The organism is Brevibacterium sp. VCM10 (assembly GCF_000583215.1).
GTDB lineage: Bacteria > Actinomycetota > Actinomycetes > Actinomycetales > Brevibacteriaceae > Brevibacterium > Brevibacterium linens.
The window spans coordinates 1-115,343 of sequence record NZ_JAJB01000023.1 but is presented as its reverse complement, the minus strand read 5'-3'; the positions used below and the strand labels follow the sequence as shown (position 1 = coordinate 115,343).

Annotated in this window: 97 protein-coding genes and 5 tRNA genes; 94 read left to right on the top strand and 8 right to left on the bottom strand. The window is 65.8% G+C overall.

The features are described 5' to 3' along the window. Positions 1–144: 144 nt before the first annotated feature. The 8 genes from hrcA (at position 145) to zapE (ending at position 8,224) form a co-directional block, all read left to right on the top strand. Complete coding sequence (gene hrcA / locus AD89_RS0106915; RefSeq protein WP_025777872.1) at positions 145–1,185, top strand: heat-inducible transcriptional repressor HrcA; 1,041 nt, start codon at positions 145–147, stop codon at positions 1,183–1,185. A 127-nt stretch (positions 1,186–1,312) separates the two neighbouring features. Beyond that, positions 1,313–2,428 (top strand): molecular chaperone DnaJ, encoded by a 1,116-nt coding sequence (gene dnaJ / locus AD89_RS0106910; protein ID WP_025777871.1) that lies wholly within the window; start codon positions 1,313–1,315, stop codon positions 2,426–2,428. After that, a complete protein-coding gene (locus tag AD89_RS0106905; protein ID WP_025777870.1) occupies positions 2,425–3,186 on the top strand; it encodes a 16S rRNA (uracil(1498)-N(3))-methyltransferase in 762 nt (253 codons plus the stop codon). Before dnaJ ends, AD89_RS0106905 begins: the two co-directional genes overlap by 4 nt. A gap of 100 nt (positions 3,187–3,286) precedes the next feature. Further along, the gene (locus tag AD89_RS0106900) at positions 3,287–4,321 is read left to right on the top strand and encodes a PhoH family protein (RefSeq protein ID WP_081770365.1); all 1,035 of its coding nucleotides are present in this window, start codon (positions 3,287–3,289) and stop codon (positions 4,319–4,321) included. Next, positions 4,318–4,806, top strand: a complete 489-nt coding sequence (gene ybeY, locus AD89_RS0106895) for an rRNA maturation RNase YbeY (RefSeq protein ID WP_025777868.1) — start codon at positions 4,318–4,320, stop codon at positions 4,804–4,806. The genes AD89_RS0106900 and ybeY overlap by 4 nt, the downstream gene beginning before the upstream one ends. Positions 4,807–4,814: 8 nt before the next feature. Further along, entirely contained in the window at positions 4,815–6,122 is a 1,308-nt protein-coding gene (locus AD89_RS0106890; RefSeq protein WP_081770368.1) for a hemolysin family protein, read from the top strand. 1 nt (position 6,123) lies between these two features. Continuing rightward, positions 6,124–7,062, top strand: a complete 939-nt coding sequence (gene era / locus AD89_RS0106885) for a GTPase Era (protein ID WP_025777866.1) — start codon at positions 6,124–6,126, stop codon at positions 7,060–7,062. Positions 7,063–7,216: 154 nt separating this feature from the next. Beyond that, positions 7,217–8,224 carry a cell division protein ZapE gene (gene zapE / locus AD89_RS18280; protein WP_035320155.1) on the top strand — a complete coding sequence of 336 codons (1,008 nt, stop codon included), beginning with the start codon at positions 7,217–7,219 and terminating at the stop codon, positions 8,222–8,224. 97 nt (positions 8,225–8,321) lie between these two features. Here the strand turns inward: zapE and AD89_RS0106875 are convergent, their stop codons facing one another. Beyond that, positions 8,322–8,798: a TIGR02611 family protein gene (locus AD89_RS0106875; protein ID WP_231488511.1), complete on the bottom strand. Its 477-nt coding sequence runs from the start codon at positions 8,796–8,798 to the stop codon at positions 8,322–8,324. Between the two features lie 136 nt (positions 8,799–8,934). Here AD89_RS0106875 and AD89_RS0106870 point away from each other — a divergent pair. The 17 genes from AD89_RS0106870 (at position 8,935) to AD89_RS0106785 (ending at position 25,803) form a co-directional block, all read left to right on the top strand. Beyond that, a tRNA-Gly gene (locus AD89_RS0106870) sits at positions 8,935–9,007 on the top strand. A 26-nt stretch (positions 9,008–9,033) separates the two neighbouring features. Next, positions 9,034–9,104 (top strand) — tRNA-Cys (locus AD89_RS0106865). Positions 9,105–9,134: 30 nt separating this feature from the next. Next, positions 9,135–9,206 (top strand) — tRNA-Val (locus AD89_RS0106860). A 37-nt stretch (positions 9,207–9,243) separates the two neighbouring features. Beyond that, positions 9,244–9,315, top strand: a tRNA-Val gene (locus AD89_RS0106855). A gap of 356 nt (positions 9,316–9,671) precedes the next feature. After that, the gene (locus AD89_RS0106845) at positions 9,672–10,973 is read left to right on the top strand and encodes a DUF4190 domain-containing protein (protein WP_025777864.1); all 1,302 of its coding nucleotides are present in this window, start codon (positions 9,672–9,674) and stop codon (positions 10,971–10,973) included. A gap of 195 nt (positions 10,974–11,168) precedes the next feature. Continuing rightward, complete coding sequence (gene thrS, locus AD89_RS0106840; RefSeq protein ID WP_025777863.1) at positions 11,169–13,175, top strand: threonine--tRNA ligase; 2,007 nt, start codon at positions 11,169–11,171, stop codon at positions 13,173–13,175. Further along, positions 13,172–13,777 carry an HIT family protein gene (locus tag AD89_RS0106835; protein WP_025777862.1) on the top strand — a complete coding sequence of 202 codons (606 nt, stop codon included), beginning with the start codon at positions 13,172–13,174 and terminating at the stop codon, positions 13,775–13,777. Before thrS ends, AD89_RS0106835 begins: the two co-directional genes overlap by 4 nt. Then, a complete protein-coding gene (locus AD89_RS0106830; RefSeq protein WP_025777861.1) occupies positions 13,774–15,816 on the top strand; it encodes an alpha/beta hydrolase family protein in 2,043 nt (680 codons plus the stop codon). The genes AD89_RS0106835 and AD89_RS0106830 overlap by 4 nt, the downstream gene beginning before the upstream one ends. Positions 15,817–15,946: 130 nt before the next feature. After that, on the top strand, positions 15,947–16,426 hold the full coding sequence (locus tag AD89_RS0106825) for an NUDIX hydrolase (RefSeq protein ID WP_025777860.1): 480 nt from the start codon (positions 15,947–15,949) through the stop codon (positions 16,424–16,426). A gap of 137 nt (positions 16,427–16,563) precedes the next feature. Further along, positions 16,564–17,316 (top strand): YebC/PmpR family DNA-binding transcriptional regulator, encoded by a 753-nt coding sequence (locus AD89_RS0106820; RefSeq protein ID WP_025777859.1) that lies wholly within the window; start codon positions 16,564–16,566, stop codon positions 17,314–17,316. Then, positions 17,316–17,912: a crossover junction endodeoxyribonuclease RuvC gene (gene ruvC / locus AD89_RS0106815; protein WP_025777858.1), complete on the top strand. Its 597-nt coding sequence runs from the start codon at positions 17,316–17,318 to the stop codon at positions 17,910–17,912. The genes AD89_RS0106820 and ruvC overlap by 1 nt, the downstream gene beginning before the upstream one ends. 64 nt (positions 17,913–17,976) lie before the next feature. Beyond that, the gene (ruvA, locus tag AD89_RS0106810; RefSeq protein ID WP_025777857.1) at positions 17,977–18,573 is read left to right on the top strand and encodes a Holliday junction branch migration protein RuvA; all 597 of its coding nucleotides are present in this window, start codon (positions 17,977–17,979) and stop codon (positions 18,571–18,573) included. Further along, positions 18,570–19,646: a Holliday junction branch migration DNA helicase RuvB gene (ruvB, locus tag AD89_RS0106805; RefSeq protein WP_035320154.1), complete on the top strand. Its 1,077-nt coding sequence runs from the start codon at positions 18,570–18,572 to the stop codon at positions 19,644–19,646. The genes ruvA and ruvB overlap by 4 nt, the downstream gene beginning before the upstream one ends. Positions 19,647–19,727: 81 nt before the next feature. Continuing rightward, on the top strand, positions 19,728–20,282 hold the full coding sequence (gene yajC / locus AD89_RS19260) for a preprotein translocase subunit YajC (RefSeq protein WP_231488509.1): 555 nt from the start codon (positions 19,728–19,730) through the stop codon (positions 20,280–20,282). 71 nt (positions 20,283–20,353) lie between these two features. After that, the gene (gene secD, locus AD89_RS0106795) at positions 20,354–22,471 is read left to right on the top strand and encodes a protein translocase subunit SecD (protein ID WP_035320153.1); all 2,118 of its coding nucleotides are present in this window, start codon (positions 20,354–20,356) and stop codon (positions 22,469–22,471) included. Beyond that, positions 22,468–23,484 (top strand): protein translocase subunit SecF, encoded by a 1,017-nt coding sequence (gene secF, locus AD89_RS0106790; protein ID WP_025777853.1) that lies wholly within the window; start codon positions 22,468–22,470, stop codon positions 23,482–23,484. The genes secD and secF overlap by 4 nt, the downstream gene beginning before the upstream one ends. Positions 23,485–23,505: 21 nt before the next feature. Continuing rightward, entirely contained in the window at positions 23,506–25,803 is a 2,298-nt protein-coding gene (locus AD89_RS0106785) for a RelA/SpoT family protein (RefSeq protein WP_025777852.1), read from the top strand. Here AD89_RS0106785 and AD89_RS0106780 read toward each other — a convergent pair. Next, positions 25,782–26,336: a hypothetical protein gene (locus AD89_RS0106780; protein WP_025777851.1), complete on the bottom strand. Its 555-nt coding sequence runs from the start codon at positions 26,334–26,336 to the stop codon at positions 25,782–25,784. The genes AD89_RS0106785 and AD89_RS0106780 overlap by 22 nt on opposite strands. A gap of 122 nt (positions 26,337–26,458) precedes the next feature. After that, the gene (locus AD89_RS0106775) at positions 26,459–27,811 is read right to left on the bottom strand and encodes a DUF349 domain-containing protein (RefSeq protein WP_025777850.1); all 1,353 of its coding nucleotides are present in this window, start codon (positions 27,809–27,811) and stop codon (positions 26,459–26,461) included. 119 nt (positions 27,812–27,930) lie between these two features. Here AD89_RS0106775 and AD89_RS0106770 point away from each other — a divergent pair, with 119 nt between their 5' ends. From AD89_RS0106770 to AD89_RS0106755, 4 genes are read left to right on the top strand one after another with little or no spacing between them, the layout of a single operon-like run. After that, positions 27,931–28,575 carry an MBL fold metallo-hydrolase gene (locus AD89_RS0106770; protein WP_025777849.1) on the top strand — a complete coding sequence of 215 codons (645 nt, stop codon included), beginning with the start codon at positions 27,931–27,933 and terminating at the stop codon, positions 28,573–28,575. 38 nt (positions 28,576–28,613) lie between these two features. After that, positions 28,614–29,948: a histidine--tRNA ligase gene (gene hisS, locus AD89_RS0106765; protein ID WP_025777848.1), complete on the top strand. Its 1,335-nt coding sequence runs from the start codon at positions 28,614–28,616 to the stop codon at positions 29,946–29,948. 58 nt (positions 29,949–30,006) lie between these two features. Beyond that, positions 30,007–31,791 (top strand): aspartate--tRNA ligase, encoded by a 1,785-nt coding sequence (aspS, locus tag AD89_RS0106760; protein ID WP_025777847.1) that lies wholly within the window; start codon positions 30,007–30,009, stop codon positions 31,789–31,791. Next, positions 31,791–33,200 carry a replication-associated recombination protein A gene (locus AD89_RS0106755; protein ID WP_025777846.1) on the top strand — a complete coding sequence of 470 codons (1,410 nt, stop codon included), beginning with the start codon at positions 31,791–31,793 and terminating at the stop codon, positions 33,198–33,200. The genes aspS and AD89_RS0106755 overlap by 1 nt, the downstream gene beginning before the upstream one ends. Here AD89_RS0106755 and AD89_RS19255 read toward each other — a convergent pair whose 3' ends face one another. Further along, positions 33,201–33,755 (bottom strand): NUDIX hydrolase, encoded by a 555-nt coding sequence (locus AD89_RS19255; protein ID WP_051505127.1) that lies wholly within the window; start codon positions 33,753–33,755, stop codon positions 33,201–33,203. 475 nt (positions 33,756–34,230) lie between these two features. On the opposite strand from AD89_RS19255, the gene AD89_RS0106745 reads away from it, so the two are divergent. From AD89_RS0106745 to AD89_RS20635, 48 genes are all read left to right on the top strand, one after another. Next, a complete protein-coding gene (locus tag AD89_RS0106745; RefSeq protein WP_025777844.1) occupies positions 34,231–35,820 on the top strand; it encodes a cation:proton antiporter family protein in 1,590 nt (529 codons plus the stop codon). Positions 35,821–36,094: 274 nt separating this feature from the next. Then, positions 36,095–36,736: a 30S ribosomal protein S4 gene (gene rpsD / locus AD89_RS0106740; RefSeq protein ID WP_051505126.1), complete on the top strand. Its 642-nt coding sequence runs from the start codon at positions 36,095–36,097 to the stop codon at positions 36,734–36,736. A 353-nt stretch (positions 36,737–37,089) separates the two neighbouring features. Next, complete coding sequence (alaS, locus tag AD89_RS0106735; protein ID WP_025777842.1) at positions 37,090–39,744, top strand: alanine--tRNA ligase; 2,655 nt, start codon at positions 37,090–37,092, stop codon at positions 39,742–39,744. Further along, on the top strand, positions 39,741–40,217 hold the full coding sequence (gene ruvX, locus AD89_RS0106730; protein WP_025777841.1) for a Holliday junction resolvase RuvX: 477 nt from the start codon (positions 39,741–39,743) through the stop codon (positions 40,215–40,217). The genes alaS and ruvX overlap by 4 nt, the downstream gene beginning before the upstream one ends. Next, on the top strand, positions 40,214–41,350 hold the full coding sequence (gene mltG / locus AD89_RS0106725) for an endolytic transglycosylase MltG (RefSeq protein ID WP_025777840.1): 1,137 nt from the start codon (positions 40,214–40,216) through the stop codon (positions 41,348–41,350). Before ruvX ends, mltG begins: the two co-directional genes overlap by 4 nt. Positions 41,351–41,353: 3 nt before the next feature. Beyond that, entirely contained in the window at positions 41,354–42,274 is a 921-nt protein-coding gene (locus tag AD89_RS18265) for a shikimate dehydrogenase family protein (RefSeq protein ID WP_051505124.1), read from the top strand. Positions 42,275–42,287: 13 nt separating this feature from the next. Then, on the top strand, positions 42,288–43,067 hold the full coding sequence (locus AD89_RS0106715; protein ID WP_025777838.1) for a prepilin peptidase: 780 nt from the start codon (positions 42,288–42,290) through the stop codon (positions 43,065–43,067). A 10-nt stretch (positions 43,068–43,077) separates the two neighbouring features. Continuing rightward, positions 43,078–44,277 (top strand): chorismate synthase, encoded by a 1,200-nt coding sequence (gene aroC / locus AD89_RS0106710; RefSeq protein WP_025777837.1) that lies wholly within the window; start codon positions 43,078–43,080, stop codon positions 44,275–44,277. Next, positions 44,274–44,912, top strand: coding sequence for a shikimate kinase (locus AD89_RS18260; protein ID WP_025777836.1), 639 nt, complete (start codon positions 44,274–44,276; stop codon positions 44,910–44,912). The genes aroC and AD89_RS18260 overlap by 4 nt, the downstream gene beginning before the upstream one ends. 160 nt (positions 44,913–45,072) lie before the next feature. Next, entirely contained in the window at positions 45,073–46,194 is a 1,122-nt protein-coding gene (gene aroB, locus AD89_RS0106700) for a 3-dehydroquinate synthase (RefSeq protein ID WP_025777835.1), read from the top strand. Between the two features lie 148 nt (positions 46,195–46,342). Then, positions 46,343–46,903, top strand: a complete 561-nt coding sequence (efp, locus tag AD89_RS0106695) for an elongation factor P (protein ID WP_025777834.1) — start codon at positions 46,343–46,345, stop codon at positions 46,901–46,903. Next, positions 46,904–47,314, top strand: coding sequence for a transcription antitermination factor NusB (gene nusB / locus AD89_RS0106690; protein ID WP_025777833.1), 411 nt, complete (start codon positions 46,904–46,906; stop codon positions 47,312–47,314). 110 nt (positions 47,315–47,424) lie between these two features. Next, positions 47,425–47,976, top strand: coding sequence for a bifunctional pyr operon transcriptional regulator/uracil phosphoribosyltransferase PyrR (gene pyrR, locus AD89_RS0106685; protein WP_025777832.1), 552 nt, complete (start codon positions 47,425–47,427; stop codon positions 47,974–47,976). Beyond that, positions 47,973–48,953 (top strand): aspartate carbamoyltransferase catalytic subunit, encoded by a 981-nt coding sequence (locus AD89_RS0106680; RefSeq protein ID WP_025777831.1) that lies wholly within the window; start codon positions 47,973–47,975, stop codon positions 48,951–48,953. The genes pyrR and AD89_RS0106680 overlap by 4 nt, the downstream gene beginning before the upstream one ends. After that, on the top strand, positions 48,946–50,259 hold the full coding sequence (locus AD89_RS0106675; protein ID WP_025777830.1) for a dihydroorotase: 1,314 nt from the start codon (positions 48,946–48,948) through the stop codon (positions 50,257–50,259). Before AD89_RS0106680 ends, AD89_RS0106675 begins: the two co-directional genes overlap by 8 nt. Then, positions 50,244–50,738 carry a PH-like domain-containing protein gene (locus AD89_RS0106670; protein WP_025777829.1) on the top strand — a complete coding sequence of 165 codons (495 nt, stop codon included), beginning with the start codon at positions 50,244–50,246 and terminating at the stop codon, positions 50,736–50,738. Before AD89_RS0106675 ends, AD89_RS0106670 begins: the two co-directional genes overlap by 16 nt. After that, on the top strand, positions 50,735–51,895 hold the full coding sequence (gene carA / locus AD89_RS0106665; RefSeq protein WP_025777828.1) for a glutamine-hydrolyzing carbamoyl-phosphate synthase small subunit: 1,161 nt from the start codon (positions 50,735–50,737) through the stop codon (positions 51,893–51,895). The genes AD89_RS0106670 and carA overlap by 4 nt, the downstream gene beginning before the upstream one ends. A gap of 12 nt (positions 51,896–51,907) precedes the next feature. Next, positions 51,908–55,183 carry a carbamoyl-phosphate synthase large subunit gene (carB, locus tag AD89_RS0106660; RefSeq protein WP_025777827.1) on the top strand — a complete coding sequence of 1,092 codons (3,276 nt, stop codon included), beginning with the start codon at positions 51,908–51,910 and terminating at the stop codon, positions 55,181–55,183. Beyond that, positions 55,183–56,028 carry an orotidine-5'-phosphate decarboxylase gene (gene pyrF, locus AD89_RS0106655; protein WP_025777826.1) on the top strand — a complete coding sequence of 282 codons (846 nt, stop codon included), beginning with the start codon at positions 55,183–55,185 and terminating at the stop codon, positions 56,026–56,028. The genes carB and pyrF overlap by 1 nt, the downstream gene beginning before the upstream one ends. 175 nt (positions 56,029–56,203) lie before the next feature. Further along, positions 56,204–56,515, top strand: coding sequence for an integration host factor, actinobacterial type (mihF, locus tag AD89_RS0106650; protein WP_025777825.1), 312 nt, complete (start codon positions 56,204–56,206; stop codon positions 56,513–56,515). Positions 56,516–56,534: 19 nt separating this feature from the next. Next, positions 56,535–57,098 (top strand): guanylate kinase, encoded by a 564-nt coding sequence (gene gmk, locus AD89_RS0106645; protein WP_025777824.1) that lies wholly within the window; start codon positions 56,535–56,537, stop codon positions 57,096–57,098. Between the two features lie 12 nt (positions 57,099–57,110). Further along, the gene (gene rpoZ / locus AD89_RS0106640; RefSeq protein ID WP_228281215.1) at positions 57,111–57,446 is read left to right on the top strand and encodes a DNA-directed RNA polymerase subunit omega; all 336 of its coding nucleotides are present in this window, start codon (positions 57,111–57,113) and stop codon (positions 57,444–57,446) included. Further along, positions 57,443–58,723: a bifunctional phosphopantothenoylcysteine decarboxylase/phosphopantothenate--cysteine ligase CoaBC gene (gene coaBC / locus AD89_RS0106635; RefSeq protein WP_025777822.1), complete on the top strand. Its 1,281-nt coding sequence runs from the start codon at positions 57,443–57,445 to the stop codon at positions 58,721–58,723. The genes rpoZ and coaBC overlap by 4 nt, the downstream gene beginning before the upstream one ends. After that, positions 58,720–59,925: a methionine adenosyltransferase gene (metK, locus tag AD89_RS0106630; RefSeq protein WP_025777821.1), complete on the top strand. Its 1,206-nt coding sequence runs from the start codon at positions 58,720–58,722 to the stop codon at positions 59,923–59,925. Before coaBC ends, metK begins: the two co-directional genes overlap by 4 nt. Before the next feature lie 12 nt (positions 59,926–59,937). Then, positions 59,938–61,992, top strand: coding sequence for a primosome assembly protein PriA (locus AD89_RS0106625; protein WP_025777820.1), 2,055 nt, complete (start codon positions 59,938–59,940; stop codon positions 61,990–61,992). 29 nt (positions 61,993–62,021) lie between these two features. Next, a complete protein-coding gene (locus AD89_RS0106620; RefSeq protein ID WP_025777819.1) occupies positions 62,022–62,954 on the top strand; it encodes a methionyl-tRNA formyltransferase in 933 nt (310 codons plus the stop codon). Between the two features lie 5 nt (positions 62,955–62,959). Continuing rightward, positions 62,960–64,474: an RsmB/NOP family class I SAM-dependent RNA methyltransferase gene (locus tag AD89_RS0106615; RefSeq protein ID WP_025777818.1), complete on the top strand. Its 1,515-nt coding sequence runs from the start codon at positions 62,960–62,962 to the stop codon at positions 64,472–64,474. 3 nt (positions 64,475–64,477) lie between these two features. Beyond that, positions 64,478–65,140 carry a ribulose-phosphate 3-epimerase gene (gene rpe / locus AD89_RS0106610; protein ID WP_025777817.1) on the top strand — a complete coding sequence of 221 codons (663 nt, stop codon included), beginning with the start codon at positions 64,478–64,480 and terminating at the stop codon, positions 65,138–65,140. 51 nt (positions 65,141–65,191) lie between these two features. Beyond that, entirely contained in the window at positions 65,192–65,857 is a 666-nt protein-coding gene (locus tag AD89_RS0106605) for a nicotinamide mononucleotide transporter family protein (protein ID WP_025777816.1), read from the top strand. Between the two features lie 94 nt (positions 65,858–65,951). Beyond that, positions 65,952–66,215 carry a phosphoribosyl-ATP diphosphatase gene (locus AD89_RS0106600; RefSeq protein WP_025777815.1) on the top strand — a complete coding sequence of 88 codons (264 nt, stop codon included), beginning with the start codon at positions 65,952–65,954 and terminating at the stop codon, positions 66,213–66,215. Between the two features lie 52 nt (positions 66,216–66,267). Further along, a complete protein-coding gene (hisG, locus tag AD89_RS0106595; protein WP_025777814.1) occupies positions 66,268–67,107 on the top strand; it encodes an ATP phosphoribosyltransferase in 840 nt (279 codons plus the stop codon). A gap of 7 nt (positions 67,108–67,114) precedes the next feature. Beyond that, positions 67,115–67,549, top strand: coding sequence for a PH domain-containing protein (locus AD89_RS0106590; protein WP_231488506.1), 435 nt, complete (start codon positions 67,115–67,117; stop codon positions 67,547–67,549). A gap of 2 nt (positions 67,550–67,551) precedes the next feature. Then, positions 67,552–68,757, top strand: a complete 1,206-nt coding sequence (locus AD89_RS0106585) for a CaiB/BaiF CoA transferase family protein (protein ID WP_025777812.1) — start codon at positions 67,552–67,554, stop codon at positions 68,755–68,757. A gap of 12 nt (positions 68,758–68,769) precedes the next feature. Next, complete coding sequence (locus AD89_RS0106580) at positions 68,770–70,272, top strand: carboxyl transferase domain-containing protein (protein ID WP_025777811.1); 1,503 nt, start codon at positions 68,770–68,772, stop codon at positions 70,270–70,272. A gap of 9 nt (positions 70,273–70,281) precedes the next feature. After that, a complete protein-coding gene (hisF, locus tag AD89_RS0106575) occupies positions 70,282–71,046 on the top strand; it encodes an imidazole glycerol phosphate synthase subunit HisF (protein ID WP_025777810.1) in 765 nt (254 codons plus the stop codon). Then, positions 71,043–71,399: a phosphoribosyl-AMP cyclohydrolase gene (gene hisI, locus AD89_RS0106570; protein WP_025777809.1), complete on the top strand. Its 357-nt coding sequence runs from the start codon at positions 71,043–71,045 to the stop codon at positions 71,397–71,399. Before hisF ends, hisI begins: the two co-directional genes overlap by 4 nt. After that, complete coding sequence (gene trpE / locus AD89_RS0106565) at positions 71,389–72,942, top strand: anthranilate synthase component I (RefSeq protein WP_231488504.1); 1,554 nt, start codon at positions 71,389–71,391, stop codon at positions 72,940–72,942. Before hisI ends, trpE begins: the two co-directional genes overlap by 11 nt. A gap of 4 nt (positions 72,943–72,946) precedes the next feature. Beyond that, positions 72,947–73,519: a Trp biosynthesis-associated membrane protein gene (locus AD89_RS0106560; RefSeq protein ID WP_025777807.1), complete on the top strand. Its 573-nt coding sequence runs from the start codon at positions 72,947–72,949 to the stop codon at positions 73,517–73,519. Positions 73,520–73,615: 96 nt separating this feature from the next. Next, entirely contained in the window at positions 73,616–73,885 is a 270-nt protein-coding gene (locus AD89_RS18255) for an HGxxPAAW family protein (protein WP_025777806.1), read from the top strand. After that, the gene (trpC, locus tag AD89_RS0106550; protein WP_025777805.1) at positions 73,882–74,679 is read left to right on the top strand and encodes an indole-3-glycerol phosphate synthase TrpC; all 798 of its coding nucleotides are present in this window, start codon (positions 73,882–73,884) and stop codon (positions 74,677–74,679) included. Before AD89_RS18255 ends, trpC begins: the two co-directional genes overlap by 4 nt. A 127-nt stretch (positions 74,680–74,806) precedes the next feature. Beyond that, entirely contained in the window at positions 74,807–76,021 is a 1,215-nt protein-coding gene (trpB, locus tag AD89_RS0106545) for a tryptophan synthase subunit beta (protein WP_025777804.1), read from the top strand. Beyond that, on the top strand, positions 76,018–76,809 hold the full coding sequence (trpA, locus tag AD89_RS0106540) for a tryptophan synthase subunit alpha (protein ID WP_025777803.1): 792 nt from the start codon (positions 76,018–76,020) through the stop codon (positions 76,807–76,809). Before trpB ends, trpA begins: the two co-directional genes overlap by 4 nt. Further along, on the top strand, positions 76,806–77,852 hold the full coding sequence (locus AD89_RS0106535; RefSeq protein WP_025777802.1) for a prolipoprotein diacylglyceryl transferase: 1,047 nt from the start codon (positions 76,806–76,808) through the stop codon (positions 77,850–77,852). Before trpA ends, AD89_RS0106535 begins: the two co-directional genes overlap by 4 nt. 185 nt (positions 77,853–78,037) lie before the next feature. After that, positions 78,038–82,738 carry a glutamate synthase large subunit gene (gene gltB, locus AD89_RS0106530; protein WP_025777801.1) on the top strand — a complete coding sequence of 1,567 codons (4,701 nt, stop codon included), beginning with the start codon at positions 78,038–78,040 and terminating at the stop codon, positions 82,736–82,738. Further along, complete coding sequence (locus AD89_RS0106525; protein ID WP_025777800.1) at positions 82,731–84,194, top strand: glutamate synthase subunit beta; 1,464 nt, start codon at positions 82,731–82,733, stop codon at positions 84,192–84,194. The genes gltB and AD89_RS0106525 overlap by 8 nt, the downstream gene beginning before the upstream one ends. 127 nt (positions 84,195–84,321) lie before the next feature. Continuing rightward, complete coding sequence (gene pyk, locus AD89_RS0106520; protein ID WP_025777799.1) at positions 84,322–85,869, top strand: pyruvate kinase; 1,548 nt, start codon at positions 84,322–84,324, stop codon at positions 85,867–85,869. Between the two features lie 219 nt (positions 85,870–86,088). Then, positions 86,089–87,462: a dicarboxylate/amino acid:cation symporter gene (locus tag AD89_RS18250; protein WP_035320145.1), complete on the top strand. Its 1,374-nt coding sequence runs from the start codon at positions 86,089–86,091 to the stop codon at positions 87,460–87,462. Positions 87,463–87,510: 48 nt separating this feature from the next. After that, the gene (locus AD89_RS20635; protein WP_081770363.1) at positions 87,511–87,687 is read left to right on the top strand and encodes a GNAT family N-acetyltransferase; all 177 of its coding nucleotides are present in this window, start codon (positions 87,511–87,513) and stop codon (positions 87,685–87,687) included. 158 nt (positions 87,688–87,845) lie between these two features. Here the strand turns inward: AD89_RS20635 and AD89_RS0106505 are convergent. After that, positions 87,846–87,927 (bottom strand) — tRNA-Leu (locus tag AD89_RS0106505). A 192-nt stretch (positions 87,928–88,119) separates the two neighbouring features. Here AD89_RS0106505 and AD89_RS0106500 point away from each other — a divergent pair. Then, positions 88,120–88,740, top strand: coding sequence for an ANTAR domain-containing response regulator (locus AD89_RS0106500; RefSeq protein ID WP_035320143.1), 621 nt, complete (start codon positions 88,120–88,122; stop codon positions 88,738–88,740). A 135-nt stretch (positions 88,741–88,875) separates the two neighbouring features. Here AD89_RS0106500 and AD89_RS0106495 read toward each other — a convergent pair whose 3' ends face one another. Continuing rightward, positions 88,876–89,337, bottom strand: a complete 462-nt coding sequence (locus AD89_RS0106495; protein ID WP_025777797.1) for a PaaI family thioesterase — start codon at positions 89,335–89,337, stop codon at positions 88,876–88,878. Between the two features lie 42 nt (positions 89,338–89,379). Here AD89_RS0106495 and polA point away from each other — a divergent pair, with 42 nt between their 5' ends. Next, positions 89,380–92,043 (top strand): DNA polymerase I, encoded by a 2,664-nt coding sequence (gene polA, locus AD89_RS0106490; protein WP_025777796.1) that lies wholly within the window; start codon positions 89,380–89,382, stop codon positions 92,041–92,043. Between the two features lie 134 nt (positions 92,044–92,177). On the opposite strand, the gene AD89_RS0106485 is transcribed toward polA, so the two are convergent. Continuing rightward, the gene (locus tag AD89_RS0106485) at positions 92,178–93,017 is read right to left on the bottom strand and encodes a class I SAM-dependent methyltransferase (protein WP_025777795.1); all 840 of its coding nucleotides are present in this window, start codon (positions 93,015–93,017) and stop codon (positions 92,178–92,180) included. 206 nt (positions 93,018–93,223) lie between these two features. On the opposite strand from AD89_RS0106485, the gene rpsA reads away from it, so the two are divergent. The 5 genes from rpsA to AD89_RS0106460 all read left to right on the top strand — a co-directional run bounded on the left by rpsA (position 93,224) and on the right by AD89_RS0106460 (position 101,235). Beyond that, positions 93,224–94,708 (top strand): 30S ribosomal protein S1, encoded by a 1,485-nt coding sequence (gene rpsA, locus AD89_RS0106480; RefSeq protein ID WP_025777794.1) that lies wholly within the window; start codon positions 93,224–93,226, stop codon positions 94,706–94,708. A 46-nt stretch (positions 94,709–94,754) separates the two neighbouring features. Beyond that, positions 94,755–96,581 carry a hypothetical protein gene (locus tag AD89_RS0106475; protein WP_025777793.1) on the top strand — a complete coding sequence of 609 codons (1,827 nt, stop codon included), beginning with the start codon at positions 94,755–94,757 and terminating at the stop codon, positions 96,579–96,581. Between the two features lie 9 nt (positions 96,582–96,590). Next, entirely contained in the window at positions 96,591–97,766 is a 1,176-nt protein-coding gene (gene coaE / locus AD89_RS0106470) for a dephospho-CoA kinase (RefSeq protein WP_025777792.1), read from the top strand. Between the two features lie 90 nt (positions 97,767–97,856). Then, on the top strand, positions 97,857–99,989 hold the full coding sequence (gene uvrB / locus AD89_RS0106465; protein WP_025777791.1) for an excinuclease ABC subunit UvrB: 2,133 nt from the start codon (positions 97,857–97,859) through the stop codon (positions 99,987–99,989). Between the two features lie 187 nt (positions 99,990–100,176). Then, entirely contained in the window at positions 100,177–101,235 is a 1,059-nt protein-coding gene (locus tag AD89_RS0106460) for a TerC family protein (RefSeq protein WP_025777790.1), read from the top strand. Positions 101,236–101,366: 131 nt separating this feature from the next. Here the strand turns inward: AD89_RS0106460 and AD89_RS0106455 are convergent, their stop codons facing one another. Then, the gene (locus AD89_RS0106455) at positions 101,367–101,657 is read right to left on the bottom strand and encodes a YciI family protein (RefSeq protein WP_025777789.1); all 291 of its coding nucleotides are present in this window, start codon (positions 101,655–101,657) and stop codon (positions 101,367–101,369) included. Between the two features lie 65 nt (positions 101,658–101,722). Between AD89_RS0106455 and AD89_RS0106450 the strand changes: the two genes are divergently transcribed. Genes AD89_RS0106450 through secG form a run of 10 tightly spaced genes read left to right on the top strand, consistent with a single transcriptional unit; the run spans position 101,723 to position 115,319 of the window. Continuing rightward, complete coding sequence (locus AD89_RS0106450) at positions 101,723–104,218, top strand: DEAD/DEAH box helicase (RefSeq protein ID WP_025777788.1); 2,496 nt, start codon at positions 101,723–101,725, stop codon at positions 104,216–104,218. A 58-nt stretch (positions 104,219–104,276) separates the two neighbouring features. Beyond that, a complete protein-coding gene (uvrA, locus tag AD89_RS0106445; RefSeq protein WP_025777787.1) occupies positions 104,277–107,147 on the top strand; it encodes an excinuclease ABC subunit UvrA in 2,871 nt (956 codons plus the stop codon). A 5-nt stretch (positions 107,148–107,152) separates the two neighbouring features. Beyond that, positions 107,153–109,012 carry an excinuclease ABC subunit UvrC gene (gene uvrC, locus AD89_RS0106440; RefSeq protein WP_025777786.1) on the top strand — a complete coding sequence of 620 codons (1,860 nt, stop codon included), beginning with the start codon at positions 107,153–107,155 and terminating at the stop codon, positions 109,010–109,012. Between the two features lie 60 nt (positions 109,013–109,072). Next, positions 109,073–109,987 carry an RNase adapter RapZ gene (gene rapZ / locus AD89_RS0106435; protein ID WP_180956928.1) on the top strand — a complete coding sequence of 305 codons (915 nt, stop codon included), beginning with the start codon at positions 109,073–109,075 and terminating at the stop codon, positions 109,985–109,987. 1 nt (position 109,988) lies between these two features. Beyond that, the gene (locus AD89_RS0106430) at positions 109,989–110,984 is read left to right on the top strand and encodes a gluconeogenesis factor YvcK family protein (protein WP_025777784.1); all 996 of its coding nucleotides are present in this window, start codon (positions 109,989–109,991) and stop codon (positions 110,982–110,984) included. 25 nt (positions 110,985–111,009) lie between these two features. Further along, positions 111,010–111,993 carry a DNA-binding protein WhiA gene (gene whiA, locus AD89_RS0106425; RefSeq protein WP_025777783.1) on the top strand — a complete coding sequence of 328 codons (984 nt, stop codon included), beginning with the start codon at positions 111,010–111,012 and terminating at the stop codon, positions 111,991–111,993. 9 nt (positions 111,994–112,002) lie between these two features. Then, positions 112,003–113,004, top strand: coding sequence for a type I glyceraldehyde-3-phosphate dehydrogenase (gene gap / locus AD89_RS0106420; protein WP_025777782.1), 1,002 nt, complete (start codon positions 112,003–112,005; stop codon positions 113,002–113,004). Continuing rightward, positions 113,001–114,218: a phosphoglycerate kinase gene (locus AD89_RS0106415; RefSeq protein WP_025777781.1), complete on the top strand. Its 1,218-nt coding sequence runs from the start codon at positions 113,001–113,003 to the stop codon at positions 114,216–114,218. Before gap ends, AD89_RS0106415 begins: the two co-directional genes overlap by 4 nt. Before the next feature lie 14 nt (positions 114,219–114,232). After that, the gene (gene tpiA / locus AD89_RS0106410; RefSeq protein ID WP_025777780.1) at positions 114,233–115,018 is read left to right on the top strand and encodes a triose-phosphate isomerase; all 786 of its coding nucleotides are present in this window, start codon (positions 114,233–114,235) and stop codon (positions 115,016–115,018) included. Between the two features lie 55 nt (positions 115,019–115,073). Next, on the top strand, positions 115,074–115,319 hold the full coding sequence (gene secG, locus AD89_RS0106405; RefSeq protein ID WP_025777779.1) for a preprotein translocase subunit SecG: 246 nt from the start codon (positions 115,074–115,076) through the stop codon (positions 115,317–115,319). Positions 115,320–115,343 lie beyond the last annotated feature (24 nt).

Sequence of the window (115,343 nt, the reverse complement as noted above, 5' to 3'; positions counted from 1 at the left end):
GGTCTTGCAGGCGCGCAGACCCGCAGGTCACCCCCAGAAATGAATTCCGGGGACGAGAAGCGTAGAATTGGCACTCAGGCTCAAGGAGTGCCAAGTATCGGCACGGGACCGTGATCGGCTGAAGAGACGGAGAGGAGAACCGCGATGAACGACAGCAGACGTGCACAGGTGCTGCGCGCCATCGTCGAGGACTTCGTCGCCACCAACGAACCCGTGGGATCGAAGGCGATCGTCCAGCGCCACACCCTCGGCGTCTCCCCGGCCACGATCCGCAACGATATGGCCCAGCTCGAGCAAGAAGGCTATATCGCCCAGCCCCACACCTCGGCCGGTCGGATCCCCACCGACCTCGGCTACCGGATGTTCGTCGACCGCATCGACGAGTTCAAACCGCTGACCACCGCCGAGCGCCGCGCGATCTTCCAGCTCATCGACGGCGATGTCGACCTCGACGAGATGCTCGACCGCACCGTCCGCGTGCTCTCCGGCCTCACCCGCCAGGTGGCGCTCATCCAATACCCGACGGTGTCGCGGGCGCGCATCAAACACGTCGAGATCGTCGGCCTCGGCCCCGGCCGGATCCTCGTCGTCCTCATCACCGACGCCGGTCAGGTCGAGCAAAAGTCCGTGATCTCCCCGACCCCGCTCGATGAGGATGCCGTCCGCGGGCTGCGCGACCAGATCAATGCCGAATTCGCCGGACGCACGCTCGCGCAGGTCTTCGGTTCGTCCCCCACCGCCGAGGCGGTCGCCACCGAATCGAGCGAGTCGGCGGGACGTGACGAGTCCGGACTCACACAGGTCAGGGCCGCCGTCATCGACCTCGTCGCCGCGACCCGCGAAGAGCGCATCATCATGGCCGGGACTGCGAACCTCGCCCGTTCCGGCAGCGAATTCGGAGAGAAGATGGCCCCGATCCTCGAGGCCTTCGAGGAGCAGGTGGTCCTGCTCCGGCTGCTCACCTCGATGGCAGAGGACCATGAGGGGATCAGCGTGCGCATCGGGCGTGAGAATACTCACGAATCGTTCAGCTCGACTTCCGTCGTCGCCGCCGAATATGGTCATGACGCGGGTTCGTCGGCCAGACTGGCGGTGCTCGGCCCGACCCGGATGGACTATCCGACGACGATCTCGGCAGTCCGTGCCGTCGCGAAGTACGTGTCCTCGATCCTCGACCGAGGGTAGGGCCGGTGCAGTGACGACGACCAGGGGCGCCCGCAGTCGGGCAGCGCGAAGCCGGTGAGCACCGCGCACCAGCGCAGCCACCACCACGAACAGAGAAGACCACTACGTCAGGGAGAGAGAAGTTTCTGTGGCCGATCACTATGAAACACTCGGAGTGTCCAAAGACGCTTCCGCGGCTGAGATCAAGTCGTCGTACCGGAAGCTGGCACGCAAGTACCACCCGGACGTCAATCCCGGTCACGAAGACGAATTCAAAGCCATCTCACTGGCCTACGACGTGCTCTCGGATCCGGAGAAGCGCCGCAACTACGATATGGGCGGCGGCGAAAACGGTCAGGGCTTCCCCGCCGGCGGCGGCTTCGGCGGGTTCGGAGACATCTTCGAGACCTTCTTCGGCGGTGGCGGCGGACAGGCCGGAGGCCCCATCCCGCGCACACAGCGCGGCAAGGACGCCCTCGTCGGCGTCAACATCGACTTGAAGACCGCGGCCTTCGGCGGCACCGTCGATCTCGACGTGACCACTGCGGTCGTCTGCGACACCTGTTCGGGTGCCGGCACGCAGGAGGGCACGAAGATCGAGACCTGCTCGCTGTGCCACGGAGCCGGCAGCGTCCAGCGCATGACCCGGACCCTGCTGGGCCAGATGGTCACGAACCAGACCTGCAACTCCTGCCACGGCTTCGGCACCGTCATCCCCAACCCCTGCCTCAACTGCCAGGGCGACGGACGGGTGCGCAAACAGCGGACCATGAAGATCCGCATCCCCGCCGGCGTCTCCGACGGCACCCGCATCCAGCTGTCCAGCCAGGGAGAGGTCGGTCCCGGCGGCGGACCCGCCGGTGATCTCTTCGTCGAGGTCATGGTCACCCGCCACGAGGTGTTCCAACGCGACGGCGACAACCTCCGGGCCGCCGTCTCGGTGCCGATGACCGCAGCGACCCTGGGAGCGACCATCCCGTTCGAGACCTTCGACGGCACCCAGGACCTCACCATCGCCGCCGGCACCCAGTCCGGCACCGTCGTCAAACTCCCCGGACTCGGCGCCTCCCGCCTGCGCTCGGAGACTCGCGGCGACCTGCTCATCACCGTCGACGTCCTCACCCCGGACGCCCTCGACGATGAACAGCGCGAACTGCTCGAGAAGCTCGCCGAACTGCGCGGAGAAGAAGCACCGCGGGCCCAGATCTCGACGGAGAACCGCGGAATGTTCTCCCGCATGCGTGAGAGGTTCGCCGGTCGGTGAGTCTTCCCGTCTTCCGCTCCGCCACCGCCGCCGAGGCGGTCGTCGGGTCCGCTCTCACCCTCGGCGAGGACGTGGCCGGGCACGCGGTGCGGGTGCGTCGGATCGGTCCCGGCGAGGACATCGACATCGTCGACGGGGACGGCACACGGGTGCGCGGAACCGTCACGGCCGCCTCGGCGAGCGAGCTGACGATCGACGTCACCGCGGTGACGCACGAGGACAGCACCGGCCCACGCCTCGTGCTCGTCCAGGCCCTGGCCAAGGGCGACCGAGACCTGCAGGCGATCGAAACGGCCACGGAGATCGGCGTCGACGACGTCATTCCCTGGGCCGCCGAACGTTCGATCGCCGACTGGCCGGCGAAGAAGCGGGAGAAGATGGCCGCGAAATGGGAGAACCTGCTGAATGCGGCCTCCCTGCAGGCGAGACGCTCCCGGTTTCCGGTGCTGCGCGAACTCGTCCGCGGGGCCTCCCTGGCCACAGCCTTCGACGAGTCCGATGCGGTCTTCGTCCTCCACGAGACCGCTCAGCGCAGACTCTCCGCAGCGCTGGCCGATCTGATCGCGGAGGGCAATTCGCCGCTGCCGGAGCGCATCGTCTTCGTCGTCGGGCCCGAAGGCGGCATCAGCGACGGCGAACTCGCAGCCCTGACCGGCCGTGGAGCGAGACCGGTGCTGCTGGGACCGACGATCCTGCGTTCGTCATCGGCAGGACCCGCCGGTCTCGTCCTGGCCCAGAATTCATTGGGCCGTTGGTGAGACACCGGACTAGGATGGAAGCACACTCTGGCGCCGCCGGTGACGGTGCGCCCACTTGCAAAGGAACATTCTGGACATCACCCCACCGAACCCGAACGCCATGAACCCCACCGACTCGGACGCCGCCGCACCCGGCGACGGTGCCGCGGGCAATGATGCCGTGACGGACACACGCGACGCCGAACGTGACACCGTGCGGCTGGTCATCCCGGACTCCATCGACCTCGTCGCCTTCTTCGGCCCCGGAGAGTCGAATCTGCGCGCCCTGGAGAAGACCTTCGACGACCTCGACATCCACGTCCGGGCCAATCAGGTCCAGGTCACCGGTGACCCCCAGCGCGTCGAAGCCTTCGTCAGCGTCATCGGGGAACTCAAGAAGCTGCACACGGCCGGCCATCGCATCAACGAAGAGACGATCGAGAGGGTCACGACGTTCTCCTCCGAGGGCGCGGCCGCCTCGGCGGTGCTCGGCACGAACATCCTGTCCACCAGGGGAAAGTCGATCCGTCCGAAGACGATGGGCCAGCACGACTACGTCAGGGCCATCCGCAACCACACGATCACCTTCGGCATCGGTCCGGCCGGAACCGGCAAGACCTACCTGGCGATGGCGATGGCCGTCAACGCCCTCCAGCACAAAGAGGTCTCGCGGATCATCCTCACCCGGCCTGCCGTCGAAGCCGGCGAATCCCTGGGCTATCTGCCCGGCACGCTCAATGACAAGATCGACCCGTATGTGCGTCCGCTCTATGACGCCCTCCACGACATGGTCGACCCCGAGTCGATCCCGCTGCTCATCGAGACCGGCACGATCGAGGTCGCTCCCTTGGCCTATATGCGCGGGCGCACCCTCAACGACGCCTTCATCATCCTCGACGAAGCCCAGAACACGACGGCCGAGCAGATGAAGATGTTCCTCACCCGCCTCGGCTTCGGATCGCGCATGGTCGTCACCGGTGACATCTCTCAGATCGACCTGCCGGGCAAGACCCGCAGCGGACTCAAGGTCGTCCGCGACATCCTCGACGGGATCGATGACCTGCAGTTCTGCGAACTGGGCAGCAAGGACGTCGTCCGGCATTCGCTGGTGACGAAGATCGTCGAAGCCTACGACCTGTGGGGGAGTGCCGAATGAACACCGAGATCCTCAATGAGACCGACGCCGAGGTGGACCTCGACGAAGTCGTGGCCCTGACCGAATACTTGGGCACTGCCCTGCACATGCACCCGGGGGCGGAGCTGGCCGTGACGATGGTCGATTCGGCGGCGATGTCCGAACTCCACGTGACCTGGATGGATCTCGAGGGGCCGACCGACGTCATGTCCTTTCCCATGGATCAGCTCCACCGTGGTGAGCCGGGGACGCCGACCGAAGGCCAGATGGGCGATATCATCATCTGTCCCGACGTCGCCGAAGCCCAGGCTCGGGCGGCCGGTCATTCGACGATGGACGAGATCCTGCTGCTGACCGTCCACGGTTTCCTCCACCTGCTCGGCTACGACCATGGTCAGCCCGAGGAGCGCGAGGAGATGTTCGCCCTCCAGCGGCATCTGCTGCTGACCTTCTTCGCAGCCCGCTACGACGGCCGCACCGACATTCCCACCCCCACCGAGGTCTGATCGTGTTCATGTTCTTCCTCGGTGCGGCACTGTGCCTCATCATCGCGGCCACCCTGTCTGCCGTGGATGCCGCTCTGCTCAACGTCTCCCACCATGCTGTCGAGGAGGCGAAGGAGGACGGCAAACGCTCGGCTGTGCGCGTGGAGCGGATCCTCGCGGACCTGCCGACGAACATCAACGTCATCATCTTCGTCCGCAACTTCCTCGAAGCACTCGCCACGGTCTTCATCGCGCTGGCCTATGACTCCTACTACTCCGTGGGTCCGCTCATGGTCTTCCTGACGGTGATCACCGCCTCGGTGGCGGTCTTCATCATCGCCGGAGTCTCCCCGCGCACGATCGGCAAACGCCGGTCCCTGGCCGTGAGCCTCAACCTCAGCTGGGTCGTGCGCATCGTCCTCGTCGCGCTCAAACCGCTGGCTCGCATCCTCGTCGTGCTCGGCAATCTGCTCACCCCGGACAAGGTGTACAAGGACGGTCCGTTCGTGACCTCCGAACAGCTGCGCGACCTCGTCGAGCGTGCCAGCGAATCCGACATCATCGAAGACGGCGAACGCGAGATGATCCAGTCCGTGTTCAATCTCTCGGACACCTCGGCGAACGAGGTCATGGTGCCGCGCACCGACCTCATCACCGTCGATGCCGACGTCAGCCTGCAGAAGACGATGAATCTGTTCTTCCGCTCCGGCTTCTCCCGGATCCCTGTCTGCGGGGAGGATCTCGACGACGTCCGCGGAGTCGCCTACCTCAAGGACGTCGCCCGGCGTCTCCACCTCCATCCCGAGGAGGCCGAACGGCCCGTGGGCAACCTGGCCCGCACCGTCCTGTTCGTCCCGGAGACGAAGCCGGCCGATGACCTGCTGCGGCAGATGCAGCTGGACTCGACGCATCTGGCGATCCTCATCGACGAATACGGCGGCACCGCCGGGCTGGTGACCATCGAAGACATCGTCGAGGAGATCGTCGGCGAGATCGAAGACGAATACGACAACGGCGATGACGAACTCGTTGAAGGCGACGACGGATCATTCATCATCAGCACCCGCATGTCGATCTCCGACTTCGCCGACTATTTCGATGTGCGCATCGACGAGGATGACGTCAACAGCGTCGGCGGACTGCTCTCGAAGCTCATCGACCGGGTGCCCATCGACGGCTCGCATGCATCGATCGAAGGCCTCGAGATCGAAGCCATGGAGGGTCAGGGCCGCCGCCATCGGATCACCCACGTGCGGGTCACCCGCACCCACGAGGACAGCAGAGACGACGCACAGACCGCCGCAGCCGGTGGTTCGGGGACGCAGGAAGAGGACTGAGATGGAATTTCGCACCGACTACCCCGAGGACTACCGGGCGGGCTTCGCCTGCTTCGTGGGACGGCCCAATACGGGCAAATCGACGCTGACGAACGCCCTTGTGGGCGAGAAGGTCGCGATCACCTCGGCCAAACCTCAGACGACCCGTCACACGATCCGCGGAGTCGTTCACAAGGACGATCACCAGCTCATCCTCATCGACACCCCCGGACTGCACAAACCGCGCACCCTCCTGGGGTCACGACTCAATGATCTTGTGGCGTCCACGCTGGGGGAGGTCGACGTCATCGGCTTCTGCCTGCCCGCCGATGAGCCGATCGGTCCCGGTGACCGCTATATCGCCTCCCAGCTGGCGCTGCTGGACGGGCGGACCCCGATCGTGGCGCTCGTGACGAAGGTCGACCGGGTGCCCAAGGACAAGATCGCCGAGGCGCTGCTGGCCGTCGGCGAGCTCGCCGACTTCGCCGATGTCGTGCCCGTCTCCGCCGTTGAGGACTTCCAGGTCGACACCGTCGATTCGGTGCTCGCGGCACACCTGCCGAAATCTCCTCCGCTCTATCCCGACGGTGACCTCACGGATGAGCCGGAGGAGAAGATGATCGCCGAGCTCGTCCGCGAGGCCGCCCTCGAAGGTGTGCGGGACGAACTGCCGCATTCCCTGGCTGTGCAGGTCGAGGAGATGTACCCGCGGGAAGGCCGCAGCGAGGACAATCCGCTGTGGAACGTCCACGTCAACCTCTATGTCGAACGTCCCAGCCAGAAGGCCATCATCATCGGCAAGGGCGGCAGCCGGCTCAAAGCGATCGGCTCGGAGTCCCGCCAGGGCATCGAACGGCTGCTCGGCACGAAGGTCTACCTCGACCTGCACGTCAAGGTGGCCAAGGACTGGCAGCGCGATCCGAAGCAGCTCGGCCGCCTCGGCTTCGACTTCAACAACTGAGCCTGTCAAGCCTGTCGCCGATGGCGGGGTGTACCGCGCGTTGTCTGTCAGTTGTCAGGTGGCGGAATCCGCGCCGGTCCGCGCTCTGTGATGGACGCCACCTCGTGTCGGCCGAGTTGAACCGGGCACTCGGGCCTGCCTTAGACTAGGCCGAGTGAATGCCGAGCAGACTCTGGTCGCACTGAGCGACCGATCCCCACAGGTTGCCCCCGAAGAGCTCATCGCAGGTCTCGTGCCGCCGCCGCAGTTCGAAGACGTATCCTTCGACAGCTACCGTACCGACCCGGCCGAGCCGTCGCAGGAAGAGGCGAGGAACAAGCTGCGGGAATTCACCGAGCGCTCGACCGGCCAGGGATTCTTCGGCAAGCTGTTCTCGAAGGGCAAGTCCGGCGCCAAGGGCGTCTACCTCGATGGCGGCTACGGCGTCGGCAAGACTCATCTGCTGGCTTCTGCCTGGCACGCCAATGACAAGCCTGCAACCTTCGGCACCTTCGTCGAATACACGAATCTCGTCGGAGCCTTGGGCTTCGCCCGGGCCCGCGACGATCTGTCGACGATGAAGCTCGTGTGCGTCGACGAATTCGAACTCGACGACCCCGGCGACACCGTGCTCATGTCACGGCTGATGCGCGAGCTCACCGACGCCGGGGTGAAGATCATCGCGACGTCGAACACTCTGCCCGGATCTCTGGGGGAGGGGCGCTTCGCCGCTCAGGACTTCCTGCGCGAGATCCAGGCGCTGGCCGATCAGTTCGAGGTCTACCGCATCGACGGCAAGGACTACCGTGCCCGTGAGCTCACCGCTCCGGCCGATCCGCTGTCGGAGTCCGAACTCGACGCGGCTGCGAGCCGGCTCGACGGGGTCGTCGCCCGCGACGACTTCTCTCAGCTGCTCAGCCACCTGTCCACCGTCCATCCCTCGCGCTACGGGCGGATGGTCGACGGCGTCGACGCGGCTGTGTGGGAAAACGTTCGCACCATCGACAACGAGAGCGTGGCACTGCGATTCGTCGCGCTCGTCGACCGGCTCTACGATCGCAATGTGCCGATCCTCAACTCCGGTGCGGCCCTCGACAAGGTCTTCACCGACGAGTCGCTGGCCGGCGGGTACAAGAAGAAGTACATGCGCTGCCTCTCACGCCTGACCGCACTGTCGTCCTGAGCCCGTATCGGGGTCCTTCCCCGAACCGGACCGGGGTCCGGCCCGACGAGCGACGCCCGTGAGACCTCCGAACGAGGTCTCACGGGCGTCGTTGTCATCAGCTCAGGCCGATCGCATCGAAGATGCGCAGGTCCGGGACCCAATCGGGCAGACCGGTGAGTCGGAGGGTCAACCACACGACGGCGGTCACGAACGCTGCCGTCACCGCGCCGACGGTCCAGCGCACCCACAGACTCTGCGCCATGATCCAGTGGGTCCACCGTTCGACGTTCACGCGCACGAAGTGCAGCAGCCGCCGAGCCCAGTGGAACTCGCTGGAGATGATGAACAAGCCGATGATGACGATGAGCCAGCCCGGCCCGGGCAGCGGAACGAGAACGAGTCCGATGAGCACGATGAGTGTGCCGAGGCCACCGACGATGCTGCGATACAGCCGTGCCGTGTGCGGATTGGCCAGCACTGTGCGGCGCCACCGGAGGAAGCCCAAACGCAGCTTGCGCCACGGTCGGGGACCTTGCCGGTGGTGGCGTGACAACCAGCCTTTGGGGCGGGTCTGCGGACTCTCTGCGTTCACCCCACCACTATAGGATGGTGACCCTGAAAGCTTGATCGACGGGTGTGACCACGATCACCCGATTCTGATTTTGCGTAAGCCGCCACCTGCGTATAGAGTTATATCTCGTTGCCAGGGAAACCGGGCAGCGAGAAATGCGGATGTGGCTCAGTTGGTAGAGCATCACCTTGCCAAGGTGAGGGTCGCGGGTTCGAGTCCCGTCATCCGCTCGGAGGCGTCATGGCACTGCCTTGGCGGTGGCGTGGCCGAGAGGCGAGGCAGCGGCCTGCAAAGCCGTATACACGGGTTCGAATCCCGTCGCCACCTCGGATGACCGGCAGAAATGTCGGTTGACCAGCGCGATTGGCGCAGCGGTAGCGCGCTTCCTTCACACGGAAGAGGTCACTGGTTCGATCCCAGTATCGCGCACAGGGACCCTCGGGTTCCGGTGCAACAAATGAATAGAGCGCGATTGGCGCAGCGGTAGCGCGCTTCCCTGACACGGAAGAGGTCACTGGTTCGATCCCAGTATCGCGCACAGAAGGAGCCCCGAGTGATCCACTCGGGGCTTCGTGCATTCACGCTCGGGCAGGTGTCTGTCTATGAGGCGCTTTTTCGCAATAGCTCACTTTTGGGTGAATAGCCCATGTTTGAAACAGGGCTGTTCACTCTAAAGTGGGCTGAACCCGCGAGGTATGGCTGCGGCCGCCAGCGGCGGGGAAGCGCGATGGTGGGCACGGCGAGGCAGTGGCTCCCGAGGTTCATGGTGCTGATGTGGATAGTGTGCGTTTCGTTCACTATGTTCCAGGACTGAAACGCGGTCAGCATGCTGTAACAAAGGGGTTTGCTAGTACGCTGGGTGTTGTACTAAACGACGATGACTTCGGAGCACCTATGTCTACTCCTCAGAACCCGTACGGTTCGGGTGACGGTTCGCCCAACGACCCCAACGGGCAGAACCCGAACAACCAGCCGCCGAATGCCCCCAACTACGGCAGCGATCAGAACGTCGGTCAGCAGCCCGGACAGTCGGGCTCGGGGCAGTCCGGGCAGCCGTACGGCTCGGCGGGCAGCCAGCCCTACGGCTCGCAGCCGAACTACGGCCAGGGCGGCAACGACGGCTCGCAGCAGTACGGGCAGCAGGCTCCCCAGTACGGTTCGCAGCCCAACTACGGTGCGTCGAACGACCAGAATCAGTATGGCCAGAACCAGTACGGTCAGGACCCGAACAACCAGTACGGCCAGGGTCAGGACGACCAGAACCCGTATGGCGGCAATCAGTACGGTCAGAACCCCTATGACGCCAACGCGCAGTACGATGCCAACCAGTACGGTCAGCAGCCGGCCTACGTGGGTGCAGACGGTTCCTCCGATCAGTTCATCCCGGCCAACCCGAACGCCGCCTACGGTCAGTACCCATCTGGCAGCGGCGGGAACACGTCGAAGAACATCTGGGGCATCCTCGCTCTGATCGGCGGCATCGTCGGTATTCTCACCTCCGGACTCATCATCGGCGGACTGCTCGGCATTGCGGCGGTCATCTTCGGATTCATAGCGCTTTCCGCGATCAAAAAGGGGCTTGCGTCAAACAAGGGACTGAGCATTACCGGTCTCATCCTCGGATTCGTTGCAATCCTCGCCACGATCATTGCCGTGATCGTCTACTTTGCGCTCGGAATCGGATTCATATCCGCCGTCGACCAAGCCTCGAGTCAGTCTCCGACATCGGCTCCGAGCCAGGGGGCCGGACAGGATCCCAGCCAGGGCTCCGACGGCTCGGATGGAGGCGACGCCGCACCCGCTCAGGGCGGAGAGGTCGAGATCGGCACCGACGTCACTGCACAGATCAACGTCCGCGAGGGCACCGCAGGCGAGTACGCCTCAGGCGCCGAATCGACCAATGGTGAGATCGCCATCGTGACGATGACCGTGAAGAACAACTCGAATTCCGACCTGGAGATGACTCTCACGAACCTGTCCGCCAACGACGGCGGCAGCACGGAATACGACGACGTCTTCGACGGCGGAAACTACAAGGGCTCCCTGGCCTTCACCGATCCGGTTCCCGCCGGCGGCGAAACGACCTATGAATTCGCCTTCGCTGTCCCCAAGGCCGAAATCGATGGGATGCACCTCAAGCTCGAACTCGTCGACGACCTCGGCAAGGGCAAGGACTTCGAGTTCTACAAGCAGTGACACTCTGTTTCCCGAGGTGACAGGGCCCAGACGGTCCTGAACGCTCGGCTGCAGGGGTCGCCGGACTCAGTGTGGGTGGCAGTCTTCGGACTGTCACCCAACTGATTTGTCGCAACCGAATTGGTACTAGAATCTGAGGGTGAGTCGCCCACCGAACGGGCTGGAAGAATGAACACGGAACGAACGGAGAAATCAGTGGCAGACAGCATTGACTGCGCGGGCGAAAGCATTCCTTTCACAGAGGGGCTGACCGGAACGGAGATCTTCTCCACCGACCGCACGGTCGTTGCCATGTGGCTGAACGGCGAACCCGCCGACCTCAGCCGCGAGCTGCAGGCAGGCGATCGGATCGCCCCGATCACCATCGACTCCGATGCCGGACTCGATATCCTGCGCCACTCGACCGGTCACGTCACCGCTCAGGCCGTTCAGGAGCTCTTCCCGGGAACCAAACTCGGCATCGGTCCCTACATCACCGACGGCTACTACTTCGACTTCGACGTCGCCGAGCCCTTCACCCCTGAGGATCTCAAGGCGATTCAGAAGAAGGCCGCCCAGATCGTCAAGTCCGGCCAGACCTTCAACCGCGTCGTCGTCACCGAGGACGAGGCACGGGAGCGGATGGCGAACGAGCCGTTCAAGCTCGAGCTCATCGACGACAAAGGCAACGGCGGCGACGAAGAGACCTCCGTGGAGGTCGGCGGCGGTGAACTCACCGTCTACGAGAACGTCGACCGCAAGGGGGAAGTCGTGTGGCAGGACCTGTGCCGCGGTCCCCATCTGCCCAACACCAAGCTCATCGGCAACGGCTTCGCCATCACCCGATCCTCGGCCGCCTACTGGCGCGGCGACCAGGCGAATGCGAGCCTGCAGCGTGTCTACGGCACCGCCTGGGCTTCGAAGGACGACCTCAAGGCCTACCAGGACCGCATTGCCGAGGCCGAACGTCGCGACCATCGCAAACTCGGCGCCGAAATGGACCTGTTCTCCTTCCCCGAGGAGCTCGGCTCCGGTCTGCCCGTCTTCCACCCCAAGGGCGGCGTCATCAAACGGGAGATGGAGGACTACGTCCGCGCGCGTCACATCGCTGAGGGCTTCGAATACGTCGGCACCCCGCACATCTCGAAAGAGACCCTCTACTACACGTCGGGCCACCTGCCTTACTACGGCGAGAACATGTTCCCGGCGATGTCGGTCGACGAGGTCCGCGACGAGTCCGACCAGGTCGTTAAGGAGGGCACACCGTACCGGCTCAAGGCCATGAACTGCCCGATGCACAACCTCATCTTCCGGTCCCGCGGCCGGTCCTATCGAGACCTGCCCCTGCGCCTGTTCGAGTTCGGCACCGTCTACCGCGATGAGGCCTCCGGTGTCATCCACGGCCTCACTCGCGTCCGCGCCCTGACCCAGGACGATTCGCACTCCTACGTCGCCCAGGAAGACGCCGGGAAGGAGATCCGCCATCTGCTGGGCTTCGTGCTCAGCCTCCTGCGCGACTTCGGCCTCGACGACTTCTACCTCGAGCTCTCCACCCGCGATGAGGACGGGAAGAAGGCGGATAAGTTCATCGGCTCCGACGAACAGTGGGCCGAAGCCACCAGCGTGCTCGAGGAGGTCGCCCAGGAGACCGGACTCGAACTCGTCCCCGATCCGGGCGGCGCGGCCTTCTACGGCCCGAAGATCTCCGTCCAGGCCCGCGACGCCATCGGCCGCACCTGGCAGATGTCGACCGTCCAGCTCGACTTCAACCAGCCCGAGCGCTTCGGACTCGAATACGTCGCCGCCGACGGCTCCCGCAGACAGCCGGTGATGATCCACTCCGCGAAGTTCGGCTCCATCGAACGCTTCCTCGGCGTGCTCACCGAACACTACGCCGGAGCCTTCCCCGTGTGGCTGGCGCCCGTGCAGGTGACCTGCATCCCCGTGGCCGATGAGTTCAACGACTACCTCGCCGAGGTGGCCGACCAGCTGCGTGCCGCCGGAGTCCGGGTCGAGATCGACGACAGCGACGACCGGTTCCCGAAGAAGATCCGCAACGCGTCGAAGTCGAAGGTGCCCTTCACTCTCATCGCCGGAGGAGAGGACCGCGACGCCGGTGCCGTGTCCTTCCGCTTCCGCAGCGGTGAACAGGAGAACGGCGTGCCCGTCGCCGAGGCGGTGCGACGGATCCTCGACACGATCGAGACCAAGGCCCAGGTATGAGCGGAGGCGACGAGGACCGAACCGCTCAGGATCACTCGGGCGGCCGCCTCGGTGAGGGAATTCCCTGCGCCGAGGCCGCCGCCGGGTTCCCCGGGGAACCCGACGGATTCCAACGCCTGTGGACCCCGCACCGGATGGTCTACATCGACGGTCAGGACAAACCCAAGGACGATCGAGCCGACGAATGTCCGTTCTGCACGGCACCGTCGAAGACCGACGCGGACGGACTCATCGTCGCCCGCGGTCAGCACGTGTACGCGGTGCTCAACCTCTACCCGTACAACCCGGGCCATCTGCTCATCTGCCCCTACCGTCATGTCGCCGACTACACGGACCTGAGCCAAGACGAGACCGTCGAACTCGCCGGTTTCACGCAGCAGGCGATGCGCGTGATCCGGGCCGTGTCCGGACCCCACGGTTTCAACCTGGGCATGAATCAGGGACCGGTGGCCGGCGCGGGAATCGCCGCCCACCTGCACCAGCACGTCGTCCCGCGCTGGGGCGGAGACGCGAACTTCCTGCCCGTGATCGCTCAGACCAAGGCCCTGCCGCAGGTGCACGCCGATGTGCAGGCACGGCTGCAAAAGGAATGGAACAGATGAATCCTGAAGACCTCGGCACCCTCGCCGAGTACTCCTCGCCCATGCTGCGCGGCAGCGACACCGTCATCACGATCCGGCGACCCGACCTCGAGACCAACAGCTACCTCGCCCAGCTGTTCGCCTTCAGTGGCGACCGCTCCAGACGGCTGACACACTCTTGGTCGGACTCGGACCCGCAGTGCGTCCCGAACTGGTCGGGATATCTGAGCGCGGAGAACAAGGCCGCCCCGCAGCTCTACGTCGGCGACAGCCTGGAGACGGCACACCAGATCACGGACAACCACCTCGGGGTGTCCGAATTCGCTCTCGACGACTCCAGCGCCAGGGCGCTCTACGTCGCCCGTGTCGCCGAACCCGGCCGGTACGGCCTCGACGAGGCCGTTCCGGCGTCCGAAGAGGCCCCACGCCGGATCACCACGGCGTCCTACCTGGCCAACGGACTCGGCTATACGAATGACCGCCCGGCCCGTGCCTTCCTCGTCGACCTCGCCGAACCCGGACTCGGCACCGTCGGCCTGCGGGGGGCCTCCGAGGTCCCGCTGTCGACGCTGCTGACCACTCCGGACACCGACGTCCACGACCCCCAGTTCTCCCCGGGCGGTCACTGGGCGAGCGTGATCGCGGCAGCCGAACCCGATCGGGGCCGACCCGACCTGCGCAGCACCGTGTGGCTGCTCGGCCGCGAGGAGTCGCACCCGCTCGACCTGCCGCCGATGAGTCTGAGTCTGCACGTGTGGATCGACACCGAACGGGTGCTGCTGCTCGGCAACGCTCTGATCCGGGACGAACTCGACTTCGTCGGGCAGATGCCCGGACTCTTCCTCCACGACATGACGACCGGCTCCACGAGGCGGCTGACCGACCCGGAGACCGTGGCCCTGGCACCGATCCGGCCGCAGATCCACGGGGGAGCGGTCGTCGCCGCCGTCGACACCGACGGAGCCACCCGGATCGTTCGCATCGGCCTCGACGCCGCACAGGTCGCCCTCGACGACCTCGACTTCCTCACCGACGACACCACCGTCGTCAACGGCTTCGACCTCGACGAGGAGACCCTCGTCTTCACCGGATCGACTCCACGCTCTCCGGCCGTCCTCGGCCGGATCGGTCTCGACGCCCGCGCGGACTCCGGGGCCGCCTCGGTGACGGGTGAGACGGTCATCGTCAAGGAGCATCCGGCACCGGCGAACTCCGTCGAACCCCAGGTGCTGCGGGTGCCAGGCGTTTCCGGGACGATCACCGGCTGGCTGGCCAAACCGCACGGGGAGGGACCCTTCCCCGTCATCCTCAACATCCACGGCGGGCCCTTCGCCCAGTACACGCATTCGTGGTTCGACGAGACCCAGGTGCTCACCTCCGCAGGATATGCCGTCGTGTATTCGAACCCGCGCGGATCCGGCGGCCGCACCCGCAGCTGGGGGACCGCCGTCCAAGGCGATATGGCGGCTCCGGCGATGGCCGATGTGCTCGCCGTCCTCGACCACGCCCTCGAATCCGATCCCACCCTCGACCGCAGCCGGCTGGGCATCCAGGGCGGATCGTATGGGGGATATCTCACAGCGATGACGATCGCCGCGGACCATCGCTTCGACGCAGCCGTCGTCGAACGCGGCTACCTCGATCCCGACAGCTTCGTCGGGACCTCCGACATCGGGCGCTTCTTCACCGAGGAGTACACGAGCCGCAGCCGAGAGGCCATCGCGGCCCAATCGCCCCTGGCCCACGCCCCACAGGTCGGCACACCGACTCTGGTGATGCATTCGGAACTCGATCTGCGCTGCCCGCTGGAACAGGCACAGCAGTACTACGCGGCCCTGCAGCGAGCCGGAGTCGACACCGAGATGCTCATCTTCCCCGGCGAGAACCACGAACTCTCCCGGGCTGGGCAGCCCCGCCACCGCAGGCAGCGTTTCGAAGCCATCCTCGACTGGTGGGACCGGCACCTCAGCGGCGGGGAGCGGACCCGGCCGGAGGGTGAGCGACATCGCTCGGGCGAGGCTGATCCTGGTGCCGCCTCTGCGGCCGACTCCGCCTCATGAGCGTCGAGTTGGTGGGGAACGCGCAGAGCCGATATCGTTCTCTGGGCCGCTGTCGTGCTCTTGCCGAAATCCCCCAGCGTCATTATTCTGCAAACACTTGCCTCCCTTCGCCGCCGACCACTGGAGAAACATGAAACCTCGTAAAGCCTCACGGGTCGTTTTACTCAATGAGCGCGACGAGGTCCTCCTGATCCGGGCCCAAGACCTGCTGACCCCCAGCCACCAGTGGTGGATGACCTGCGGTGGAGGTTCCGAACTCGGCGAATCGGCCGCGCAGACGGCGGCACGGGAACTGGCGGAGGAGACCGGGATCGAATGCGAACCCCACGAACTCATCGGCCCCTTGGCCACTCGTGACGAGGTCTTCGAATTCACGGAGAAGTCACTGCGCCAGGTCGAAACCTATTTCGCCTTCCGCACCACCGAGGACATCGAACTCGAAGACGCGGTCTGGACGGACATCGAGAAACGCAGCCTGCTCGAATTCCGCTGGTGGACCCGGGAGGAGCTCCTGGCCACGACGGAGACGATCTATCCGAAGAATCTGCTCGGCCTCATCGACCTGGCCACCGCCGGGTCCATTCCCGACGTGCCGCTGGTCATCGACTGAACCCGCGACTGCGCACCGAGGCGAGTCCGCACGGAGTCGCCGACGTGAGGCGGCACGGAATCGCCTCCGGTCGTCTGCATGGGTCCGGGCGATCAGCGTATAGAATTGAGAGGCTGTAACTACAGGAAGGAACACCAGTGTCAGGTCATTCCAAATGGGCAACGACTAAACACAAGAAGGCTGCCATCGATGCCAAGCGCGGCAAACTCTTTGCCAAGCTGATCAAGAACATCGAGGTTGCCGCTCGCAACGGTGGACCCGACCCCGACGGCAACCCGACGCTGTTCGATGCGATCCAGAAGGCGAAGAAGAACTCGGTGCCCGCCGACAACATCACCCGCGCGGTCAAGCGCGGCGGCGGTCTCGACGGCTCCGGAGTCAACTACGAGACGATCATGTACGAAGGCTACGCCGCCGGCGGTGTGGCTCTGCTCATCGAATGTCTCACCGACAACCGCAACCGTGCCGCCTCCGAGGTGCGCGTGGCCGTGACCCGCAACGGCGGGTCGATGGCCGATCCCGGTTCGGTGACGTACAACTTCAACCGCAAGGGCGTCATCACCGTGGGCGCCGAGGAGACCGACGAAGAGGCCATCCTGCTGGCGACCATGGACGCCGGGGCCGAAGAGGTCAAGGAAGTCGGCGAGAAGTTCGAGATCATCTGCGAGGCCACCGACCTCGTGGCCGTGCGCACCGCGCTCGTCGACGCCGGGATCGACTACGACTCGGCCGAAGCCTCCTTCGTGCCCGAGCTCGAGGTCAGCCTCGACGCGGAGACCGCGCAGAAGGTCTTCTCCCTCATCGACGCGCTCGAAGACAGCGACGAAGTGCAGAACGTCTACTCGAACGCCGATGTCAGCGATGAGGTCCTCGCCGAACTCGATGCCTGATGCGCATCCTCGGTGTTGACCCCGGACTGACCCGGTGCGGGCTCGGTGTCATCGACACCCTGCCCGCTCGGAAGGCGACGATGGTCGCCGTCGACGTCCTGCGGACGCCCTCGGCTGATTCCGTCGACCTGCGGCTCGGTGCCATCGCCGAGGCGTTCGACACCTGGTTGGACACGTACCGTCCCGATGTCGTCGCCATCGAACGCGTCTTTGCCCGCAATGATGTGTCCACGATCATGGGCACCGCCCAGGCATCGGGACTGACGATGGGGCTGGCCGCCCGCCGCGGACTGCCCGTGGCCATGCACACCCCGTCCGAGGTCAAGGCCGCGATCACCGGTTCGGGACGTGCGGACAAGAAGCAGGTCACCTCGATGGTGACACGGATCCTCGGGCTCGAGGCACCGCCGAAGCCCGCCGACGCCGCCGACGCCCTGGCGATCGCGATCTGCCATTCCTGGCGCGGGGCGCTGGCGGCCCAATCGACGCCGGGGAAGAACAAGGACCTCACCGAACGCAAGTCCCGCGGTCGGCAGGGCAGCGGACTGACGAAGGCCCAGCAGCAGTGGGCCGAGGCCATGCGGCGCGCCAAGTGAGCATGGGGGAGCGGGTGCCTGCTAACCTGGATTCGTACACGTGTTCCCCTAAGAAAGGCTGTCCGTGATCAGTTTCCTCAGCGGTACGGTGCAACGGATCGCAGCTGACCACCTCGTCGTTCTCACCTACGGTGTCGGCCGGAAGGTCCACGTCACCCCCGACACCCTGGCCGGCACCCGGCACGGCGTCGAGATCGAACTGGTCACCAGCCTCGTGGTGCGCGAAGACTCGATGACGCTGTTCGGCTTCACCACCGAAGACGAGAACCATACCTTCGAAGTGCTGCTGTCGATCTCCGGAATCGGCCCGCGCCTGGCGATGGCGATCCTGTCGGTGATGGGACCCGACGAACTCGCTGCCGCGATCACGAATCAGGACGCCAATGCGCTCACCCGCGTGCCCGGAATCGGGAAGAAGGGCGCCTCACGCATCATCCTCGAACTCGAGAACAAGCTGCCGAAGCTCACCGCTGCCGCTCCCGGGCCGACCCTGTCATTCGGCGGTGGGAACCAGCAGGTCGTCGACGCCCTCGTGGGACTGGGGTGGAAGGAAGCGCAGGCCGAGGAGGTCGTCGCCGAGGTCGTCAAGGAGACCGGTGCTGACGCCGGCACCTCCGTGATCCTCAAGGCCGCACTGAAGGTCCTGGGTGCGAAGCGATGACGAGCTCCTTCGACCGTGATTCCTACGAGATGGACTTCGGCGATCAGGACCTGACGGGAGCCGAACAGGAGAGGCTCGTCTCCGGACGCGCCGAGACGGCCGAGCGCGATGCCGAGGCGGCGCTGCGCCCGAAGGGCCTGGCCGACTTCATCGGCCAGCCGCAGGTGCGTGAGCAGCTCTCCCTCGTCCTCGACGCCGCGAAGGCCAGGCAGAAGGCTCCCGACCATGTGCTGCTCTCCGGTCCTCCCGGGCTCGGCAAGACCACTCTGGCGATGATCATCGCCCATGAGATGAACGCGAGCCTGCGGGTGACCTCCGGCCCTGCCGTCCAGCATGCCGGCGACCTCGCAGCGATCCTGTCCTCCCTCGAGGAAGGCGAAGTCCTCTTCATCGATGAGATCCACCGGATGGCCCGTGCCGCGGAGGAGATGCTCTATGTGGCGATGGAGGACTTCCGAGTCGATGTCATCGTCGGCAAAGGACCCGGCGCGACCGCCATCCCGCTCGATCTCCCGCAGTTCACTCTCGTCGGCGCCACGACCCGGTCCGGTCTGCTTCCGGCGCCGCTGCGCGACCGCTTCGGCTTCACCGCCCTGCTCGACTTCTATTCGAGCGCCGACCTGCTCACGGTTCTCAGGCGTTCGGCCCGGATGCTCGGCATCGAATCCGAGCTCGCCGGGCTCGAAGAGATCTCCACACGTTCGCGGGGCACCCCGCGAATCGCGAATCGACTGCTGCGCCGCGTCCGCGACTGGGCACAGGTGCGCGGGAGCGGAATCATCGACGAGGAAGCCGCCACCAACGCCCTGCGCGTCTACGAGGTCGACGAACTCGGTCTCGACCGACTCGACCGCTCGGTTCTGCAGGTACTGTGCCAGCGCTTCGGCGGAGGCCCGGTCGGGCTGGGAACGCTCGCTGTCTCCGTGGGCGAAGAAGCCGACACCGTCGAAACCGTGTCCGAGCCGTACCTCGTGCGGGAAGGGCTGATCAGCCGCACCCCACGGGGACGGGTGGCCACCTCGGCCGCCTGGAATCACCTGAAAATGCAGATCCCAGCAAACTATGAGTTCTGAACCGCGCATTTGAGTTCGCGATGAGAGGTGAGGACGAACTAAGCTGGTTCACTGATTCATTCATATGAAAGGCTGATATCTGTGGATTTGCTGATCCCTCTTGCGCTTGCCGCGCTGCTGATCTTTTTCCTGTTCAATTCTCGGCGTAAGCAGAAAGCGCGTGCGGAGCAGATCAAATCGGGTCTCGTGCCCGGCGCAACCGTGATGACGACCTTCGGTGTCTTCGGCACCGTGCTCTCCATCGACGAAGAGAACAACCAGGTGACCATCGAATCGGGACCAGGTACGGTCCTGCGCGTGCACCGCCAGGCGATCGGCCAGATCGAGAACAACCAGGCCGCAGCGCCGGTCGACGCGCCCGCCGCCGACGCCCCCGCCGCTGATGCCGATGTCGATGCCGCCGCCGATGACGAGAAGCCGGCCATCACCGATGCTGAGCTCGACGCCATGAACGAACGCAAGCGCGCCGAGAAGGACACGGCGGATGACGAGGCTGCTGAGGACATCAGCACTGAGGAATCTGCTGCGGAGACCGAGGACGTCGACGCTGAGGCCGCAGAGACTGATGCCGATTCCGCCGCCACGGATGACGCTTCCACGGATTCGACGGACTCGGATACCGACAAGAAGAACTGATCCGTTCTCGCCCTCTGCTCCCGACTGAAAGCTGAAAAGTGTCCGATATCGAAGAAAAACCACGCCCTGGTTTGCGCTTCCTGTGGCTGGCCATCATCACTGTGGCCCTGGCCGCAATCATCGCCGGCGGGGTCATCTGGTCGAATGCCACGACGACTCCGAAGCTCGCGCTCGACCTCGAGGGCGGAACCTCGATCATCCTGGAACCACAGGTGTCCGAGGGCACGGACATCAGCAAGGAGCAGCTCGACCAGGCCGTGGCGATCATCCGTCAGCGCGTCGACTCGACCGGTGTCTCCGAAGCCGAGATCTCGACGCAGGGTGACCGCAACATCGTCGTCAACCTCCCGGGCAACCCCGACGAGGAGACACGCAACCTCGTGCGTTCGTCGGCTCAGCTGGTGTTCCGTCGTGTGGCGCTGGTCGGTGACCCGCGTTCACAGGAGCAGATCCAGAAGGAGCAGGAGAGCAGCGGCGAGGAGTCGGGCGCCGATGACGGGCTGAGCGACGAAGAGCGCAAACGCCTCGAGGACCTCACCGGCGCCGATTCGCAGGGCGACGGGGACGGTGAGGATCAGGCTCCGTCCGGCGGCGGCGATGTCGTCGATGCCGGCGGCTCGGCCACAGAGACGGACGAGGCCTCAGAGACGTCGAAGCCGTCGGAATCGGAGAGCAGCGACGCGGAGGAATCCGACGAGACCAGCGGCTCGAGCGAGGGTTCGAAGGTCACCGACTCGACACCGCGGCCTCTCTTCGATCCCGAGAAGGACGCCTCCGAATGGCAGACCGAAAAGATCATCAAGGAATACTCGGAGCTCGACTGCACGAACAAGAAGAACCGGACGGGCGGCCAACAGCAGCCCTCGGACGAACCGGTCGTCTCGTGCTCGGAAGACGGACAGGCGAAGTACATCCTCGGCCCCGTCGAACTCTCCGGTGATCATCTTGCCGATGCGAACGCAGGCTATGCCGCGGGAGCCAACGGCGTGCAGACCAACACCCCTGCCGTCAACCTCTCCTTCGATTCGACCGGGCGTGAGATCTTCAAACAGATCACCTCGGACATCACCGGCAAGCAGCAGCCGTACAACCAGTTCGCGATCGAGCTCGACGGCCTCGTGCTCTCGGCTCCGTCCTCGAACGCGGTGATCACCGACGGCAACGCTCAGATCACCGGCAATTTCACCCTCGACTCGGCACAGACTCTGGCCAATCAGCTCAAGAACGGTTCACTGCCTCTGAGCTTCCAGGTCCAGAGCGAGGACCAGATCTCACCCACCCTGGGATCGAACTACCTCAAGATCGGTCTGCTCACCGGTTTCGTCGGACTCCTGCTCGTCGTCGTCTACTCGCTGCTGCAGTACCGAGTGCTCGGCCTCGTCACGGTCTCGAGCCTCGTCGTCGCCGGTGTGCTCACCTACCTGCTGCTGTTGCTGGCATCGTGGAGATACGGCTATCGACTGTCACTGGCAGGTGTCGCCGGTATCATCATCGGCATCGGAATGGCCGCGGACTCGTTCATCGTCTACTTCGAACGTGTGCGAGACGAACTGCGCAGCGGGCGCAATCTGCTCTCCGCCGTCGAGGTCGGCTGGAACCGTGCCAAGCGCACGATCTACGCCTCCAAGGCCGTGAACATGCTCGCCGCGGTCATCCTCTACATCCTGGCCGTCGGCTCGGTGCGAGGCTTCGCGTTCACGCTGGGCCTGACCGTGATCATCGACGTGCTCATCGTCTTCCTGTTCACCCACCCGATGCTGCAGTTCCTGGCACGCACGAAGTTCTTCGGCGAGGGGCACCCGATGTCGGGCATGGATCCGCGTCTGCTCGGGGTCAAACCCGCCGCATACCGCGGGGCGCTCAACCTGTCCATCGACGACGACGACAAGTCGCCCGAAGCCAAACGGCGGGAGAAGGCGCGGCTGCGCAAGGCCGGAATGACGGCCGAAGACGGGTCCGACACAACCGCCGCGGCAGCAGCCGCGTCCGAATCGGAGGAGACCTCGTCCGACACGACGAAGGCCGCCAAGCCGAAGACGGCCAAATCGAAAGCGGCCAAATCGAAAGCGGCCAAGACCGCGGCGGGCGGGATGACCATCGCCGAGCGGAAGGCCGCGGCTCGACGTGCAGAGGAAGAAGCTGCCGCCGAGGACTCGGCAGCAGCCGACGGCAAGGAGGATGACAAGTGAAACGGTTCTTTGCCTGGGGCAACCGGCTGCACAGCGGCGAATCATCGATCCCCTTCGTCGGCAAGGCGAAGCTGTGGCTGAGCATCGCCGGTGTCCTCGTCCTCCTGTCTCTGCTCGTCCCGCTCATCTTCGGCTTCAACTTCGGAATCGCGTTCAAGGGCGGTTCGCAGTTCCAGGTCGACCACATCACCGACACGTCGGCGGCCAAGGGCGAAGGCATCATCAACGAGGTGGTCTCCGGTTCCGAGCCGCGCCTGACGCCGACCAGTGACACGGCCGTCCAGATCGAGACCAACCAGCTCACCGATCCGCAGATGCAGGACGTCCGCGACGCCCTCGTGTCCGGATACGACGTGAAGGTCGAAGACGTCACCTCGACGTTCGTCGGTCCCGAATGGGGACAGGACGTGACGTCGAAGATGATCCGTGCGCTCGTCATCTTCGTGGCGATCGCGCTGATCGTCATGGCGCTGTACTTCCGCACCTGGAAGATGTCGGTCGCGGCCATCGTCGGACTCTTCGCCGTGATGATCGTGACCATGGGCATCTACTCGGCCACCGGCTTCGAAGTCACTCCGGAAGCCGTCATCGGTTTCCTCACCGTGCTCAGCTTCTCGCTCTACGACACGGTGGTCGTCTTCGACAAGATCCGAGAGAACACCACGAGGTTCGAAGAGAGGCGGAACCTCAAGTTCTCCGAACTCGTCAACCTCGGTGTGAATCAGACGACCGTGCGTTCGATCAACACATCGGTGGTGTCCGTGCTCCCGATCGCCTCGATCCTCTTCATCGGCGTGTTCCTGCTCGGTGCCGGAACGCTGGTCGATATCTCGCTGTCCCTGTTCATCGGTACTATAGTGGCAGCCGCTTCGACGCTGTTCGTCGCGAGCCCCCTCTACGCCGTCCTCCGGGCGAACGAACCGGCGGTCAAGGCACAGGAGGAGGCCGTGCGTGAACTACGCTTGAAGAACGGGGGCGCAGACGTCCCACCGGTGATTCACGCCGAAGTCTGATTCGGCGAGAGAGGAGATGGTGTGGCATCGTCGGCTGATTCGCGTCGTCCGCGAGGCATCTCCCGCTTAGCCTGGTGGGCGGCCAGGGCGCAGAACAACCCTGGCTACCCGCGAGTGCTCGGCCCGATGATCCGGGCCCTGCAGTCGAACCATCCGAAGGCGGACATCGACCTCGTCGTCCGGGCCTACAAGGTCGCCGAGGAGGCTCACCGCGGGCAGACCCGGAAGTCCGGTGACGCCTATATCACCCATCCCATCGCAGTCGCGACGATCCTCGCGGAGATCGGGATGCTGCCGGTCACGCTCGCCGCCGCACTGCTGCACGACACGGTCGAAGACACCTCGTATTCGCTCGACGAGCTGACCGCGGAATTCGGGTCCGAGGTCGCAGCCATGGTCGACGGTGTGACGAAGCTCGACAAACTCACCTACGGGCAGGCCGCGCAGTCCGAGACCGTGCGCAAGATGATCGTGGCGATGGCCAAGGACATCCGCGTCCTCGTCATCAAGCTCGCGGACCGCCTGCACAATGCACGCACCTGGCGATTCGTCCCGGCCTCGTCGAGCACGAAGAAGGCCCGCGAGACCCTCGACATCTTCGCCCCGCTGGCGCATCGGCTGGGCATGAACACGATCAAATGGGAACTCGAAGACCTGTCCTTCCAGGTCCTCCATCCCAAGGTCTACGACGAAGTGGTCCGACTCGTCGCCGACAGGGCTCCCGAGCGCGAGAAGTACCTGGCCACCGTCTCCGAGGAGCTCCAGGGCGAACTCAAGGAATCCGGGATCGACGCCTCCATCACGGGGCGGCCCAAGCACTACTACTCGATCTATCAGAAGATGGTCGTGCGCGGACACGAGTTCGCCGACATCTACGATCTCGTCGGCGTCCGCGTGCTCGTCGAATCCGTGCGCGAATGCTATGCCACCCTCGGCATCGTCCACGCCCGTTGGAACCCGGTTCCCGGACGGTTCAAGGACTATATCGCCATGCCGAAGTACAACATGTACCAGAGCCTGCACACCACGGTGATCGGTCCGGCCGGCAAACCCGTCGAGATCCAGATCCGGACCCACGAGATGGACCGGCGCGCGGAATTCGGCGTCGCCGCCCACTGGAAGTACAAGGACCTGAATAAGTCCTCGAAGGCCGTGACCTCGAACACCGCGCGTTCTGTGAAAGTCTCCGACGCCGGAGAGGTCGACGACGCCGCGTGGCTGCGACAGCTGCTGGACTGGCAGCGCGAGGTCTCCGATCCCGACGAATTCCTCGACAGCCTCCGCTACGAGGTGAACTCGAAGGAGGTCTACGTCTTCACGCCCAAGGGCGAGGTGATGAGCCTGCCGTCGGGTGCCACCCCCATCGACTTCGCCTATGCCGTGCACACCGAGGTCGGACACAAGACGATGGGCGCGCGAGTCAACGGTCGCCTCGTCGCCTTGGACACGGAGCTGAAGAACGGGGACTCCGTCGAGGTATTCACCTCCAAGGACGAGAACGCCGGCCCCAGCCGTGACTGGCTCGGCTTCGTCAAGAGCCCGCGTGCCCGCAGCAAGATCCGGCAGTGGTTCTCGAAGGAACGACGCGAAGAGGCGATCGAGAACGGCCGCGAACAGCTTGCCCGAGCGATGCGACGCCATACGATCTCAGCGGCCTCGCTGATGAGTCAGGAAGCCCTCCAGGTCGTCGCCACGGAGATGCGGCTGCCCGATGTCAGCGCCCTCTACGCCGCGATCGGCAACGGCGTGTCCTCGGCCCAGCACGTCGTGGATCTGCTTGCCAAGGAAGTCGGGGAGGACGACGACTCGGCGGTGCTGCCGCCGGAGCCGCGCAACCGGACCGGTCAGTCCTCGGGGCATCATTCATCGTCCGAAGGCGTCATCGTCAAAGGCGTCGACGATGTGCTCGTCAAACTCGCCCGCTGCTGCACCCCTGTGCCGGGAGATGAGATCCTCGGTTTCGTCACCCGCGGCTCGGGAGTCTCCGTGCATCGCGTCGACTGCCCTAACGTGACCTCACTCAAACGGGAACCCGAACGTATGGTCGAGGTGTCCTGGGGCGAGAAGACGAGCGGAATCTACCTCGTCCAGATCCAGGTCGAAGCCCTCGACCGTTCCGGTCTGCTCTCCGACATCACGAAGGTGCTCACCGAAACCCATGTGAACATCCTGTCGGCGTCGGTCGGCACCTCCCGGGCCCGGGTGGCCCAGTCGAAGTTCGTCTTCGAGATGAGCGACGCCAGCCATCTGGACACGGTGCTCTCCGCCGTGCGCAAGGTCGAAGGGGTCTTCGACGTCTATCGCATCTCCGGCGGCTGACCCTCCCGGTCCAGGGCCTCGCGCATCTGGGCGACGAACGGGCGGCGGGCCACCTCGGTGAGGTAGTCCCGGAAGCGATCCCGCAGTCCTGCGGGAACCTCCGCGATGATGCCCTTGAGTGCCCGCGGGGACTCGGCCGTGCGGAACCGGAAGTGCGGGAAGAGCAGATCGTAGAGTGTGCGTTCCTCCGTGGTGATGGGCAGCCCGTCGATGAGGCACCAATCGTCGTCGGCCAAGGTCGTCTCGTGGACGTCGAAATCGTCATCGGCGATCCATCGGCGTCTGGGCAGAGTGATGAAATTCAGCGGAGCAGGAGCACGGCCGAGACCCCGATGCACCCACCAGGCGCTGTCATGGGAGAGCGCGAGACCCGGCGGAATGAGCGAATGCAGTGCGGCCATACGCTCTGCGGGGGAGAGGATTGCGCCCTTGCGCACCCATGTCGATTCGGTCAGTCGGATGAGCAGTCCGTCGAGGGTGAGCTCGGTGAGGTGCTCGTACCCGAAGTCCCGCAGATGAAACAACGCCTCCATACCCGAACTATCGTCGGGTCCGGAGGCGTTGACAAGACTCCTGTGAGTGCCTGTGGACAGGTGCTGACTCGAACGTCAGGAGCTGTGGACGAGTCTACCCGCCCCCGTCGAGTACCGCGGCCTCAGTCGAGTTCCGCGGCGGTCTGGGCGAGCTGATCGCGCCAGGCGCGGCGGGCGTCAAGAGCTTCCTGTGCCTCCGCGACGGCCTTCTCATCGCCGCCGGACTTCGCGGTCTCGAGTTTCTTCTCGAGGTCGACGATCGACTCGTCGAGCTGACTCAGCGCACCCGAGGTGCGGGCCTTCGTCTCCGGGTTGCTGCGCTGCCACGCGGCTTCCTCGGCGTCGGCGAGTGCACGTTCGACATCGCGCAGTCCGTTCTCCATCCGTGAGATATCGGCGCGAGGCACCTTTCCGGCGTCCTCCCACTGGTCCTGGATGGTGCGCAGCTCGCGCTTGGCCGCTACCGGGTCGGTGATCGGCAGCAGCGCCTGAGCCTTCTTCAGCAGCTCTTCCTTGACGACGAGGTTGCCCTTGAACTCCTCGTCCAGAGCGGCGTTCTCCGCATCACGGGCGGAGAAGAACACGTCCTGTGCCGCCCGGAACCGAGCCCACAGAGCGTCATCGTCCTTCCGTGACGCACGCGGGGCGCGCTTCCATTGGCTCATCAGGTCCTTGTACTTCTGGGACACGGTGCGGAAATCGGTCGAGGCCGACAGCGACTCAGCCTCGGCGACGATCTTCTCCTTGATCCGCTTGCCTTCGGCATTGACCTTGTCGAGTTCGGCGAAGAACTCCTTGCGCTTGTGTTCGAAGGTGTTCCGGGCCTGTGAGAACCGGCCCCAGAGCTCCTGGTCGACGGCACGCGGCAGACGCGGTCCGCTGCGCTGCATGTCCTTCCACTGTGCGAAGAGCTCACGCAGGCGAGCACCCGAGTGCTTCCACTGGATCTTCGACGGATCCTGCTTGGCCAGGGTCTCGGCCTCCACGACGAGAGCCTCACGGTCCTCGGCGGCTGCCAGCTTCGCTGCCTGGGCCCGGGCAGCCTGCCGGGACTCCGTGGCCTCGGCATCGGAGATGAGGGTATCGAGCGTGGCGCTGAGCCCCTTGAGATCACCGACGACGTTGGCCTCGGGAAGCGATTCCTGCAGCGCCTTCGCCGCCGAGACCACCTCACGGCCGGGCGCGCCCGCAGACAGACGGTTGCGCAGCAGGACCGCGTTCTCGGCGAGTTCGACGTACTTCTTCGCGAAGTACTCGAGCGCCTCGTCGGGGGTGGCGTCCGGATACTGACCGACGGCCCGTTCGCCTGCTGGGGTGGTGACGAACACATTGCCGTCCGCATCGGCACGACCATGGCTCACCGCGCGAGCCACCTCGGCGTCGTGGTCGATATGGCTGGCATTGACCACCTGTGCCGCCTGCGGACGCGGCAGCGACGACGGACGGGGGGTCGGCTTCGGTGTCGGGGTCGACATGGTTCTCACCTTGTTTCCATCGGTCGAACCGGCAGGTCATTCCACCCGCCGATCACTCGATTGTGGGATAGACGTTATCCCAGCATAACCATCGGCGAGCGTGTAGATAGACTTTGCACATGGATGTGTTCTCGACCAACGCCGAATTCCTCGACGTCAACTGCTATGCCGTGCGCGCAGACGGACGCACCGACTGCATTCTCATCGACTCCGGATACGACTGTGCCCCCGGCCTCGAGAAGCTGCTGAGCGAGGAAGGGTTGGAACCGCGGGCCATCTTCCTCACCCACGGCCACCCCGACCATATTCTGGGCCTGACCAATGTGCTCGCGCGCTGGGACGTGCCCGTCCACCTCGGCGCCGCCGACCGCTACCGTCTGGACTCCCCGGCGACGACGCTCAACCCGCAGTTCGCGGCGATGCTGGCCCCGCTCGTTCAGGACTGGAACGCGCCCGAAGCCGTCGACATCACCGATGGGCAGAGTGTCGAGATCGCGGGACTGACCATCACTGCGGTCGCCGCACCCGGGCATACGGAAGGGTCCATGCTGCTGCGCGTCGCCGACGGCGAAGACGAGGTCGTCTTCACCGGTGACGTCGTCTTCGCCGGGGCCATCGGCCGCGTCGATCTGCCCGGGGGAGACCCGCAGGCCATGCAGGAGTCGCTGCGGACATTCGCCGCACTCCCGGACGTGCCGATCTATCCTGGACACGGCCCGGCGTCCCGCGTGAGCACAGAACTCGCGACGAACCCGTTCTTCTGAACGCATCACAAACCACCACACCGAAAGCAAGGAGCACCATGGCGAAGTCAGCCCGTCTGTCCGGATTCCCGGAACGACTCCCGGCCGAACGCGTGATCGAGAAGGCCATCATCGACACGCTCGAACACACCTTCGCCCTGCACGGGTTCTCCGCCCTCAACCACCGCGCCGTCGAACCGATCAGCCAACTGGCCAAGGACGGAGAGATCGACAAGGAGATCTTCGCCGTCTCCCGCCTCCACTCCGAGGGTGCCGAACGCAACCCGCTCGGACTCCACTTCGACCTCACGGTGCCACTGGCCCGCTATATCGCCGACAACGCGAACGACCTGAGCTTCCCGTTCAAGGCCGCCCGCGTCCAGCCCGTCTGGCGCGGCGAACGCCCACAGGCGGGCCGCTACCGGGAGTTCATCCAGGCCGATATCGATGTCATCGCCGATTCCGAGCTGCCCGGACACTTCGAGGTCGAAATCCCCCTGGCAGTGGCCGATGCGTTCTCCCGGCTCGCCCCGCTCGGCGTGCCCGGAATCAAGATCGTCGTCAATGACCGCAGGCTGCTCGAAGGCTTCGCTCGCGGAATCGGACTGACGAACATCCAAGCCGTGCTGCGCTGCCTCGACAAATACGACAAGATCGGTCCCGACGAAGTGGCGAAGCTGCTGGCTGCCGAAGCGGGCGCCGATGAGGAGCAGCAGCGCCTGTGCTTGGAGCTGGCCGCCATCGAATCCGACTCCCCGGACTTCGCCGATGAGGTGCGCGCGCTCGGCGTCGACCACCCGCTGCTGGAGACCGGACTCGAATCGCTGACGACGCTGCTGGCAGCCGCCGCCGTTCGCGCACCCGGAGTCGTCGTCGCCCAGCTCAAGATCGCCCGCGGCCTCGACTACTACACGGGAGCGGTCTATGAGACCCAGCTGATCGGTCACGAAGAGCTCGGCTCCGTGTCCTCCGGCGGTCGCTACGATTCGCTCGTGACCGTGGGCAAGAAGAACTATCCCGGGGTGGGCATGTCCATCGGCGTCTCCCGCCTCATGGCGTTCATCCTCGGCGAGGAATCCGCCGTCCATGCCACCCGCGGCACCCCCTCGGCCGTCGTCATCGCCGTCACCGAGGAGGCCCGACGCGGCGAGGCCGACGCTGTGGCCGCGCAGCTGCGGTCCCGGGACATCCCGTGCGAGGTCTCGCCGAGCGCGGCGAAATTCGGCAAGCAGATCCGCTATGCCGAACGTCGCGAGATTCCATTCGTCTGGTTCACCGACGGCGAGTCCGGCCACGAGGTCAAGGACATCCGTTCGGGGGAGCAGGCCACGGCGGATCCGGGCACGTGGACTCCGGCGGACGACGACCTCTGGCCCCGCGTGTACCGGAGCTGAGCGCAGGGCGACTATCATTGATCAGGCGCTAGACCACAACATCACAAAGGAGCCCTAGGTGCTGCGAAGCCACGAAGCCGGAAGCCTGCGAGCCGCGAACGCAGGAGAAACCGTCACCCTCACCGGGTGGGTCGATCGTCGTCGCGATCACGGAGGTGTCGCCTTCATCGATCTGCGTGACGCTTCGGGAATCGTGCAGGTCGTCGTCCGTGAGGACGATGCCCACCAGCTGCGCAACGAAACCGTCGTCAAGGCCACCGGAACCGTGTCGGTCCGCCCCGACGGCAACACGAACCCGAACCTGCCCACCGGTGAGATCGAGGTCATCGACACCACCGTCGAGGTGCTCTCCGAAGCAGCGGCCCTGCCGTTCCAGGTCTCCGACCATGCCGAGGACTCCGGTGCTGTGGGTGAGGAGACCCGTCTGCGCTACCGGTACCTCGACCTGCGCCGTTCGGGCCCGGCCAAGACGATCCGTCTGCGCTCCGATGTCAACAGGGCCGCACGGTCGGTCCTCGACGCCCACAGCTTCGTCGAGGTCGAGACTCCGACCCTGACGAAGTCGACTCCGGAAGGCGCCCGCGACTTCCTCGTCCCGGCTCGGCTCAAGCCCGGTTCCTGGTACGCCCTGCCGCAGTCCCCGCAGCTGTTCAAGCAGCTGCTCCAGGTCGCCGGCATGGAACGCTACTACCAGATCGCCCGCTGCTACCGCGACGAGGACTTCCGCGCCGACCGACAGCCCGAGTTCACCCAGCTCGACATCGAAGCCTCCTTCGTCGAGCAGGAGGACATCATCGCGCTGGCCGAAGAGATCCTCACAGCACTGTGGAAGCTCATCGGCCACGACATCACCACGCCGATCCCGCACATCACCTACCACGAGGCGATGGAGCGCTACGGTTCGGACAAGCCGGACCTGCGTTTCGGTCTCGAACTGCACAACCTCACCGAGTTCTTCGCGAACACCCCGTTCCGCGTCTTCCAGTCGCCGTATGTCGGCTCCGTCGTCTATCCGGGCGGCGGCTCCCTGCCGCGCCGTCAGCTCGACGGCTGGCAGGACTGGGCCAAGCAGCGCGGGGCGAAGGGCCTGGCCTATGTGCTCATCGGCGAAGACGGCACCCTGTCGGGTCCGGTGGCCAAGAACATCTCCGATGAGGAGAAGGCGGGACTCGCCGAGGCGGCCGGTGCGCAGCCGGGCGATGCGATCTTCTTCGCCGCCGGTGAGGCGAACTCCTCCCGTGCCCTGCTCGGTGCCGCCCGCAACGAGATCGCCGAGCGCACGGGTCTGATCAAGGACGGCGACTGGGCCTTCGTGTGGGTCGTCGACGCACCCCTGTTCGAATCGGCCGCCGAGGCGCAGGCCGCCGGAGACGTCGCCGTCGGCGGCGGACAGTGGACCGCCGTCCACCACGCCTTCACCGCACCGAAGCCCGAGTTCCTCGACACGCTCGAAGAGGACCCGGGCGCGGCGCTGGCCTACGCCTACGACATCGTCTGCAACGGCAACGAGATCGGCGGCGGCTCGATCCGCATCCACCGCAAGGACGTCCAGGAACGCGTCTTCTCGATCATGGGCATCTCCGCCGAAGAGGCCGAGGAGAAGTTCGGCTTCCTCCTCGAAGCCTTCAAGTTCGGCGCACCCCCGCACGGCGGCATCGCCTTCGGCTGGGACCGCATCGTGTCCCTGCTGGCCGGCGTCGACTCTATCCGTGAAGTCATCGCCTTCCCGAAGTCCGGCGGCGGATTCGATCCGCTCACCCAGGCACCGGCCCCGATCACCGACGCCCAGCGTGCCGAGGCCGGAGTCGACTTCGAACCGGAAGACGACGACGCCGAGGCCTGATGAGCCAAGAACCCAATCTGTTCTCCGGCGGCCCGGACCAGGATTCGCCTGGTCCGGGCTTCGCCGGTTCCTCCGGGACCTCCTCGGGGCGGGCCTTGGATCCGTTGGCCGTGCGGATGCGTCCGCGGACACTGGCCGAAGTCGTCGGTCAGGAGCATCTGACCTTCCCCGGTTCCCCGCTCAACCAACTCGTCGAAGCCAGCGGGGGAGACCGGGCGGGAGCCTCCTCGGTGATCCTGTGGGGTCCGCCCGGAGTCGGGAAGACCACGCTGGCCCATGTCATCTCCCACGCCCCGGGCCGCACCTTCGTCGAACTCTCCGCGATCACCGCGGGCGTCAAGGACGTGCGCCAGGTGATCGAGAACGCCCGCCGCGAGCGGGAGATGTACTCACGGACCACCGTCCTCTTCCTCGACGAGATCCACCGGTTCTCGAAAGCCCAGCAGGATGCCCTGCTGCCGGCGGTGGAGAACCGGCTCGTCGTGCTCGTGGCCGCCACCACGGAGAACCCGTCGTTCTCCGTCATCTCACCTCTGCTGTCGCGGTCGCTCATGCTCACCCTGCGTCCGCTCGACGACGAGGCGGTCGGCAATCTGCTCGATCGTGCCGTCGAATCCGATCGTGGGCTGGCCGGACAGTTCACCCTCACCGAGGAGGCCCGGAACTTCATCGTCCGCATCGCCGGAGCCGACGCCCGGCGGTCACTGACCGTCCTCGAAGCCGCCGCCGGAATCGCCGCCGCGCAGTCGGAGGAGTCGGGCGACGAACCGATCTCGATCACCGAATCCGCCTGCGCGGAGGCGAGCAGCGAAACCGTTCTGCGCTATGACAGGAACGGCGACCAGCACTACGACGTGGTCTCCGCGTTCATCAAATCCATCCGCGGCTCCGACGTCGACGCGGCCCTGCACTATCTCGCGCGGATGATCGTCGCCGGTGAGGACCCGCGCTTCATCGCCCGCCGTGTCGTCATCTCCGCTGCCGAGGACATCGGCATGGCCGACCCGCAGGCGCTGCCCATCGCCGTGGCCGCCTCGACCGCGGTTGCCAACATCGGCATGCCCGAAGGACGGATTCCCCTCGCCGAGGCGGTCACCTATTTGGCCCTGGCACCGAAATCGAACGCCAGCTACCGGGCCCTGGACGCCGCGATCGCCGATGTGAAGAACGGACTCGCCGGACAGGTGCCGATGCATCTGCGCGATGCCCACTACCCGGGGGCGAAAGAACTCGGCCACGGCGAGGGCTACAAATACTCGCACGACTATCCGCACGGGGTCGTCGATCAGGAGTATCTGCCGGAGACCCTGCGCGGAAAGCGCTACTACACTCCGACGGGCAACGGGATGGAACGATCCATGGCCGACAGGCTGGAGAACCTCCGGAGACTCCTGCGGCCCGAGAACTGATCAGCCTACCGGCGGAAGCAGCCCTTTCTGCGCCGCGACAAGACGAGCGATGAGTAGACAGGGATCGACGATCTCACCCTTGTTGACCATCTGGTCGAAATCATCGACCGACACGTCGACGGCACGAACGACTTCCTGCGGATCGCCGGTAGTTTTCGTGCCCAGTTGTGTGCGGGTGCAGAAATAGAGATGGATCGGATAAGCATGTCGGCCGGGGTTCTGGCTGAACGTATAGAGAAAAGTGAGATCGATCGGTCGCAGCCCAAGCTCTTCTTCGTATTCTCGGTTCGCCGCTTCAGCAGGCGCTTCGCCATGTTCGACGCCGCCACCAGGCAGTTCAAAGATCCAGCGATCGAGCGGGTATCGGTATTCCTTCGCAAGACGCATCTCACCGGATTCGGTTATTCCCAGCACCACGACCCCGCAGGGAATAGATTCGTCGACTTCATAGACGATGTTTTCACCGGTCGGGAGCTCGACCTCGTGCTCACTGAGAGTGACGAAACCACGATGTGTTACGCGTCGCGACAGCAAGGTCCAGTGTGGTTCATCCATGGAATGATCCTAGTTCGAAACCTGATGCAGACTTTCCCTTCGGCGCCGCCCTCCCGGAGCTTAGAGCGTGAGGGCTCTCAATCACCATGTTCCGACTTTGCTCGGCGAATGAGCTCAAGGGCCGTGCGCAATGCTTTGACCCTGTTCGTCATCAGTGTCGTTCTTGACTGGCTGAGCGTGGAACCCTGAAGAACAGCTTCGCACTTACCCAGGAGAGAACTCAGTTCGCCTTCTGCTGATTCCAAATCCCCGATGTCCATGCCCGCAATTCTCACACAGCCTCATTAGGACCGGTCAGAAGCCGGGTCTTCCGATCACCCGTTCCCGGCGAGGTTGTATTAGCGATCCAATTCAAGAACGCAGCATGGCCGACAGGCTGGAGAACCTCCGGAGACTCCTGCGGCCCTGATAACTTAGGTGACAGACGCGGTGGCGGGCTGAGCCGTCGCGGGCGGCGCCGAGCGAGGAGGACGGCATGGCGGACATCGTCATCACCATCGCCGCCGCGCTGGCGCTCGGACTGATCGCCCATGAGCTGCGCATCCCTCCGCTCGTGGGATTCCTCGCCGCCGGATTCGGTCTGCACGTCTTCGGCTTCACCGCCTTCGCGGGACTGCAGCAGGTCTCGGACATCGGAGTGGTTCTGCTCCTGTTCACCATCGGACTGAAGTTCGATCTGCGCTCCCTGCTCCAACCCGAAGCCCACGGCACCGCTGCGCTGCACATGATCACTGTGGTCCTCCTCGGCGCTGGGACGATCGGAGCCGCCGCCGCCATCGGCCTCGTCAGCGTCGGCGGGGGAGTCGGCACCTTGGCGCTGCTCGGATTCGCCCTCTCGTTCTCCTCCACGGTGCTCGTGGTCAAAGTGCTCGAAGACCGCTCCGACGACGGGTCCTACTACGGCCAGATCGCCATCGCGATCCTCGTCCTCCAAGACCTCGCGGCGGTCGCCTTCATCTCGATCGCAGGCGAAGAGCCGCCGAGCCTGTGGGCCCTCGCCCTCGTCCTGCTCGTTCCCGCGGTCTGGGTGCTGCGTCGGATCCTCGACCGCGTCGGACGCGGTGAGCTGCTCGTCCTCTTCGGCGTCGTCATGGCCTTGGGGCCCGGCTACGTCGCCTTCGAATCCGTCGGCATCCACGGCGACCTCGGAGCCTTGGTGCTCGGGCTGTTCTTCTCCACCCACCCGCGTGCCGGGGAGTTGTCGAAGTCGCTGTTCAGCGTCAAGGAGCTCTTCCTCGTCGGATTCTTCGTCGTCATCGGGCTCCAGGCGGTGCCCACCTGGTCGGATCTGTTCATGGCGCTGGCCCTGTGCGTCGTCCTGCTGCCATTCAATTTCGCGAGCTTCTACCTCATGGGACGGCTCTTCGGTCTGCGCAACCGCACCAGCGTGCGCACCAGCCTGGCTCTGAGCAACTTCTCCGAGTTCGCACTCATCGTCGTCGCCGTCGGCGTCGACAGCGGGCTCTTCGAAGACAATTGGCTGACCATCATCGCCCTCGCCGTGGCCCTGGGTATGATCGGCTCCTCCCTGGCCAATGCCTACAGCCTTCCGATCGTGGCGAAGCTCGATGCGATCCTGCCGGATGAGAACGAGGCCCGGCTGCGGGCGAGTGACCGGCCGTTGGACACCGGGAACGCGGAAGTCGTCGTCCTCGGCATGGGCCGCATCGGCCGCGGGGCCTACGAGCGCTTCGTCGAACGCGGCGACCGCAGCGTCATCGGCATCGACAACGACCTCACCGTCGTCGAGGCTCTCCGCGCCGACGGGTTCACGGTGCTCGAAGGCGATGCCACCGACCACGAGTTCTGGCACCGCCTCGTCGTCGGCGGCAGCGCACACACCGTCGTTCTGGCCATGGCGCTGCACGATTCGAACACCTTCGCCCTCGAGCAGCTGCGCATCGCCGGGTTCCCCGGGACCATCGCCGCGGTTGTCCAACGCCCCGATCAGGCCGAACATTTCGTTCGTGCCGGGGTCCACGCGGTGATCAACATCTACGGCGGGTCCGGAGCCGCCGTGGCCGATGCCGCCATCGACAGTCACGAAGACGGCTGCCGGCAATGACCGCAGTGAGCACCGACCGCCCGTTCAGCCGGACCAGATCGCAGGAATCAGTCCGATCGTCGGAATCAGTCGGGAAGATTACAGATGTGAGCGCGCCGATCCGCTTTGCGACAGTTGCCCCGCACCCGCTAAGATTGACAGCTGTTGTGCCTGCACCCTAAAGGCGGTCGGTGCGAGCGGATCTCGACGCTCAATCCCTCTTTCCCATCCGGGGAAACAACAGTCGCGTTTCGGGGCGAGAACCCTGCCGGGCCCATCGTGACAGAACACATTGATGAAAGGTAATACAGTGCCAGCACCAGCACGTAATCGTCGCATGACGCGCCTCTCGCGCGCCCTCGGCATTGCTCTGACGCCCAAGGCCGAGAAGTACTTCGAGCGTCGTCCGTACCCTCCAGGTGAGCACGGCCGCGCCCGCCGTCGCAACGACAGCGACTACTCGGTCCGCCTCAAGGAGAAGCAGCGTCTGCGCGCGCAGTACGGCATCCGCGAGGCCCAGATGCTCAAGACCTACAAGGAAGCCAACCGTCTGCCCGGTCTGACCGGTGAGACGATGGTCGAGCTCCTCGAATCGCGTCTCGACGCCCTCGTCCTGCGTTCGGGCTTCGCCCGCACCATGGCCCAGGCCCGTCAGTTCGTCGTCCACCGTCATATCACTGTCGACGGACAGCGCGTGGACCGTCCCTCCTTCCGCGTGAAGGAAGGCCAGACCATCCAGGTGCACGAGCGTTCGGCTTCGATGGATCCGTTCCAGGTCGCCGCCGCCGGTGGTCACAAGGACGTCCTGCCCGCAACGCCGGGCTACCTCAACGTGAACCTCGAGGGCCTGCAGGCAACCCTGCTGCGCAGCCCGAAGCGCGAAGAGGTGCCGATCACCTGTGACGTGCAGCTCGTCGTCGAGTTCTACTCGCGCTGATCTGCTGACCACAGCGCATCGCGCCGCCGCGACTGCCCGGGACCGCACGGTTCCGGGCAGTCGTGCATTCACGGCCCGCCGCGCCCGCTGATTTGGCTGCGGCCCAGTTTGAGGTGAGCAGCCCAGTTTCAAACATGGGCTATTCATTCTCAAATGGGCTATTCAGCCGAAAGGCGCCGAAGCGGAATGAGGGCGGTGCAGTCCGGGGCCGGATTTCACGGCACGCCGCGCCACATCGCATATTGCGATCGACCCATTAAACTAGTCCCTGTTAAGTGCGGATACGCACGAGTAAGTGTCGCGTCGGGCTCATCAGCCGGGCGACGCACAGGCAATATCTGAAAGGCCTTGGATTGAAGACGGCAGAGATCAAACAACGCTGGTTGGACTACTTCGAAGCGAACGGGCACACCGTGGTCCCCTCGGCGTCGGTGATCAGCTCCGATCCGTCCATCCTGTTCAACATCGCAGGCATGGTCCAGTTCATTCCGTACCTGACCGGCCGCGAACCCGCACCGTTCAACCGGGCCACCAGCGTGCAGAAGTGCGTGCGCACCGGAGACATCGAAGAGGTCGGCAAGACGACCCGCCACGGCACCTTCTTCCAGATGAACGGCAACTTCTCCTTCGGCGACTACTTCAAGCGCGATGCCATCAAGTTCGCCTGGGGACTGCTGACGACCCCCGTCGCCGAGGGCGGGCTCGGCTTCGACCCGGAGCTGCTGTGGGCGACGGTGCACGAGGACGATGCAGAGACCATCGACATGTGGCTGGAGGAGACCTCCGTTCCCCGTGAGCGCATCCAGCTGCGCGACAACGAAGACAACTTCTGGCACACCGGCCAGCCCGGCCCCGGAGGCTACTGCTCCGAGATCTACTTCGACCGCGGCCCCGCCTACGGTGTCGACGGCGGACCCGTAGCCGACGAAGACCGCTACATCGAGATCTGGAACCTCGTGTTCATGGAGTTCGAACTCTCCGAGGTCCGTTCGAAGGTCGACTTCGACATCGCCGGCGACCTGCCTGCGAAGAACATCGACACCGGTATGGGACTCGAACGTGTCGCTTTCCTGCTCCAGGGCGTGGAGAACATGTACGAGATCGACGAGGTCTTCCCCGTCATCGAGGCCGCCAGCCGCCTGGCCGGGCGCAGCTACGGCGAGGACGAGCACGCCGATGTGCAGCTGCGCGTCGTCGCCGACCACGTCCGTTCGGCCCTGATCATCATCGGCGACGGAGTCCGTCCCGGCAATGAGGGCCGCGGCTACATCCTCCGCCGGCTGCTGCGCCGCGCCGTGCGCGCCATGCGTCTGCTCGGCGTCAAGGAAGAAGTCCTGCCCGAGCTGCTGCCCGTGTCCATGCAGGCCATGAAGCTGTCCTACCCGGAGCTCGAAACCGACTTCGACCGGATCTCCCGGGTCGCCTTCGCCGAGGAGAAGGCGTTCCTGCGGACCCTCGAATCCGGCACCCAGCTGTTCGCCAATGCCGCACAGTCCCTGGGCGGTGGAGACAAGACCATCAGCGGAGACATCGCCTTCGCCCTTCACGACACCCACGGGTTCCCCATCGACCTCACTCTCGAGATGGCGTCCGAAGCCGGACTGAGCGTCGACGAGGCCGGGTTCCGCGAACTGATGAGTGAGCAGCGCACCCGCGCCAAGGCCGATGCCAAGGCGAAGAAGGGCGGCGGCCACACCGACCTGTCCGCCTATTCGGCACTGCTCGACGAAGGCGCCAGCGAATTCGTCGGCTACGACCGTCTCGAAGCCGACTCCCGTGTGCGCGGCATCGTCGTCGACGGAGTCGCCGCCGAGGTGCTCACCACAGGACAGAGCGGTGACGTCGTCCTCGACCTGACCCCGTTCTACGCCGAATCCGGCGGTCAGCGCGCCGATGTCGGACTCATCTCCGGCCACGGCTTCACCGCCCGGGTCAGCGACGTGCAGAACCCGGTGAAGGGACTGCCGGCTCACCGGGTCGAGGTCATCGACGGAGAACTGCGCGTCGGCGACGAAGTGCTCGCCGCCGTCGACCACGACCACCGCTTCCAAGGTGCCCAGGCCCACACCGCCACTCACCTCGTCCACGCCGCGCTGCGCGAGATCCTCGGCAGCCATGCCGTGCAGGCCGGTTCGCTCAACCAGCCCGGCTACATGCGCTTCGACTACTCGTTCCCCGAAGCCCCGAGCACGCAGATGCGGTCCGAGATCGAAGAGGTGGCGAACCTGGCGGTGCGCTCGAACTACGAAGTCGGCACCGAGTACATGTCCTTCGACGACGCGAAGAAGTCCGGTGCCATGGCGCTCTTCGGCGAGAAGTACCCGAACGTCGTGCGCGTCGTCGACATCGGCGGACCCTTCTCGCGCGAACTCTGCGGCGGCACCCACGTCGGAGCCTCCGCCGAAGTCGGCCCGATCTCCGTGCTCTCCGAAGCCTCCGTCGGCTCGGGAGTCCGACGCATCGAAGCCGCCGTCGGCATGGACGCCTTCCGGTCCCTGGCCGCCGAGAGGACCATCGTGTCCTCCCTGTCGGAGATGCTCAAGGTCCCGGGCACCGATGTCACCTCGCGGGTGTCCGACCTGATGAGCCGGCTCAAGGACGCTGAGAAGGAGATGGCCCGGCTCAACGCCCAACAGCTGCTCGCCTCTTCGGGCAAGTTCCTCGATGAGGCACAGACCGTGGGCCAGACGCTCTTCGTCCAGGCCGAACTCGGCGATATCGCCAATGCCGGAGACATCCGCACACTGGTGACCGACCTGCGCAACCGGGTCGCCGACCGGCAGGCCGTGATCGTCGGCATCGGCGTCAGCAGCGGAAAGCCCGTCGTCGTCATCGCCACCACCGAGGCGGCCCGCACCGCCGGACTGCAGGCCGGCAAGCTCGTGTCTCTGGCCTGCGCTGAACTCGGCGGCGGAGGCGGCGGCAAGCCCGACCTCGCCCAGGGCGGCGGCAGCAACCCCGGGGCGATCCCATCGGCCATCGCGGCGGTCAAGGCAGCCATCCAGTGAGTTTCCGCCGAGGTCGCCGCCTGGGTCTCGACATCGGTTCCGTGCGGATCGGCGTCGCCTCCAGCGACCCCGACGGGATCCTGGCCACCCCGCTGACCGTCGTCCGACGCAGCGACGAACCGGCGGCCCTAAAGCAGCTGCGCGCCATCGTCGACGAATACGAACCCATCGAACTTCTGGTGGGGGACCCGAAATCCCTCGACGGCGCCGCCCGGGCCGCGGCCACCTCGGCGTTGGAGTTCGCCCGTCGGATCGCCGCGGCCACCGGCACCCCGGTCCGGCTCGTCGATGAGCGCTTCACCACGGTCGAAGCCCACCACGCCCTCGCCGCGGCCGGGAAGTCATCACGCCAGCGACGCGAGATCGTCGACGCCCAAGCCGCCGTGATCATCCTCCAGAACGCCCTCGAGTACGAACACAACACCGGTGTTCCCGCCGGCCGTGAGATGCCCGACGAGGAGTACGACGTATGAGCCCCATCACCGAAGAGTTCTCGTCCGACGAAGGACTGACCCGCGCGGAAGTCCGCGCGAAGAAGCGTCGCAGAATGCTGCGTCGGCGGCGGACGACGACGATCGTGATCATCTGCATCCTCGTCTTCGGCATCGGAGGATTCTTCGGTGTGCGCGCGGCCGGGGGAGTCGTCGACGACCTGTTCGGCCCCAAGGGCGACTACGAGGGTCAGGGCACGAACGAGGTCTCGATCGAGATCGCTCCCGGCTCCTCCGCCCGCACCGTGGCCAACCAGCTCGTCGAAGCCGGGGTGATCATGAATTCCAAACCCTTCCTCGACGAGATCGAACGCCGTGAGGCGACCATCCAGGCAGGAACCTGGACGATGCGGGAGAAGATGAGTTCGGAGGCCGCGGTCGAAGCGCTCATCAACCCCATTGCCCCGCCGAAGATCACGGTCGCCGAAGGCAAACAGGTCGAAGAGATCAAGGCGATCATGATCGAGTCGGGGATGGACGCCGATGAGGTCGACAAAGCCATCGACGACAAGACCCCGAAGGACTACGGACTCGATATCGAGGCCCCGAGCCTCGAAGGCTACCTGTACCCGGCGACGTACGACCTCAACAAGCAGAAGACCGCCGAGGACATCGTCCAGGAGATGGTCGACAAGACCGAGACCGAACTCGACGAACTGGGAATCGAGGGCAAGGACGCCAACCGCATCCTCACCCTGGCCAGCCTCGTGGAGAAGGAATCCCCGGGAGATCCCGAGGTGCGATCGAAGGTGGCCAAGACATTCCTCAACCGCATCTCCGAGAAATCGAAGACCGGGGGGCTGCTCCAATCGGACGCGACCGTGGCCTATATCCACGGCGCCCGCTCCGACCTGACAACGACGAAGAAGGAGCGCCAGTCGGACTCGCCGTACAACACGTACAAGAAGAAGGGCCTGCCTCCCGGACCCATCAACTCGCCGAGCCGGGGAGCCGTCGAAGCAGCGCTCGAACCCGCCGACGGCGATTGGCAGTTCTTCGTCGCGACGAATCCGGACACGGGGGAGACGAAGTTCGCCGACAACTACGAGGACCATAAGAAGAACGTCGAGATCTACCGCAAATGGCTGCGCGAGCACAGGAAGGACAACGGATAGCCGGTGAGGATCCTCGCCGCAGTGCTCGGCTCGCCGATCGCACATTCGAAGTCCCCGCTGCTCCACCGTGCCGCCTTCGCGGCGCTGCACATGGAGACCAGCGAATACTCCCGATTCGAACTCGGCTCGGAAGAGCTCGAGGGGTTCCTCGACTCCCATCCCGAGCACATCGGGTTCTCGCTGACGATGCCGTTGAAGGACCGTCTCGTCACACTCGCAGCCGTTCGCGGATGGGACATCGACGAGACGGCCGCACTGACAGCGGCCGGCAACACCCTCATCCGACGCAGCGGTCGGGTGCAGGTGGCCAACACCGACGTACGCGGCATCGTGCGGGCGATCGCCCCACACAGAGAATCGGGACCGGCCGGGGCCGGTGGTGCGGGAGCCGGTCGGGCGACGATCCTCGGCGCCGGAGCCACGGCCGCCTCGGCGCTCGTGGCCTGCCGCGACCTCGGGATCGCACACGTGGACTTCCGCGTCCGCAACCCTGACCGTGCCCGGCGGGTCCTCGATCTGGCCGAACGGATCGGACTGACCGCCTCGGTGGGAGATCTGAGCCGGATCGGTCCCTCGGCGATCGTCATCTCCACCCTGCCCGCCGAGGCGGCCCCCGACCCGATCTGGGACGAATCCTTCGCCCCCGGTGCCATCGCCCTCGACGTCGCCTACGCCGCCGATTCGACCTTCCTCGCCGCGGCCGCCGCGCACGACCTGCGCCCCGTCGCCGGAACCGCCATGCTCGTCGAACAGGCCGTCGCCCAGTTCGAGATGTTCCTCGCCGCGGCCAGGGCCGACGACCCAACCACGACGGAGACCCTGCCGACGTCGACGACCCTGCCGGCAGCAGACGACCTGACCTCGCGGGTCGCGTCGGCCATGTACGCAGCACTCGAGGGCCCACCCGCCCGGGTCCACGACTGAACCGGGTATCGAGATGGGCGCCGGAGTGCTGCACGGGATGACCATCGGTGTCACGGTGCTGACCGCTCTGGGCTGCGGCCTCATCCTTGCCGCAGCCCCGCAGACCTGGCTCAACGACACCGCACACCTGCACCGGTGGCACGCCTCCAAATGGGCTCGAGGGCCCGGACCGCTGGTGGCCGCACTCGTCATCGCCGCAGTCGCCGCCGTCGTCTTCACCCTCACTGTGCTCGCACCACCGGATACCGGGTGGAGCGCATATGCGCCGCTGAGCGGGACGACGTTCACCCCGGCCGAGCCGAACTCGGCCGATCGCATCGTCTCCGCCCTGCTGCTGGGCCTCGTCTCCGGCGCCACACCGTTCCTCGCCACCGCGGATGTCAGCCTACGCAGACTGCCTGATCGGATCGTCATCCCGCTGTCGCTGCTGGCCCTGGGGCTCATCATCACAGGCTCCGTGCTCGGAGACCTGCCGATGTGGTTCTCAGCATTCTTCGCCGGACTCCTCGCCCTCGTCTTCTTCACGGCACTGCACCTGGTGGGGCGTGTGCTGCGGGTTCGGTCGATGGGGCTCGGGGACGTCAAGCTCGCGTTCATCGTCTTCGCCGTGCCCGGTCTCTTCGATCCGTGGGCGCCCGCGCTCGTGCTGGTCGCCATGATGCTCATCAGCGGGATCTGGGCGCTCATCGCTGCGGTCCGAGCCGGTCGGGTTCGCGGGGTGACCATCGCCTTCGGACCGGCGATGCTTTCCGGCATGTGGCTCGGGTGCCTGTTCGCCCCAATACTTTTGTAGAATCGGTGGAATGTTGAGATGGCTGACTGCAGGCGAATCCCACGGCGAAGTGCTGACCGGGATCATTGAAGGGCTTCCCGCCCATGTACCGATCACCAGGGACGATATTCGCGCGAGCTTGGCTCGGCGCCGACTCGGCTATGGCCGCGGTGCCCGGATGAAGTTCGAAGCCGACGAGGTGCGTCTCCTCGGCGGTGTCCGACACGGGCAGACCTTGGGCTCGCCCGTGGCCATCGAGGTCGGCAACACCGAATGGCCGAAATGGGAGTCCGTGATGAGCCCGGACCCCGTCGACGCCTCCGAACTCGAAGGACTGGCCCGCAACGCCCCGCTGACCCGGCCGCGACCGGGGCATGCCGATATCGTCGGGATGCAGAAGTACGGCTTCGATGAGGCTCGCCCCGTGTTGGAACGCGCCTCGGCACGTGAGACCGCGATGCGTGTGGCGCTGGGCACCGTGGCGGCGAACTTCCTCGCCGAACTGGGCATCACCCTCGTCTCCCACACCGTGGCCATCGGCGGTGCCGAACACTCAGCCGATGCCCTGCCCGCACTGCCGACCGCAGCCGATGTCGACGCCCTGGACGCCGATCCGGTCCGCTGCTTCGACGCAGACCTCTCGGCCGCGATGGTCACCGAGATCGACGCGGCGAAGAAGGCCGGGGACACCCTCGGCGGAGTCGTCGAGGTCCTCGCCTACGACCTGCCTCCGGGGCTGGGCTCCCATGTGCATTGGGACCGTCGTCTCGACTCCCGCCTGGCCGGCGCCCTCATGGGCATCCAGGCGATCAAGGGAGTCGAGGTCGGAGACGGATTCCTCACCACGAAGCGTCCCGGCTCGCGAGCCCATGACGAACTGGACGTCGGACCCGACGGATTCCGCCGCACGAGCAACCGCGCCGGCGGCACCGAAGGCGGCATGTCCACGGGCGGACCGCTGCGCGTGCGGGCGGGAATGAAGCCGATCGCGACAGTTCCGCGCGCCCTGGCGACGGTCGACGTCGAGACCGGTGAGGCCGCGAAGGCGAATCATCAGCGCTCCGACGTCTGCGCGGTGCCCGCCTCCGGCGTCGTCGCCGAAGCCATGATGGCCCTCGTGCTCGCTGAGGCGGTCGTCGAGAAGTTCGGCGGAGACTCCGTTGCCGAGACGAAGCGGAACCTGGACGCCTATGTCGCGGCCATTCCGGAGAACCTCCGCATCGGACGATGAACCACCCCCCGCTGCCCAAACCGGTCCCGCCCCTGGAACCGGTCCCCGCCGCGCTCTCGCGCATCGTGCTCTCCGGTCCGCCGGCGGCAGGGAAGTCGACGATCGGTCGGCTGCTCGCAGACCGGCTCGGCCTGCCGCTGACGGACACGGACGCGAACATCGTCGACAAGTACGGGGTCATCTCGGAGATCTTCGTCGAACGCGGCGAAGATCACTTCCGACGCATCGAACGCGAGGTCGTGCGCAGAGCACTGCGTCGTCTGCTCGACCGTCCGGGCATCGTGTCCCTGGGCGGAGGAGCGATCCTCAACCCCGGCACCCGAGCACAGCTGCGACACCCGGCGATCAAAGTCGTGCACATCGATATCGATGTCGACACCGTGGCACAGCGACTGACCGCCCCGCATCGGCCCCTGCTGCGTGGTGCCGGAAGCCCGGTGGAGAACTGGCTGGCCCTGGTCAGCGAACGCGAACCGCTCTACGAGCAGGTCGCGACCTTCCGGGTCCAAGCGTCGAACTCACCGCCGTCGACGGTGGTCAACCGAGTCGTCGACGTTCTCACCGGTCTGCAGCGAGCCGAAGAGTACGCGAAGTACGCCAATTCTGAGGATGACGGCTCCCCGCAGGGGACCTGAGCACGCACCCGGCGGTGAGCGCACCGGCTGCGCGTTTCGCCGTCGGGCACCGGTGAGAGCTAGGCTGGGTTCGGCCGACGGAATCAGTGCCTCGAATCCGAGCCTCCTCGGCGCGGACAAGCCTTGAGAGAAGACGATGAACGATCAGGAAGACGGACGAATGAGCCTCACACGCATCAATGTGGACGCCGGCGGGAACTACCCCGTCCTCGTCGGCCAGGGACTGCTCGGCGAACTGCCCGAGCTGCTCGGCAACCGTGTCGAGAAAGTCCTCGTCATCCACCCCCGCGCCCTGCGGACGACCGGTGAGACCGTCCGCGACGACCTCGCCGCCGCCGGCCTCGAAGCCGTGGCCGCGGAGATCCCCGACGCCGAAGAGGCCAAGCACGTCCAGGTCGCCGCATTCTGCTGGCAGGTCCTCGGCCAGTCCGACTTCACCCGCACCGACGCGATCGTCACCGTCGGCGGGGGAGCGGTGAGCGACCTCGGCGGATTCGTCGCCGCCACCTGGCTGCGCGGAATCACGGTCATCCACATCCCCACCACCGTCCTCGGAATGGTCGATGCCTCCGTCGGCGGCAAGACCGGAATCAACACCGCCGAAGGCAAGAACCTCGTCGGCTCCTTCCACGCACCCTCCGGGGTCCTCGTCGACCTCGACACGCTCGGGACGCTGCCGGAGAACGAACTGTTCACCGGACTCGCCGAAGTGGTCAAGACCGGATTCATCGCCGACCCCGCGATCCTCGACCTCGTGTCGAACCATTCGAAGGACGAGATCGCCGATGTGCACGGACCCGTGCTGCGCGAACTCATCGAACGCTCCATCCGGGTCAAGGCCGAGATCGTCTCCGGAGACTTCAAGGAATCCGGACGCCGGGAGATACTCAACTACGGTCACACCCTCGGCCATGCGATCGAACACAAGGAGCGCTACCAGTGGCGCCACGGTGCCGCCGTGTCGGTGGGCATGGTCTTCGCCGCCGAGGTGGCGTCGATGATCAAGAACCTGCCCTACGAAGTCGTCGACCTCCACCGCGAACTGCTCGGCAAGCTCGGACTGCCCGTGGGGTACCGCTCCGACGTCTGGCCGCAGCTGCTCGAGACGATGAAGAGAGACAAGAAAGCCCGCGGAGCGATGCTGCGGATGGTGCTGCTGAGCGACATCGGCGAACCGAGCACCGTCGAAATCCCCGATGCCTCCATCCTCTTCACCGCCTACCAGGAGATCGGTGAGGATTCGCCGACGGTTCCCCTCGGCATCGGACTCGGCCTCGACTGACCCCGCCCAAATGGAAGCGTCCCGCTGAAGCTTGCTAGACTTACCCAGTGGCGCATTCGTCGACCCCGAACCGCGGGGCTGGGCGGCGCGCCGTGCCGACTGCGATCACCATTCGGTGATCAGGACTGAACCGAAGAAGGACGAATTAGTGGCGACAACGAACGACCTGAAGAACGGCCTTGTGCTCAACCTCGACAACCAGCTGTGGCAGGTGCTCGAATTCCAGCACGTCAAGCCCGGAAAGGGACCGGCCTTCGTCCGCACCAAGCTGAAGAACGTCATCTCCGGCAAGATCATCGACAAGACCTTCAACGCCGGCACCAAGGTCGAGACCGCGAATGTCGACCGCCGCGATATGCAGTACCTCTACCATGACGGCACCGACTACGTGTTCATGGACGCCAAGGACTACGACCAGGTCAACATCTCCGCAGAGCTCGTCGGCGACGCCGCGAACTACATGCTCGAGAACCAGGATCTGCAGATCTCGTTCCACGAAGGCACCCCGCTGTCGGTGGAGCTGCCGCCCTCGGTCGAGCTGACCATCACCCACACCGAACCCGGACTCCAGGGTGACCGTTCGACCGGCGGCTCGAAGCCGGCGACTCTCGAGACCGGCTACGAGATCCAGGTGCCCCTGTTCCTCGAAGAGGGCGTGAAGGTCAAGGTCGACACCCGCAGCGGCGACTACCTCGGTCGCGTCAAGTAAGTGGCATCCGCGCGTACCCGAGCCCGTCGCCGGGCTCTCGAGCTGCTCTTCGAAGCCGGGCAGCGTCGACTGGCCATGGACGAACTCGTCACCTTGCGGTCGAACGATCCCGACTATCCGATGAAGGAATACGCGGTCGAGATCGTCAAGGGCATCACCGAGAAGCAGGCGGAGATCGACGAGATCATCTCCACCTACTCAGAAGGTTGGACCCTGGACCGGATGCCGGCCGTCGACCGGTCGCTGCTCGAGATCGGAACCTGGGAGATGCTGTTCAACGACGAGGTACCCGACAAGGTGGCCATCGACGAGGCCGTGTCCCTGGCCCGACAGTTCTCCACAGATGACTCTCCCGGATTCGTCTCGGGGCTGCTCTCCCGCATCCTCGACGTCAAACCGACACTCATCTGAGCCGGCGGGTCCGGATTCCGGACCCGCCCTCTGGTCGGCATCCCACCGGGTCTACAATCGAATCGAACCACTCCTTTAACCACCGTCCAGAGAGGCGGAGAAGGGGAAATATGACACAGCGAACAGTGCTGGACGCCCCCGATATCTCGCGGGCGATCACCCGCATCGCGCACGAGATCATCGAATCCAACAAGGGCAGCGACGACCTCGTCCTCTTAGGCATCCCACGCCGCGGAGTCCCGCTGGCCCACCGACTCGCCGAGGCGATCGCATCCATCTCCGGGCAGCCGGAGACCGCATCCGAACTCGCCGGCAGCCTCGACATCACGATGTACCGCGACGATCTGCGCGGCGGCTCCTACCGGGCACCCGAACCCACCTCCATCCCGACCGGCGGAATCGATGCGAAGACCGTCGTCCTCGTCGACGATGTGCTCTTCTCCGGACGCACCATCCGCGCCGCTCTCGATGCTCTCGCCGATGTCGGTCGCCCCGCGAAGGTCCGCCTCGCGGTCCTCGTCGACCGCGGTCACCGGGACCTGCCGATCCGCGCCGACCATGTGGGCAAGAACCTGCCGACGTCGAGCAGCGAACGCGTCAACGTCGCTCTCACCGAAATCGACGGTGACGACTCCGTGAGCATCTCGGGAGGCCGCGAATGAAGCATCTGCTCGACACCACTTCGCTCAGCCGAGACGATGCCATCGGCATCCTCGACATCGCCGAGGAGATGACCCTCGTGTCCGAACGAGAGGTCAAGAAGCTGCCCGTGCTGCGCGGACGCACCGTGGTCAACCTGTTCTTCGAAGATTCCACGCGCACCCGGCTGTCCTTCGAAGCCGCAGCCAAACGGCTCTCGGCCGATGTTCTCAACTTCTCCGCGAAGGGCTCGTCAGTATCGAAGGGCGAGAGCCTCCAGGACACCATCCAGACGATCTCGGCGATGGGCGCCGATGCCATCGTCGTCCGCCACTCGGGGGCCGGCACCGCCCACCGTCTCGCTCACACCGGGTGGATCGACGTCCCCGTCGTCAACGCCGGCGACGGCACCCACGAACACCCCACTCAGGCACTGCTCGACGCCTTCACCCTGCGCCGGGCCTTGGCCGGTGTTCCCGCCTCGGGGCCGGTGTCCGGGGGACCGCGCGGCCAGGGGCTGGACGGCGCGAAGGTCGCTATCGTCGGAGACATCCTGCACTCCCGAGTGGCTCGGTCGAACGTCCACCTGCTCGCCCGCCTCGGCGCCGACGTCCATCTCATCGCCCCACCCACCCTCCTGCCGTGGGGAGTGGAGAACTGGCCGGTGACCGTTCACTTCGACTTCGATTCGGCGCTGAGCGCCGAGGACTTCGCCGCCGTGATGATGCTGCGGGTCCAGCAGGAGAGGATGCACGAGTCCTTCTTCCCCAACGAACGCGAATACGCCCGCCTGTGGGGACTGAGCGCGGCCCGGCTGGCCGACCTGCCGGAGTCGACCTTCATCATGCACCCGGGCCCCATGAACCGCGGTTTCGAGATCTCCGCTGCCGCAGCGGATTCACCCCGCGCCCTCGTCCTCGACCAAGTCGAGAACGGAGTGAGCGTGCGCATGGCGGTCCTCTACCGTCTGCTGACCGGTCAGGAGGAGACCAATGACTGATTACCTCATCCGCGGTGCCGACGTCCTCGGACGCGGAGTCGCCGATATCGCGATCCAGGACGGACGCATCGTCGATCCCGAGCTGCTGGGCGCAGGCGGATATGAGACCGTCGAGGGCGCGGGCCTCGTGGCGCTGCCCGGATTCGTCGACATGCACACCCACCTGCGCGAACCGGGCAAAGAGGACGCCGAGACGGTGCTCACCGGATCCCGTTCGGCGGCATCGGGCGGATTCACCTGTGTCCATGCCATGGCCAACACCGCTCCCGTGGCCGACACCGCAGGAGTCGTCGAACAGGTCCACCGCCTCGGCCGCGCCGCCGGTTTCACCGAGGTCGTCCCCGTCGGTGCCGTGACCACCGGTCTCGAAGGCCGGCAGCTCGCCGAACTCGGGGCCATGGCACGTTCGGGTGCCCGCGTGCGCATGTTCTCCGACGACGGCATCTGCGTGTCCGATCCGCTGCTCATGCGCCGCGCCCTCGAATACGTCAAGACCTTCGACGGGATCATCGCCCAGCACGCACAGGAACCTCGCCTGACCGAAGGCGCGCAGATGAACGAGGGAACGGTCTCGGCCGAACTCGGACTGCCCGGCTGGCCCGCCGTCGCCGAGGAGTCGATCATCGCCCGCGATGTGCTCCTGGCCGAACACGTCGGATCCCGGCTGCACATCTGCCACGTCTCCACCGCCGGCAGCGTCGACCTCATCCGCTGGGCCAAGGCCCGGGGGATCGCCGTGACCGCCGAGGTGACACCGCACCATCTCATGCTCACCGACGAACTCGTACGCACCTTCGACCCCGTGTACAAGGTCAACCCGCCGCTGCGCACCGACCGCGACGTGCAGGCACTGCGGACTGCTCTGGCAGACGGCACGATCGACGTCGTCGGCACCGACCACGCCCCGCACACCGCCGAACACAAGTGCAGCGAATGGACCGCCGCGGCCATGGGCATGGTCGGCATGGAATCCGCGCTGTCCATCGTCGTCGCCGCCATGGCCGACCACGACTTCGACTTCGGCGATGTGGCCCGCGTGATGTCATCGGCACCGGCACGGATCACCGGAGCCTCCGGACACGGCAGCCTCGAAGTCGGGGCGAGCGCGAACATCGTCCTCGTCGACCCGGCCGCACCGCACCGCATCGAACCCGCCGAGCACGCCACGAAGGGACGCAACAACCCCTTCGCCGGTGTCGAAGTCACCACTCAGGTCACCGACACCTTCTTCTACGGCCACCGGGTCTTGGCCGCAGGGGCACTGACCACACCCCACCCGGCAGGAGCAACATGGACACAACAGTAGGCACACTCATCGTCGCCGCCGTCATCCTCCTCGTGATCGTCGCAATCGCCTGGGGATGGAGCCGACGCAAACAGGCCCAGGCGGAAGTCGTCACCCCGCCGAAGCCCCATATGGGCATCAAAGCCGTCGCCGAACCCGTCGAAGGCTCCTATGTGTCGACGACGAAAGCCGGCCATCCGCTCGAACGCGTCGCCGTCCACGGCCTGGGCATCCGCACCACCGGGGAACTCGTCGTCACCGACGGGGGAGTGATCATGGACCTGGCCGGACGCGAAGACTTCCTCATCCCGCGCCGCGACATCGTCTCCGTGGACACCACGAACGGGATGATCGGCAAATTCGTCGAACGCGGAGGCATCATCCGCATCACCTGGCATCTCGGCGACACCCTCGTCGACACGGGCTTCCGCGCCCGCTACGCCGCATCCACCACCCCCACCGTCGACCGCATCCGCGAAATGATCGAAGAGGCACAATGAGCTTTTCCACCACCCCCGCCGTCCTCGTCCTCGAAGACGGCCGGACCTTCCACGGATCCGCCTACGGACACATCGGCGAAACCACCGGTGAGGCCGTTTTCGTCACCGCCATGTCCGGCTACCAGGAGACGCTGACAGACCCGTCCTACCACCGACAGATCATCATCCAGGCCGCTCCGCACATCGGCAACACCGGAGTCAACCGCACCGATGACGAATCCGCCCGGATCTGGGCCGCCGGATATGTCGTCCGCGACGCCTCGCGGATCTCGTCGAACTGGCGTTCCGAAGGCGACCTCGTCGACTGGCTGACCGAGTCCGAGATCGTCGGCATCTCCGACGTCGACACCCGAGCCCTGACCCGCCACCTGCGCGACAAGGGAGCCATGCGCGTGGGCATCTTCTCCGGCGCCGCCGCCGAGGCGCCCGAGTCCGAACTCCTCGCACGAGTCCAGGCCTCCCCGCAGATGGCCGGAGCCAACCTCGTCGACGAAGTCTCGGTCACCGAACCCACCCTCGTACCCGCGACGGGGGAGAAGAGGTTCAGCGTCGCCGCCGTCGACCTCGGCATCAAGTCGATGACCCCCGAGCGACTGTCGGAACGCGGAATCGACGTTCATGTGCTGCCGTCGACGATCAGCTTCGAGCAGATCCGGGCCCTCGGCGTCGACGGAGTCTTCTTCTCCAACGGCCCCGGCGACCCCGCCACCGCAGACGACCAGGTCGAACTGCTGCGCGCCGTGCTCGATGCAGGCATGCCGTTCTTCGGCATCTGCTTCGGCAATCAGCTGCTCGGTCGAGCCCTGGGCTTCGGCACCTATAAGCTGCCCTTCGGCCACCGCGGCATCAACGTGCCCGTGATGGACCGGACCACGGGCAAGGTCGAGATCACCTCGCAGAACCACGGTTTCGCCGTCGACGCTCCGCTGACGGGTGAGACCATCGCCCCGCACAAGGCCGACTACGGCCGGGTGACGGTGTCCCATGTGTGCCTCAACGACGATGTCGTCGAGGGACTCGCCTGCCTCGACATTCCCGCCTTCTCCGTCCAATTCCACCCCGAGGCTGCGGCCGGCCCGCACGATTCGAGCTACCTGTTCGATCGCTTCGTCGACCTCATGTCCGCTTCCCAGGCCGATTCGCCTGCCCAGGCCTAAGGAGAACACCCAATGCCACTGAGACACGACCTCACCTCCGTCCTCGTCATCGGCTCCGGCCCCATCGTCATCGGCCAGGCCTGCGAATTCGACTATTCGGGCACCCAAGCCTGCCGTGTGCTGCGCTCCGAGGGCCTGCGCGTCATCCTCATCAACTCGAACCCGGCGACCATCATGACCGACCCGGACATCGCCGACGCTACGTATGTCGAACCGATCGATCCGGACGTCATCGAGACGATCATCGAGAAGGAACGCCCCGACGCGCTCCTGCCCACCCTGGGCGGACAGACCGCACTCAACGCTGCCATCGCCCTCCACGACGCAGGAGTGCTCGAGAAGTACGGCGTCGAACTCATCGGTGCCGACGTCGACGCCATCCAGCGCGGTGAGGACCGCCAGAAGTTCAAGGACATCGCCGAGGCCTGCGGCGCCGAGGTGGCCCGGTCCGCCATCTGCCACACGCTCGACGAAGCCCTGGCAGCGGCCGAAGAACTCAACTACCCGGTCGTCGTGCGTCCCTCGTTCACCATGGGCGGCCTCGGCTCGGGCATGGCCTACGACGAAGCCGATCTGCGGCGCATCGCCGGCGCCGGCCTGTCCGACTCCATCACCCACGAGGTGCTGCTCGAGGAATCGATCCTCGGGTGGAAGGAATACGAGCTCGAGCTCATGCGCGACAACAAGGACAACGTCGTCGTCGTGTGCTCGATCGAGAACGTCGACCCCGTCGGCGTGCACACAGGCGACTCGATCACGGTGGCCCCGGCGCTGACCCTGACCGACCGGGAATACCAGTCGATGCGCGATATCGGCATCGCCATCATCCGCGCCGTCGGCGTGGACACCGGCGGCTGCAACATCCAGTTCGCCGTCGACCCCAAGACCGGACGCATCATCACCATCGAGATGAACCCACGCGTGTCCCGGTCCTCGGCGCTGGCGTCGAAGGCCACCGGCTTCCCGATCGCGAAGATGGCCGCGAAGCTCGCCGTCGGGTACTCGCTCGACGAGATCCCCAACGACATCACGAAGGTCACCCCGGCCAGCTTCGAACCGACCCTGGACTATGTGGTCGTGAAGATCCCGCGCTTCACCTTCGAGAAGTTCCCGGCCGCGGATCCGACCCTGACGACGACGATGAAATCCGTCGGCGAAGTCATGGCCCTGGGCCGCAACTTCACCACCGCACTGCAGAAGGCGATGCGCTCACTCGAGCAGAAGGACTCCTCGTTCAGCTGGACCGACCTGCCCGACGTCTCCGACGACGACGTCCGCGAATCCGTCCTCGAGGCGATCTCGCACGCCACCGCTGACCGCATCCACTCGGTCCAGCGCGGACTCGCCGCCGGGCTGAGCGCGGCAGAGGTCTTCGACGCCTGCGAGATCGACCCCTGGTACCTCGACCAGATCCAACTCATCAACGAGGTGGCCGCCCATATCCGCGACGCCGACGAACTCGACGAACACGTCCTGCGGGTGGCGAAGAACCACGGCTTCTCCGACGAGCAGATCGCGGGACTGCGCAGCCTCGACACGAGTGTCGTCACCGGCATCCGCCACGCGCTGCGCGTGCGTCCGGTGTTCAAAACAGTCGACACCTGCGCCGGAGAATTCGAAGCGAAGACTCCCTACCACTACTCGAGCTACGACTCCGAGACCGAGGTCATGCCGCGCGACCGCCCGGCCGTGATCATCCTCGGCTCCGGCCCGAACCGCATCGGCCAGGGAATCGAGTTCGACTACTCGTGCGTCCACGCCACCATGGCGATCGGCTCGGCCGGTTACGAGACGATCATGGTCAACTGCAACCCGGAGACCGTCTCGACCGACTACGACACCGCCGATCGCCTGTACTTCGAACCCCTGACGTTCGAAGACGTCATGGAGGTCTACCACGCCGAACTCGCCGCCGGTGAGGTCCTCGGCGTCGTGTGCACCCTCGGCGGGCAGACCCCGCTGGGCCTGGCCGACAAGCTCAAGGCCGCAGGCGTGCCGGTGCTCGGCACGCAGCCCGAAGCCATCGACCTGGCCGAGGACCGCGGAGAGTTCGGAACCGTGCTGGAGAGGGCTGGACTCACCGCTCCCAAGCACGGCACCGCGGTGACCTCTGCGGAAGCGGCAGCGATCGCCGAGAACATCGGCTACCCGGTGCTCGTGCGGCCCTCCTACGTCCTCGGCGGACGCGGAATGCAGATCGTCTACGATCGCACCCAGCTGTTCGACTACATGGCCAGCGCCACGGAGATCTCCACCGATCGTCCGGTCCTCGTCGACCGGTTCCTCGAAGACGCCATCGAGATCGACGTCGATGCCCTCTACGACGGCAACGAGGTCTACATCGGCGGAATCATGGAGCACATCGAAGAAGCCGGAATCCACTCCGGCGACTCCGCCTGCGTACTGCCCTCGTTGACGCTGGGCGAGGACGTGCTCGAGCGTGTCCGCCAGGGAACGAAGGCCATCGCCGAAGGCGTGGGCGTGCGTGGACTGCTCAACATCCAGTTCGCCATCGCCGCCGACGTCCTCCACGTCATCGAAGCCAACCCACGGGCCTCGCGCACCGTGCCCTTCGTCTCGAAGGCGACGTCGACCCAGCTGGCGAAGGCCGCGGCGCTCATCGCCGTGGGCCGCACCATCGAGGACCTCCGCGGTGACCTGCTGACCGCAGAGGGCGATGGCTCGACCCTGCCGCTCGACCATCCGATCGCCGTCAAGGAGGCGGTCCTGCCGTTCAGACGGTTCACCACCGTCGACGGCAAGATCGTCGACTCGGTCCTCGGCCCCGAGATGCGCTCGACCGGTGAGGTCATGGGCATCGACCACAACTTCCCGACCGCGTTTGCGAAGGGACTGCTCGGGTCATCCGTGAAGCTGCCGACCTCGGGCACCGTGTTCGTGTCGGTGGCCGATCGGGACAAACGGGCCATGGTGCTGCCGGTCAAGGAACTCGTCGACATGGGCTTCGACGTCGTCGCGACCACCGGCACCGCGGCCGTGCTCTCCCGCTACGGGATCAAGACCACTCAGGTGCACAAGCACTTCGAGGCCGATGCCGAAGACCGCACGGTCATCGACTACCTCACCGCGGGCACCATCGACATGGTCATCAACGTGCCGTCGGGTCGGCAGGAACGCGCCGACGGCTATGAGATCCGGGCCGCGGCGACCGCGAACTCCGTGCCCCTGATCACCACGCTGGCCGAATTCGCCGCCGCCGTGACCTCCCTCGAAGTGATCCGCGACTCGAAGTTCGACGTGCGCAGCCTGCAGGACTGGAGCGCCTGATGTTCGGCACTCGGCTGGCAGCCGCCATGGACGAACAAGGGCCGCTGTGCGTGGGAATCGACCCGCACGAGCATCTGCTGGCGGCCTGGGGGCTGCCGGCCAGTGCTGCGGGCGTCCGCGAGTTCGCCCTTCGCACGGTCGAGCAGCTCAAGGGTTCGGTGGCCGCTGTGAAACCGCAGTCCGCGTTCTTCGAACAGTACGGCTCCGCCGGAGTCGCCGCTCTCGAAGAGACTCTGGCCGCGGCCAGGGACGCCGGACTGCTCACCGTCCTCGACATCAAACGCGGTGACATCGGCTCGACCATGGGCGCCTACGCGCAGGCCTACCTCGACCCCGCCTCCGCGCTGGCCGCGGACTCGATCACGGTCTCGCCCTACCTCGGGTTCGGAGCCCTGGAGCCGGCGTTCGAACTCGCGGCCGCTCACGGCAAGGGCGTCTTCGTCCTCGCGCTGACCTCGAACCCGGAAGGGGCGGAGGTCCAGCATGCCGTGCGAGACGGCGAATCGGTGGCCGCAGCGATCGTGTCCCGAGTCCGGCAGCGCAACGCTCAGGCACTGGACTCGGCCGACGAGCTCGGTTCGTTCGGACTCGTCGTCGGAGCGACAATCGGCACCGCAGCAGCGGACCTGGGATTCGATCCCAGTGACTGCGGGGGACCGATCCTCGCTCCCGGCGTCGGCGCACAGGGCGCAGGTCTGGCTGAACTGCGCGCCGTCTTCGGCGACCGGGCCCTGGAATCGGGACAGGTGCTCGCCACCGCCTCCCGGGCGGTGCTCGGTGCCGGTCCCGACGGATTGGCCGACGCCGCAGCCGCACTCAACCGTGACCTGAGGGCAGCGGACTGAGCACCGGTGTTCGGATCGCGAGGGCGGTCCGAACACCGGATTCGGCGTTCCGTCGGTGGGCCGATTCCGGCTCGCCACGCCACAAATTTCTGCTCATATCGCCTCTCGGCAGGGATTGTGTCTTAGACTGAGACAACTTCCCTACCTGCCCGTTCATGGTGACAGAGGAGACAAAGTGGCACTCGAACCGTTGACCCCGCAACAGCGTTCCGCTGCGTTGGACAAAGCGTTCAAGGCACGTCAGGCACGAGCCGAAGTGAAGTCGGCGCTCAAGACCGGCGATACCGATCTCGCGGCCGTGCTCAAGAAGGCAGCAGACGACGAAGCACTGGCGAAGATGCGTGTGCTCGATCTGCTCAGGGCCCTGCCCGGAGTCGGCGACCGGCGAGCCGAGGCCGCCATGGAAGAGGTCGGCATCGCCACCTCCCGGCGGATCAAAGGTCTGGGTGTGCACCAGAAGTCCGCCCTGTTGGAGAAATATTCCTGAGTGTGACAACCTCAGACCTGTGAATAATCGACTCACCGTCCTCGCGGGTCCGACCGCCGTCGGAAAAGGCACCATCAGCACCTATATTCGGCAGAACCACCCCGAGGTCTGGTTCTCCGTGTCGGCCACGACCCGCCCCCGGCGCCCCGGTGAGATCGATGGTGTCCATTATCACTTCCTCACCGACGACGCTTTCGACGCTCTCATCGCCGAGGATCGGCTGCTCGAATATGCCGTCGTCCACGGGCGCCACCGCTACGGCACGCCTTCGGCTCCGGTGGAGGAGAAGCTCGACCAGGGGATTCCCGCACTGCTCGAGATCGACCTGCAGGGCGCCCGTCAGGTCAAAGAGAAGATGCCCGATGCCCGCTTCGTCTTCCTCGCCCCGCCCAGCTGGGAGGAACTCGTCTCCCGACTGACCGGCCGCGGCACCGAAACCGAAGAGGAGCAGGAGCGGCGACTGGCCACCGCGAAACGCGAATTGGCCGCCGAATCGGAGTTCGACGTGACCATCGTCAACGACCACGTTCGCACTGCGGCCGAAGAACTCCTATCATTGATGGGTATAGCCACTTCCGATTAGATGGGAATCTCCTTGCCCGCACAGCCTGAAGGCATCACCAACCCTCCGATCGACGATCTGCTGAACGTGACCGGTTCGAAGTACGAACTGGTCTCGATCGCGGCAAAGCGCGCCCGTCAGATCAACTCGTACTACGCCCAGCTGCAGGAGGGACTGCTCGAGAACGTCGGTCCGCTCGTCACGCCCGGCACCAACGAGAAGCCCCTGTCGATCGCTCTGCGTGAGGTCAACGAGTCGAAGATCGTCGCTCGCGAGGTCTCCGAAGCTGACTTCATCCAGGCCGCACCCGAGGCCGAAGCCACCGCTCCTGTGAGCAACGACGGCGCGATCGACTTCAGCGACCAGTGAGAATCGTACTCGGCGTCGCCGGTGGGATCGCCGCCTACAAGGCGGCACACATCATCCGGCGACTCCGGGAGCTCGACCACAGCGTCAAGGTCGTTCCGACGGCCAACGCACTGAAATTCATCGGTGCCCCCACTCTTGAGGCCCTGTCCGGCCAGACCGTGACCACCGATGTCTTCGACGAGATCGACACCGTCAATCATGTGCGCATCGGACAGGAAGCCGAACTCGTCATCATCGCCCCGGCGACCGCCGACCTGATCGCGAAGATCGCCGCCGGGCGAGCCGATGATCTGCTCACCGCCTCCGTGCTCACGACGACCGCCGAGGTCGTCGTGGCTCCGGCCATGCACACGGAGATGTGGCTCAATCCCGCCACCGTCGCCAACATCGCGACCCTGCGCTCCCGCGGCGTCCACGTCCTCGATCCTGCAGTCGGGCGACTCACCGGACCCGATTCCGGTCCCGGACGCCTGCCCGAACCCGAAGAGATCATCGACTTCGCGCTCTCGGTCAAGGACGGCACCGCCGGCGACCCGACCGACGCGCCCACCGACCCCAGCGGAGCTCTGTCCGGTCGCCGCATCGTCATCAGCGCCGGCGGCACGCGGGAAGCACTCGACCCCGTGCGCTTCCTCGGCAACCGCTCCTCGGGCAAACAGGGCGTCGCCCTGGCCAAGGCCGCTCATGCCGCGGGTGCATCAGTCGAACTCGTCGCCGCGAACATCGACACCGGGCTGCTGACGGGACTGCCTGCTGACATCACGGTCACTGCGGTCGAATCCACTCTGGAGCTGCAGGAGGCGATGCATGCCGCTCAGGCCCGCGCCGATGCCATCATCATGGCCGCCGCCGTCGCCGACTACCGACCCGCCGAGACCACGGACTCGAAGATGAAGAAGACCGGAGACGAGGGGCTGACCCTGCGTCTGACGCAGAACCCGGACATCCTGCGCGGACTCGTCGACGAGCGCCGGCGTCAGAGCAGCCTCGGCCGTCAGATCATCGTCGGGTTCGCCGCCGAGACCGGTGACGCCGACACGACCGCGCTCGACTACGCGCGGGCCAAGTTCGAGCGCAAGGGCGTCGACCTGCTCGTGTTCAACGACGTCTCCGACGACCGTGCCTTCGGCCGCGATGACACCATGGTCCAGATCATCTCCTCCGACCACGGGACCATCGTCGTCGGTGAGGAATTCCACGGATCGAAGGACCATGTTTCACAAAAGGTCATTGCGGCCGTGACCGACCAATTCACCCACGTAGAATCGACAACGTGACACACACAAACCTGCGCCTCTTCTCTTCCGAGTCCGTCACCGAGGGACATCCCGACAAGATCTGCGACCAGATCAGCGATGCGGTGCTCGACGACCTGCTCCGGCAGGATCCCAACGCCAAAGTGGCCGTGGAGACCATGGTCACCACCGGACTCGTCCACGTCGCCGGTGAGGTGAATACGGCCGCCTACGCCGATGTCGCCGGGATCGTGCGCAGCCTCATCACAGGGATCGGCTACGACTCCTCGGACACCGGCTTCGACGGACACTCCTGCGGAGTCTCCGTGTCGATCGGCAGCCAGTCCACGGACATCCACTCCGGTGTGACGAACCCGCTGGACTTCCGCGAGGCCGTCGAATCCTCCGACCACGGCACCAGCCTCGGTGCCGGAGACCAGGGGCTGATGTTCGGCTATGCCGACAACTCCACCGATGTCCTCATGCCGCTGCCCATCCACCTGGCCTCCCGCATGGCCGAGCAGCTCTCTGCAGTGCGCAAGTCCGGTCGACTCGACTATCTGCGTCCCGACGGGAAGACGCAGCTGACACTGGGATACGACGGGGACGAAGCCGTGTCGATCGAGAACGTCGTCGTCTCTACCCAGCATTCGGCGCAGGCCAGCCAGTCCCAGCTGCACACGGAGATCAGGGAATTCGTCATCGATCCGGTCATCGCCGACTCCGGTCTCGACGCTTCGGGTGCGAACATCCACATCAACCCGGCCGGTCCCTTCGTCACGGGCGGGCCGATGGGCGATGCCGGTCTGACCGGTCGGAAGATCATCGTCGACACCTACGGCGGGTTCTCCCGTCACGGAGGCGGCGCGTTCTCCGGCAAGGATCCATCGAAGGTCGACCGTTCCGCGGCCTACGCGATGCGCTGGGTGGCGAAGAACGTCGTCGCCGCCGGTCTGGCCGACCGGGCCGAAGTGCAGGTGTCCTATGCGATCGGCCGTGTCGACCCGATGGGCCTGTACGTCGAGACATTCGGAACGGAGAAGGTCGATCCGAACGCGATTTCACGGGCCATCCGCGAGGTCTTCGACCTCCGCCCGGCGATGATCATCGCCGAACTCGATCTGCTCCGCCCGATCTACTCGCAGACCTCGACCTACGGCCACTTCGGCCGCGAACTGCCCGACTTCACCTGGGAGGTCACGGACCGCGCCGAGGATCTGCTGCGCGCCGTGTCCTCCAACTAGTCTGCCGTCGGCGTGGACGAACCCCTCCCGATCGACACCGGCACCTCGGCCGAGGGCCAGGTGCCCCTGGCTCCGACCGATCCGGTCGCCCGCGTGCTCATCGACCATCCCGTCCCGCACCTGGCGCGGACCTTCGACTATGCGGTCCCGGACAAGCTCGCCGAGGCGGCCCTGCCCGGTGTGCGCGTGCGTGTAAGGTTCGCCGGGAAGCTGCGTGACGGCTATCTGCTCGAACGCGTCGAATCCTCGGACCACGTCGGACCGTTGGCGACGATCCAACGCATCAGCGGACCCGTCCGAGTGCTCAGTGAGGATCTGCTCGCCTTGAGCGAAGCGGTCGCCCGTCGCTACGGCGGGACGCTCGCCGATGTGCTGCGCCTGGCCATCCCACCGCGCCATGCCCGCGGCGAGAAAGCCGTGCTCAAGGTGGAGAAGGCGGGAGACCCGGACGCGCAGACCGATGCGGACGCCACGGACCCAGCGACCGGGCCGAACGACGGGCCGGCGGATGATCCGCAGCTGCTGAACCGCCTCGGCGAATGGGTTCTCTCGGCGGGGGACCAGCCCACGGCCGACGATGCCTCGGCGTTGCCTCGGCGCAGGGCCGTGGCGTGCACACCCGGGCCGACGCCGGGGCTGAGCTGGATCCGTGCCGGACTCGATGCCGCACGGGCGAGTCTCGAGGCCGGCCGGTCCGTGCTCTGGCTCGTGCCCGATCATCGCGAACTCGCCGTGCTCCAGTCGACCCTCACCCGAGCGGGGATCGCGGAGGTCTCGGTGCTCAGCGCCGAGACGTCACCGGAGCTGCGCTGGCAGGCCTGGCTGCGCGGACTGCTCGGACACACGCGGATCACGATCGGCACGCGTGCGGCGGCCTTCGCTCCTGTCGCGGACCTGGGGCTCATCATCTGCACCGACGACGCGAACCTCAACTATCTCGATCAGCACGCCCCGTATCCGCACGCCAGGGAGGTCTGCCTGCTGCGATCGACGATCGAGGACACCGAACTGCTCTTCGCCTCCACCGACCGCAGCGCCGAAGTCCAGCGCCTCGTCGAGATCGGCTGGCTGGCCGATGTCACTCCGGTCGGTCCGGCCAGACGCCATGCCGCACCGGTCGTCTTCGTCCCCGACGAGGACCGGGACCCCTTCGCCTGGCAGCGCATTCCCAGCCGCGCCTGGCAGATCATGCGCACGGCGCTGCGTCCGCGTCCCCGGGACGGGGGAGTGCCCGGTCCGGTGCTCGTGCAGGTGCCGCGGTCCGGGTACTATCCGGTCTTCGCCTGTGCCCGCTGCCAGGAAGTCGCCCGCTGCCCGCAATGTCAGGCGACGCTGACCACACAGTCGGAGGTCGGTCCTTTCGCCTGCCGATCCTGCGGCTATCACTCGGAGACCTTCAGCTGCCTGCGCTGCCGCTCGCACCAGGTGCGGTCGATCGTGCGCGGCCGGGCCCGCACCGTCGAAGAGCTCGCCCGTGCACTGCCGGATGTCGAGATCGTCGAATCCGGAGGCGACCACATCTCCACTGTCCTCGACGAGACCCCGCGACTCGTGGTCGCCACGACGGGAGCCGAACCGTATGTGCTCGGCGGCTATGCCGCGGCGATCCTCTTGGATTCGCTGTGGCCGGGACCCTGGATGCGCTCGATCGACGAAAGTGTGGCACGCCGGCTGCGTGCCGCCTCCCTCGTGCGCTCACGCGATGACGGAGGATCGGTCTACCTCGGCGACGAGGACGAACTCATCCGGCAGACCCTGACCGCCTTCGACCCCACGACCTTCATGTCACGGCAGCTGAGCGACCGAAAGGTCCTCGGCTTCCCGCCCTACCGACGGATCCTCGAACTCAGGGGAGCAGGCGCCGACATCGACGACGTGCTCAGACAGATCGGCGAGGTGGAGGAACTCCTGCGTGAGGACGCCGAGGACGGCCAGCGCAGCGTCAGCGCCTACCCGTTCTCCGCCGGAGACCGCGTCGGGACGAGAGCGGCCGAGATCATCGCCTCCCGCTCGGCGAAGAAGCAGCCGCTGGTGCGAGTGCGCATCGATGATCCCCGGTCGCTGTGACGGCGCGGCGAACCAGTAGAATCCAAGTCGTGGATATCGTCTTCGCCGGCACCCCTGATGTCGCAGTTCCCGCCCTCGAGGCCTTAGCGGCCTCGGACCACCGCATCCGTGCGGTGCTCACCCGACCCGATGCGCCCGTGGGGCGGAAAAGGATCCTCACCCCGTCACCGGTGAAGACCCGCGCGCTCGAACTCGGACTGCCCGTCATCGAAGCCGGTCGTCTGCGCGGCGACGTCATCTGCCAGCTGCGGGAACTCGATGTCGACGCCGTCGCCGTCGTCGCCTTCGGAGCCATCGCCGGACCCGCCGCACTGGACACGGCTCGCCTCGGCTGGTTCAACCTCCACTTCTCCCTGCTGCCGGCCCACCGCGGAGCCGCCCCCGTCCAACGCGCGATGATAGGCGGCGAGACCACCAGCGGAATCAGCGTGTTCCGCATCGATACCGGCATGGACACCGGGCCGGTGCTGCGCCGGTTGGAACTGCCGCTCGACCACGCGGACGTCGCCGAGGCCCTCGACGACTATGCCCACCGCGGGGCCCCCGAACTCGTCGCCGCCTTCGACGATCTCGCCGCCGGCACCGCCGCCCTGACACCGCAGACCGGTGAGTCCAGCCATGCGGAGAAGATCACCGTCACCGACGCCCACCTCGACCTGTCCGCATCCACGAGCGAGGTCATCAACCGGGCTCGCGGGACCAGTCCCGCACCGGGACCGTGGGTGGAGCTCGACGGCAAGAGGACGAAGCTCTTCGGACTCTCGCCTGCACCCGAGGTGACAGCCTCCGGCGCGATCGGCGAACTGACCACCTGGCAGCAGCGGCCGGTGCTGCGCTGCGGCGACGGCTGGGTCCGGGTCGAGCAGATCCAACCCTTCGGCAAGCCCCGGATGAATGCGGCCGACTTCCTGCGCGGCCGCGGTGACGTGACCTTCGACCCCTATACCGATGAGGAATCATAAGAGCCATGGCTGAGTCAGCAGACAGAGACCGCCGAGGCGGCAGCCGCGGCCGAGGCGGCCACCGAGGCACCGACCGCCGCGGCGGCCACGGCCGCGGCAGAGGCGATCGGGACCGGACAGGTCAGGAGGGCGGAGCACCGCAGGGTGAACGAACGGGCAAGAACCTGCCGCGGCGCATCGCCTGGGAAGTCCTCCTCGATGTGGCGACGAAGGACGCCTATGCGAACCTGCTGCTGCCAGCCAAACTCTCCCGCACGCATATGGGTGCCCAGGATGCGGCCTTCACGACCGAACTCACTTACGGAGCCCTGCGTCGGCAGAAGTTCTACGATGCGGTCATCGAAATCGCCTCGTCCCGCGCCATCGACAAGATCGATCCCGAACCCTTGGCCGCGATGCGACTCGGCGCCCACCAGCTGCTGTCGATGCGGGTGCCCAACCATGCGGCACTGTCCGAAACCGTGGCCGTGGTCAAACGCTCGGCGGCGAAGACCGCCGGATTCGTCAACGCCGTGCTCCGCCGCATCTCGGAAGCCGAACCCGACGTGTGGCTCGACCGCGTCACCGGCGAGGCCGACGAGACCACCCGACTGGCAATCGAACACTCCCACCCCGAATGGGTCGTCCGTGCACTGAACCAGGCGCTCAAGGGACACGGCCGCGACGCCTCCGAGCTCGAAGCCCTGCTGGCAGCCGACAACGCGCCCGCAAAGGTCGGTGTGTCCGCCCTGCCCGGGCTCATCGACCGCACCGAACTGCCGGGGGAACCCACCCCGCTGTCGCCGATCGGCGTCACCCTGGAGACCGCAGTGCCCCGAGACGTGGCAGCCGTGGCCGACGGACGCGCCCGCGTCCAGGACGAAGGATCCGCGCTCGTCGCCCTCGCCCTGGCCGAGGTCGACGCACCCACCGGAACCTGGGCCGACCTGTGCGCCGGACCCGGCGGCAAGGCCGCCGTCCTCGCGGCCAGAGCAGCCGGCGAATCGACAACCCTCGAAGCCTTCGACTCCAGCGAACACCGTGTCGACCTCGTCCGCGACTCCACCAAGGCGCTGACCAACGTCACCGCCGCCGTCCGCGATGGCCGCGACGCTCGCGGACCCTACTCGAAGACCCTCGTCGACGTGCCCTGCTCCGGACTCGGCGCCCTGCGCCGCCGCCCCGAAGCCCGCTACCGCAGACGACCCGAGGACATCACGGCGCTGACCTCACTCCAGAGAGAGCTGCTCGCCGCTGCCCTCGACGCCTGCGCTCCCGGGGGAGTGGTCGCCTACTCGACGTGCTCACCGCACTACGCCGAGACCGTGCTCATCGTCGACGAGGTTCTGCGCCTGCGAGCCAAGTCCGTGAGCGCTGACGTGGAGATCCTCGACACCCCGGCCGTGCTGTCGGCGATCACCGGCAGCGAGGCGGAGTCGTTCGCCTCGGTGACCCGTGAAGACGGGCGATACGCCCAGCTCTGGCCCCATGTCCACAACAGCGACGGAATGTTCCTGGCTCTCCTGCGAAAGGCGAAATGACCCATGTCGATCGACATCAACCCCTCCATCCTGTCCTCGGACTTCTCCGATCTGCGCGGTGAGCTCGTGAAGATCAGCACCGCCGATATGGCCCACATCGACGTCATGGACAACCATTTCGTGCCGAACCTCACCTTCGGCCCGCCCGTCGTCGAACGCATCCAGGCGATCTCACCAATCCCGCTCGACGCCCACCTCATGATCGCCGATGCCGACCGCAATGCTCCCGTGTACGCGGAGATCGGCTGCGCCTCGGTGACCTTCCACGCCGAGGCGGCCGCCGCCCCCGTCCGTCTCGCCCGGGAACTGCGCCGCCTCGGGGCCAAGGCCAGCCTCGCGCTCAAACCGGCCACCCCGATCGAACCCTTCATCGACCTCCTCGGCGAATTCGATCAGATCCTCATCATGACCGTCGAACCCGGATTCGGCGGGCAGAAGTTCCTCGACGTGTGCCTGCCGAAGATCACGCGGACCCGCGAAGCGATCTCGGCTGCCGGACTCGAGATCCGGCTGCAGGTCGACGGGGGAGTCTCCGCGGCGACGATCGACCGCGTCGTCGACGCCGGTGCCGACGTCCTCGTCGCCGGCTCCGCCGTCTACGGTGCCGACGATGCCGCAGCGGCCATCAGCGAGCTGCGCACCCTCGCCGCCGCACACACCCACTGACCGATCCGGGGCCGAATGACGCTTCCGGCCCACACCTGAAGAGAGCCTGCGATGGACCTGTTCGACTGGTTGAACACCCCGGCATTCGAACTGCTGGGCAAACCCGTGCCGTACTCCGACCTGTTCGGCAACATCTGCGCGCTGGCCACGGTTGTCCTGGCACTGCGGCGGAACATCCTGTCCTGGCCGGTGCAGATCCTCGGTTCCATCCTCCTGTTCTCCGCGAGCCTGTCCGCCGGCCTCGGCGGGAACGCCTCTCGGCAGGTCGTCATCATCGTCGCCGCGGTCTGGGGATGGACGCAGTGGAAGAAGTCCAAGGCCACCGCCGGCGAAGTCCTCGTCCGCTGGGCGACCTGGAAGGAACGGGCGATCCTGCTCGCGGCTCTCGTCATCGGCACCGGAGTCTTCGGCTGGGTCCTCGCCGCAGGCGGGTGGTCCTGGAACCCGTACCCCGACGCGTACATCTTCATCGGCTCGATCGTAGCCATGTATGCCCAGGGCCGAGCCATCGTCGAATTCTGGTTCGTCTGGCTCGCCGTCGACCTCGTCGGCATTCCGCTGGCGATCTCCGGCGGGCTCGTCTTCTCCGGAGCCGTGTACCTGTTCTTCCTCGTCATGGTCATCCTCGGACTCGTCGACTGGTCGAAGCGCTCCCGCCAGACGATCTCGGCACCTCATCGTCCCGCCACCGACATCGGCCGCGAACCCGAGGACTGAGAGGCGGCGGCCGCAGTGCCGTCGGCTGACTGCCGCGTTTTGGAACATGAGACCCCGAACGCTGCGGTCGAGAGGCATGCATTAGGCTGGAGAAGTGAAGACCTTTGATTCTCTCTACGCCGAACTCCAGCAGAAATCCCTCGATCGCCCCACCGGCTCGAAGACCGTGGCCGAACTCGACGCCGGAGTCCATGCGATCGGCAAGAAGGTCGTGGAAGAGGCCGCCGAAGTGTGGATGGCCGCCGAATACGAGACCAAGGACGAGCTCGCCGAGGAGATCTCGCAGCTGCTCTACCACGTGCAGGTGATGATGATCGCCAAGGGACTGACCCTCGACGACGTCAACACCCACCTCTGAGACCTTCCCCCGAACCTGACCGACCCGACGCCATCGAACTCCAAGGGACCCCATGCTGCGTGTAGCCGTGCCCAACAAGGGCGCACTGTCCGAAGCCGCCTCCGACATGCTCAGCGAGGCCGGATACTCCACTCGACGCGGAACCAAGACACTCGTCCATCAGGACGAGGTCAACGGAGTCGAATTCTTCTACCTGCGCCCCCGCGACATCGCCATCTACGTCGGCTCCGGCATCCTCGACGCCGGAATCACCGGCCGTGACCTGCTGCTCGAGTCACAGGCCGAAGCCGATGAGGTGCTCGGACTCGGATTCGGCGCGTCCCGCTTCTTCTACGCTGGCACCACCGGCTCCTTCACCTCGCCCGACCAGCTGGCCGGTGCCCGCATCGCCACGAGCTTCCCGAATCTCGTGGATGCCGACCTGCAGCGACGCGGCATCGCCGCAACGACCGTGCAGCTCGACGGAGCGATCGAGGTCTCCATCCAGCTCGGAGTCGCCGACGCCATCGCAGATGTCGTCGAGACCGGCTCCACACTGCGCGCCGCAGGACTCGAAACCTTCGGCGAGCCGCTCCTCGAATCCGAAGGAGTGCTCATCCAGCGCGACGGCGCTGAATCCCGCATCGGCGTGCTCAAACGCCGCCTCGAATCGGTCATGGTCGCCCGCCAGTACGTGCTCGTCGACTACAACATCGAACAGCGCCTGGTGCCCGAAGCGATCTCGCTGACCCCGGGGCTCGAATCCCCGACCGTGTCTCCGCTGCAGGAGACCGGGTGGGTCGCCGTGCGCGTCATGGTCGAAGCGAAGGAAGTCAACAACGTCATGGACCGACTCTACGGAGTCGGGGCGCGTGCGATTCTGGTGACGAACATTGGCGCCTGCCGAATCTGATCTTGCCGTGTTCCGGCCCCGACAGGTGCGCATCATCAGCATCGTCGGTGCCGTTGCTGTGACCGCGGGGTTCGCGGTCCTGTCCGTGGCGCTGTTCGTCGTGGACTGGGAACCGTGGACAGTGCTCGACATGGTATGGATGAACCTGCTGGGCATTCTCTTCGGAGCTGCCCTGCTGCGCATCTCCGATATTCAGGCTCGGCCCACCGAGGAGGGCCTGGTGGTCAAGAACATGGTGCGCACTCGTCGACTCGACTGGGGACAGATCCTCGGTGTGACGTTCTCACCCGAGGGCGATGACCCGTGGCCCCTGTTGGATCTCACCGACGGCACCACCTGTGCGGTGATGGCGATCCAGCATGCAGACGGTCGCCGCGCCCATGCGGATGTCGCACGATTGCGTATGCTCATCAACAGACGCACCCACTTCAAGGAGGACTAGGAATGGCGAACGAGACACCCGAGACCGCGGCGGGACCCCTGACCGGATATACCGTCGTCGACCTCTCCCGAGCACTCGCCGGCCCTCATGCGGGAATGATGTTCGGCGACCTCGGTGCGCGTGTCATCAAGGTCGAGAACCCCGGCAAGGGCGATGATTCGCGGTCCTGGGGACCTCCCTTCGTCGGGCCTGCGGACAACCCTCAGGCCACCTACTTCTTCTCATGCAACCGCAACAAGGAATCCATCGCCCTCGACCTCAAATCCGAGACAGGCAACGACACCCTGACCGGACTCATCGCACGCGCCGATGTGCTCATCGAGAACTTCCGCTCCGGAGTCCTCGACCGACTCGGCTTCTCCACCGCCCGCTGCATGGAGATCAACCCGCGCCTGGTCATCCTCTCCATCACCGGCTTCGGCCATGACGGCCCCGAAGCCTCCCGCGCCGGCTACGACCAGATCGCCCAGGGCGAAGCCGGCCTGATGTCGCTGACCGGCTCGGGGCCCGATGACATGCAGCGCGTGGGAGTGCCGATCGCCGACCTGCTCGCCGGAATCTACGGCTCCTACGGTGTGCTGGCCGCGCTCCTCGAACGCGAACGCACCGGAAAGGGCAAGGTCGTTCGCACCTCGCTCATCGCCGGAATGGTCGGCGTCCACGCCTTCCAGGGAACCAGAGCGACCGTGGCCGGACAGGAACCGCAGCCCGGCGGCAACCACCACCCGTCGCTGTCGCCCTACGGACTCTTCACCTGCCGCGACGGCGCCGTGCAGATCTCCGTGGGCAACGAGAACCTGTGGCAGAAGTTCTGCGCCGCCTTCGACATCGATCCCGCAGCCGAAGGACTGGCCGACAACGCCTCCCGTGTGGCCAACCGGCCCGCCCTCATCGAACTCATCGAAGACCGCTTCTCCGCCTACGACGCAGCCGATCTGCTGCACAGACTCACCGAGGCGGGAATCCCGTCCGGCACGGTGCGCACCCTGCCCGAGGTCTACCAGTGGGACCAGGCACTCAGCCAGGGACTCAAGGTCTCCGTCGAACACCCGGTGCTCGGCGACATCGACCTGCCCGGACCGCCGCTGCGCTTCTTCGACGCCGATGCCTCCGGTGAGGTCGAAACCACCCGCACCGCTCACGACGCCCCGCCGCTACTCGACGAAGACGCGGAATCCATCGTGGCGTGGCTCGCCGACGGAAACTGAGGGGGAGACCTCATGCCGCGTCTGAATGCCTACGAACTCGTCGACATCGTCCTCGACGAAGGATCGTTCCTGTCCTGGGACTCCGCACCGATCCGACCCGCCGGCGGGATCTCGGCCGCCTACGCGGCTGCACTCGACGCCGCTGCGCAGAAGTCCGGCGTCGACGAATCCATCATCACCGGCGAAGGCACCATCGACGGTCGCCGAGTGGCCGTGATCGCCGGCGAATTCCGGTTCCTCGCCGGCTCGATCGGCGTGGCCGCGGCCGAGCGCCTCGTCGACGCGATCGAACGCGCGACCCTCGAAGGGCTGCCGCTGCTGGCCGGCCCCGCCTCGGGCGGAACCCGCATGCAGGAGGGCACCATCGCCTTCCTGTCGATGGTGAAGATCACCAACGCCGTGATCGCCCACCGCAAAGCCGGACTGCCCTACCTCGTCTACCTGCGCCATCCGACCACAGGAGGCGTCTTCGCCTCCTGGGGATCCCTGGGGCATGTCACCGTCGCCGAGCCCGGATCCCTCATCGGATTCCTCGGCCCCCGGGTATATGAGGCAATCTACGGGGAGACGTTCCCTCAGAACGTGCAGACCGGGGAGAACCTGCACAAGATGGGCATCGTCGACGCCGTCATCGGTCCCGAACGCATCGCCGGCACCGTCTCCCGCGTCCTCGATGTGCTCATGGGCGCCCAGGAGGTCCCGAGCCAGGTGCCGAATCCGGACACGGCCCCGGCCACCGTGGACCCGAATTCCGATGCCTGGGCCGCGATCACCAGCTCGCGCCGGCCCGAGCGGCCCGGCGTCCGTGATCTGCTGCGGACCGCCGCGAACACCGTGCTGCCGCTCAACGGCACCGGCGAAGGCGAGAAGGATCCCGGACTGCTGCTGGCCCTGGCGAAGTTCGGTTCCGCACCGTGCATCGTCCTCGGCCAGGACCGGTTCCGGCAGGACTCCCGGGCCCCCATGGGACCGGCGGCCCTGCGTGAGGCCAGGCGCGGCATGCGTCTGGCAGCGGAACTGCGCCTGCCGCTCGTCACCGTCATCGACACCCCCGGTGCGGCCCTGTCGAAGGAAGCCGAAGAGGGCGGAATCGCCGGTGAGATCGCCCGCAGCCTCGCCGACCTCGCGAACCTCGACGCCCCCTCCGTCTCGCTCATCCTCGGCGAGGGCTCCGGAGGCGGCGCACTGGCACTCATCCCCACCGACCGGGTGCTCAGCGCCGAGAACGGCTGGCTCTCGCCGCTGCCGCCCGAAGGCGCCTCGGCGATCGTGCACCGCACCACCGAGAAAGCTGCCGAGATGGCTCAGAACCAAGGTGTGCACGCCCCCATGCTGCAGGCCAACGGAGTCGTCGACCGGATCATCGCTGAACACCCCGACGCCAGCGACGAGCCGTTGGACTTCGTCGCCCGGGTCGGTGAGACACTCGAATACGAACTCATCTCGCTCATGCGCGAACCATCGGCCAGGCGCCTGGCCCGCCGGATGGATCGCTATCGGGGCCTGGGAATCTAGGAGGACTGCGTGGTAGCTGTCAGAGTCATCCCCTGTCTGGACGTCGACCGCGGACGCGTCGTCAAGGGAGTGAAGTTCGCCGACCTCAGGGACGCCGGCGACCCGGTCGAACTCGCCCGCCGCTACGGCGAATCCGGTGCCGACGAACTCACCTTCCTCGACGTCACGGCCAGCAGCGGAGACCGGGAGACCGTCCACGACGTCGTCCGCGCCTGCGCCGAAGAGGTCTTCATCCCACTGACCGTCGGCGGCGGAATCCGCAGCGTCGCCGACGTCGACCGTCTGCTGCGCGACGGAGCCGACAAGGTCTCGGTCAACACCTCGGCGGTGAAGAACCCGGAGCTCATCAGCGAGATCTCCCGACACTTCGGCAACCAGGTCCTCGTCCTCTCCCTCGACGCGCGCCGCACACAGGGGGCGAACACGGATTCCGGGTTCGAAGTCACCACCCGCGGCGGCCGCGATGGCACGGGCCGCTGCGCGATCGACTGGGTCCGGGAAGCCGCCGACCGCGGAGTCGGCGAGATCCTGCTCAACTCCATCGACGCCGACGGCACACGTGAGGGATTCGACCTCGAACTCATCAGCGCCGCCCGCGCCGCCGTCCACGTGCCGCTCATCGCCTCGGGCGGAGCCGGCAGGGTCGAACACTTCGCCCCGGCGGTGGAAGCAGGTGCCGATGCGCTGCTGGCCGCCAGCGTCTTCCATTTCGGCACACTGAGCATCGCCGAGGTCAAGGACTCACTGCGTGCGCAGGGAATCGACGTCCGATGAGCAGCGATATCGACGCCACCCCGGACAACTGGCGGGAGATCATCACGCTCAATGACGACGGGCTCATCCCGGTCATCGTCCAAGAGGCGACGAGCGGAGAGGTGCTCATGCTCGCCTGGATGGACATCGAAGCCGTCTGCCGCACACTGGACACGAAGCGAGCCACCTACTGGTCACGCTCCCGTCGCGAATACTGGGTGAAGGGGGAGACCTCGGGCCATGTCCAGCATGTCCGCTCGCTCGGCCTCGACTGCGATGCCGACACTCTGCTCATGCTCGTCGACCAGACCGGGCCCGCCTGCCATACGAACACCCCGACCTGCTTCACCGGAAGGACCATCAGTGTCGACTGAACCAGCGGCGAACCCGACCGACCTGCCGATCCGCCCCAGCCTCGAACAGTTCCGGGCCCTCGGTGCGGACCATCGACTGGTGCCGGTCCACACCCAGGTGCTCGCGGACTCGGAGACCCCACTGAGCCTCTACCGCAAACTCACCGACGGCGGACCGGGAAGCTTCCTGTTCGAATCCGCGGTCGCCGGGTCCTGGGCGAGATACTCCTTCATCGGATCGGCACCCGTGGCCACCCTCATCTCCACCGAGGACGGATTCCACTGGACCGGCACTCCGCCGGTGGGCATCCCCACCGACGGCGACGTCCTCGACGCGGTCACCGCCACCCTCGACCTCCTCGCCGTGGCCGAAGCGGAATCGCCGCTGCCGCCGATGGTCTCGAGCTTCGTCGGCTACTTCGGGTGGGACATCGTCCGCCGTTTCGAGCGGCTCGGCCCGCCGCGGCCCAACGAACACCATTTGCCGACCGTGCAGCTGATGATCCCCGGCGATATCGCCGTCTTCGACCACTATTCGGGAATGGTCACCCTCGTGGCCAACGTGTTCAACGTCAACGGCGCCGATACCGGCATCGACGACGCCCACGCCTCCGGAGTCGAACGCATCGCCGCGATGTGCGACCGCCTCCGGCAGCCCAGCCCGGCCGATGTCCTCCGCCCCCGGAAGGCCGACCCCGAGGTGGCCACCCGCACCCAGCCGCAGATGTACCTCGACGGTGTGGAGGCGGCGAAGCAGAAGATCGTCGACGGCGAGATCTTCCAGGTCGTCGTCGGTCAGCGCTTCGACACCCCGTGCGACGCGGACGCGCTGAGCGTGTACCGGATGCTGCGGCATGCGAACCCGAGCCCCTTCATGTACCTGCTCAACCTCCACGACGACGGAGGCGAGCCGGTGAGCATCATCGGCTCCTCGCCGGAGGCACTCGTCACCGTCCGGTCCGGAGAGGTCATCACCCACCCGATCGCCGGTTCGCGACCCCGCGGCACCACTCCGGAAGCCGACGACTCCCTGGCCCGGGAGCTCCTCGCCGATGAGAAGGAACGAGCCGAGCACCTCATGCTCGTCGACCTCGCCCGCAATGACCTGGCGAAGGTCTGCGCGGCCGGCACCATCGACGTCAGCGAGTTCATGGACATCGTCCGCTACAGCCACATCATGCACATCTCATCGACCGTGCGGGGCGAACTCGAACCCGGAACCACCGCCATCGACGTCCTCCGGGCGACTTTCCCAGCCGGGACGCTCTCGGGTGCGCCCAAACCCCGGGCGCTGCAGATCATCGACGAACTCGAACCCGTCGGACGCGGAATCTACGGGGGAGTGGTCGGCTACATGTCCTTCACCGGCGATCTCGACCTCGCCATCGCCATCCGCACGGGAGTGCTCCGCGACGGCACGATGAGCGTCTACGCCGGAGGCGGGCTCGTCGCCGACTCCGTGCCGGAGACCGAATACCGGGAATCGGAGAACAAGGCCGCGGCCGTGCTGCGTGCCGCCGCCGCGGCCGATGCGCTGGACTCGACGGAGGGAACCCGGAGGTGAGGCCATGACGAAATCACGCGGAGTCCTCATCGTCCTCGTCATCGCCGCCGCACTGTGGGCGCTGACGATCTCCGCCTGGCAGGCCGGCGCCGGCGGCGACACACTCGGACCCACCGGTGTGGCGAAGGTCACCGAGGATGCGAGCTCGCAGGCCTCGCCCGTGGCCACCGCCTGTGTGGCGATCATCGCCGTCTCGGGTCTGCTCGCCGCAATGCTCGGTCGGATCGGACGCTTGGTCGTCCTCGGTCTGGCCGGGATCGCCGGCATCGGCTACGGGATCACGGCCCTGAGCGCCGCCTCGGCGCCGGGAGCCACCTCCTGGGCGATCATCGCGGCAGTGGCCGCGGGAATCGGCGTCATCGGCATCGTCTGGGTCGCCATCGCCTCGAACGGGTGGACGAACTCCAACCGCTACGCCCGCACCGCCGAAGCCGCCGGCGGAGAATTCGACTCGGCCGCGACCTGGGACGCCCTGTCTCGCGGAGAAGTCGTCGAAGACGCCCCCGAGGTCGAAGAGCCGAACGGTCCCGACGACGAAGAGCCGAACAGTCCCGATGACGAGCCGGATTCGAAATGACCTTGTGACCGGGTCGGTGTCCGGTCAGCAGAAGAAGCGTGACACAATGGAGGAAAGATTCCACACGCGTGTCACGCACTCACACAAAGGAGCGCCATGTCGCAGTCCATCGCCCGCAACGGGGCCGCAGATCTCGACAAATCCACGATCGACTACGCCGCGATCGCCGATCCCGGACACGGCAACTCGGTGGCGGGATGGACCGGAGTCATCATCATGCTCATCGGCGTGAGCGTCGGCTGTGTGGGCTTCACGATCCACAACCCCACGATCACCTACATCTCCATCGGCATCGTCGCCCTCGGCGTCGTCGTCGGACTGATCCTGCGTGCCGTCGGACTGGGCAACAAGCCGAAGAAGAAATGACGGTCCTAGGCGACATCATCTCCGGTGTGCGGGACGACCTGCAGTCACGCCGGAGAGAGGTTCCGCTGAGCGAGATCACGGCTCGGGCCGCAGCTGCCGAACCGGTCCGTCCCTTCGACCTGTCCGCCGACTTCGGCGTCATCGCCGAGGTCAAGCGGAAATCGCCCTCCCGTGGGGACCTCGCCCGGATTCCCGACCCGGGCACTCTCGCGGGCCTCTATGCCGCCGGCGGAGCCCGGGCCATCAGCGTGCTCACCGAGGCCCGCCGCTTCAACGGCAGCCTCGCCGACCTCGACTCCGTGCGGGCGTCCGTGGGCATCCCGGTGCTGCGCAAGGACTTCATGGTCGACGAATACCAGTTCCATGAGGCCCGTGCCCACGGCGCCGATATCGTTCTGCTCATCGTCGCAGCCCTCGATCCCATCCAGCTGGGCGACTTCCATGCCCTGGCCACGGAGCTGGGGATGACCGCGCTCGTCGAGACCCACAACCGCGAAGAACTGGAGATCGCTGCCGAACTCGGTGCCGAACTCATCGGCGTCAACACCCGCAACCTCAAGGATCTCAGCGTCGACACCGACCGGTTCGCACCTCTGGCCGATCTCGCCCCGGCCGGCTGCACCCTCGTCGCGGAGTCCGGCGTCGCCGGTGCCGCCGAGGTGTCGAAGTACGCGGATGCCGGCGCCGACCTCGTGCTCGTGGGCGAAGCCCTCGTCACCGGCGGTCGTCCGCAGGCCGCGGTCGAAGAGTACACCGCCCTCGGTCGAGAACGCCGCTCGCTGTCCGCATCCTGAACCCCGCCGCCATCGGCCGCTGCACGTGGCCGACGATGGCCCATACCGCACCCATTCCGACGTCCGGCACGGCGGAGGCTCACCGCCTGCGTCTGCCGACGCCACGAGGAGATCGAGAAGGACCGCAATGACCGATGTGAGCCAGGAGACCGGACCGTACTTCGGCGAGTTCGGAGGCAGGTTCATCCCCGAAGCACTGATCCCGGCACTCGACGAGATCGAAGAGACCTGGCGCAAGTCCCAGGTGGACCCGGCCTTCACCGACGAACTGCTCACCCTGCAGCGCAACTACATCGGCCGTCCCTCTCTGCTCACCGAGGCCACACGCTTCGCCGAGCACTGCGGTGGGGCGCGCGTGTTCCTCAAACGCGAAGACCTCAACCACACGGGCAGCCATAAGATCAACAACGCACTGGCTCAGGCGCTGCTGGCGAAGCGGATGGGCAAGACCCGTCTCATCGCCGAGACCGGAGCCGGTCAGCACGGAGTCGCCACGGCAACAGCGGCGGCCCTGCTCGACATGTCCTGCGTGGTCTACATGGGTGAGGAGGACACTCAGCGTCAGGCCCTCAACGTCGCACGCATGCGTCTGCTCGGCGCCACGGTCAACGCCGTGACCAACGGCACGCGCACCCTCAAGGACGCGATGAATGAAGCCATGCGCGACTGGGTGGCCAACGTCGACGACACCCACTACGTCATCGGCACGGTCGCCGGACCCCACCCGTTCCCCGCGATGGTGCGCTCATTCCAGAAGGTCATCGGCATCGAAGCCCGCGAACAGATCCAGGACATGGTCGGCCGCCTGCCCGACGCCGTCTGCGCCTGCGTCGGCGGAGGATCGAACGCCATGGGCCTCTTCGCCGCCTTCCTCGGTGATGCCGACGTGAGGATCTTCGGCTTCGAAGCCGGCGGCGAAGGAGTCGACTCCGGCCACCACGCCGCCCGGTTCTCCGGCGGACGCCCCGGCGTCCTCCACGGCTCGGCCACCTACATCCTCCAGGACTCCGACGGACAGACTCAGGCCTCCCATTCGGTCTCGGCCGGACTCGACTATCCTTCGGTCGGTCCCGAACATTCCCACCTCCACGACACCGGCCGGGTGACCTACCAACCCGTCGTCGACGACGAGGCGATGGAGGCCATGCGGCTGCTCTCCCGCACCGAAGGCATCATCCCCGCCATCGAATCCGCCCACGCTCTGGCCGGGGCCATGCGCATCGGCCGTGAGCTCGGACCCGACGCGGTCCTGCTGGTCAATCTCTCCGGCCGCGGCGACAAGGACATGACGACCGCCGCGAAATGGTTCGACTACATCGACGAAGGAGCGGTGCAGGTATGACGCACTCAGGCCCACGCACAGGAACCACCCTCGACGCCGTCGCCGAGGCGGGCCGCAAGGCCGCGCTCATCGCCTACCTGCCGGTCGGCTTCCCCACGGTGGCGGAATCAATCGAGGCCATGGTCGAACTCGTCCGCAACGGTGTCGACATCATCGAGGTCGGAATGCCCTACTCCGATCCCGGAATGGACGGACCCGTCATTCAGCGTGCCGGTGAGGCTGCCTTGGACAACGGGGTGCGCACCACGGACATCTTCACTGCAGTCGAAGCCATCGCTGAGGCCGGCGGCACCGCCGTCGTCATGAGCTACTGGAACATCGTGCTCCAATACGGCATCGACAGCTTCGCCCGCGATCTCGCCTCTGCCGGCGGGGGCGGCATCGTCACCCCCGACCTCATCCCCGATGAGGCCGGACCGTGGCTGGCAGCCTCGGAGACGCACGGCCTCGACCGCATCTTCCTCGCCGCACCCTCATCGACGCCCGAGCGGCTGGCCCGCATCGTCGAGCACAGCTCCGGTTTCGTCTACGCCGCCTCGACCATGGGTGTCACCGGCGTCCGCTCCGAAGTCGACAACCATGCCCGCGATCTCGTCGCCCGGCTGAAAGAAGCCGGAGCCGAACGCGCCTGCGTCGGCCTCGGCGTGTCGAATCGCGACCAGGCGGCCGAGGTCGCCGAATACGCCGACGGCGTCATCGTCGGTTCCGCCCTCGTCCGGGCACTGGGCTCCGAGGGAGTGGCCGGAGTCGGTCGCCTCGCCGCCGAGCTCGCAGAAGGGTGTGCATGAGCTTCAGCCCGGCATGGGCCGTCTTCACCCTCCTCGGCGTCGGACTCGCCCTGTGGATGACAGCCATCCAATGGCGCACCCGCGGCGGCCATAAGGGAGACCTGTGGGCCATCACGGTCGTCGGTCTGCCTGCGGCGATCATCGGCGGACGCCTCGGACATCTGCTCTCGGCGGCGGACACCTATTTCGGCCCCGCCGGCAGCCCGTTGCGGGCATTGGCCCTCTGGGACGGGGGATTCAGCTTCTGGGGAGCCACCATCCTCGGCTTCGTCTGTGTCTGGGTGCTCACCCGCTTCCAGGGCATCAGGTTCCGACCGCTGCTCGACTCGGTCGCACCGGGACTGATCCTCGGCCACGTCGCCGGTGCCTTCAGCGACTGGTTCGACGGTCGCCTCGAATTGGTCACGGTCCTCACCGAATCGGCGTGGAACCTCATCGCCTGCATTGTGCTCATCATCGTCTCCAAGCGCCTCCGGCTCGGCTACGGCCAGGTCTTCGCCCTCTACCTGTGCCTGTTCGGCCTCGGCCGCATCCTGCTCGAAGCCCTGCGCGTCGGCAGCCCGGCCGCCGAAAATGCACGGCTCCTCCTGGGGCTGCCGTTCAACGTGTGGACGGCCGTCCTCGCCCTGCTCATCGGTCTCTGCTGGCTCGTCGTCTCCCGTCTGCGCCACCGCACCCATGAGACCGGCGTCTACGCGCACGGATCTCGCACCCTGCTGCGTCGACACCGCCGTGGGAAGCACACCTTCGGGATCAATGCACCCAATATCGCCGAGGCGGCCGAGACCTCCGGAGCTCCGCTGCCGTCCGTGGCGCGGGTGGCCGACCCCGATAACCGCGCGAGCGCGGACGTGCCCGTCGGCGCGACTGACACCGAGGCTGACGAGATGGAGATCGAGCGCGAATCAGACATCGATCTCAGCGGTCGCCACAGCTTCGGTTTCTTCGGAGCCGTGACCTCGGCGATCTCGATCGTGCCCGATGTGCGCGGAAATTCGGCGCCTGCCTCCCACGAAGAGAACCCACGCACGTCCAACAAATGAGACGAATTGGTTCGCTGTTCGTTCCTTTGTCTGCTTTTTCTGAAATTGCACATGGTGTAAGTTAGGACTCCGGCTGTGAGAGTGATCTCACAGCCGGGTTCGGAAACGCTGTTTTTCGGACTCGTCCACACCGCAAGGGACAGCGCCGTCTTTTCGGGAAGCACTCAACACCGAGAAGGCAGGATATGAACCACAGCGCTCAGTCGACCCCCAAGACCACGGCCCCACCTGGCCGCATCGGTCTCTACGATCCGGCGCTCGAACATGACAACTGCGGCCTCGCGCTCATCGTCCGCTACCGCGGATCTGCCGACCACGAGGTCGTCGAACAGGCCCTGACCGCTCTGCGCAAGCTCGAACACCGAGGCGGCATCGGTTCGGACGAGGGCACCGGCGACGGTGCGGGCATCACTCTCCAGGTGCCCCATGACTACTTCGCCGAGGTGCTCGCCGCCGACGGCATCGACCTGCCCGAGCCCGGCGCGTACGCCGTGGGCATCGGATTCTTCGCCCAGGACTACGGCCGCGATCTCAAGGCCGCAACCCCGCCGCTGTCGGAGAACGTGTCCCCGGACTTGGGCGCCGGCTCCGCGGCCGGCGACGAAACCCAGGACGACCTCGTCGCCCGGATCGCCGCCGAGGAGGGCCTGCGCGTCCACGCGGTGCGGGATGTGCCCCACGATGACAGTGTGCTCGGCGACATCGCCCGGTCGACCATGCCGCGGATGCGCCAGGTCTTCCTCGCATTCGACGAGCGCTACCCGGCCCGTGACGACGCGGACCTCACCCGTCGCGCCTACATCGTGCGCAAGCGACTCGACCACGCGGGCATCTACTTTCCCTCGCTGTCCCCGGCGACCATCACCTATAAGGGGATGCTCTCGACCGGTCAGCTCTCCTCGTTCTACACAGAACTCCGCGACGAGCGGCTGACGTCGCGGATCGCACTGGTCCACTCGCGCTTCTCGACGAACACCTTCCCGTCGTGGCAGCTCGCCCAACCATTCGGCACGATCGCTCACAACGGCGAGATCAACACGGTGCGCGGCAACCGCAACTGGATGCAGGCCAGGGAATCGAAGCTTTCCTCCGAACTCCTCGTCTCTCCCGTGCCCGAGACCTCGCGCAGCCTCGACCGGCTGTGCCCGATCGTGCCGCCCGGTGCCTCCGACTCGGCGTCGTTCAATGCCGTCGTCGAGCTCATGGTCGCCTCCGGACGATCGCTGCCGCAGGCGATGCTGATGATGATCCCCGAGGCCTGGGAGAACAATCCGGGCATGGGCGAGGAGCGTCGGGCCTTCTACGAATATCATTCGCTGCTCATGGAGCCCTGGGACGGTCCCGCCTGTGTGGCCTTCACAGATGGTCGGCTCGCCGGCGCCGTCCTCGACCGCAACGGCCTGCGCCCGGCCCGGTACGTGATGACCGAGGACACGGTGGTGCTCGCCAGCGAGGTCGGAGTCGTCGATCTGCCCGAGTCCGAGGTCGTCGCCCGCGGCCGCCTCACCCCGGGCCGCATGTTCCTCGTCGACACCGAGTCCGAGCGCATCATCTCCGACACGGAGATCAAGAACCAGCTCGCCACCGACCACCCCTATTCCGACTGGGTGGACAGCTGCTCGAAGCGATTGAAGGATCTGCCCACCCGCGTCCACGTCACTCACCCGCAGTCCTCGGTCAGGCGCCGCCAGCGCACCTTCGGCTACACCGAGGAGGAGCTGCGAATCCTCATCTCGCCGATGGCCGAGACCGGGGCCGAACCGCTGGGTGCGATGGGCACGGACACCGCGATCGCAGCGCTCAGCCAGCGACCTCGCCTGCTCTTCGACTACTTCCACCAGAACTTCGCTCAGGTGACGAATCCGCCGCTCGACTCGATCCGCGAGGACATCGTGACGAGCATGGCTGCCGGGATCGGCCGAGAGGGCAATCTGCTCGAGTTCTCGAAGCCCGACTCCGCGCACATCCTGCTCGACCAGCCGGTCATCGACAACGACGAGCTCACGGCGATCGCGCACGTCAAGGGCAGCCACCTCGGCGTGGAGAACGCACACCCCTCCGTGATCCTCTCCGGCCTCTACTCGGTCAACGGGGGAGAGGACGCGATGGCCGAGCGTCTCGAGGCGCTGTGCGCCGAGGCGAGCGCGGCGATCGAGGCCGGCGCCGTGTTCATCATCCTCTCCGACCGGGACTCGACGGCCGATCTCGCTCCGATCCCGTCGCTGCTGCTCACCTCGGCGCTGCACCACCACCTCGTGCGCGAACGCTCGCGGACGCGGGCGAGCATCATCGTCGAGGCCGGTGACGTCCGCGAGGTCCACCACGTCGCGACCCTCGTGTCCTTCGGGGCGTCCGCGGTCAATCCGTACCTCGTCATGGAATCCGCCGAGGCGCTCGTCCGCTCGGACCGGATCCGGGGAATCAGCGAAGAGGCCGCAGTTGCCAACGTGCTCACCGCGCTCAACAAGGGACTGCTCAAGATCATGTCGAAGATGGGGATCTCGACCGTGCAGTCCTACCACGGGGCCCAGACCTTCGAGGCTCTGGGACTGTCCGAGGCTTTCATCGACAAGTACTTCACCTCGACTCCGCACCAGCTCGGCGGCAGGGGAATCAGGGAGATCACGGCGGAGACGAGTGCCCGCCACGGGGACTCCTACCGCGATGATCACCCCCGCCCCTCGCACCGGAACCTCAACGTCGGCGGGGAGTACCAGTGGCGTCGCGAAGGACCGGAGCATCTGTTCAATCCGGAGACGATCTTCAAGCTCCAGCACTCCACGTCCACGGGACGCTTCGACATCTTCGGCCAGTACACGGCACAGATCAACGAACAGTCGCGCGAGCTCATGACGCTGCGCGGTCTCTTCGACCTCGTTCCCTGCGAATCGGGTCCGATCGACATCTCCGAGGTCGAACCGGCCGAGGAGATCATGAAGCGGTTCTCGACCGGAGCGATGAGCTACGGTTCGCTGTCCCAGGAAGCCCACGAGACCCTCGCGATCGCGATGAACCGGATCGGCGGCAAGTCGAACACGGGCGAAGGCGGCGAGGACACCGAACGGCTCATCGACCCCGAGCGCCGTTCGGCGATCAAGCAGATCGCCTCGGGACGCTTCGGCGTCACGAGCCACTACCTCACCGAGGCCGACGACCTGCAGATCAAGATGGCGCAGGGAGCCAAGCCCGGCGAGGGCGGGCAGCTGCCCGGGACGAAGGTCTACCCGTGGATCGCGAAGACTCGCCACGCGACTCCGGGCGTCGGGCTGATCTCGCCTCCGCCGCACCATGACATCTACTCGATCGAGGACTTGGCCCAGCTCATCCACGACCTCGGCCGCGCCAACGCCAAGGCCCGGGTCCACGTCAAACTGGTGTCCGCGATCGGCGTGGGCACGGTGGCCGCCGGAGTGGCGAAAGCCGGTGCCGACGTGGTCCTCATCTCCGGGCACGACGGCGGAACCGGAGCGAGCCCGCTCAATTCGCTCAAGCACGCGGGCACTCCCTGGGAGCTCGGCCTCGCCGAGGCCCAGCAGACCCTCGTGCTCAACGGTCTGCGCGAGAAGGTCAGCGTTCAGGTCGACGGTCAGCTCAAGACCGGCCGGGATGTCATCATCGCAGCCCTGCTCGGCGCGGAGGAGTTCGGGTTCGCGACCACGGCCCTCGTCGTCTCCGGCTGCATCATGATGCGCGTGTGCCACAAGGACACGTGCCCGGTGGGTGTGGCGACCCAGAACCCGAAGCTGCGCGAGCGCTTCCACGGTCAGGCCGATCACGTCGTCAACTTCTTCACCTTCATCGCCGAGGAGGTCCGCGCCTACCTTGCGGCACTCGGCCTGCGCAGCCTCGATGAGGCCATAGGCGCGGTCGAGCGGCTGAGCATCGACGAGGAGCGGGCGGCCGCAACGGGGCTCGACCTCGATCTCGCCTCGATCCTCAAGGTCCCCGTCGACCTCCACGGCAGCTCCGACGTCGCACGCAAATGCGGCGAACCCGTCGACCGCGACTTCGCCGACGAGCTCGACCTCCGCCTGCTCGAGCAGGCCCGAGACGCCATCTCGGAGGGTACGAAGACGACGATCACCTCGGCGATCGAGAACACCGACCGCTCGGCGGGCACCCTGCTCGGCCATCACATCACTCTCGCCCACGGGCAAGTGGGCCTGCCGGAGCACACGATCCGGCTCGAGCTGCGCGGAACTGCCGGACAGTCCCTCGGCGCCTACCTGCCGCAGGGGGTCAGCATCGAACTCCGCGGTGATGCGAACGACTATGTCGGCAAGGGCCTGTCCGGAGGAATCGTCAGCGTTCGGCCGCATGCGGAGAACCCCACCCGACCCGAACACAACGTCATCGCCGGCAATGTGCTCGGCTACGGGGCGACGGCTGGCAAGCTGTTCGTCTCGGGACAGGTGGGGGAGCGGTTCCTCGTCCGCAACTCCGGCGCCGAGGCGGTCGTCGAGGGCATCGGCGACCACGGCCTCGAGTACATGACTGGAGGTGTGGCCGTCATCCTCGGCGGCACCGGCCGGAACTTCGCTGCAGGCATGTCCGGCGGCACCGCCTATGTGCTCGACTTCAATCCGGCCCGACTCAATCCGAAGGAGCGGGCGGCCGGCGTCTTCCGCTTTACCGGTGTCGGCGTGGACGATATGGAGATCCTCGAGCGGCTGCTGCGTGAGCATGTCGAATGGACTGCCTCACCGCTGGCCCGCGAGCTCCTCGACGGACTGCGCCGAGGACAGGACGTCCTCTCCCGCTTCACGAAGATCATCCCCGTCGCCTACGCGACGGTCAAAGACATCCAGGACGAGTTCGTCGCGGCCGGCAAGGCCGTCGACTCGGACGAAGCCTGGCACACGATTCTGGAGGCCACCAATGGCTGATCCGCACGGATTCCTCACCGTCGAACACCGAGAGCTGCCGAAGCGGCGCCCCGTCCCGATCCGTCTCATGGACTACAAGGAGGTCTACGAGGCGGGTGATCCCGAGCAGCTGCGACGACAGGCATCACGCTGCATGGACTGCGGCATCCCCTTCTGCCATCAGGGCTGCCCGCTGGGCAACCTCATCCCGGAATTCAACGACGCGATGTACCGCGGCGAGCTCCCGCGCGCCGTCGAACTGCTCCACGCGACGAACAACTTCCCGGAGTTCACCGGGCGTGCCTGTCCGGCCCCGTGCGAGAACGCCTGCGTCCTCGGCATCAACCAGCCGGCAGTGACGATCAAACAGGTCGAGGTCACGATCGTCGATCAGGGCTTCGAGGCCGGTCTCATCCAGCCGATCATCCCCGAGCGGATCACGGGCCACACGGTCGCCGTGATCGGATCCGGTCCCACCGGGCTGGCCGCGGCCCAGCAGCTGACCCGAGCCGGGCATACGGTCGTCGTCTACGAACGCGCCGACCGCCTCGGCGGACTTCTGCGCTACGGCATCCCGGACTTCAAGCTGGAGAAGCACCACATCGATCGTCGACTCGATCAGATGCGTGCGGAGGGCACCCGCTTCAAGACCTCGGTCGAGGTCGGACGCGATGTCACGCTCGAATCCCTGCGTTCGAGCTTCGATGCCGTCATCGTGTGCACGGGTGCGACGGTTCCGCGCGACATGCCGATCCCCGGCCGCGATCTCGACGGGGTCGAATTCGCCATGGACTACCTCGTGCCCTCGAATCGGGATCAGGCGGGCGATCATCGCGGCCCCGAGGCCGACTCGTCGGCGTTCATCGATGCCGCGGGCAAACACGTCATCATCATCGGCGGCGGGGACACGGGCGCCGACTGCTTGGGCACTGCCCTGCGCCAGAAGGCCGCCTCGGTGACGACTCTGGCGATCGGCGCCCAGCCGCCTGCCGAACGCAGTGAGAGCGATCCGTGGCCGACCGTTCCTCGCGTCTTCGAAGTCCAGTCCTCGCACGAGGAGGGCGGAACGCGGAAGTACCTCGCCTCGACCACGCGCTTCGTCGGCGACGACACCGGCCGCGTGAGCGGGATCGAGGTCGCCGAGACCCAATTCGTCGACGGCCGCCGGATTCCGACGCCGGGCACCGAACACGTCCTCGAGGCCGATCTCGTGCTGCTGGCACTGGGCTTCTCCGGACCGGAATCGGAATCATTCGATCTCGACGTCGCCGAGACCGGAGCCTTCACCCGTGATGACTCCTACGCTTCGGAGACCCCCGGAGTCTTCGTCGCCGGCGATGCCGGACGCGGGCAGTCGCTCATCGTGTGGGGCATCGCCGAGGGGCGCGCCGCGGCCGCCGAAGTCGACCGGTTCCTCACCGGGTCGACGAGGCTGCCGGCACCCGTGCAGCCCACCGACGAAGGGTTCAAATGCTAAGATAGTTCATGTCAGAAACTGAGAAAGGGTGGTGGGTGCGGCACAGCGAAGTGCCGCACCCGCACCGCCCGTGACCAGCGAAGAGCGGTGGAAACCGCCGGCTGAGACTTTAGGTAGGGTGGAGCGTATGAGGCGTGCAAAGATAGTCGCAACTTTAGGTCCGAACCAGAACTCCTATGAAGAGATCCGCGAGCTCGTCGATGAAGGCGTCGATGTCGCCCGATTCAATCTGAGCCACGGAAAACGAGAAGAGCACGAAGAGAAGTTCGCCTGGGTCCGCCAGGCCGCCCTCGACACCGGACGCCCCGTCGCCGTCCTGCTGGACCTCCAGGGTCCGAAGATCCGCGTGGGCACCTTCGCCAACGGGAAGGAAGAGCTCGTCGAAGGGGCCACCTTCACCATCACCAGCCGTGACGTCCCCGGCACCGCGGAGATCGTATCCACGACCCTGCCGACTCTGGCAGAAGACGTGTCCGTGGGAGATCCGCTGCTCATCGACGACGGGCGCCTGCGCCTGCGCGCCACCGAGGTGACCGCCACCGATGTGGTCACCGAGGTCGAGATCGGCGGAACCATCTCCAACCACAAGGGCATCAACCTGCCCGGAGTCCCGGTCTCCGTTCCCGCTCTGTCGGAGAAGGACGTCGACGACCTCAAGTGGGGTCTGCAGCTCGGCTTCGACTGGGTCGCTCTGTCCTTCGTCCGCAGCCCGGAGGACATGAAGGATGTGCGAGCGGTCATGGACGAGGTGGGAATCACCGCTCCGGTCATCGCCAAGCTCGAGAAGCCGCAGGCGGTCGACCAGCTCGATGAGATCATCGATGCCTTCGACGGAATCATGGTCGCCCGCGGCGACCTCGGCGTCGAACTGCCGCTCGAACAGGTCCCGATCGTGCAGAAGCGGGCCGTCGAAATCGCCCGTCAGCAGGCCAAGCCCGTCATCGTGGCCACTCAGATGCTCGAGACGATGATCGACGCACCGCGGCCCACCCGCGCCGAAGCCAGCGACTGCGCGAACGCCGTCCTCGACGGCGCCGATGCGCTCATGCTCTCCGGTGAGACCTCGGTGGGCAGTCACTGGGTCGAAGCGATCCGGACGATGAGCCGGATCATCGGCTCCACCGAAGAGCACGGTCTCGAACGGATTCCCGCGCTGGGCACCGTTCCCCATACGAAGGGCGGAGCCGTCACCGCGGCAGCCGTGCAGATTGCTCAGCAACTGGATATCGACCTTCTGTGCACCTTCTCGCAGACGGGCGATTCGGTGCGGCGCATGTCGCGTCTGCGCCCGGCCTGGCCGATCCTCGGCTTCACCCCCGACCCGCAGGTCCGTCACCAGCTGGCGCTGACCTGGGGAGTCCGGCCGTATCTCGTGAAGACCGTGCGTCACACCGACCAGATGGCTCGCCAGGTCGACGCCGTTCTGCTCGCCGACGGCACGGCTCGCGAAGGCGATCAGAGCATCCTCGTGGCCGGTTCGCCTCCCGGGATCCCCGGCTCGACGAACGCCCTGCGCATCCACACCATCGGCGATGCCGCCAAGGGTGTGACGGCCGCCTACCAGGACGCCTCGGACTCGGAGGAGGATCCGCTGGCCGGGTACGGGGTCGTCGCCGAAGCGCCCATCACCCGCGAGGTGCCGATCGTGCGCGAGGGCCACTCGCCCCGCCACTGATCAACTGCGGTCCGACGCGCCGGCGGCGCCTGTCCTGTCATCACAGGGCAGGCGCCGCCGGCGTTTGCGTGCCCGCGGGCGCGTCGCGAGCCGATTCCAGGATGCGAGACAGATCACAGAAGATCGAGGAATTTCAGGGATTGCTCAACAGTTGTGCTCTGTGTTGCCCAATCCTCCCTGCGGATCACAGAGGGGAGGACCCGCTAGGAGAGGAATTCAATGAGACTGCCCGCGTGGAGCAAGTCCTTCGGAGTGCAGGTGACCATCGCACTCATCGCCGGTGTCATCCTCGGGCTCATCGCCCGCTCATGGGGACCGGTCAGCGACAGTGCTGACAACTGGCTCGGCCAGACCCTGGACACCATCGGCTCGTCGTACGTCACCCTGCTCAAGGCCGCCGTCGTACCGCTGGTGATCACTGCGATCATCGCGAGCATCGGCAACCTGCGCAAGGTCACCAATGCCGCCAGGCTTGCGGTATCGACCCTGCTGTGGTTCGCCCTCACGGCGCTGATCGCCGTCATCCTCGGACTCATCATCGGCATCGTCATGCAGCCCGGCGCCCATGCCGATGCTGCGTCGCTGAGCACCGGCGCTCCCGATTCCCAGGGCAGCTGGCTGGCCTTCCTGACCGGTCTGATCCCGGTGAACTTCCTCGGACTCGAGGTCGCCACGTCGGCGGATGAGGCCGGAGCGCTGACCTCCGATGTCAACTTCAACATCCTCCAGCTCATCATCGTCTCCGGCGCCATCGGCATCGCCGCGGTCAAGGTGGGCAAGGCCGCAGAGCCGTTCCTCCAGTTCACCGAGGCGGCCCTGGCCGTGGTGCAGAAGGTCGTCTGGTGGATCGTGCGGATCGCTCCGATCGGTACGCTCGGCCTCATCGGCAACGCCGTGAACTCCTACGGCTGGTCGACGATGGGATCGCTGCTGTGGTTCGTCGTCGCCGTCTATGTCGGCCTCGCGATCGTCTTCTTCGTCGTCTACCCGGCCCTGGCTCGTGCCAACGGTCTGTCCGTGCGCCAGTACTTCTCCGGAGTCTGGCCGGCCACGCAGATGGGCTTCGTCTCCCGGTCCTCGATCGGCACCATGCCCGTGACGCAGAAGGTCGCCACCGACAACTTCGGGGTGCCCCATTCCTACGCCGCCTTCGCCGTGCCCTTCGGCGCAACGACGAAGATGGACGGCTGCGCGGCGATCTACCCGGCGATCGCGGCGGTGTTCGTCGCTCAGTTCTTCGGCATCGACCTCTCCCTCATCCAGTACCTGCTCATCGTCTTCGTCGCCGTCATCGGTTCGGCCGCCACGGCCGGCACGACCGGTGCGACCGTGATGCTCACCCTGACGCTGTCGACGCTGGGGCTGCCCCTCGAGGGCGTCGGCCTGCTCCTGGCCATCGAACCGATCGTCGACATGGGCCGCACCGCGCTCAACGTCTCCGGTCAGGCACTCATTCCGGCCATCGTGGCCAAGCGCCATGAGATCCTGGACGTCGAACGCTTCGATGCCCCGCGCATCAACGGCTACGTTCCGACCGAGGAAGCTGCCGATGTCGACGAGACCCGCACCGAGGATGCCCACAGCCGGAGTTGATCTCCTCTCAGCCGAGGGACCGGCCGAGCCCGATGTCCTGCAGGTGACATCGCTGCTCGGCCGCCTCGTCGAGGGCCGACCTTCCGACCCCATGTCGACATCGAAGAGGTCGCAGTCGCCCCGCAGGCGCAGGGCAGAGGTGTGGGGAAGGGGCTGCTGGCCGCGCTCGTCCGGGCGGCGCGTGAGAGCGGGACGGAGATCCTCACCCTCGGCCTGCGGCGCTGAATCGGCCGAATGAGCCGAATGGTGTGCACGGGCGGCTTCGAAAATCATAGGTAGTGATCTTGATCAGTGCGTATGCACTTCGAGCCCGCGGGTGCTGACACCCCCGAGGGAATGCAAGAAGGCACTGTCGACAACATGGTCGACAGTGCCTTCGTCTGTACCGGATGCGGGACTCGAACCCGCACGTCTTTCGACAATGCATTTTGAGTGCACCGCGTCTACCGATTCCGCCAATCCGGCTCGTCACGAGCTGTCCTGAAAGGACCGCCTGTGCAACGGGGACGATTCTACTGCGCGCGCGGACCGATTGCACATTCGCCACCCGCCGAGGATGCCCGCCGGTGGCCACCGTCACCGGCCGTGGCCACCCTCACAGAAGAAACTTACCGGTCCGCTGGCCACGACGCTGAGCGCCTGGTCTAGACTGGTGACGTGCTTTCAAACAGCGAAGAATCAACTTCAGATGAGTCCGTGCCGGTCCGCCGCGTAGTCGTGGCCGAAGACGAGGCCGTGATTCGTCTCGATATCGTAGAAATGCTCCGCGAGGTCGGCTATGACGTCGTCGGTGAGGCTGCGGACGGCGAATCCGCCATCCGCCTGGCCGAGGAGCTGCGCCCCGACCTCGTGGTCATGGACATCAAGATGCCGATCCTCGACGGAATCTCCGCGGCTGAGCGCATCGCCCGCGCCCGGATCGCGCCCGTGGTGCTGCTCACCGCCTTCTCGCAGAAGGAGCTCGTCGAGCGTGCCCGCGATGCCGGCGCCATGGCCTATGTCGTCAAGCCGTTCACCTCGGCCGACCTCATCCCGGCATTGGAGATCGCGCTCTCGCGTCACGCCGAGATCAGCTCGCTCGAGTCCGAGATCTCCGATCTCACAGAACGTTTCGAGACCCGCAAGCTCGTCGAACGAGCCAAGAGCCTGCTGCAGACGTCCATGGGGCTGAGCGAACCCGAGGCCTTCCGCTGGATCCAGAAGACCTCGATGGACCGCCGACTGACGATGCGCGAGGTCGCCGAGACCGTGCTCAAGCAGATCGGCAGCAAGAAGTAACCACCTTCCGGACCAGGCAGGTCCGGACCCGGAACTCAAGAAGGCCGGCGGATCCCGAGATGGATTCGCCGGTCTTCTGCGTTCGCTGCGGAAGGTCCTGGCTCGGCCCTTCACCTCCGCCCTTCGATTCGGACCTCAGTCCTTCGGCTCGGTTTTCAGGATCATGTTCGTGATCCGCACGATCGAGAGCAGCCGCCCCGCCTCGTCGGTCATCTTCACTTCATGGGAGACGATCGTGCGTCCCTGGTGGAGCACCTCGGCACGACCGGTGACCACGCCCTCACGTGCGGCACGCAGGTGAGTGGCATTGAGATCGACTCCGACGACGTTCCTACCCCCGGAGAGCAGGTACGAATGCATCGATGCCAGCGACTCGGCGAGGACGACGTGGCCGCCTCCGTGGAAGAGTCCCATCGGCTGCCGATTGCCGACGACCGGGGCCGTGGCCACGACATGGTCATGGGCGAGCTCGACGAATTCGATTCCCATCCTCTCGGCCAGCTCACCACCGGAGCCCGGCCCACGCAGCTGCTCGAGCAGCGTGTCGATCTCCTCAGATGTGGTGTGAGCGGTCAGGGACACGTCGGGACGCAGCATCGGTTCTCCTTCAAGTCAGCTTCGAACGCTAGGCTATGCCATGTGAGTCACTCAAACGAATCCCTCCTGCTCATCGACGGACACTCCCTGGCCTACCGGGCTTTCCATGCCCTGCCGGTCGAGAACTTCTCCACCAGCACCGGTCAGACGACGAACGCCATCTACGGCTTCATCTCGATGCTCATCAACGTCCTCCGCGACGAGGAGCCCAGCCATGTGGCCGTGGCCTTCGACCTCGGACGCCAGACCTTCCGCCTCGAAGAGTACCCCGAGTACAAAGCCGGCCGGGCGAAGACTCCGCCCGAGTTCCATCCGCAGATCGACCTCATCAAGGACATCGTCACGGCGATGGGCATCCGGGTCGTGACGAAGGAGGGCTTCGAAGCCGACGACGCCCTGGCGACGATGGCGAAGATGGGCACCGAGGCCGGCTCGTTCGTCGAGGTGATGAGCGGAGACAAGGATTCGTTCCAGCTCGCCTCCGACCGGGTGACGGTCCTCTACCCGAAACGCGGAGTCAGTGATCTCAACCGGATGACTCCTGCCGCGGTCGAGGAGAAGTACGGGGTCAGCCCCGCGAACTATCGGGGGCTGGCCGCGCTCGTCGGTGAGAAGGCCGATAATCTGCCCGGCGTGCCCGGAGTCGGTGACAAGACCGCGGCCAAATGGCTCACCGCCCACGGCGACCTGCCCGGCGTGCTGGACAACGCCGACAAGATCGGCGGCAAGGTCGGCGAGAAGCTGCGCGACCATATCACCGAGGTGGAGCGGAACTACCGACTCAACCGCCTCCTCGACGACGTCGACCTGGGCCTGGAGTTCGACGACCTGGCCTGGGGCGAAGGCGACCCGGCCGAACTGTCGAGCCTGTTCGATCAGCTCGAGTTCCAAGCCCTCGGCAAGCGTCTGGCCGCGATCTTCCCGGAGGCCGGAGACGATTCCGAGCCGGCCCCGGCCCGCGAGACCACCATCGAGACCGTCGACATCGACACGCTGCTGTCGAAGATCGCCGACCACGATGTGCTCGCGCTCGATTCGGATGCCTCCTTCGAGCTCGGTCACGGTCAGGCCCGGACCCTTGCGGTCTCCGCCGAACCCGGGCAGGCGTGGGTCGTCGACCTCGCCGAGGCGGGGCAGAAAGCCGTCGGCAAGCTCGGTTCCGCCCTGGGCGGGCATGCGCTCATCCTCCACAGCTCGAAGCTGCAGATCAAGGCGTGGGAGTCGATGGGGCTGTCCGTGACCGATATCGCCGGGGACACGGCTCTGGCCGCCTACCTCCTCGTTCCCGATGCCCGTTCCTACGAGCTCGGGCAGATCGCCGCCGACCGCGCCGGCATCGACCTCAGCGAACCCGAAGCTGATTCAGGACAGCTCGCCCTCGACCTCGATTCGGATGCCGCGGTGACCACGCACGGTCAACGCGCCGCCGCTCTGCTCGAAGTCCACGAGGTGCTCGCCGCCGCCGTCGACGACGCGAACATGACGCAGGTGTACCGCGAGATCGAGCTGCCGCTCGTGCCCGTGCTCGCGCGGATGGAAGCGACCGGAATCGCCGTCGACGAGGATGGACTGTCGAATCTCATCGACGAATTCACGAAACAGGCCGAAGCCAGCGCGCAGGAAGCCTACGATGCGATCGGCCACGAGGTGAATCTCGGTTCTCCCAAGCAGCTGCAGACCGTGCTCTTCGACGAACTCGATATGCCCAAGACCAAGCGGACGAAGACCGGCTATACGACGGATGCCGAAGCCCTGGCCGAACTGTTCGTCAAGACCGAACATCCCTTCCTCCAGCATCTGCTGGCCTACCGGGATTCGACAAAGCTCAAGCAGACCGTGGTCGGACTGCTGAAGACCGTCGCCGACGACGGCCGCATCCACACCACGTACCAGCAGACCGTGGCTGCCACCGGACGGCTCTCCTCGCTGGAGCCGAACCTGCAGAACATTCCGGTGCGGACCGAATCGGGCCGACGCATCCGGGAGATCTTCATCGCCGATCCCGAGGTGTCGGGTGGGACTCTGCTCACCGCCGACTACTCGCAGATCGAAATGCGGATCATGGCTCACCTGTCCGGCGACGACGCGCTCATCCAGGCGTTCAAGGACGGCGAGGACCTCCACTCCTATGTCGGCTCGAAGGTCTTCGGCGTCGGTATCGACGAAGTCGACTCCGAGATGCGTTCGAAGGTCAAGGCCATGTCCTACGGGCTGGTGTACGGACTCTCCGCCTACGGGCTCTCCCGGCAGCTGGCGATCGGGGTCGATGAAGCCAAGGGGCTGATGGACCAGTACTTCGAACGGTTCGGGGCCGTCAAGGACTACCTCGACGACATCGTCGAACAGGCCCGCGCCAAGGGGTTCACAGAGACCATCATGGGCCGCCGCCGCTATCTGCCGGCGCTGCACAGTGACCGCCGACAGCTGCGGGACATGGCCGAGCGCGCCGCACTCAACGCACCGATCCAGGGGTCGGCCGCCGACATCATGAAGATCGCCATGCTCAGGGTCGCCGCGCGGCTGCAGGACCTGCACTCGCCGATGCTGCTGCAGGTTCATGACGAGATCATCGTCGACGTCCGCCCTGATGAGATCGACGAGGTGACGACGATCGTCACGGAGGAGATGGGGTCGGCGTTCGAGCTCGATGTGCCCCTCGACGTCAACGTCGGCACCGGCCGCTCCTGGCATGCCGCCGCCCACTGACCACCCGTCGCTCGTTCAGGGCCCGACGCACTCTTCGCGGCGTGCACCTGCCGCGGAGCGTGCTCACACGTGTTCGAGGGCGCCGGGCGCGGGGGACCGGTCGGAGACGTCAGCGTGCTCGGCTGAGCGGCACCTCAGTCTGTGGTCAGTGTGGTGGAGAAGATCACGGTGCCGGGCATGAGCGCTCCGCGCAGCGGTGACCAACCGCCCCAGGCGGTCCGATTCTCTTCCGGCCATTCGGGTTCGGTCACCGAATCGATCGTGAAGCCGGCCTCGACGAGCAGACGGACCCAATCGCTCATCGTGCGATGGTGCTCGGCGTAGACGGGCTGACCGTCGGAGGACAGTTCGACGTACGGTGTGCGGTCGAAATACGAGTACTCGACGGTCAGACCGGCCTCACCCGGAACATCGGGGAACATCCACCGCATCGGGTGAGTCGTCGAGAAGACCCACTGTCCGCCGTTGCGCAGCACTCGGGCCACCTCGGCGAAGACGACCTCGGCGTCTTTGACGAAGGGCAGGGCACCGTAGGAGGAGAACGCGCGATCGAAGCTGTTCGATGCGAACGGCAGCTGTCGGGCATCGGCGAGGAGAAACGTCGGGGGAGTCGCCTCGGCGCTCAGGGGATGTTCGCGCTGCAGACGCGAGGCCTGCTCGAGCATTCCGGCGGAGACGTCGACACCTGTGGTGATCGCGCCCTGCTCGGCCAGCCACCGGGAGCACTGACCGGCACCGCAGCCGACCTCGAGAACCTGCTTCCGGGCGACATCGCCGAGGAGGCGCACATCGGATTCGTGAATTCCTTCCGGACACCAGATGAAATCCGAAGCCCCGAGGAACGTGCCGTGTTCGGCGAGATACTCCTCGGCCGAGTTGTCCCAATAGCTGCGATTGGCCCGGACGGAAGCCTCTTCGTCGATCGGGAGATAGCCACCGCTGATGACCTCGGCTCCGTCAGTTCCTTCGCTCATGGTTCCTCCGTGGCACCAGGTGGTGATGATTCGTCTCTTCGGCGTGCATTCACACCCGAAAAGGTGCTAGCATTGACAACCGTATGCGCCTGTGCATACAAGTCCAAATTCGCATTCGAGACCGGATTCGGTTCTTGCGGCAACTTACACGACCTGTCGCCAGGGTACCGGATCTGGACCAATATTCCATCGGAGTCCCTACCTATATGACCACCACCACGCCGGAATCGGTGCAGCCGAAGCAGGTCGCTGTCAACGACATCGGAACCGCTGAGGATTTCCTCGCCGCCGTCGATGAGACCATCAAGTACTTCAACGATGGCGACATCGTTGAGGGCGAAGTCGTCAAAGTCGACCGTGACGAAGTCCTCGTCGACATCGGATACAAGACGGAAGGCGTCATCCTCGCACGTGAGCTTTCCATCAAGCACGATGTCGATCCCGGCGAAGTCGTCGAGGTCGGGGACGAAATCGAAGCCCTCGTTCTTCAGAAGGAAGACAAAGAGGGTCGTCTCATGCTGTCGAAGAAGCGCGCTCAGTACGAGCGTGCGTGGGGCGACATCGAGAAGATCAAGGAAGACGACGGCGTTGTCACCGGCACCGTCATCGAGGTTGTCAAGGGCGGCCTGATCGTCGACATCGGACTGCGTGGCTTCCTGCCCGCGTCCCTCGTCGAGATGCGCCGCGTCCGCGACCTCGCCCCCTACATCGGCCAGCAGGTCGAAGCCAAGATCATCGAGCTCGACAAGAACCGCAACAACGTGGTCCTGTCGCGCCGTGCCTGGCTCGAGCAGACCCAGTCGGCCGTCCGTCACGACTTCCTGCAGACCCTGCAGAAGGGCCAGGTCCGTCCTGGTGTCGTGTCCTCCATCGTCAACTTCGGTGCGTTCGTCGACCTCGGTGGTGTCGACGGACTCGTCCACGTCTCCGAACTGTCCTGGAAGCACATCGATCACCCGGGTGAGGTCGTCACCGTGGGCGACGAAGTCACCGTCGAGGTTCTCGACGTCGACATGGACCGTGAGCGCGTTTCGCTGTCGCTCAAGGCCACCCAGGAAGATCCTTGGCAGCACTTCGCTCGCACGCACGTCATCGGACAGATCGTGCCGGGCAAGGTCACCAAGCTCGTTCCGTTCGGTGCATTCGTGCGCGTCGAAGACGGCATCGAAGGCCTCGTCCACATCTCCGAGCTGGCCGTGCGCCACGTGGATCTGCCCGAGCAGGTCGTTTCGGTCGACGAGACCATCTACGTCAAGGTCATCGACATCGACCTCGAACGCCGCCGCATCTCGCTGTCGCTGAAGCAGGCGAACGAAGGCGTCGACCCCGAGGCCGAAGAGTTCCTCGACCCCGCTCTGTACGGCATGCCGCAGGAGTACGACGAGGACGGCAACTACAAGTACCCCGAGGGCTTCGATCCCGAGACCAACGAATGGGTCGAGGGCTACGAGGCTCAGCGCGAGACCTGGGAGCAGCAGTACGCCGCCGCTCAGGAACGCTGGGAAGAGCACAAGAAGCAGGTCGCCAAGGCCATCGCAGCGGATGCCGAGGCCTCCGCAGCCGATGCCGTCGGTTCTGCCGAAGCCGCTCCGGCCACCGGATCGTTCTCCTCCGAAGAGGCGAACGACGAGGGCACCCTGGCCAGCGACGAAGCTCTCGCAGCCCTGCGTGAGAAGCTTGCAGGCAGCTGATAGCAGCCATCACTTGGGCTCCCGGTCGGAAGGCCGGGAGCCCTTTGTGTATGCCCCCACGACTCGAGAGCGCCTGCGCCCCTGGCTGTGGTACGCCCTCCTCCTCTGCGTCGGCAGCCTGACCGTCTTCGGCTCCGTCGCCGCGGACCCCGGCGGCAGCGTCGTCGCTTCCAATGACGACACCTCACTGTTCATCTGGTGGCTCGGGCACGCCGCGCAGGTTCTCGCAGACATCCTCGGATTCGGACCGGGGGAAACCGGCGGCCTGCTGTACACGGAATCGATGAACGCCCTCGGCGGGGGAGTCAACGGAGCCTGGAACACCTCGCTCGCAGGGTTTGCGATCCTGCTCGCTCCCGTGACGTGGGTGGCCGGCCCCATCGTGAGCTACAACCTCCTCATCCTCGCCTTCCCGGTGCTCGGCAGCCTGGCCGCAGCCGTACTCTTCCGACGCTTCCTCGACCATCTGTCCGCTTTCCTCGCCGCTGCCGGGGTCGGCTTCTCCAGCTATGTCATCGCCCAGCTCGGCGGCCACCCGAACCTCGCCTATGTCGTCACCCCGCCCCTGACCGCGTGGGCGATCCTCGCTCTCCTCGACCTCGGCCGCGCGATACAGGCGGATCCCGGCCGTCCTCTGCTGCGCAGTCGCCGCCTCTGGGCGCTCGGCGGAGGTTTCGGGCTCCTCCTCGGCTTCCAGTTCTACGTCTCCACCGAAGTTCTGGCCGGAACCTTCCTCGCCGCACTCTGCTTCCTGGCCAGCCTCGCCGTCTTCGGACGCCGCCTCTACCGCGCCCGGTCATGGGTCGCCCTCGGTCTCGGTTCCGCAGTCGCCGGCTGCATCGCCTTGCTGTGTGCGATCCCGCTGCTGGTGACCATGTCCGGGCCGAACGCCCCACAGGGCGCCATTCGCCCACACGGAGTATGGAACACCGACCTGCTCGACCCGATCCTGCCTGCGGCCCCGGCCTGGCTGAGCTCCGGGGTCTCCCCGCTGCCCCGGATCATGGAGATCGACCCGGCCGAACTCGGCGCCTACATCGGCGTACCGGCTCTGGTGGCCTCCGTGCTCATCGTCGCCGGCCTCGGCCGCCGCTCCGTGTCTGCGGTGCCGGTGCGCATCGCGGCCGCAACCGGATTCCTCGTCTTCCTGCTGGCGTTGGGTTCCCCGATCCTCCTGGGCGGCCGCGTGCTTGTCGAGACCGGTCCGTTCGCGCTCGTCGAGGCCGTCCCCGTACTCAACAACATCCTGCCCATGCGGCTCGTCTTCCACTCGACGATCGCGCTGTTCGCCGTGCTCGGAATCGGCCTCCAGTGGGCCCTGAGCCACCGGAAGCTGCGTCGCGCCCGCGCCCTCCTCATCCTGCTCGTCCTTTCCGCCGTTGCCATCCTCCCCGCTCCGCAGACCGCCCATGAGGTGACAGTTCCGGACTTCTACGAGGAATCGATCGCCGAGGTGGTCCCCGTCGGATCCGTCGTCAAGACTGTCCCCCGCCCCCTCGCATGGGCCGAGCCCCACGCCGACGAAGCCATGGTGTGGCAGTCGGTGAGCGGATTCCGCTACCGCGAGACCGGCGGTTACTTCATCGGTTCGAGCCCGGAATCGCCGGTGACCTATTCCGCCCCCGAGGATGCCCTCGACGAAGTGCTCCACGCCTCCGTCTTCGACGGTGAGCCCATGCCGGGCGCGGACAGTCCGGAAGTCGCCTCGGCGATCGCCGAACTGAGGGAGACCGGGGTCGACTTCATCGTTCTCGCGCCCGAAGCTCCGCTGCTGCCGGGAGGCGACGGAGACTATGCGGAATTCCTCGATGCCGCCGTCGGAGATCCGATCTTCGCCGAGGAGGGAGTGCGGGTGTACCGACTGGATCAGTAAGATGATCCCATGCTGAGAATCGGTCTCACCGGTGGAATCGGCGCCGGAAAGTCAACGGTGTCCGCAATGCTCGTCGAACACGGGGCTGTGCTCGTCGACGCCGACAGGATCGCCCGCGAAGTCGTCGAACCCGGACAGCCGCTGCTCGAGAAGCTGGCCGAGGCCTTCGGGCCGCAGGTGCTGCACTCCGACGGTTCGCTCGACCGGCAGGCACTGGCCGCGGCAGCCTTCGTCGACTCCGACCACACAGCACGGCTCAACGGCCTGATGCATCCGGCGATCCGCGACCGCACCGCCGAACACTTCGCCAGACACGCCGACGCCGAGATCGTCGTCCACGACGTTCCGCTGCTCGTCGAGAACGACATGACACCGGCCTACCACCTCAATCTCCTCGTCGACGTGCCCGCCGAGGTGCGCCTTCAGCGGCTCATGGACTCCCGCGGAATGGACCGCGACGACGCCGCCGCACGGATCTCCCGCCAAGCCGATGACGACACCCGCCGAGCAGCCTGCGATGTCACCATTGACAACTCCGGTCCCGTCGACGAGACGAAGGCCGCGGTCGCCCGGCTCATCGAATCCCGGATCCGCCCCTTCGCCGCCAATCTCGCGTCCGGGCAGCGGGCACCGAAGGCAGCCCTCGAACTCGTCGATCCCGCGGATGCCGACTGGATCGGTGACGCGCAGAGAGCGATCAGGAAGCTGCGACACGGCACGGGCGAGAAGTTCGCCATCGAACATATCGGCTCCACCTCTGTGCCGGGACTGCCAGCCAAGGACGTCATCGATCTGCAGCTCCTCGTCCCCGATCTCACCGCCGCCAGGGAGCTGGCACCCCGACTGGCCGAACTCGGTTATCCGGGAGCCGAGATGTGCGACCACCTCGGCGAAGAGTCGACCGAAGGGAAATGGTTCCACGCGAACACGGACCCCGGCCGCGCCGTCAATCTGCATGTGCGCACCGCGGACTCGGTCGGTGTGCGCTTCGCCCGCGCATTCCGTGACCTGCTCATCGCAGACCCGGGGGAGCGGGACCGTTACCTCGAGTTGAAGAGAGACCGTGTGGCCGAAGCCAAGGCTGCGGGCGGGACGAACGGGCAGATGATACGAACATATGCGGAATCGAAGGAACCGTACTTCCTGCAGATGCGCCGCCGACTGGTGCCCGACAGCTTCGACTGACACGCTGACACATGTCGGCAGGCACTTCGCCGAGGCTGTCGTTCCGACTCCGATCTGCCCAATGTCAGGGGCGGGGGCTAGGGTTGGACTATGAGCTCAGAACGCCCCCTGCCAGCTATCGGCCACCGCCCCGACGTCACCCGCGAAGTGGCGCCCTTCGAGGTCGTCTCCGAGTACTCTCCCTCCGGTGACCAACCGACGGCGATCCGAGAGATCTCCGACCGGCTCGACGCAGGAGAGCGGGACATCGTCCTCCTCGGTGCCACCGGCACAGGCAAGTCGGCGACGACGGCATGGCTCATCGAGCAGGTGCAGAGACCGACCCTGATCATGGCGCCGAACAAAACTCTCGCCGCGCAGCTGGCGAACGAGTTCCGACAGTTGCTGCCCAACAACGCGGTCGAGTACTTCGTCTCCTACTACGACTACTACCAGCCGGAAGCCTATGTGCCGCAGACGGACACGTTCATCGAGAAGGACTCCTCGATCAACGACGAAGTCGAACGTCTCCGGCACTCGGCCACGAACTCGCTGCTGACCAGACGCGACGTCGTCGTGGTCTCGACGGTGTCGTGCATCTACGGTCTCGGCACACCCGAGGAGTACGTCGACCGGATGGTCACCCTTCACAAGGGCGACGAATGCGATCGGGACGAACTGCTCAAACGCTTCGTGTCGATGCAGTACGCCCGCAATGATATGGCCTTCACCCGCGGGACTTTCCGTGTGCGCGGAGACACCGTCGAGATCATCCCGCAGTACGAGGAGCTCGCGCTGCGCATCGAGTTCTTCGGCGACGAGATCGAATCGCTGCAGACCCTCCACCCCCTGACGGGTGAGATCGTCCGCGACGAGGAGACCATCCACGTGTTCCCGGCCAGCCACTATGTCGCCGGTGAGAACCGGATGGCGAAGGCCATCAGCGGGATCGAGGACGAGCTGCAGAAGCAGCTGAGCGAATTCGAGTCTCAGAACAAGCTGCTCGAAGCGCAGCGGCTGAAGATGCGCACGACCTATGACCTCGAGATGATGGAATCGATGGGCTTCACCTCCGGCATCGAGAACTACTCCCGGCATATCGACGGTCGCGCACCCGGTTCGGCACCGAACTGTCTGCTCGACTACTTCCCCGAGGACTTCCTCCTCGTCATCGACGAATCGCATGTCACCGTCCCGCAGATCGGCGGCATGTACGAAGGGGATATGTCACGCAAGCGCACGCTCGTCGAACACGGATTCCGCCTGCCCAGCGCCATGGACAACCGGCCGCTGAAGTTCGACGAGTTCCGGGAGCGGGTGGGACAGAGCGTGTACCTGTCGGCCACGCCCGGCAACTTCGAACTCGGCAACTCCAACGGCTACGTCCAGCAGATCATCCGCCCCACCGGCCTCGTCGACCCGGAGATCAAGGTCAAACCGACGAAGGGGCAGATCGACGACCTGCTCGATGAGATCAAGACACGCGTCGATGCGAATGAGCGTGTGCTCGTGACCACGCTGACGAAGAAGATGGCCGAAGATCTCACCGACTATCTGCTCGAACACGATATCCGGGTCCAATACCTCCACTCCGACGTCGACACCCTGCGTCGTGTGGAACTGCTCACAGAACTGCGCGCCGGTGAATTCGATGTGCTGGTCGGCATCAACCTGCTGCGGGAGGGCCTCGACCTGCCCGAGGTCTCCCTCGTGGCGATCCTCGATGCCGACAAGGAAGGCTTCCTCCGGTCGTCGACATCGCTCATCCAGACGGTCGGTCGTGCCGCTCGCAACCTCAACGGCCAGGTGCACATGTACGCCGACACCATCACGGATTCGATGCGCACGGCCATCGACGAGACCGACCGCAGGCGTGCCATACAGATCGCCTACAACGACGAGCACGGAATCGATCCGGCGCCGCTGGTCAAGCGGATCGCAGATATCACCGAACGACTGCAGCGTGAGGACGAGGACACGCGTGAGCTGCTCACGGAGTTCGACTACGGCAAGGGAAAACGCGGTTACAACTCGACCCTGACCGACGAACAGAGGGAAGCCGCGGGCCAAAGCGGTTCGCTCCGCCCGCCGGCCGCTGACCTCACAGAACTCATCGAATCGCTGACCTCGCAGATGCATTCGGCTGCCGCGGAACTGCAGTTCGAGCTCGCCGCACGTCTGCGCGATGAGCTCTCCGACCTCAAGCAGGAGCTGCGTCAGATGAAAGAGGCCGGGCACGCCTGAGCCGCACCGGTGACGCGCGAGCGATGCTCGCGTGTTTATACTGGTGTGCTGGCGAAAGGGAGTATCCCGTCCATCCGCGGTCGTCACCACGACTCCACACAGGGGTCCGGACGCGGAGCGCACGCAGATTCACCGCGTGGGAGAGACTTTCGACCTGGATACATCCTATTCACCACGAAAGGCATCCATGGATATCCTGTCCTCCACGCTGGCCGCCGGCGGCAACGCCGCTGCAGCGAGCGAATCTCCGATTCCCGTCTGGTTCATGATCACCTCGGGAATCATCGTCGTTGCGATCCTCGTCTTCGACCTCCTCCTCGTCGTCAAACGACCACACACCCCGTCGATGCGCGAAGCGAGCATCTGGGTCGCCTTCTACGTCGCCCTGGCGCTGGTCTTCGCCGGTGCGCTGTTCGCCATCGGCGATGCCCAGCACGGCAGCGAATTCCTCACCGGCTGGCTGCTCGAGTACTCGTTGAGCATCGACAACCTGTTCGTCTTCATCATCATCATGGGCAGCTTCTCGGTACCGCGGAAGTACCAGCAGGAAGTGCTCATGGTCGGCATCATCATCGCCATCGTCTTCCGCGGCATCTTCATTCTCGCGGGTGCGGCGATCATCAGCGCCTTCGTCGAGGTCTTCTTCATCTTCGGCATCTTCCTCCTCATCGTCGCCTACCGGCAGGCCTTCAGCTCCGAAGACGAAGGAGACGGCGAGAACGGCCTCATCCGGTTCCTGCGGAAGCGGATCAACGTCGTCGACGAATACCACGGCAACAAGCTGCGTGTGACCCTCGACGACAACAAGAAGTACTGGACCCCGATGTTCATCGTGTTCATCGCCATCGGTTCGACCGATGTGATGTTCGCGCTCGACTCGATCCCCGCGATCTTCGGCGTCACCCAGAACGCGTTCCTCGTGTTCACCGCGAACGTGTTCGCCCTCATGGGACTGCGTCAGCTGTACTTCCTGCTCGGAGGGCTCGTCGACAAGCTCGTCTACCTCCACTACGGAATCGCTGCGATCCTCGGCTTCATCGGCGTCAAACTCATCATCCACGCTCTGCATTCGAGCGATTGGGAGTTCCTCTCCTGGGGTCATTCGATCCCCGAAGTGCCGACCTGGCTGTCTCTGACTTTCATCGTCTTCGCCATGGTGGTGGCCACTCTGGCCTCACTGATGAAGATGAAGAAGGACGGCATCTCATTCCGAGACATGAGCACCGACGAGTCCGAAAAGGCCTGAGCCGACCGGACCCGGTCATTCAGGCGCGGGTTCGGAGCCGGCGCAGAACGAGCGGGGTCCGTCTCGATCTCTCGAGACGGACCCCGCTCCGCTCTGCTCTGCCGGGCGGACCCGGACGCGCGGTGCCGCCCTCAGCCCTGGGCGAAGGGTCCGAACACGGGGGTCCACTCGCGGATGTCCGTCGACTCGATGACTCCGAGCGACGCATAGGGATCGGCCGCGAGGTGGCCCTCGACCTCTCCACGGTCGGCGGCGCTGAAGATCAGCAGTCCTCCCGGCTGGGGATCGTTGTCCAGGGGACCGGATGCCAGGATCGTCCCGGCCTCATTCATCTCCGCCTGCCAGCGTCGGTGCGCAGGGCGGTGCTCCATCCGCGTATCCGTATCGGGACCATAGTGATAGGTGACGGCGAAGACCGGCATGTGTGACTCCTCGGTGTCGAGCAATAGGATGGAACCAGTCTAATCGGAAAGGTCTGTGCATCAGCGTGGCCAGATTGCAGGAGATCCCAGCGGAATTCGCGGACGACGACACGATCTATGAGTCCTTCGGCGAATACTGCGCAGAGATCGGTGTCGAGCCGTACCCGGCTCAGGACGAGGCGTTCCTCACGATCCTCGCCGGCGACAATACGATCATGGCGACCCCGACCGGTTCGGGGAAGTCACTCGTCGCCCTCTTCGCCCTCTACCAGTCCTTCACCCGCGGGATCCGGTCGTACTACACGGCCCCGCTCAAGGCCCTGGTGAGCGAGAAGTTCTTCTCCCTCATCGACGCCTTCGGAGCCGAGAACGTCGGCATGATCACCGGTGACTCCACCGTCAACCCGGACGCTCCCGTCATCTGCGCCACGGCGGAGATCCTGGCCAATCAGGCGCTGCGCGAAGGCGGAATGCTCGACGCGGGAATGGTCGTCATGGACGAATTCCACTATGTCGCCGACCCCTCGCGCGGATGGGCCTGGCAGGTGCCCCTCCTCGAGATGCCGCAGACCCAGTTCGTCCTCATGTCCGCCACCCTGGGCGACACCGCCGACATCCGGCGAACCATGACGGAGACGACCGGACGGGACTCCTCCGTGGTCACCTCGGCGACCAGACCCGTCCCGCTCGAGTACGAATATTCGACAGAGACGTTGTCGGACACGCTGCGCGGGCTCGTCCGCAACGACAAGGCCCCGGTCTACGTCGTCTCATACTCCCAGAACGGCGCCATCGACCTCGCCACCAATCTGCTCTCGGTCGACCTCGCATCGAAGGAGCAGAAGGCGGCGATCGCCGCCGCCATCAAGGGCTTCACCTTCGGCAAGGGATTCGGGACCAGCCTGCGCAAACTGCTGCTGCACGGCGTCGGCGTCCACCACGCGGGGATGCTGCCGAAGTACCGCCGACTCATCGAACAGCTCGCGCTGAAGGGTCTGCTGCTCGTCATCTCCGGCACGGACACCCTGGGCGTGGGCATCAACGTGCCCATCCGCTCCGTGCTGCTGACCGGATTGACGAAGTTCGACGGGCGGAAGATGCGCAGGCTCAGCGTCCGCGAATTCCAACAGCTCGCCGGGCGTGCCGGGCGAGCCGGCTTCGACACCCGCGGCTACGTCATCGCCCAAGCCCCCGAACACGTCATCGACAACCTCAAGGCCGAAGCGAAGGCCGCGAACGATGAGAAGAAGAAAAAGAAGAAGGTCAAGAAGAAAGCCGCCCCCGTCGGCTTCGTCGGCTGGTCCGAAGAGACCTTCGCAAAACTCATCGAAGGCGAATCCGAGACCCTGCGGCCGCGGATGAAGATCGACCATTCGACGATCCTCAACCTCGTCGCCCGCCCCGGCTCCGATGTCTCGACCATCAGCGACTTCATCGACAAGACGCATGAGAGCAGGGACCGCCGGCTCGACCTCAAACTCACCGCGATCAGCATCGGACGTTCCCTCCTCGACGCCGGACTCATCGAGGTCCGCGGCAGCGAACTCATCGCCACCCAGGACCTCGGCCCCCAGTTCGCGCTCAACCAGCCCCTGGCTCCCTTCGTTCTCGCCGCACTCGACCTTCTCGACGAGAACGACGACACCTACGCCCTCGACGTCGTATCCATCGTCGAGGCGACCACCTCGGTGCCGTTCCAGATCCTGAAGGGCCAACTCGACCGGATCAAGGGGGAGACCCTGGCCGAGCTCAAAGCCGAAGGCGTCGAATACGCCGAACGCATGGCGATCCTCGACGAGATCGAAAGCCCCGCACCCCTGGCTGAGATGCTCGAACCGGCCTTCGACCATTTCGTTGAGACTCATCCCTGGCTCCACCGGGGCGGCTTCGAACCCAAATCCGTCGTCCGCGACATGATCGAGCAGGCCATGGGCTTCACCCAGTTCGTCGGCTACTACAGCCTCGCCCGGGCCGAGGGCAGCCTGCTGCGCTACCTCACCGACGTCTACCGCGCGCTGCTCCACAACGTGCCCGCGGAGAACCGGACCGAGGAACTCGAGACCATCATCGAATGGTGTGGTGAGACCATCGCACGGACGGATTCGTCGCTGCTCGACGAATGGCGCACACTGCAGGGTCTCGACCCCACTCAAGCTACCGACGATCTGCCGGCCCTCGACCGCCGCTTCTCCGAGAACACGAAGGTGTTCACCGCGGAGATCCGCAATGCCCTGTTCCACCGAGTGCTGCTGGCCGAACGTGCGAACTACACGGAACTCGGCCGCCTCGACGCCGAATCCGGATTCGACTCCCGTGCCTGGGAAGACGCGATCGAGGACTTCTACGACGAATACGGAGAGCTCATCGTCGACCAGAAGGCCCGGGGACGGGAATATATCGACATCACACCCGGTTCAGACACATGGAGCGTCCGCCAGATCCTCGCCGACCCCGACGACAACAGGGACTGGGCCGTCGACGCCGAGGTGGACGTGGCCGCCAGCGACGAATCCGGAGACATCGTGCTCCGCATCCTCTCCGTCGGAGAGATCGGCGGATGAGTCTTCGAACCGTTGCGAATACAGCAATGTCAGTGCCGAGTAATACAGTGGTCAGGTGATGAAAACCAATAACGGTGAGCAAGTGACAGGCGTTTCCCATCTCGACACCCTGTGGGTCAAGGGAGCCCGAGCGCACAATCTCAAGAACGTCGAGATCGCGCTGCCGCGCGACTCGATGGTCGTGTTCACCGGCTTGTCCGGTTCCGGCAAATCGTCGCTGGCCTTCGACACGATCTTCGCCGAGGGTCAGCGACGCTACGTCGAATCCCTGTCCTCCTATGCCCGGATGTTCCTCGGGCAGATGGACAAACCCGACGTCGACTTCATCGAAGGGCTGTCCCCGGCGGTGTCGATCGACCAGAAGTCGACCTCGCGCAATCCGCGTTCGACCGTCGGCACGATCACCGAGGTCTATGACTTCCTGCGCCTGCTGTGGGCACGGATCGGCACCCCGCACTGCCCCGTCTGCGGTGAGGTCATCACGAAGCAGACACCGCAGCAGATCGTCGACCAGCTGCTCGAACTCGAGGAACGCACGAAGTTCCTCGTCCTCGCTCCCGTCATCCGCTCCCGCAAGGGCGAATTCGTCGACCTCTTCACCGACCTGCAGTCCAAGGGCTTCTCCCGGGCGATCGTCGACGGTGAGCAGATCAGCCTGAGCGAACCGCCGACCCTGGAGAAGCAGTACAAGCACACGATCTCCGTGGTCGTCGACCGCCTCGTCGCCAAATCGGGAATGCGCCCGCGCCTGACCGACTCCGTCGAAACCGCGCTGGGGTTGGCCGATGGACGCATCGACGTCGAACTCGTCGACGCGGGCACGACGCGCACATTCTCGGAGCATATGTCCTGCCCGAACGAGCACCCCCTGACGATCGACGAGATCGAACCCCGCTCGTTCTCCTTCAACTCGCCCTTCGGCGCCTGCCCCACCTGCGACGGCATCGGCACCCGCCTGCAGGTCGACGAAGCTCTCGTCGTCCCCGACGAGGACCTCAGCCTCGGCTCCGGGGCCATCGCCCCCTGGTCGGGCGGCAAACAGGTCGCGAAGTACTTCAACCGTCTGCTCAAGGGCCTCGGCGACGAACTCGGCTTCGATATGAAGACGCCGTGGAAGAAGCTGCCGAAGACTGCGAAGACTGCGATACTCACGGGCAAGGACTACAAGGTCCACGTGAAGTACAAGAACCGTTTCGGCCGCGAACGCACATACTCGACGGGCTTCGAGGGCGTCTACCAATACATTCAGCGCAAGCACGAGGAAACCGAATCCGAGTGGTCGCGGGAACGCTACGAGTCCTATATGCGGGAGATCCCGTGCGCCAGCTGCGACGGTACGCGCCTCAAACCGGAGATCCTCGCCGTCAAGGTCGGCGGCAGATCCATCGCCGAGGTCTCCGAACTCGCCCTCGACGAAGCGGCCTCCTTCCTCGGTTCCCTCGAACTGAGCTCCCGGGACGCCGCGGTGGCGGCGCAGGTGATGAAGGAGATCAACGCCCGCCTCGGCTTCCTCCTCGACGTCGGCCTCGACTACCTCAGCCTCAACCGGGCCGCCGGTACGCTCTCCGGCGGTGAGGCCCAGCGCATCCGCCTGGCCACACAGATCGGCTCCGGCCTCGTCGGCGTCCTCTACGTCCTCGACGAGCCCTCGATCGGTCTGCACCAGCGTGACAACCGCCGACTCATCGAAACGCTCAACAAGCTCAAGGATCTCGGCAACACCCTCATCGTCGTCGAACACGATGAGGACACCATCGAATCCGCCGACTGGATCGTCGACATCGGGCCCGGTGCCGGCGAGCACGGGGGAGAGGTCGTCTACTCCGGTCCTGTCACCGGCCTGAAGGATGCCGACGGATCGATCACCGGCGACTATCTCTCCGGTCGACGAGCGATCCAGATCCCGCCGACCCGCCGTCCCGTCGACAAGGACCGGATGGTCACCGTCGAGAAGGCCGTGGAGAACAACCTGCGCGACGTCACGGTGTCCTTCCCCCTCGGCGTACTCACCGCCGTCACCGGCGTCTCCGGGTCGGGCAAGTCGACCCTGGTCAACGAGATCCTCTACACGCAGATGGCGAATGTCCTCAACGGCGCGTCCCGGGTGCCGGGACGGCACAAGCGCGTGACCGGTTTGGACAACCTCGACAAGGTCGTCCACGTCGACCAGTCGCCGATCGGGCGGACCCCGCGGTCGAACCCCGCGACCTACACCGGCGTCTTCGACCATGTGCGCCGACTGTTCGCCGAAACCGAATCGGCGAAGGTCCGCGGCTATCTGCCCGGACGGTTCTCGTTCAACGTCAAGGGCGGACGCTGTGAGAACTGCAGCGGCGACGGCACGATCAAGATCGAGATGAACTTCCTGCCCGACGTCTACGTCCCCTGCGAGGTCTGCCAGGGCGCCCGGTACAACCGCGAGACGCTGGAAGTCACGTTCAAGGGCAAGAACATCGCCGAAGTCCTCGATATGCCCATCGAAGAGGCCAACGACTTCTTCGCCGCGATTCCGGCGATCTCGCGACACCTCAAGACGCTCGTCGAAGTGGGGCTCGGCTATGTCCGACTCGGGCAGCCGGCCACGACTCTCTCCGGCGGTGAGGCCCAGCGTGTCAAACTCGCCGCGGAACTGCAGAAGCGCTCCCGCGGCCGCACCGTCTACGTGCTCGACGAACCGACGACCGGACTGCACTTCGAGGACATCTCGAAGCTGCTCATGGTCCTCCAGGGACTCGTCGACAAGGGCAATACGGTCATCGTCATCGAACACAACCTCGACGTCATCGGCAACGCCGATCACATCATCGACCTCGGACCGGAGGGCGGTCGCGGTGGTGGGCAGATCATCGCCCAGGGCACCCCCGAAGAGGTCGCCGAGGTGGCCGAATCCCACACCGGACGGTTCCTCAAACCGATTCTCAAGTCCTGATCCGAATGCCTGAGCCATCCACCTACCGTCCGGCCACCGGGTCGATCCCCACCTCGGCCGGGGTCTACAAGTTCCGGGACCCCGATCGGCGGGTGATCTACGTCGGGAAGGCGAAGAACCTCCGCAACCGACTCAACTCGTACTTCGCCAATCCCGCCGCGCTGCATCCGCGCACCTCGACGATGGTTCACACCGCGAACTCGGTCGAATGGACCGTCGTCGACACCGAGGTCGAAGCGCTCCAGCTCGAATGGACGTGGATCAACGAGTTCAATCCGCGGTTCAACGTCATGTTCCGCGACGACAAGTCCTATCCGTATCTGGCGATCACGATGAACGACGAGGTGCCTCGTGCCTTCATCACTCGCGGAAAGCGACGCAAGGGCGTGAAGTACTTCGGTCCGTTCGCCCAGGTGTGGGCGATCAAGGACACGCTCGATCTGCTGCTCAGGGCCTTCCCCATGCGGACCTGCACAGCAGGCGTCTACCGCCGGGCCGAACGCAGCGGCAGACCCTGTCTGCTCGGATACATCGACAAATGCGCAGCCCCCTGCGTCGGCCAGATCAGCAAGGGCGATCACAAGGATCTCGCCCGCAGCATCTCAGATTTCATGTCCGGCAACACCGGCCGTTTCATCAGCCACCGGCAGAAGGAGATGGCCAGCGCCGCGGCAGAACTCGACTATGAGCGCGCGGCCCGTCTGCGCGACGAGATCTCCGCGCTGCAGAAGGTCCTCGACAAATCGGCTGTGGTCCTGTCCGTGAGCGCCGACTGCGATATCTTCGCCCTCGTCACCGAGGAGCTCGAAGCCTCCGTCCAGGTCTTCCATGTGCGCCAGGGTCGCATCCGCGGTCAGCGCGGCTGGATCATCGAACGCTCCGATGACCACACTCCCGCCGAGCTGACCACCGACTACCTGCGTCAGGCCTACTCCGGCCTCGACGCCGATGCCATCCCGAAGGAGATCCTCGTCGACACTCTGCCGGCGGATCTCGATTCGCTGGAGGCGTGGCTGAGCCAGCAGCGTGGTTCCCGAGTGACCGTGCGGGTGCCCGAACGCGGTGAGAAGAAGGCGGCCTTGGAGACGGTGGGGAAGAACGCGAAGGAAGCGCTCGTCCAGCACAAGCTCAAGCGCTTCTCCGACCTGACGACACGCAGCCAGGCGCTCAAGGAGATCCAGGAGCACCTCGACCTGGCGGAAGCACCGCTGCGCATCGAATGCATCGACATCTCCCACACCCAGGGGTCGAACGTCGTCGCCTCCCTCGTCGTGTTCGAGGACGGCATGGCGAAGAAGCGTGACTACCGACACTTCGCCATCCACGGGGACGCGGCGGCCGACGATACGGCATCGATGTACGACGTCGTCTCACGTCGCTTCAGCCGCTACCTCGAGCAGATGACCTCCGAGGAACCCGACGAGCGCTTCGGCTACCGGCCCAGCCTCCTCGTCGTCGACGGTGCGGGCCCGCAGGTTGCGGCAGCGACGCGAGCACTGACCGATCTCGGCATCGTCGACATCTCGGTCGTCGGTCTGGCCAAACGACTCGAAGAGATCTGGGTTCCCGACGATCCGTTCCCCGTCATCCTCCCACGCAACTCCGAAGGTCTCTTCCTCATGCAGCGCCTGCGGGATGAGGCCCATCGCTTCGCCATCACCTATCACCGGTCCAAACGTGCAAAGGCGATGACGAGCTCGGTGCTCGACGAGATCCCGGGGCTCGGGGAATCGAAGCGCACCGCTCTGCTGCGTCATTTCGGATCCGTGAAGAAGGTCCGCGCCGCCACCGCCGAAGAGATCTGCGAGGTCAAGGGGATCGGTCCCGCTCTCGCCGCGAAGATCGTCGGGGCTCTGACCGACTGAGCTCTGCGATTCTGCCCTAGAGTAGTGCCGAGGGACACTGATCCCGCCGACCGAACGGGCATGAGCAGAGGAGGACGCGTGAGCGTGCAGGCCGAATCGAACGGATCCGACCACCCCATCGAGGTGGTGCTCGTCACCGGCATGTCCGGAGCCGGCCGCACGACCGTGGCCAATGTGCTCGAAGACATGGACTGGTACGTCGTCGACAACCTGCCCCCGCAGATGATGCGTCCGCTCGTCGAGCTCGTCGCTCGAGCCGATGGCGCCCTGCCGAAGATCGCGATCGTCATCGATGCCAAGGGCCGGACGAAGTACACCGAGCTGCAGGAGACGATCAGCGATTTCGTCGATCAGGGTCTGTCCCTGCGCATCGTCTTCCTCGACGCCTCCGACGAAGTCCTCGTCCGACGGTTCGAATCGACGAGGCGACCCCATCCTCTGCAGGGGGAGGGGACCCTGCTCGACGGCATCGAAGCCGAACGTGCCGAGCTCGAGTCCCTCAGACACCGCGCCGATATCATCGTCGACACCTCCGAGCTCAACGTGCACCAGCTGTCTGCCGAGGTGCGCAAGCGCTTCAGCGACGATGACACCCCACCGCTGCGCCTGACGGTGATGAGCTTCGGATTCAAATACGGACTGCCGAAGGACGCCGACCACGTCGCCGACGTCCGCTTCCTGCCCAACCCGTACTGGATTCCCCATCTGCGCGGACACAACGGGCTCGACTCCGATGTCGCCGACTACGTTCTCGAGCAGAACGGCGCCGAGGAATTCATCGAACGCTATGCCGCAACTCTGTCCACGGTCGCCGAAGGGTATCTGCACGAGGGACGCGGATATGCGATGATCGGGATCGGCTGCACCGGCGGCAAACACCGCTCCGTGGCGATCAGCGAACGCGTCGGACGACTGCTCTCGGCCCGGACCGGGATTCCGGTCACCGTACGTCACCGTGATCTGGGAAGAGAATGACATGGAGACCGAAGATCTGCCCGTCATCTCCACGGGCGCACAGAAGGACGGTCCCAATATCGTCTCCTTCGGCGGCGGCCACGGTCTCTATGCGGCGCTGAGGGCGTTCCGCCTGCTCACCGAAGACCTCACTGCGGTCGTCACCGTCGCCGATGACGGCGGCTCATCCGGACGTCTGCGCGACGAACTCGGCGGACTGCCTCCCGGTGATCTGCGGATGGCGCTGGCCGCACTCTGCGATGACGGAACCTGGGGTCAGACGTGGCGTGACGTCATCCAGCACCGCTTCGAATCGGCGGGGGAGCTGGACGGTCACGCAGTGGGCAATCTGCTCATCGCCGCCCTGTGGCAGATCCACGGCGACCATGTGGCCGGCCTGGATTGGATGGCCCGTCTGCTGCGCGCTCACGGCCGTGTGCTGCCGATGTCCTCGGTGCCGCTGACGATCGAAGCCGATGTGAAGTTCCCCGGCTCCTTCCAGGTCGTGCGCGGCCAATCCGTGCTCGCCTCCACAATCGGCCACGTCGAGACCGTACGCCTCGACCCGGCGGCCCCACCGGCCCGCTACGAGACAGTCGACGCGGTGGAGGAAGCCGATGTCCTCAACCTCGGCCCCGGCTCGTGGTACACCTCGGTGATGCCTCACCTGCTCGTGCCCTCCCTCGCGGAGGCGATCGTGACCTCGAACGCGGTGAAATCCCTCACGCTCAACCTCAGCTCCACCGACGGTGAGACGAAGGACCTGAGCCTCGGCGAACACCTCGTCTCCCTCCACCGACATGCCCGCTCACTGACCTTGGACTATGTCCTCGTCGACGAGGCGGCCACCGAACTCGAACCCGATCTGCCGGACCGGGCCGAAGACATGTTCGGGGCGAAGCTCTGGGAACGTCCCTTGCGCTCACGGAGGCAGGGACAGCATGACAGCCTCAAACTCGCGGCATGCTACCGTGACATGTTGTTGGACGCCGGGATCGGCGTCGCCGAGCAGTGGTAGAACTTCAGGTGCAGGAGGACGAGCTATGGCACTGACCGCTCAGGTCAAGGACGAGTTGGCGCGTGTGACGATCACACGCACCTCCGCCCGCAAGGCCGAGGTGTCCTCGATCTTCCGCTTCTCGTCGGCTCTGCACCTCGTCAACGGCTCGATCGTCCTGGAGGCCGAACTCGACACCGCTCAGGCCGCCAAGCGACTGCGCGCGGAGATCAAGGACCTCTACGGTCAGCATGCCGACATCGTCGTCATCAATGCCGCCGGGATCCGCCGCTCCAACCGCTACCTGCTGCGTGTCACCCGTGACGGGGGAGCGCTGGCCCGCCAGACCGGACTCGTCGACAACCGCGGCAGGCCTGTGCGCGGACTGCCCTCGGCCATCGTCAACGGGTCCGTGGCCGATGCCGAGGCCGCCTGGCGCGGAGCCTTCCTCGCCCACGGCTCCCTGACCGAACCGGGACGCTCCTCGGCACTCGAGGTCACGTGCCCGGGCCCCGAGGCGGCTCTTGCCCTCGTCGGCGCCGCTCGTCGCCTCGGCCTGAGTGCGAAGGCCCGTGAAGTCCGCGGAGTCGATCGCGTCGTCATCCGCGACGGCGACGATATCGCCGCACTGCTCACCCGCATGGGCTCCCACAGCGCCGTGCTGGTCTGGGAGGAACGGCGGATGCGCCGGGAGGTCCGCGCGACCGCGAACCGTCTGGCGAACTTCGACGATGCGAACCTGCGCCGCTCCGCACGTGCCGCTGTGGCCGCCGGAGCTCGGGTCGAACGCGCACTGGAGATCCTCGGCGACGAGGTCCCCGAACACCTCCGCTATGCCGGTCAGCTGCGAGTGACTCACAAACAGGCGTCTCTCGAGGAGCTCGGCCAGCTCGCCGACCCGCCGATGACGAAGGACGCGGTCGCCGGCCGGATCCGCAGGCTGCTGTCGACTGCGGACAAGCATGCGGAAGAACTGGGAATTCCCGGTACCGAAGCCAGTCTGACCCCGGAAATGCTCGAGGATCGCTAAGATCGAGGCATGAGACGAATCGCCATCAACGGCTTCGGCCGCATCGGTCGTGCCCTGTTCCGTCTGTCCCTCGAACCCGATGCCGATTTCGAGGTCGTGGCCATCAACGATCTCACCGATACGACGACCCTGGCCCATCTGCTCTCCCACGATTCCGTCTGGCCGCGGTTCAACCATGACGTCGACGCCGCCGACGAGGCGATCATCGTCGACGGACGCGAGATCGCCGTGACCAGCCAAGCCGACCCGGCCGCCATCGACTGGAGCTCGCACAAGGTCGAACTCGTCGTCGAATCCACCGGACGCTTCACGCGTCAGGACCAGGCCGAGGCCCACCTCGGCGGCACCGTGCAGACGGTCGTGCTCTCCGCCCCCGGAAAGGATGTCGACGCCACCCTCGTCATGGGCGTGAACGAAGACGTCTTCGACCCGACCGCGCACTCCGTGGTCTCGAACGCCTCGTGCACGACGAACTGCATGGCCACCGTCGTCAAAGCACTCGACGACGCCCTCGGCGTCGAATCCGGTCTGCTCAACACCGTCCACGCCTACACCGGCGACCAGATGCTCGTCGACGGACCCCACCGGGATCTGCGTCGGGCGCGCGCCGCCGCCGTCAACATCGTGCCCACCACGACCGGCGCCGCTCGCACCGTCGGCCGCGTGATGCCCCACCTCGAGGGCAAGCTCGACGGACTGGCCGTGCGCGTGCCCGTGCCCGCCGGTTCGATCATCGATTTCACCTTCACCACGTCCACGGGCGCCGACCGGGACGAGGTCAACGCAATCCTCGCCTCCGCGGCGGACGGATCACCGTATCTCGACTTCTCCACCGACGAACTCGTCTCCACCGACATCGTCGGCACCACCGCCTCGGCGATCGTCGATTCCAAGCTCACGATGGTTCTGGGAGACCAGATCAAGGTCGTGGCCTGGTACGACAACGAGTGGGGCTACACGAACCGACTCAAAGACATGGTCAGCTACATTCTCAGCGAAAGGGACTCATGAGGACATTCGACGATGCGGGCATCTTCGCCGGCCACACGGTGCTCGTCCGCAGCGATCTCAATGTGCCGCTGGACGACGGCACCATCACCGATCGGGGGCGCATCCTGGCTTCGGCCGGAACCATCAGGTCCCTCGCCGAGGCGGGAGCCAAGGTCATCGTGATGTCGCATCTGGGTCGGCCCAAGGGAGAACCGGATCCGCAGTTCTCCTTGGCCCCGATCGTCCCCGAGCTCGCCGACGCCATCGGCCGTCCGGTCGCCTTCGCCGCCGACACCGTCGGTGAGGATGCGCAGACGAAGGCCGCGGCCCTGTCCGACGGCGAGGTGCTGCTGTTGGAGAACCTCCGCTTCAACCCGGGCGAGACGGCGAAAGACGATGCGCAGCGCCAGGAGTTCGCGTCCCGCTTGGCCGGACTGGCCGACGACTTCGTCTCCGACGGTTTCGGGGTCGTCCATCGCAAGCAGGCCTCGGTCTACGACATCGCCGGCCTCCTCCCGCACTATGCCGGTTCGCTGGTGCGTGCGGAAGTCGAAGTCAGCGACCGGCTGCTCAATGATCCCGCCTCACCGTTCACCGTCGTCCTCGGCGGGTCGAAGGTCTCGGACAAACTCGGCGTCATCGACAACCTCATCGACCGTGCCGACAATCTGCTCATCGGCGGGGGAATGGTCTTCACCTTCCTCGCCGCGCTCGGCCACGACATCGGTTCGAGCCTGGTCGAGAAAGACCGCATCGACGACGTCGTGGGCTACCTCGAACGCTCCCGGTCCGGCGGGGCCCGCATCGTCCTGCCTACGGACATCGTCATGGCCGCCTCCTTCGCCGCCGATGCCGAACACTGGGTCCGGCCCGTCGCCGAACTCGAAGACACTCCTGCAGGAGGCGACGGCCTCGGCCTCGACATCGGCCCCGAATCGGCCCGCACCTACGCCGAGATCATTGCGGGCTCGACCACCGTGTTCTGGAACGGGCCGATGGGCGTCTTCGAATTCCCGGCCTTCGCTGCCGGCACCAAAGCCGTCGCCCAGGCACTGACCGATGACGGCAGCGGTCAGGGACAGCGGCTGACCGTGGTCGGCGGCGGTGACTCCGCGGCCGCCGTGCGCAGCCTCGGCTTCGCCGACGACGCTTTCGGCCATATCTCCACCGGCGGTGGTGCCAGCCTCGAATACCTCGAAGGCAAGACCCTGCCCGGACTCGACGCACTCGGATGAGGAAGACAGACACCATGAACGACCGCACCCTGCTGCTGGCAGGCAACTGGAAGATGAACCACGACCACTTGGAGGCGATCTCCGCTGTCCAGAAGCTTGCCTGGGCACTCGAGGACGCCAAACTCGACGACAGTCATTGTGAAGTCGTCGTCGTCCCGCCATTCACCGATATCCGTTCGGTGCAGACCCTCGTCCAAGGCGACAAACTGTGGCTGAAATACGGCGCCCAGGACGTCTCCCAGCACGCTCCCGGAGCGCATACGGGAGAGATCGCCGCTTCGTTCCTCTCCCGGCTCGGCTGCAGCTACGTGGTCATCGGCCACAGCGAACGCCGCGCGGACAACCACGAGACCAATGAGGTCGTGGCCGCGAAGATCAAGGCCGCACTCTCGGCCGAACTCACGCCGATCCTCTGCGTAGGGGAGTCCCTCGAACAGCGGCAGGAGAAGAGCCACGTCGAGTTCACGCTCGGGCAGATGGATGAATCCCTGGCCGGATTCGACGCCTCCGATCTCTCCGGCCTCGTCATCGCCTACGAGCCCGTGTGGGCGATCGGCACCGGAGAGACCGCCACGGCCGCCGATGCCGCCGAAATGGCGTCGGCCATCCGAGTGCGCCTCGGTGAGAAGTACGGCGACGCTCTGGCCCAGACCACCCGCATCCTCTACGGCGGATCCGTCAAGGCCGACAATGTGGCAGAGATCGTCGCGTCCGCAGACGTCGACGGCGCGTTGGTGGGCGGTGCGAGCCTGAGCGGCCCGGACTTCGCCGCTTTGTGCAAGGCCGCGGTCGCGAAGTAGACTGACAGACGCATCATTCGACGAAACACTCGACGAAACATAGGTTGAATCCGACGTGGAAATCCTCAACATCATTCTCATCGCGCTGCTTGTGCTCACGAGCGTCTTCCTCACCCTGCTGATCCTCATGCACAAGGGCAAGGGCGGTGGCATGTCCGACATGTTCGGCGGCGGAATGTCCTCGTCGCTGGGGTCCTCGGGTGTCGCCGAGCGCAACCTCAACCGGTTCACCACGCTCATGGCGATCATCTGGGCGGCCTGCATCATCCTGCTGGGAGTCCTCACCCGCTTCAACGCCTGAGCAGACGAATGAGAAGGACCCCGA

Coding starts and splice junctions, on each gene's coding strand:
- rapZ (WP_180956928.1), top strand. CDS start 109,073: ATGAGCAGAGGAGGACGCGTGAGCGTGCAGGCCGAATCGAACGGATCC.
- AD89_RS0106415 (WP_025777781.1), top strand. CDS start 113,001: ATGAGGACATTCGACGATGCGGGCATCTTCGCCGGCCACACGGTGCTC.
- tpiA (WP_025777780.1), top strand. CDS start 114,233: ATGAACGACCGCACCCTGCTGCTGGCAGGCAACTGGAAGATGAACCAC.
- AD89_RS0106835 (WP_025777862.1), top strand. CDS start 13,172: ATGAGCGGAGGCGACGAGGACCGAACCGCTCAGGATCACTCGGGCGGC.
- gltB (WP_025777801.1), top strand. CDS start 78,038: ATGAACCACAGCGCTCAGTCGACCCCCAAGACCACGGCCCCACCTGGC.
- AD89_RS0106525 (WP_025777800.1), top strand. CDS start 82,731: ATGGCTGATCCGCACGGATTCCTCACCGTCGAACACCGAGAGCTGCCG.
- AD89_RS0106715 (WP_025777838.1), top strand. CDS start 42,288: ATGGGCGCCGGAGTGCTGCACGGGATGACCATCGGTGTCACGGTGCTG.
- AD89_RS0106535 (WP_025777802.1), top strand. CDS start 76,806: ATGAGCTTCAGCCCGGCATGGGCCGTCTTCACCCTCCTCGGCGTCGGA.
- AD89_RS18250 (WP_035320145.1), top strand. CDS start 86,089: ATGAGACTGCCCGCGTGGAGCAAGTCCTTCGGAGTGCAGGTGACCATC.
- carB (WP_025777827.1), top strand. CDS start 51,908: ATGCCACTGAGACACGACCTCACCTCCGTCCTCGTCATCGGCTCCGGC.
- AD89_RS0106460 (WP_025777790.1), top strand. CDS start 100,177: ATGGATATCCTGTCCTCCACGCTGGCCGCCGGCGGCAACGCCGCTGCA.
- AD89_RS0106745 (WP_025777844.1), top strand. CDS start 34,231: ATGGCGGACATCGTCATCACCATCGCCGCCGCGCTGGCGCTCGGACTG.
- aroC (WP_025777837.1), top strand. CDS start 43,078: ATGTTGAGATGGCTGACTGCAGGCGAATCCCACGGCGAAGTGCTGACC.
- hisI (WP_025777809.1), top strand. CDS start 71,043: ATGAGCAGCGATATCGACGCCACCCCGGACAACTGGCGGGAGATCATC.
- AD89_RS0106770 (WP_025777849.1), top strand. CDS start 27,931: ATGGATGTGTTCTCGACCAACGCCGAATTCCTCGACGTCAACTGCTAT.
- trpA (WP_025777803.1), top strand. CDS start 76,018: ATGACGCACTCAGGCCCACGCACAGGAACCACCCTCGACGCCGTCGCC.
- ruvC (WP_025777858.1), top strand. CDS start 17,316: ATGCGCATCCTCGGTGTTGACCCCGGACTGACCCGGTGCGGGCTCGGT.
- AD89_RS0106830 (WP_025777861.1), top strand. CDS start 13,774: ATGAATCCTGAAGACCTCGGCACCCTCGCCGAGTACTCCTCGCCCATG.
- ruvB (WP_035320154.1), top strand. CDS start 18,570: ATGACGAGCTCCTTCGACCGTGATTCCTACGAGATGGACTTCGGCGAT.
- whiA (WP_025777783.1), top strand. CDS start 111,010: ATGGCACTGACCGCTCAGGTCAAGGACGAGTTGGCGCGTGTGACGATC.
- pyrF (WP_025777826.1), top strand. CDS start 55,183: ATGTTCGGCACTCGGCTGGCAGCCGCCATGGACGAACAAGGGCCGCTG.
- AD89_RS0106485 (WP_025777795.1), bottom strand. CDS start 93,017: ATGAGCGAAGGAACTGACGGAGCCGAGGTCATCAGCGGTGGCTATCTC.
- AD89_RS0106560 (WP_025777807.1), top strand. CDS start 72,947: ATGACGAAATCACGCGGAGTCCTCATCGTCCTCGTCATCGCCGCCGCA.
- AD89_RS0106755 (WP_025777846.1), top strand. CDS start 31,791: ATGAGCCAAGAACCCAATCTGTTCTCCGGCGGCCCGGACCAGGATTCG.
- AD89_RS0106585 (WP_025777812.1), top strand. CDS start 67,552: ATGGCGAACGAGACACCCGAGACCGCGGCGGGACCCCTGACCGGATAT.
- trpC (WP_025777805.1), top strand. CDS start 73,882: ATGACGGTCCTAGGCGACATCATCTCCGGTGTGCGGGACGACCTGCAG.
- AD89_RS0106495 (WP_025777797.1), bottom strand. CDS start 89,337: ATGCTGCGTCCCGACGTGTCCCTGACCGCTCACACCACATCTGAGGAG.
- AD89_RS0106680 (WP_025777831.1), top strand. CDS start 47,973: ATGAAGCATCTGCTCGACACCACTTCGCTCAGCCGAGACGATGCCATC.
- mltG (WP_025777840.1), top strand. CDS start 40,214: ATGAGCCCCATCACCGAAGAGTTCTCGTCCGACGAAGGACTGACCCGC.
- AD89_RS0106900 (WP_081770365.1), top strand. CDS start 3,287: ATGAACCCCACCGACTCGGACGCCGCCGCACCCGGCGACGGTGCCGCG.
- AD89_RS0106675 (WP_025777830.1), top strand. CDS start 48,946: ATGACTGATTACCTCATCCGCGGTGCCGACGTCCTCGGACGCGGAGTC.
- AD89_RS18255 (WP_025777806.1), top strand. CDS start 73,616: ATGTCGCAGTCCATCGCCCGCAACGGGGCCGCAGATCTCGACAAATCC.
- AD89_RS0106775 (WP_025777850.1), bottom strand. CDS start 27,811: ATGTCGACCCCGACACCGAAGCCGACCCCCCGTCCGTCGTCGCTGCCG.
- carA (WP_025777828.1), top strand. CDS start 50,735: ATGAGCTTTTCCACCACCCCCGCCGTCCTCGTCCTCGAAGACGGCCGG.
- AD89_RS0106430 (WP_025777784.1), top strand. CDS start 109,989: ATGGAGACCGAAGATCTGCCCGTCATCTCCACGGGCGCACAGAAGGAC.
- AD89_RS0106605 (WP_025777816.1), top strand. CDS start 65,192: ATGGACCTGTTCGACTGGTTGAACACCCCGGCATTCGAACTGCTGGGC.
- coaE (WP_025777792.1), top strand. CDS start 96,591: ATGCTGAGAATCGGTCTCACCGGTGGAATCGGCGCCGGAAAGTCAACG.
- rpsD (WP_051505126.1), top strand. CDS start 36,095: ATGAAAGGTAATACAGTGCCAGCACCAGCACGTAATCGTCGCATGACG.
- ybeY (WP_025777868.1), top strand. CDS start 4,318: ATGAACACCGAGATCCTCAATGAGACCGACGCCGAGGTGGACCTCGAC.
- uvrA (WP_025777787.1), top strand. CDS start 104,277: ATGAAAACCAATAACGGTGAGCAAGTGACAGGCGTTTCCCATCTCGAC.
- gap (WP_025777782.1), top strand. CDS start 112,003: ATGAGACGAATCGCCATCAACGGCTTCGGCCGCATCGGTCGTGCCCTG.
- AD89_RS0106455 (WP_025777789.1), bottom strand. CDS start 101,657: ATGCCGGTCTTCGCCGTCACCTATCACTATGGTCCCGATACGGATACG.
- rpsA (WP_025777794.1), top strand. CDS start 93,224: ATGACCACCACCACGCCGGAATCGGTGCAGCCGAAGCAGGTCGCTGTC.
- AD89_RS0106615 (WP_025777818.1), top strand. CDS start 62,960: ATGGCTGAGTCAGCAGACAGAGACCGCCGAGGCGGCAGCCGCGGCCGA.
- rpe (WP_025777817.1), top strand. CDS start 64,478: ATGTCGATCGACATCAACCCCTCCATCCTGTCCTCGGACTTCTCCGAT.
- aroB (WP_025777835.1), top strand. CDS start 45,073: ATGAGCCTCACACGCATCAATGTGGACGCCGGCGGGAACTACCCCGTC.
- AD89_RS0106825 (WP_025777860.1), top strand. CDS start 15,947: ATGAAACCTCGTAAAGCCTCACGGGTCGTTTTACTCAATGAGCGCGAC.
- AD89_RS0106780 (WP_025777851.1), bottom strand. CDS start 26,336: ATGGAGGCGTTGTTTCATCTGCGGGACTTCGGGTACGAGCACCTCACC.
- AD89_RS0106890 (WP_081770368.1), top strand. CDS start 4,815: ATGTTCTTCCTCGGTGCGGCACTGTGCCTCATCATCGCGGCCACCCTG.
- uvrB (WP_025777791.1), top strand. CDS start 97,857: ATGAGCTCAGAACGCCCCCTGCCAGCTATCGGCCACCGCCCCGACGTC.
- AD89_RS0106845 (WP_025777864.1), top strand. CDS start 9,672: ATGTCTACTCCTCAGAACCCGTACGGTTCGGGTGACGGTTCGCCCAAC.
- pyrR (WP_025777832.1), top strand. CDS start 47,425: ATGACACAGCGAACAGTGCTGGACGCCCCCGATATCTCGCGGGCGATC.
- AD89_RS18260 (WP_025777836.1), top strand. CDS start 44,274: ATGAACCACCCCCCGCTGCCCAAACCGGTCCCGCCCCTGGAACCGGTC.
- hisG (WP_025777814.1), top strand. CDS start 66,268: ATGCTGCGTGTAGCCGTGCCCAACAAGGGCGCACTGTCCGAAGCCGCC.
- uvrC (WP_025777786.1), top strand. CDS start 107,153: ATGCCTGAGCCATCCACCTACCGTCCGGCCACCGGGTCGATCCCCACC.
- hrcA (WP_025777872.1), top strand. CDS start 145: ATGAACGACAGCAGACGTGCACAGGTGCTGCGCGCCATCGTCGAGGAC.
- pyk (WP_025777799.1), top strand. CDS start 84,322: ATGAGGCGTGCAAAGATAGTCGCAACTTTAGGTCCGAACCAGAACTCC.
- era (WP_025777866.1), top strand. CDS start 6,124: ATGGAATTTCGCACCGACTACCCCGAGGACTACCGGGCGGGCTTCGCC.
- trpB (WP_025777804.1), top strand. CDS start 74,807: ATGACCGATGTGAGCCAGGAGACCGGACCGTACTTCGGCGAGTTCGGA.
- AD89_RS0106580 (WP_025777811.1), top strand. CDS start 68,770: ATGCCGCGTCTGAATGCCTACGAACTCGTCGACATCGTCCTCGACGAA.
- AD89_RS19255 (WP_051505127.1), bottom strand. CDS start 33,755: ATGGATGAACCACACTGGACCTTGCTGTCGCGACGCGTAACACATCGT.
- hisS (WP_025777848.1), top strand. CDS start 28,614: ATGGCGAAGTCAGCCCGTCTGTCCGGATTCCCGGAACGACTCCCGGCC.
- AD89_RS0106670 (WP_025777829.1), top strand. CDS start 50,244: ATGGACACAACAGTAGGCACACTCATCGTCGCCGCCGTCATCCTCCTC.